The organism is Aeromonas dhakensis, assembly GCF_000820305.1.
GTDB lineage: Bacteria > Pseudomonadota > Gammaproteobacteria > Enterobacterales > Aeromonadaceae > Aeromonas > Aeromonas dhakensis.
In genome coordinates, this window is the sequence record NZ_CDBH01000064.1 from 227,124 (window position 1) to 342,466 (window position 115,343).

The following is a 115,343-nucleotide window of genomic DNA, read 5'->3' on the forward strand; positions in this document are numbered from 1 at the left end:
CCCGCACCGGTGTGCCGGCCAGGGTCTTGCCGTCCTGCTTGAGCTCGGGGCAGAGCCGATGGAACACCTTGGCCGGCAGCAGCTGATCGACCACCCGGATGAATTCGCTGACGCAGAGGTCGTAGTCGTTGACGGAGGTGAGCACCTCCCGCATCAAGTGATCCAGCACCCCCTGCATGGGGGCCAAAATAACGCGCATAACCGGTTCCGCAGGGCAAACAGAGAAAAAAGAGCGCAGATTGTAGTGGCAATGGCCGGGATTGTCAGCCGTTTGCCCACTCGATGAACCCAATCGACGGCCGTCGCCTGGGCCAGACTGTCTGCTTACGGGCCAACTCTGTTAGGCTAAAGGCAGAGATACATTCAGAGGAGTACCCATGAAACGCTGGTGTCTGATGGCCCTGGGCTGGCTTGCCTTCGCCACCGGGATAGTCGGGATAGTCCTGCCCCTGCTGCCGACCACCCCCTTCATGCTGCTGGCGGCGGCGCTGTTTGCCCGCACGTCCCCCCGCTTTCATGGCTGGTTGCTGGCGCACCCCTGGTTCGGCCCCCCCATCCAGGACTGGCAGCAGTATCGCGGCATTCGTCGCCATGCCAGGCGGCGCGCTATTTTCTTTATTCTGCTCTCCTTTTCGGTGTCGCTGGCAGTGGTGCCCATGATGTGGGTCAGGCTGCTGCTCATTGCCATAATGGTGATCCTGCTCACCTGGTTAATGCGCCTGCCGGTGCTGGAGCCAGTTGCAATGGAGAAGTGAAGTCCCTAAGCTATTGCGGCAATAATGCTATGGAGTCGGCCCGTCATTTTTGCGTGACGGGCCTTTTTATTTCCCGCTGGCGGGAAGCTGAGAGAAACGACCATCTGCGTCGAAAAACAAACGGTCAAACCATGAATCCGGAAACCCTGAAATTTATCGAAGCGAGCATCAAGACCATTCCCGACTATCCGAAGCCGGGCATTCTGTTTCGCGACATCACCAGCCTGATCGAGAATGCCGAGGCCTTCAAGGCCACCATCGATCTGCTGGCCAATCACTACCGTGATCAAGGGATCACCAAGATTGTCGGTACCGAAGCGCGCGGCTTCATCTTCGGCGCGCCGGTAGCCTTCGCCATGGGTCTGGGCTTCGTGCCGGTTCGCAAGCCGGGCAAGCTGCCCCGCGCCGTCATCGAGGAGTCCTACGCCCTCGAATATGGCACCGACACCCTGCAACTGCACACCGACGCCATCGTGCCCGGTGACAAGGTACTGGTGGTGGATGATCTGCTGGCTACCGGCGGCACCGTCGATGCCACCGTCAAGCTGATCCGCCGTGCCGGCGGCGAAGTGGCCGATGCCGCCTTCATCATCTCCCTGCCGTCGCTGGGTGGTGATGCCCGCCTGACCGCCGCCGGCGTCAAGGTGGTCTCCCTGGTCGAACTGCCGGGCGAATAAGCCGCCAGTCCGATCACGCAGACGGGCCTCGTCAGCCCGTTGCCTGCGTCCAAACCGGTGCCCGAGCGGGCATCGGTTTGAAATTCAAGCGATCCCTCCCGCCTCGGCCGATAGCCGATACAGCCCGCCCCGCATTTGTGTTAGCATCCAGCCTCAATGCCTTGTCATCCCTGCATCGAGATCTATGAGCTATCAGGTTCTGGCGCGTAAATGGCGCCCCCATACGTTTGAACAAGTGGTAGGCCAGCATCATGTGCTGACCGCCTTGACCAACGCCCTGGATCAGGGACGGCTGCATCACGCCTATCTGCTGAGCGGTACTCGCGGAGTCGGCAAGACCACCATCGCGCGCATCCTGGCCAAGAGCCTCAACTGCGAGCAGGGGATCAGCAGCCATCCGTGCGGCGTGTGCGACACATGCCGCGAGATCGATCAGGGCAACTTCGTCGATCTGCTGGAGATAGACGCGGCGTCGCGCACCAAGGTGGAAGATACCCGCGAGCTGCTCGACAACGTCCAGTACCGACCGGCCCGTGGCCGTTTCAAGGTCTATCTCATCGACGAAGTGCACATGTTGTCGCGCCACAGCTTCAACGCGCTGCTGAAAACCCTGGAAGAGCCGCCCCCCTATGTGAAGTTCCTGCTGGCCACCACGGATCCTCAGAAGCTGCCCATCACCATCCTTTCGCGCTGCCTGCAGTTTCATCTGAAGAGTCTGGATCAGACCCAGATCGCCAAGCAGCTCGAATGGGTGCTGGATCAGGAGGGACAACCCTTCGAGCCGCGCGCCTTGCTGGCCCTGGCCAAGGCGGCGGATGGCAGCATGCGCGATGCCCTGAGCCTGACCGATCAGGCGCTGGCCCACGGCAATGGCAGCGTGCGCACCGACAGCGTGCTGGCCATGTTGGGGACCCTGGATCACCGCCATCTGCACCAGCTGCTGGAAGCTGTGCTGCGTCAGGATGCACCCGCCACCATGGCCAAGATCACCGAGATAGCGACCCTGGGCCCCGACTTTGATCAGCTCCATGCCGAGCTGGAAGGGCTGCTCCATCGCATCGCCATGGCGCAGCTGTTGCCCGCCACCGTGCAGGAGCAGGGGGCGGATGCCGATGCCCTGCTGCAGCTGGCCCAGGCCATGAGCCCGGAAGAGGTGCAGCTCTGCTATCAGATTGTGCTGGGTGGCCGCAAGGATCTGCCCTGGGCCCCCGATGGCCGCACCGCACTGGAGATGACCTGCCTGCGGATGCTGGCCTTCTCGCCCCGGCGCGAGGTGCTGCACCCCGCCAGCCTGACGGCGCTGCCTCCGGCACTCGGTGGCCTGCCCGCCGCCGGTGCGAGGAGCCCGGCCCCCGCCATGGGAAAGCCCGAGGGGGTTGAGCCACCCCCGGCCACCGGCATGATGCCGCAGGCTCCGTCAGCCGACGCCGCGAACTCGCCTGCGCCGGTTACTTCTTCTGCATCGGTCGAGCACCAAGGGGCGCAGGAGGCCGGACAGGCCGCCCAGCCTCACCCACAGTTGGCTGACATGGCGGAGCCGGAAGGCGGCGCCGAGCTGGATCCGCTGTTTGCCGAGCAGGCGGAGCTGCTGCGTGAGGCCGAGCAGATGGGTTATGAAGCCGCGCCCGAACCTATTGCGCCCACGGCTCAGCCTGCCGCTGCCCAGCCCGCGTCCTCCGTACAAGGCGCCGTACCAACGAATGTGGCTGACGAAGTGGCTGACAGCGGGGAGGGGTGTGTCTCTTCAACGGTGGCCAGCATGCAAAGTCTGCTGGGCAAGCGCAATCTGCTGCGAAGCCGCCTGCGCGGCGAGCCGAGCGGCAATGCGGCGCCAGCCCGGGCGACGCCGGTCAAGCCGATGGCGGCCGCCAAACCGGCACCGATGGCACCGGCTGCGGCCATGCCGCCCTCGACGCCCCACTCCCCGAGTGCCCCCCGGGTGCAGGCAGCTGCCCAGGCGGCCCAGTCAGGTTACGATGAATTGCCGCCGCTCGATGCCTATGAAGAGAGCGGCAGCGACTACGAAGAGTATCTGAATCAGGGTTTCAACGATGCGTTTGCCAGCGCTCCCTTGCCGGAGCGAACCACCCAGGTGATGCAGCCAGCGCCTGCCGCGCGTCCCCAGGCGGATGATCTGCCGCCCTGGGATCTGGATGGCAGCGCCGGCCGGCAGACGGTTGCTGCACCGAGTGTCCCGGCCGCCGTTGCAACGCCCCCTGAGGCGACCATCAGCGAGCCAGCCGCCTCGGTCATGGAAACCATCGACTGGAACGAGCTGGAGAGCGACAACCAGCCGCAGGGAAGCGAGGTGGCGGCCAGATTGATCCCCTCTTCGCTGCTGGCCAATTGCGGCGACCATTGGGCCGAACTGATTGCCCGCACCGGTGTGGGCGGCCGCCTGCGCCAGCTGGCCATCAATTCGGTGATGGAGCAGCAGGGTGACAAGGTGCTGCTGACCCTCAAACCCGAGCAGCGCCATCTGGTGAGCGACAGGGCGCGCGCCGATCTGGCCGAGATCATCGGCCCCGAGCTGGGGCTGGCGGTACAGGTGGACGTCACCCTGGGGGTGGTGCCCGAGCGGGAAACCCCGCTCGAGATTGAGCACCGCCTCTATCTCGGGGTGCGGGAGCAGGTCACCCGGGATCTGGAGCAGGATCCCAACGTGCAATTCTTGCAACAGCGGTTTGGCGCCATGCTGCACCACGACAGCATAGAGCCGCTGAGCAACTGATCACACCATCCGGGCCTGGTGCCCGGTTGAAAAACGGTTTGGCTGTCCCCATTTAGGACGGGTAAACCCACGGCCCGGCGCTGGATGCCGGATTTCAAGACGAGAGACGACATATGTTTGGTAAAGGTGGAATGGGGAACCTGATGAAACAGGCCCAACAGATGCAAGAGCGCATGCAGAAGATGCAAGAGCAGCTTGCCCAGATGGAAGTAGTCGGTGAAGCCGGCGCTGGCATGGTCAAGGTCACCATGGCCGGCAGCCACAGCGTGCGTCGCATCGAAATCGACCCGAGCCTGATGGAAGATGACAAAGAGATGCTGGAAGATCTGGTGGCTGCGGCTGTCAACGATGCCGTGCGTCGCGTCGAAGAGCAGAACAAGGCCAAGATGGGCGAGCTGACCGGCGGCATGCAACTGCCTCCCGGCTTCAAGATGCCCTTTTAAGGACTCATTTCCAGTCGCAGCAATAGGCTGCGCGTGATGGTCTGCCCGTCGGTCGTGATGGGGCACTTGCCCCGACTTCCCGGTCAACTCGCTCCGGTAACGCCGGAGCGTCGTTGCCGACCCATGGGCCAGGATGGGGCAGGTGATTCCCTCTCGTTGTCAGCCAGTGGCGTGTGCAACGATTCAAGGCCTTCACCATCCGGGTGCATAGCGAGTAGTCATGACGCAGCTGACACTTTTTCCTCGTGTCAGCTGCGTTTTTATGAGTAGGGGTCCACGTCTGTCACGCCGCCCACCACATCGAATTGGTGCAAGGCCTGTATTCTCTGCTTGTATCCCTTCCGCCCTCTCTTGCTTCACTCTTTTTCCGCTCTCCTGTACCCCGTTTGTGAGGGGGAGGCCGATGCACCGCCGCTGGCGGCGCGTGCCGACAAAAAAGAACGCCAGCCTCGCGGCTGGCGTTCTTTATACGGACCTGGTGAATTATTTCAGGTCGAAACGGTCGTTGTTCATCACCTTGACCCAGGCCTTGACGAAGTCGCGTACGAACTTCTCCTTGCCATCTTGCTGGGCATAGACCTCGGCGTAGGCACGCAGCACCGAGTTGGAGCCAAACACCAGATCAACCCGGGTAGCGGTCCACTTCACCGCGCCGCTCTGACGATCCACGATCTGGTAGCTGTTACGGCCAGTCGGCTTCCAGCTATAGGCCATGTCGGTCAGGTTGACGAAGAAGTCATTGCTGAGCACACCGACCCGGTCGGTAAAGACGCCGTGGGCCGAGCCGCCATGGTTGGTGCCAAGCACCCGCATACCGCCGACCAGCACTGTCATCTCGCGGGCGGTCAGCCCCAGCAGCTGGGCACGGTCGAGCAGCATCTCTTCCGGCTGCACCTTGTAGTGCCCCTTCTGCCAGTTGCGAAAACCGTCGTGCACCGGCTCCAGGAAGGCAAACGACTCGGTATCGGTCTGCTCGGCACCGGCATCGCCCCGGCCCGGCGCAAAGGGAACGACGATATCAACGCCGGCCAGCTTGGCCGCCTGCTCAACTGCCGCGCTGCCGCCCAGCACAATCAGGTCGGCGATGCTGACCGGCTTGTTCAGGGTGGCCTGCAGGGCGATCAGGGCGTTGAGCACCTTCTCGAGGCGAGCGGGCTCGTTGCCTTCCCACTCCTTCATCGGCGCAAGGCGGATACGAGCACCGTTGGCCCCACCGCGATAATCGGAGCCGCGGAAGGTGCGGGCACTGTCCCAGGCGGTAGCGATCAAATCGGCTGGCGCCACGCCACAGGCCAGCAGCTTGCCCTTGAGCTCGCTCACCTCCTGCTCGGAGAGCTGGTAATTCACCACCGGCACCGGATCTTGCCATACCATGACTTCGCTCGGTACCTCCGGCCCCAGGTAGCGGCTGCGCGGCCCCATGTCGCGGTGGGTCAGCTTGAACCAGGCGCGGGCAAAGGCGTCGGAGAAGAGGTCTTGATCCGCTGCGAAGCGCTCGGAGATCTCCCGGTATACCGGGTCAAAACGCAGCGCCATGTCCGCATCGGTCATGATGGGGTTGCAGCGGATGGAGGGGTCTTCCACGTCCACCGGGCGATCTTCCTCCTTGATGGCAACGGGCTCCCACTGCCAGGCACCGGCCGGGCTCTTCTTGAGCCACCAGTCATGGCCCAGCAGCATCTTGAAGTAGCCGTTGTCCCAGCGAGTCGGATTGCTGGTCCAGGCGCCCTCGATCCCGCTGGTGACCGTGTCGCGGCCGATGCCGCGGCTCTCGTGGTTGATCCAGCCAAGCCCTTGTTCATGCACATCCGCCCCTTCTGGGGCGGGCCCCAATTTGGCAGCGCTGCCGTTACCGTGGGCCTTGCCGACAGTGTGGCCACCGGCGGTGAGGGCGACGGTCTCTTCGTCATTCATCCCCATGCGGGCAAAGGTGACGCGCATGTCGTGGGCGGTTTTCAGGGGATCAGGGTTGCCATCCACCCCTTCCGGGTTGACGTAAATAAGCCCCATCATCACCGCGGCCAGCGGGTTCTCCAGATCCCGTTCACCACTGTAACGGCTCCCTTCGCTGCCGCTCGGCGCCAGCCACTCTTTCTCGGAGCCCCAGTAGACATCTTTTTCCGGATGCCAGATGTCCTCGCGGCCACCGGCAAAACCGAAGGTCTTGAGCCCCATGGATTCATAAGCGACGTTGCCCGCCAGGATCATCAGGTCGGCCCAGGAGATCTTGTTGCCGTATTTCTGTTTGATGGGCCACAGCAGGCGGCGCGCCTTGTCGAGGTTGCCGTTGTCTGGCCAGCTGTTGAGGGGGGCGAAGCGCTGGTTGCCGGTGTTGGCACCGCCACGGCCGTCGGTGGCGCGATAGCTGCCTGCGGAGTGCCAGGCCATGCGGATCATCAGGCCGCCGTAGTGCCCCCAGTCGGCCGGCCACCAGGGCTGGCTGTCGGTCATCAGGGCATGCAGATCGGCCTTGAGGGCGTCGTAATCGAGGCTGCTGAAGGCATCAGCATAATTGAAAGACTCATCCATCGGATTGGTCTTGCGGTCATGTTGGTGCAGGATGTCGAGGTTGAGGGCATTGGGCCACCAAACTTGAGGCTCCTGGCCGGCGGAAGTATTGGCTCCGTGTGCAAAAGGGCACTGACTGGCCCCATGAGTGTGTTTGTCCATTCACTATGTCCTCTTATTAACGTTATGACGGTGAAACAGTGCTCTTCGTTCCTAAGATCAATCTAACTCTGAAATAGCGTTACTGAACATAAGGTTAAAACTCTGACATTCATCGGCAATGACGATTGAAGATCAGCTTTCATGCGACAATTTCTGCTTGAGCCACCCGTGACTCCCTTGCACACGAGAGCGCCGGCGTGCAGACATGCGCGTCATCTCTGGCTGCCTGTCAGTATGACCAAATCGTGGAGACATAGATGATAGTTGAGCGTCGAACCGGCGCCTTGCCTCAGCCTGGCCATGGATGAGTGGGGGAAGAGTCTGCGCCTTATCGCAGGCCATCTGATCATGACTCTCTATTGAATGCTCAATGTCTATAGCGTGAACCGAGGACGCCAGGTTGAATCGAATTGATGGCGGTGGGAGCTCTTCATTAAAAAGCCGGTCATGTTGATAGCCCGGGCAAGCAATCATGGCCGGGTTTTTGGCTGCGACTCTTATCTGAGGGACATTGGCAAGGGAATATCGTGCAGGCGTGTCATGTTGACAGGCGTTGAACACTGGTAAGCGCGTAAAAAGCAAAGAAGCCAGGAGTGCGATAGTCCTGGCTTCTTTACTTTATGCGGTCTGATCTGGTGATGCAGGAGCAGGCTGTTCAGCCTGCGTTGGCAAATTGACTGGCCACCTTGAGCCAGCGTCTATCTCAATGGCCTTTCTCCGATGGGGTCTATCCCCGTGCAATTCATCAATGGTCGCAGCGCCCCTTGACCCAGTAGATGGCGCGGGCATCTCTGTCCACTCTGGGGTGCCCCGTGGCCAGCAACCGGTAGGTATGCCCGGCCAGCAAGCTGGCCAACTGGAAGTTCTTGTCGTCCTGATTGATGAGCAGGCTGGTGAAGATGGGGTCACGGCAAGTCAAGATGTCATGAAGCCGCGCCGTGTCGACGTTTTTGATCTGCCAGTCGCCGTACACCGAAAAGAGTCCCCGCTCGGTTTCACCAAAGTTCCAGCCGGCAATCCGGGCACGCTGCTCGATGGGGATCTTCAGCAAGAAACGCTCCGTATCGCCTTTCATCGCTTTGGCGGCATCAATGGCGGGGTAGGCCAGGGTAAATGCCAGCAAGAACATGATGCCGGATGCACTGGCCAGCAGGGTGGCTCCCTCAATTTCACGCCAGCGCCATAACTGTTCAGCCGCGAAAATAAGCAATACCGCCGCCAGCACATGACGCCAGCCGAGGGTGCTGATGACGCCAAGGGTCTGGTCGGGGATCTCCACCGGCAACAGCGGCAGGTAGAAAGGGGCCATGAGCAGGGCCAAAGCGAACAGGAACATGAACAGGGTCCAGCCACGGCCATAGCCATTCAGCCAGCGAGGCCAGCTGAGGCTCAGTTGCCCGATCATCAGGGCAAAGACCGGCATCAGCGGAAAGAGGTAGAGGGTCCGCTTGGTGGAGGCCACGCTGAGCAGCAGCAGGGTGCCCACTGTCCAGATGAGCAGGAACAGGCGGGAGGCGCTCCACTGTTTCTGCCTGATGGTCTGCCAGCCCCAATAGAGCACGAGGGGCAGCCAGGGCAGGGTGTATTCAGCCAGCCCGGCAAGGTAGAAGAAGTATTCACCGGACTTGATGTGGCCCAGTTCGGCGGCGCTGCCTGTCAACCTGCCCACCTGATTTTGCCAGAACCACTGTTGCCAGAGCGCGTCTCCCTCGGGATGTTGCCACAGGGCCAACAGCCAGCCTGCGATGGGCATGACGAACAGCAGGCTCATGCCGAGGTGCTGCATCACGAAACGGTTTCCCTCGTTAGCGGCAAGATGACGCCTGAGCGCCGGGATGAACAGTGCCAGCCAGCCAAAGAAGAGGGTGATGGGGCCGATGGGCCCCTTGACCAGAAAACAGAGGGAGAGACCGAGCCCTGCGAACCAGAGCATCCGTGATCGACCACCCAGGTACCATTCGGCGAAAGCCCACATGGTGAAGGCGACGAAAAAGGCGAGGCTGGTGTCTACCCGGATCCAGTGGCTGTTCATGATGAAGCCCTCCATGGTTCCCAGTGCAATGACCGACCAGAGCGCCGCAGTGCCTGAACCCAATACCCGCTTGGCCAGCAGGCCGGTGAACAGCAGTGTGCCCAGGGCCCAGAGGGCCCCCACCAGGCGCAACGTCACCGTAATGCCCAGGGTATCGTGCAGCAGGGCCAGCAAGGGGATGGCAAGAATGTAATAGAGCGGGGGTTTTTCGATAAAGCTGCTGCCGGCCAGGGTCGGGATGGCCAGCTCACGGCTGTTGAACATCTCCCAGGCGATGGCGGCTTCGCGAGGTTCGTCTGGCGTCCATAGCTGGTGGCCAAACTGACCCATCAGCACGATGACGAAGACCATGATAAGCAAGGCACCGAGATGAGTCTCGACTGCGGGTCTAGTGGGCAGCATGGGACCCTCCTGACCGCATGAATTGCGGTTGCCTGTCGGCCCTGTCGAAAAATGCATGGCGATGATGTGTCATGACAATATCCATATTTAATCTGTGTCACCAAAAATAAGAGATCGGCAGTCAACTGTAGTATCACAGCCATGGGGGAATGATAATGAGGAAGTTGTTACCAAATATTGCCTGTAAAAATAAAAATGGGGTACTGCTGTTCTGCTGTCAGGTTGGTTCGTCAACCTAAAAGACGGCTGCATTGAGGCCTGCTGCGGGGCTGACGTAGCTGTCACCGTGAGCTCGCGGGCGACATGACAGGCCTGATTCAAGACTTGCCTTGGTCACGTTTGCCATACGGTTTTTTAAATGGATTTATATTGTTTATAAATTTTTCAAGCGGCACATCATGCACCTGACCCATTGTTGCTCATTATTGGTGATGCTCAGACGGTATCAATTTGATGATCGTTAATGGGCAGGGCATGCATTATTTTCAGTGTTGGAGAGGGGGTCGATAAATTAAATAAACAGGGAGGCAAGCCTCCCTATTTAGTGTTTCAGCCAACGTGCTGATGCGTGAGCCTCTTTGATCCTTCAAGCCAGCCAGCCGAGTGCAATGGCAAGGCGACCGCAAAGCGCAGCCAGCACAATACCAAGCAGGGTACGCAGCAGCCAGATCACCACCAGTTGTCCCACACTCACCGGGATCCGGGTGGCCAGGATGCAGGGGATGGAGGCCGAGAAAAAGAGCACCGAGCTGACCGAGACCACGGCCGCGACATAGCGCACCAGCAAATCTGCATCCTTGAGCAGGATGGCCGGCAGGAACATCTCCGCCAGACCGGCCGAGAGCGCCTTGGCGGTAGCCAGCGGCTCTCCCAGATCGAGCAGCCAGGTGAGCGGCCATAGCAGCCAGCCTATCAGATCGAACAGGGGGGTGTGCTGGGCCAGCAGCAGGCCCAGCAAACCGACCGACAGTATGGTCGGCACCACGGCGGCAGCCATGTGAAGACCGTCCCTGAGGTTGTCCCGCAGTTGGCTCAGCAAGGGGTCGGCCTGGCTGGATTGGGTGAGCCCGGCAGCCATGGCCGCTTGCCAGCGGCGTTGGCCGGCAGGCAAGGGTTCGTCGGTGTCGCCTTCATGAGCCATGGTGGCGATGGGAGGCACGCGCGCCAGGATGGCGGTGATGATGAAGGTGATGATCAGGGTGGACCAGAAGTAGAAATTCCACTGCGCCATCAGGCCAAGGGTCTTGGCCACGATGATCATGAAGGCGGCCGACACGGTAGAGAAGCCGGTGGCGATGATGACGGCTTCGCGCACCGTGTACTTGCCTGCCAGGAAAACCCGGTTGGTAATGAGCAGACCCACCGAGTAGCTGCCGACGAACGAGGCCACGGCATCAATGGCGGAGTGGCCTGGCGTGCGCCAGAGGGGACGCATCACGGGCTGCATCAATACGCCGATAAGCTCCAGCAGACCGAAGCCGAGCAAAAAGGTGAGGGCCATGGCGCCGATGGGCACGATGAGGCCCACCGACATGGCCAGCTTGTCGAACAGAAAAGGCAGTCGATCCGGGGTCATCAACCAGGCCGGCCCTATCCCGGTGACATAGATCAAGGCCACTCCCAAGCCCAGCAGCTTGAACAGGCTCAATACCCTATCGATGGGGCGCGCACGCCAGCGGCCATCGAGCAAGGGCATCACAGCACCATACCCGATCAGCAACAGGATGAGGCCGGTCGCCAGGGGGCGTTGGGTCATCACCAGGCCGGCCAGATGATCCACCACTATGGTGCTGCGCCCCCCCAGCTCGACCGGAATGAAGAAGATGGCGATGCCCAGCAGGCTGGTCAGCAGCAGCTTGATGCCTGCGCCTGGCTTCATGGGGGTTAACAGTAGGTTGTCCGATTCCATACCTGCTCCTTGCGGTGGGTGTCAGTCCGTGTGTTGGGTTGTTATTTGTATATACATTAAGTGTTTCAGGAGTGAATTAAACACAAAATTAACTAAAATTAAACACCTTGAGTGGCGACGACAGCGCGTAAGCGATGAGGTTGGCGGCAAAGGGAGTCGGTTGGATTTGAGAAATGATCAGGGGCGCAGGGAGCGGTCGGGCAGGGGGCCTGCATGGCCGAGGGCGAGAGGTGGCAGGCGCTTAGGCGTGGAGCGACCCAGAATAACCAGGTCTGTGGAGTGACATAGTCGCGTTGATTGGCACCCCTGGGCAACTTGTCGCAGCAAATGGCACGAGAGGGCTGCTTTGTTGCACCATTGTCGCGTCGGCGGAGCCTGTTGTTTGCCACAGACAAGTACAACATCAGCGACAAAAATCATAAAAAACATTAACTTGAATTTAAGATTTTCGCTTTCGAGCGCTCTTATGTCGTTTCATCATTACTATTTATGGATCAGTTATAAAACCTTTGTTCATTTGACTACTTTTCGCGTTTCTCATTGCAGAGTAAGATGCCACTTCAATAAAAATAAGAAATTAGGAGTTCGGGTGTGAAGGCATTAGTAAAAGAAAGGGTATCGCCCTATATAAGCCAGTTATATGAGTGCGGTATTAATGATTCTGACATTAAGTTGGTGGTGGATCAGTTCCGCTCCGATGTGTCAGGCAGCTCGTCGCTGTTCTTGTTGCGGGATGATGACAAGAGCGACGGCATCAAGCTTTTTTCCAGTGGTTTGACCGAAGCCCAGCAGCAGTTCTATGTCCAGCACCATCGCCAGGATGTGTGGTTCAATCACTATCTGGACAAGGGCTGCCAGGGGATCGTCAGTGCCAACAGCCTCTCCAATTCGGCGGGTTTGCTGGCCAGTTTCGGCGCCCAGTTTGCGGCCGGCGGTGTCTGCCGGGTGAAGGGGCGGGGGCTGAGCAGCCTGTCTACCTATCGTGCGGCGACGCAGGATGATTTCAGCGCGCAGGAAATTTCTTCCCTTGGCGAAGTTTATTCTGGCCTGGCGGCCTGGAGCCAACATTATTGGAACCTGCTGGCCCTGGAAACCCAGAACTATCAGCTGCAACAGCTGGTAAAAAACCATAATAAACCCAGCGCCATCGTCGATGACAAAGGGCATATCCATTATTCCAACGTGGCCTTCAATCGTATTGCCGACGAGAACGTGGAACTGCGAGCGGGCAATGGTATTTTCTCGCTGCAAAATAAGGAGCAGCAGCGCCAGTTCAAAGAGATATTGAATGGCTTCGCCTATCTGCTGCCCGGCGCCAGTGCCTACATGTCCATTCCTCGTCAGCCCAATCTGCGGCCGTTGCTGATCCAGTGTACCCTGATGAGCGGTCTCAATCGCTTCGAGCGGTATGTGGAGGTGGTGCTGCGGGATCCCGAACACTCCTTCAACCCCGACATCGAAGCGCTGGCCAGCCTCTATCCGCTCACCATCGGCGAGAAAGAGCTGCTGGTGCTGATGAGCAAGGGTTACAGCAGCAACGACATCGCCGAGCTACGCGGCGTCAAGGTGGAAACCGTGCGCTCGACCCTGAAAGGGGTGTTCAAGAAGACCGACTGCCACAGCCAGAACGAGCTGCTGCTGTTGCTGCAATCCATCTCCTGATCCATGCGAGCTATGCTTGGAGTGAGCCGGACATAGTGCCCGGCTCGCGCCTCCCTCCCGGGAGGCAGGTTGGGGGAACGCACGATGGAATCACTCAAGGCAAAGGATTACATGCAGACTCGTCCCATCACCTTCAGCGCGGAGATGATGGTGCAGGCGGCGGTGGAAAAGTTTCTCAACAGTCGCCAGCTTGGCGGCCCCGTAGTGGACGAACGGGGTCACCTGGTGGGTTGGGTGTCAGAGCAGGACTGTATCGCCGTCATGTTGAAAGAGGCCTATCACTGTGAACAGGTGGCCCAGGTCAGGGATGTGATGCGCAAGGAGGTGCTGGCCGTCGGCCCCGATACCAGCATCCTCGAGCTGGCCGAGATGATGATGGGACAAAAGCCCAAGATCTATCCGGTCGTGGAGGAGGGGCATCTGCTCGGGGTCATCAGCCGCCACGATGTGATGCAGGCCATCCACGCCCAGCTGGGGACCTGTTTCGTACACAAGGCTCGTGCCTGAGGACGCTGTTTTCACCTCGTCAGCACGTTGGCAGCACAGAGCAGGCACCATGCCTGCTCTTTTATTGCCGCATGGGGAATGCCGATGCCAGCTGTGATACAGGCTTCATCCTCCTCGGCGCCGCTTTAAGGCTTGCACCGTCCAGCCTCGCTCTTTAGGATCTCCCCCAGCTATCGATATGGCCCTTGATGGGCACTCTTTTAAGGAATTCGTACCTTGTCTCTCTCTATCGAGGCGCTGCGCCGCCGTCTATCTGCCTGCATGAACCTCGACGCCCGCCGTCTCTCCAGCCGTCTGCACGGGGCCAAGAAGCTGCCGGAAGCCAAGCAGGCCGCCGTGCTCGAGACCATTGCCGCCGACCTGGATGCTGCACAAGCGCGCTATCAGTCCCGTCTGGCGGGCGTGCCCAGGGTCACCTATCCGGACAACCTGCCGGTCAGCCAGAAGCAGGCGGAGATCGCCAAGGCGATTCAAGAGCATCAGGTGGTGATCATCGCCGGCGAAACCGGCTCGGGCAAAACCACCCAGATCCCCAAGATCTGCCTGGCGCTGGGGCGCGGGGTGAAAGGCTTTATCGGCCACACCCAGCCGCGCCGTCTGGCGGCCCGTACCGTGGCGGCCCGCATCGCCGAGGAGATGGAGTCCGAGCTCGGTCACTACGTGGGCTACAAGGTGCGCTTTACCGATCAGGTGAGCGAGCAGACCCACATCAAGCTGATGACCGACGGTATCCTGCTGGCGGAGATCCAGAACGACCGGATGCTCACCCAGTACGACACCATCATCATCGATGAGGCCCACGAGCGCAGCCTCAACATCGACTTCATCCTGGGTTACTTGAAGCAACTGCTGCCGAGGCGCCCCGATCTGAAGGTCATCATCACTTCGGCCACTATCGACCCGCAGCGTTTCTCCCGCCACTTCAACAAGGCGCCGGTGATCGAGGTGTCCGGCCGCACCTACCCGGTTGAGGTGCGCTACCGCCCGCTGTTTGTTGATAAAAAAAGCAGTGACAAGAGCGAAGGGCTGGAGGAGCGCGACGAGCTGCAGGGGATCTTCGATGCCGTCGAAGAGCTGGCCCGCGAAGGGTTGGGAGATATCCTCATCTTCATGAACGGCGAGCGGGAGATCCGCGATACCGCCGATGCCCTGCGCAAGCTCAACTTGCGCGACACCGAGGTACTGCCGCTCTACGCTCGCCTCTCCAACGCCGAGCAGAACAAGGTGTTCCAGCCCCACGCCGGGCGGCGCATCGTGCTGGCCACCAACGTGGCGGAGACCTCGCTGACGGTGCCGGGCATTCGTTACGTCATCGATCCGGGCACGGCCCGTATCAGCCGCTACTCCTGGCGTACCAAGGTGCAGCGCCTGCCCATCGAGCCAGTCTCCCAGGCCAGCGCCAACCAGCGTAAAGGGCGCTGCGGCCGGGTGGCGGACGGTATCTGTATCCGCCTCTACTCCGAGGAGGATTTCAACGGCCGTCCGGCCTTTACCGATCCCGAGATCCTGCGCACCAACCTGGCTTCCGTCATCCTGCAGATGCTGGCACTCGGCCTTGGCAACATGGAGGCGTTCCCCTTCGTGGAGCCGCCCGAGTCACGCCATATCAAGGATGGCCTGACCCTCTTGAAAGAGCTGGAGGCGGTGCGCGAGCTGCCCGCCACCGGCGATCGCGAAGCCAAGCTGCAGCTGACCGAAATTGGTCGCCAGCTTTCGCGCATCCCCCTTGATCCGCGCCTGGCGAAGATGGTGATCAGCGCCGCGCAGACCGGCTGTTTGAGCGAGGTGATGGTGATCACCGCCGCCCTCAGCATTCAGGATCCCCGCGAGCGGCCCATGGAGAAGAAGCAGGCCGCCGACGAGCAGCACAGACGCTTTGAAGACAAGGATTCCGATTTCCTCGCCTTTGTGAACCTGTGGAACTACCTGAAAGAGCAGCAGGATGCCCTTGGTAGCAACCCGTTCCGGCGCATGTGCCAGAAGGAGTTTCTCTCCTACCTGCGGGTGCGCGAGTGGCAGGACATTCACTTCCAATTGCGTCAGACGGTGAAAGAGCTGGGTTTTAAAGCCAACCAGGAGCCGGCGGATTTCAAGACGGTGCACTGCGCCCTGCTGACCGGCCTCTTGAGTCACATTGGCAACAAGGATCTGGAGAAGCCGGAGTTTTTGGGTGCCCGCAACGGCCGTTTCCATCTGTTCCCGGCCTCGGGCCTGTTCAAGAAACCGCCCAAGTGGGTGATGGCCGCAGAATTGGTGGAGACGTCGCGTCTCTACGCCCGCATCAACGCCAAGATTGAACCCGAGTGGGTGGAGCCGCTGGCGGGCCACCTCATCAAGCTGCACCACAGCGACCCCCACTGGTCGAAGAAGAACGGCGCCGTCATGGCCAAGGAGAAGGTGACCCTCTACGGCCTGACTTTGGTCAACGAGCGCACCATCAACTTCAGCCGCATCGATCCGGCCCTGTGCCGCGAGCTGTTTATCCGCCGCGCCCTGGTGGAGGGGGATTTCGAGACCCGCCACCGCTTCTTCAGCGATAACCGCAAGCTGCTGGCGGAGGTGGAGGCGCTGGAGCACAAGTCGCGCCGTCGCGACATCCTGGTGGATGACGAGGATCTGTTCCGCTTCTACGACGCCCGCCTACCGGAGGATGTGATCTCCGCCCGTCATTTCGACAAGTGGTGGAAGGAGGCGCAGAAGCAGGACGCCGAGCTGCTCAACTTCGAAAAAGAGATGCTGATGAAGGGGGATGCGGCCCACATCAGCGATCTCGACTACCCCAACTTCTGGCAGCAGGGGCGCCTCAAGCTCAAACTGACCTATCAGTTTGAGCCGGGGGAGGCCGCCGATGGCGTGACCCTGCATATTCCGCTGCCGCTCTTGAATCAGGTGGAGGTGAAGGGGTTCGAGTGGCTGATCCCGGGGCTGCGTCACGAGCTCTTGGTGGCCCTCATCAAGTCGATGCCAAAACCGATGCGCAAGAACTTCGTACCGGCCCCCAACTATGCCGATGCGCTGCTCGCCAGCATCAACCCCGAGCAGGGGCCGCTGCTGGATGAGATGGAGCGCCAGCTGCGGCGCATGACCGGCGTGGCCGTGCCCCGCGAATCCTGGGACTGGGCTGCGGTGCCCGATCACCTGACACTCACCTTCCGGGTAGTGGACGACAAGCACAAGAAGGTGGCGGAAGGCAAAGACCTGGAGGCATTGAAAGAGTCCCTGCGCGGCAAGGTGCAGGAGACCTTGTCACAAGTGGCGGACGACGACATCGAGCAGTCCGGCCTCACCCTCTGGAGCTTTGGCGAGCTGCCGAAGGAGTACAGCCAGAAGCGCAGCGGTTTCGAGGTGAAGGCCTATCCGGCGTTGGTGGATCAGAAGGATTCGGTCGCCATCCAGCTGGTGGAGAGCCCGGTGGTGCAACAGCAGCTGATGTGGGCCGGTCAGCGCCGGCTGGTGCTGCTCAATGTGCCATCTCCCATCAAGTACCTGCAGGAGAAGCTGCCCAACAAGGCCAAGCTGGGGCTCTACTTCAATCCGTTTGGCAAGGTGGCGGAGCTGATTGACGACTGCATCGCCTGTGGCTGCGACAAGCTCATCGAGCAGCACGGCGGTATGGCATGGGACGAGGCCGGTTTTGAGGCGCTCAAGGAGTATGTCCGTGCCGAGCTCAACGACGCCGTGGTGGAGGTAGCCAAGCAGGTGGAAGCCGTGCTGACCCTCTCCCATGAGATCAAGAAGCGACTCAAGGGCAAGATGCAGCTCGACACCGCCTTTGCCATGTCCGACATCCAGCAGCAGCTCGGCAACCTCATTCACAAGGGGTTCGTGACCGAGACCGGCTGGCAGCGGCTGCCGGATCTCTTGCGCTACCTGCGTGCCATCGAGCGGCGCCTGGAGAAGCTGGCCATCGACCCGAATCGGGATCGGGTCTACATGCTCAAGGTGCACAGCGTGGAGTCGGAATACAAGGCGCTGCTGGCCAAGATCCCCAAATCCCAGCTGGTGCCCACCGAGGTGGCCAACATCCGCTGGATGATCGAGGAGCTGCGGGTGTCGTTCTTTGCCCAGAATCTGGGGACCCCCTATCCGGTCTCCGATAAACGGGTGCTAAACGCCATCGCCCAGTGCTAATCTGCTGAGGAGAAAGGCCGCGGGTGCGCTACCGGCTGCCTGGACGCTAACGGAGGAGCAAGGATGCTTGGATTCTGGTTAGGGATGGCGATGGTCAACATCAGTGGCTATCAGCCTATTGCCGAGCAAACCTGGGTACAGTTGAACCCGGAGTACTACCCGCTGCATCGCACCCCGCCCGCCATGTTCGTGGCCTGGCGGGGCAATCAATTTCCCACCCTCGAGCTCAAGAAGAAGAAGGGACGCTGGCAGGTGCTGTTTCCGGCACGGCTGGTGCCTCCCTTCGATCTGTTCGAGGGGGAGGCCGAGCTTTCCAAAGCTTATCTGGCAAGATTGCGGCGCATCGACGAAGCGGCCTACGGGCTGGCACCCATTACCCCGGCGGCCTATCAACCTCATCCGACACAAGAGGTGGCGACCCTGGCCGTGCCCTTCATGGCGGAGTTTGCCGTGCCACCATCACCGGGCCAGCCGAAAGCAAGTGAGCAAGGGGAACCCCTGCTGGCCGCCTTGTCGCAGCAGGCCAGCTGGCAGGCGCCTGCTACCCGGTTGGCGCAATTTGTGTCATCGCAGGGGGATGGGCAGGGGATGATGGTGCCTGTCAGCAGCACGCTGACGCTGGCGGCGCCAGCGGCTGGCGGCAAGCGGGTCTGTCATCAGGTCGCCGCAGGAGAGACCCTCTGGCGCATCGCCGCCATGCTGGCCCAGAATGGGACCGTGACCGGGGTGGCGGGGGATACCTACAGCTATTTGCTGGCCATCGTCGACGACAACCAGGCGCTGATGGGTCAGGGCATCAAGGTGAAGGCGGGAGATACCCTCTACTGCCCGGCGCCGCAGACGCTGGCCCGTTTCGATGCCCTAAGCCCGGCTCAACGACTGCAGCGTTTTGCCAGATTGGAGCAGGGACGCTGAGGTCTCTTGTCACTGCTCGGGGGCCGTGATAGTATTCGCGCTCGTTTTGCGAGGTGCCGACCGGTCGCAGTCTGCACCATAAATTCATCTAAAAGAGATACATACTATGTCTTTCGTATTCCAAGCTGAAGTCCGTTCTGACCTGGGGAAAGGTGCGAGCCGCCGCCTGCGTCACGCTGACCAAGTTCCTGCCATCGTTTACGGTGCAGGCAAAGAAGCCGTGTCCATCACCGTTGACCACAAGAAATTCATCCTGGCCCAAGAAAAGCCGGAATTCTATGAGTCCGTACTGACTCTGGTTATCAACGGCGAAGAAGTTAACGTAAAAGTGAAAGCTATCCAGCGTCACCCGGTACGTTACAAGCTGCTGCACCTGGACTTCGTTCGCGTCTAATCGACCACGAACGTTCCTGTGAAGAGGCCACCCATTCGGGTGGCCTCTTTGTTTTTACGGCATTTTTCCCCGATAAAAATAAAATACTCAACTAGTGCTGTTAGTCTTTACTTGTAGGCATGATTGACAGCAGGACACCAATTGTGGTGCTCTGACATATATAAAGTATTCGAACAAGTCCAATCACGGGGTGGTGTTGACCGTCATGAAGGGAATCATACGGGGATATTTCCTGCTGTTCTCACCCATTCTGGTGCTGGTCCTGGTGGGGGGATACCTGCTGGGGGACGCACTGGTCGAGCGCGAGCTCTATCGTGTTCGCAGTGATGAGAGCACCTTCCTGGCGCTCGCCAGCAGTCGTCTCGATGACGAGCTGGCGGTGCCGTTGCGCCATGTGCGCAGCATGTCTGAAGAGCCCATTCTGCTCGAGGCGGCGAGTCGCGGCGAGCGTGACACCATGGCTGCCCAGTTTACCATTCTGATGAACCGCAATCCCGACTATGCCCAGGTGCGCTGGTTGGCGCCGGACGGCATGGAGCGGGTGCGTATCGATCGTCAGGGTCAGCATCTGCAGCGTGTGGCCGACGACCAGCTGCAAAACAAAGGGGAGCGTTACTACTTTCGCGATGCCATGGCGCTGCCCTGGGAGCGGGTTTACGTCTCGCCGCTCGATCTCAACGTCGAACACGGGGTGATCGATCGCCCCTTCAATCCCATGATCCGCATCGCCAAGCGCATGCGTCTGGGGGGCCGCGATCTGGGCTTGCTGCTTATCAACGTGCAGGCCGCTCGCATGCTCAAGGAGTTCACCAACAGCAGTGGCAAGGCCGCCGATCACACCATGCTGCTCAACCAGGACGGTTATTGGCTGCGCAGCCCGGATCCGGCACAAGAGTGGGGGTTCATGCTCGAGCGCCCGGACCTCACCTTGAAGCAATCTTCTCCCCGGGCCTGGCAGGCATTCTGGGGCGCCTCGAGCGGCCAGGTTGAGCTGGCCGACGGGCTGTGGAGCTGGACCACCCTGTACCCGGCACTCAATCACGATCAGCTGATCTGGAAAGCCGCTTCCATGGTGCCACGCAGCGAGCTGCTGGCCATCCGTACTCACATCTGGGGGCTCATCTCGGCCAGCTGCGCCACCTTGCTGTTGCTGTTCGGTGCCGGAGTGGCCTCGCTGGTGCACAGTCGGCATCGAGAGCAGTTGGCACAGCAGGAGGCGGCCAGGCTCGCGCGGGTCAAAGGGGATTTCATCGCCAACATGAGCCACGAGATCCGTACCCCCATGAACGCCATCATGGGGCTGACCTATCTGCTCGAGCAGGGAGGGCTTGACGATGGCCAGCGGGCCCTGGTGCGCAAGATCCACCAGGCCGGGCAGGCACTGCTCGGGATCATCAACGACATCCTCGATTTCTCCAAGATTGAGTCGGGCCGGCTCGAGCTCGAACAGGTGCCATTCAGTCTGGAAGAGGTACTCGATCACGTGGCAGCCATCATGTCCACCTGCGTGGGCGAAAAACACCTCGAGCTGGTGGTGAGCAGTGCCCCCGAGCGTGCCACGCACCTGATAGGGGATGCCTTGCGCCTCGAACAGGTGTTGCTCAACCTGACCGGCAACGCCATCAAGTTCACCGAACGCGGGGAGGTGGAGGTCAAGGTCAAGCTGGAGGCCGAGCAAGATGGCACGGCCACCTTGCTGTTTCGGGTGCGCGACACCGGGATCGGCATTCCGCCCGAGCAGCAGGCCAACATCTTCAATGCCTTCTCCCAGGCCGACTCCTCCACCAGCCGCCGGTTTGGCGGAACCGGACTTGGCCTGACCATCAGCCGCCGTCTGGTGAGCCTGATGGGGGGCGACATCGGTGTCACCAGCGAACTGGGCAAGGGGAGCGAATTCTGGTTCCGTGTCCGGTTGGCTCAGGTAGAGCGACCTGAGGTCTTCCACGAGCGCCTACAGCACGTTTCGCTGCTTATCGCCGACGACAACCAGGTGACCCGTGACACCCTGTCGATGACGGTGGGCTCCCTCGGCTGGCAGTCACGGGTGGTGGAATCGGGCGAGCAGGCCTTGCACCATCTGCTGCGCCAGGGGGAGCGTTTCGACGTGATCCTGCTCGACTGGATGATGCCGGGCATGGACGGGCTCGAGACCTGCGTGGCCATTCGCCGTGCCTTCGAGCAGCAGGAGCGCTCGCCGATCATCATCATGGCGACTGCCTATTCCCAAGAAGAGTTGATGCGCCGCCCCGGCTCGGAGCAGGTGGATCTGGTGCTACACAAGCCGGTCACCGGCTCCAGTCTCTACAATGCGGTGGCGCGCCTCATTCACGAGAAACGCGAACACGTGGAGCCGCTGGAAAGCGGTCAGCGCCATCAGCGTCTGCCGGACGTGCACATACTGCTGGTCGATGACAGCGACATCAACCTGGAGGTGGCAACCCGCTTGCTGCAGCGGGAGGGGGCCGTGGTGATCACCGCCATCGACGGGGAGCGGGCTTTGGCCTGCCTTGCCGACTCGGCGCAGCGCATCGATCTGGTGCTCATGGACGTGCAGATGCCGGTGATGGATGGCTACGAGGCGACCCGTCGTCTGCGCCAGCTGCCGGGACGGGAGGATATCCCCGTGCTGGCACTCACCGCCGGGGTGTTCAAGGATCAGCGCGAGGCAGCGCTGGCCTCTGGCATGAACGACTTTATCGCCAAGCCGCTCGACGTGGAGCAGCTCATCGCAACCCTGCTGCGCTACCTGCCCGACAGTGTGGCGCCGCTCACGGTCAGCGACGCGCCGCCAGCCCAGGAGCCGGTGGCCGGCATCGACATCGATACCGGCCTGCGCAACTGGGGCGAGGCGTCGGTTTATCTCAAATACCTGCGGCGTTTTCGCGATGACTATATGACGGTCGGTACCGTGCTGCCGGGTTACATCGCCCAGCACGAGACGGACGCTGCCGCGAGCCTGACCCACAAGCTCAAGGGGGTGGCGGGCAGCCTGTCGCTCACCGATGTGGCGCGCATCAGTGCGGAATTGAACGAGGCCATCGAACAGGGGGGAGACACCAGTCAGCTCATCGCCCCCTTGCTCGAGGCGCTGGAGCGGGCGCAGCAGGCCATCGACATCTATGCCGGGCGTGAGCCAGGTGCTGTCAGCTCCCCGCTGGCGCAGGGGGAGGCGCAGGAGGTGTGCCTGCACGCCCTGCGTCAGGCCCTCATGAGCGAGGATCTGGAGCTGATCGAGCCTGCACTGGGTCAGGCCAAGAGCTACTTGCCCGCTGAGCTGGTGAGCGAGATCAGTGCGGCCCTGGAGCTGTTCGACATTCAGCTTGCCACCTGCAAGCTGGAGGATTATCTGGAGAATCGGGAGGCACCTGGATCATGAACCGACCGCGTGTGCTGATCATCGACGACGAGCCGAGCAACCTCGGGCTGCTGCGACAAATCCTCAAGGAGGAGTACAGCCTCTTCTTCGCCAAGGGAGGAGAGGAGGGGCTGGCCGCCGTGGCGCGCCACGAGCCCGCCCTGATCCTGCTTGACGTGCGTATGCCTGACATGGATGGCTACGAGGTGTGCCGCCGGCTCAAGGCCGATCCGGCCCACGCCGGGATCCCGGTGCTGTTTATCACGGCGAGCGACAACGCAGACAGCGAGAGCCAGGGGTTCGAAGCGGGCGGGGTGGATTACATCTACAAGCCGGTCTGTCCGAGCACGGTACGCGCCCGGGTGCGCAACCACCTCTCTCTGGTGCGCCTCGATCAACTCGAGCACAGCTACCGCACCGCCATCGTGATGCTGAGCGAAGCGGGTCACTACAACGACACCGACACCGGGGTACATATCTGGCGCATGGCCGCCTACGCCCGCGCGCTGGCCAGTGCGGCGGGCTGGAGTCCGGAGCAGTCGGAGCTGCTAGAGCTGGCGGCCCCCATGCACGACATGGGCAAGATTGGGATCCCCGATCACATCCTCAAGAAGCCCGGTCCTCTCACCGAAGAGGAGTGGGTCATCATGCGCACCCACCCGCGCATCGGCTACGAGATCTTGAGCCGCTCAGACGCCCCCATCTTTCGGATGGCGGCGGAGATAGCCCTGCATCACCACGAGAAGTGGGATGGCTCGGGTTACCCCGCAGGGGAGACCGGCGAAGGGATCCCCGAGGCGTCGCGGATCGTGGCCATCGCCGATGTGTTTGATGCTCTGAGCGTGCGTCGCCCTTACAAGGAGCCCTGGCCGCTGGAGCAGGTGCTGGCCACGCTGCGTGACGGTGCTGGCCAGCACTTCGATCCCCGGCTGCTCGCACGTTTTCTCGAGATCATGCCGGAGATCTTGCGCCTCAAGAGCCAATGGGACACCCGCGAGGAGCGGGAGATCACCAGATAGGTTGCATCAGGTAGGGATTGCTTGCCTTCTCGCGACCGAACGTCGAGCTGGGGCCGTGCCCCGGAATGAAGACGATGTCGTCCCCCAGCGGCAGCAGGGTCTCGGTGATCGACTTGATCAGCGTCCCGTGATCCCCGCGCGGGAAGTCGGTCCGACCTATGCTGCCGGCAAAAAGCACATCGCCCACCCAGGCAAGTTGCTCGGCCTGGCTGAGCAGCACCACATGGCCCGGGGTGTGACCCGGGCAGAAGTAGACCTCCAGCTCGCACTTGCCAACCTGCACCTTGTCACCCTGTTCGAGCCAGCTATCCGGTGTAAAGGCCGGGGTATGGGCAAAGCCGAACATCTGGCTCTGCTGGGGCAGCATGTCGAGCCAGAAGGCATCTTCCCTGTGAGGGCCTGTGATGGTGGCGCCGGTTCTGTCGCGCAGCTCGGCGGCGGCGCCCACGTGATCCAGATGACCGTGGGTCAGCAGAATGTGGGTGAGGGTTAGCCCCCGTTTGGCGATGGCGGCCAGCAGCTTGTCCGCCTCTCCGCCCGGATCGATGAGGGCGGCCTGATGGGTCTCGTCGCACCAGATGAGGGAGCAGTTCTGGGCAAACTGGGTGACCGGGATCACCTCGAATTTCAACATATGGGGTCCTCTTGTACGGTGAAGATCAGGCACGCTGCTGGGCAAAGAAGTCGAGGCAGGCCTGCTTGTCACCCTGGAAGATGACGCGCTCGCGCTTGTTGCCAAGCTGGTAGAGATACATGGGGTCGTAGTAGCGGGTCAGCAGCAGGGTGATCCAGGCCAGGTGCAGTTCGGTGTGGCCACTGCGACCTTGCTCTTCGAGAGCCACTTGCATCAACTGATCCAGCTCGCGATGGGCCTGATCGCCGAGCCGGCGCTTGAGTCTGGCCAGGGCATCGGTGAGGTAGGCGGCAAACAGCGGCCAGCCCTCTTCGGCGTCGAAACGCTCCTCATAACGCAGCCAGAGATCGTGTACATAGTCCTGGCGGATCTGCTCGGCGCGCTCCTCTTGCGGCACCTCGACCACCACCAGCGGGGCCTGGCTCATGGTGTCAAACAGCGAATTGGGCAGGCAGCAGCGGCCGATGAGGCGGCTTTCGTCTTCCACCACGAAACGCTGCTCCCCCTGCTGCCTACGTTTGAGCAGCTCGATGGCCATGTTGTTTTCAAAGTTGATGTTGCTGGGCTGGCCGCCGGGCAGCTGGCCAAAGGACGACCCCCTGTGGTGGGCGTGCCCCTCCAGATCCAGCGCCTGGGCCACCTTGGCCAGCATGTGGGTCTTGCCGGAGCCGGTCATGCCCGTCAGCACGCTCCAGTGGCACTCGGCTGCCGCCCCGTCGAGCGTGTCGATGAGGAAGCGACGCAGATCCTTGTAGCCACCGGCCACCCGCGGGCGGGTGACTCCCGCCTCATGCAGCCACTGCTGTACCGTTTGCGAGCGCAGACCGCCGCGAAAGCAGTAGAGCACGGCATCCGGCTTCCGGCGCAGCTGGGCCAGCCAGCCCTCGAGGCGTTCGGCCCGCACCGCGCCACCGACCAGTTGATGACCCAGCGCGATGGCGGCCGCCTGACCCTGCTGCTTGAAGCAGGTACCGACCTGGGCCCTCTCATCATCCGTCATCAATGGCAGATTGGTCGAGCAGGGGAAGGCCCCCTCCTTGAACTCGATGGGGGCGCGCAGGTCGATGAGCGGAACGTCATCCAGAAAAATTCGGGCGTAATCCGTGGCCAGTGGCAGTGCACTCATTGGACAACCTCGATGAACTGGTTGCCGGTTTGGGCCTGCAGCTGGCCGATGGGGGAGAGGGTCAGCCCTGCCTGTGCGGCAATGGCGAGGAGCTCGGCTTCGCTTTCTTTACCGACGGCTACCAGCAGGCCGCCGCTGGTCTGCGGATCGCACAGGATGTTGCGGGTGCGATCGTCCATGGCGTCCAGCTTGGCGCCATAGGAGTCAAAATTGCGCAGGGTACCGCCCGGTACGCAGCCCTCGCTCAGGTAGTAATCCACCTCGTCCAGCAGTGGCAGCGCCTTGAAGTCCAGGCGGGCACTGACGCCGGAGCCTTCGCACATCTCCAGCAGATGGCCAGCCAGACCAAAGCCGGTCACGTCGGTCATGGCGTGCACGCCGGGCAGTTCGGCAAAGCGCTGGCCGATCTTGTTGAGGGTGCACATGGCGTTGGGGGCCAGCTGCTCGTGCTCGGGCTTGAGCTTGCCCTTTTTCTGGGCGGTGGTGAGGATGCCGATGCCAAGCGGTTTGGTCAGATAGAGGGTGTCACCCACCTTGGCAGTGTCGTTCTGCTTGATGGCGTTGAGCGGCACGATGCCTGTCACCGCGAGGCCGAATATGGGCTCGGGGGCATCGATGCTGTGGCCGCCGGCCAGAGAAATACCCGCTTCGTGGCATACCTGACGGCCGCCGTCGATCACCTGCTGGGCCACTTCGGCCGGCAGGGTGTTGATGGGCCAGCCGAGGATGGCGATGGCGACGATGGGTTTGCCGCCCATGGCGTAGATGTCGCTGATGGCGTTGGTGGCGGCGATGCGGCCGAAGGTGAAGGGATCATCGACGATGGGCATGAAGAAGTCGGTGGTGGAGACAATGCCCTGACCGTTGCCGATATCGACCACGGCCGCGTCATCCTTGCTGCTGTTGCCGACCACCAGGGTCGGGTCGTCAAAGCCGGGGATCTGGCTCTTGAGAATGGTGTCGAGCACCTTGGGAGAGATTTTGCAGCCGCAGCCAGCGCCGTGGCTGTATTGGGTCAGACGAATGGAAGACATACTTTCCCCTTGTGTGTGCAAACGTGCGTGTACAAATGTGTACAAACAAAATAAGTGCAGCGGCTCTGCGGAGCCGCCAAATATGCGCATGCGCGCGAAACTTGGGTGGCCCAGGCTGGCTGTGAGCGCAGCGATGCAAGGCTTGCCGTGCAGGACAGCCTGGCAGGACGGGGGAGGAGGGGCGACATCGCGCCGGCGCAGCCCCGCCAAGGGCCACAGGACGGGTCATTATGCCACAAATGGCCGCTCCGGTTCGAACTGGAATTCACACAAAGCGCAGGGAATTAGCGGGTTTAGAGAAGGGGAGCCGCCCTTGCCATGATGCTGGCAAGGCTCTCCCCAAGGTAGCCCCGAAGGCAAGCCATGCTGCCATCGGGGCCATCTTTGGTGGGGGATTTAGCCGGCTTGCTCCATCACCGGCTGGCGAGTCTTGCCGAGCCGGCGCAGGCGCCGTTGCAGCGGCCGCTCCAGCAGGGTGTAGCTCAGCGCCGAGAGACCGATCAGCACCGCCAGCATCAACAGGGTAGCCAGCACCCCCAGCAAGGGGTTGGTCTGGGCATACCACCACACAGTGAGCCCCGGCGCCAGATAGTGGATGAGCTCGCAGCCGGTGAGCAGTACCAGGGCGTGCAGCAGGTAGATGGAGTAGGAGAGATCCCCCAGCCAGTTGGTGAAGCGGTTATCCAGGAGGCGCAGCAGCGGGCTCTGGCGATCGCCCTGGCAGGCGGCAATCCAGATCAGCAACACGTAGGCGCTGATCAGCAGCAGGGTCAGCTGCGGCGTCATGGTGAACTGCATCAGCGCGAAGGGGAGCAGAAAGGCGAGCAGCAGCGGCAGATCCCGCTGCATCATGGGCCACTGGCGGGCAGCCTTGATCTTCGGCAGCAGCCAGAGGCCGAGCACGAATTCACTCACCCCGCGCCCGATGGCCAGCGCCCCGCTGGTGACATCCAGGGTGCCCCGGCTGTGCACGATAAAGGCCAGCACCGTCAGGGCCAGCAGAGGGGCGAGGTTGCTCCAGCGGCTGCGGGTGACGGCGAGGGGAATGAGCAGCGGAAACAGTAGATAGCTAATCCACTCCACGCTCAGCGACCAGGCTGCGAAGTTCCAGGTCAATCCGTGATCGGTCACCACCTGCAGCAGCAACAGGCTGCTTGGCAACGCCTCGGCCGGGGTAAAGGGCGAGCCAAAAGGAGGCATTCCCTCCCACTCCCACATCTTGAACAGGGGGCCGGCGAAGAACCCAATCCCATGGTGGGCCTTGTAGAGCTCCCACCCCACCAGCAGCAGCAGGGTCACCAGGTAGAGGGGATAAACCCGGGTCAGCCGCAGCCAGAGGAAGCGGCCATAGCCGATGGTGCGGGGCGTGCGGGTGAAGGCCTCCCCGTAGACGTGGGCCAGCACCAGTCCGCTCAAAATAAAGAAGAGATCGACCCAGAGGTAGCCGTTCTCGATGAGTTGGGTGTGGCCGGCGATCGACTCCATCCACTGAGGAAAGAGCAGCAAGCGGGCGTGGAACAGCACCACCATCAGGGCAGCGATGCCCCGCAGCGGCGTCAACAGCGGCAATGATTGATTCATGACGGGATCCTTGATGATGTTCAGCTTGGCCTGACATCGATTTTTGTTGTGGTGCCGCTCATCACCCCTGATGAGTCGGCTGCCCTGGCTTGACGGCTACAGGCGGGATCACCCTACCTAAAAGAGAGCCATACGGGTGTGATTGTCGTCATGAATGCGCATTTATCATCCAAAAACCAGCAAGGGATCAGCGCTGCAGCGAAGGTGAAGAGGGGATCTAGACTAGGGAAGTCATCCATCAGCGTGCAAGGATTGTCCAGATGAAACTCTATGCCCATCCTTTCTCATCCTACAGCCAGAAGGTGCTGATCGCCCTCTACGAGAATGCCACCCCGTTCGAGTACCGGAATCTCGAAGAGCCGGCGGCCAACGCCGAACTTGCCGCCCTCTGGCCGCTCAAGCGCTTCCCGGTGCTGCTGGATGACGGTCGTTGCATTCTCGAGAGCAGCACCATAGTCGCCCATCTGCAGGCGCACCACCCAGGCCCCATCTGCCTGATCCCGCCTGGTGATGCGGGCCTAGAAGTGCATATGCTGGATCGCGTCTTCGACAACTATGTGATGACGCCGATGCAAAAAGTGGTGCTGGATATGCTGCGCCCGGCCGCTGAGCGTGACCGCTATGGCGTAGTGGAGGCCCGCGAGCTGCTCGATCAGATCTACCCCTGGCTCGATCAGCGGCTGGAAGGGCGCCACTGGATTGCCGGCGCAGACTTCACGCTGGCCGATTGCGCCGCCGCGCCCTCGCTCTTCTACGCCGACTGGGCCCACGAGATCCCCGCTAGCCATGGCTGCCTGCGTGCCTATCGCGCCCGTCTACTCAGCTATCCCTCCATCGTGCGGGTGGTGGAGGAGGCCAGACCATTTCGGAACTACTTCCCGTTGGGGGCGCCAGCGCGTGACTGAATGGAATGATGCATTCCTGCCGACCTGGTGCTTTGACGAGCCGGGAGAGGCAGGGTGTGACCAACCACAGGGGAAAACAACAATATTCACTCAGGTGAGTGAGTATGCGTTTATGGCCGATATTTTCCCGAGTAATTTTTAATGTTGGTGCGTAACATTTCATGTTTTTGCATAAAAAAAATGCCGGGCAGTCCCTGCTGGTGGGCTGTGTATGCCATGCCAAGGGTGAAAGAGGCATGAGAAGCGGGCTAACGATGGGGCAATTCCAGATTGAGGATGGCTGTAGTCAGTTGAAGAGGAGAGACAGGGGCACCCATCGCTGCTGGTGGCAACGTCGGGGGGAGGTTATCTCTTTGGCGGCCGCATATAAAAAGCCCGCTACAATAGCGGGCTTTTTGATGACTTGCCGCACCCTGCCTTGGCCCGGATCTGGAGCCGGGGACAAGGGGGGGTAACTAGGGTCTGTGCGGCTTAGCGAGCGCGAACCACCAGTCCCTTGAGGTAGAAGCCTTCCGGATAGGCGGTACCGATGGGGTGATCGGATGCCTGGGACAAAAGCTCCAGGATCTGGGCGTCGCGGCCGGCATCGAGCGCTGCATCGGCGACGATCTTCTGGAACAGGCTCTGTTCCATCAGGCCGGAGCAGGAGTAGGTCAGCAGCACGCCACCCGGCGCCAACAGCTGGAACGCCAGCATGTTGATGTCCTTGTAGCCGCGGCAGGCGCCCAGCAGCTGGGCCTTGCTCTCGGCAAACTTGGGCGGATCCAGCACGATGACGTCAAACTTCTCGCCCTTCTCGCGGTATTCGCGCAGCAGCTTGAACACGTCGTGACGGACGAACTGGGTGTTGCTGGTATCGAGACCGTTCAGCTCGGCGTTCTGGCGGGCGATGTCCAGCGCATTCTGGGAGAGATCGACGTTGACCACCTCTTTGGCACCGCCCTTGAGGGCATAAACGCCAAAACCACCGGTGTAGCAGAAGCAGTTGAGCACCCGCTTGCCTTCGGTGTACTTGGCGGCGGCCTGACGGTTGTCACGCTGATCCAGATAGAAGCCGGTCTTGTGGCCGTTGCGGATGTCCACCAGGATCTTGACGCCACCGTTTTCCTCGATCACCACCGGCTCGTTCGGAGTCTCACCATAGATGACGCCAGTGCGCTCTTTCAGCCCTTCCTTCTTGCGCACCGCCACGTCGGAGCGCTCATAGATGCTGCACTCGGGGTAGAGAGTGCGCAGTGCTTGGGTGATCAGATCGCGCTGGAACTCGGCACCGGCAGAGAGAATTTGGCACACCAGAAAATCGGCGTAGCGGTCGATGGTCAAGCCAGGCAGGCCGTCGGACTCGGCAGCGCACAGGCGATATCCGGTGAGGCCCTGACGCTTGATGAGTCCATCACGGGACTCCTGGGCGTATTTGAGGCGGCGGATGAAGAAGTCGAGATCGACGGTCTCATCCTTGTCGAAGGTCCAGACCCGGGCGCGGATCTGGGAGCTGCCGGACCAGGCGCCACGGGCGAGCCACTTGCCGTCATGGGTGAGGATCTCGACGGTATCGCCGTCAATGGGGTTGCCCTGAACCCGCTCGATCCCCTTGGAGAAGATCCAGGGGTGGCGACGCAGCAGGGATTTTTCGCGGCCTTTGACGAGATAGATGGAAGCGCTCATGGGAGTTGCCAGATGGTCAAAAGAAAAGGGGCCACATTCTATGTGGCCCGCTGGCAAAACTCAAACAACCTTGGCAGATAGCGTCAGGCTCTGGGCGCTTGTTGTTAAAAAATCAGATCTTTAGCCCTTTCAATGCCTGGGCCAGCTCGGTGGCGGTGGCCTTGAGGCCGGCAGTGCCGGCCACCGAGGCGCTGGCGGACGCTTCCACCTGGCCCGCTTCATGGCGCACCTGATCCAGATTGCGGGTGATCTCTTCGGCCACCGAGCTCTGCTGTTCGCTCGAAGTGGCGATCTGGGTGCTCATCTCCAGCACAGCATCGCTGTGGTTGCTGAGCTTGTCGATGTCTAGCCCCACCTCGCTGATGAGCTGCTGACTGCTGGCCGCCCGCTCCACCGTCTTCTCCATGATGTCGTTCAGTGCCCCGGTGCCGGCCTGCAGCTCTTCAATCATCTGCTGGATCTCTACCGTGGCCTGCTGGGTACGGCTGGCCAGGGTGCGAACCTCGTCGGCCACCACCGCGAAGCCGCGACCCTGCTCGCCGGCGCGGGCCGCCTCGATGGCAGCGTTGAGGGCCAGCAGGTTGGTCTGCTGGGAGATGGCGTTGATGACGTTGACCACTTCATTGATGCGATTGGCATTGTGGGTCAGCCGTTCCACCGCGCCGGAGGCGTTGCCGATCTCGTCGGCCAGGGTGCGGATGGCGGTGATGGTGCGCGATACCCGGGAGGCGCCGTTGGCCGCCTCTTCGCTCGACTGGCGGGTCTGCTGCAGGGTGTCGTTGGCGTTGCGGGCAACCTCGCGAATGGCGGCGGACATCTGCTCCATGGCGGCTGCCAGGGAGTCCATGTGTTGGCGCTGGGAGCGGGCCATGGTTTCGCCTTCGCTGGCATGATCGCGAAACTCGTCGGCGGCCATGGTCAACGCCTCGGCGGACTCTTCCACCAGCTGTACTATCTTGTGCTGGCGGTCGGTGAAGCGGTCGATGCTGCCGGCCAGGATGGAGAACTCGTCGCGCACCGGGAAGAAATTGAGGCGGAAGGTGAGATCGCCATCCGCCACTGTCTGCAGCGCCTTGTTGGTGGAGTAGAGCGCCCCCGACACGAAGGTCATCAGGTAGTGGGTCACCAGGGCCAGCAGGGCGGCCAGCACGGCTATGATGGTGAGGGTGGTTCCTTGGCCATCCCACAGGGAGTAGCGGGAGGCATCCAGGGTCCCGGTGACGACCCCGGCCTGGCCGGCGCTGGCGCCGTATCGATAGATGTCGCCCTGCTGGGTTAACCCTGTGCTGCCGGTCGGGCTCAGCGTGAGCTCGGCGGGCAGGGTCAGATCGGCGTGCTGGCTGGCCAGCTGGGCGCTCAGTTCGACCCGCTGCTTGAGCTGATCCAGGCGCAGCTGCATCTCCTGCTGATGGCCGCCTGCCAGCAGGTACCAGCTGATAAAGGCGATGAACAACAGTGGGCACCAGAAGGTGATGAGAAATTTTTCGCTGATCGTGAGGTGAATGAGATAACGGTCAACCCACCGAAACTTTACTTCTTTCATAATGGTATTGCGTCCTGCAAGGGGATGAGAGTGTCGCGCTCATTATCGCCTTGGAGGGAAATTTCTTAAGGGGAAGGTGTGAGAAATGGGAGAGCAATCGTTTGTCGTGCGAGTGTGGGGCCTGGTGCAGGGGGTGGGGTTTCGTTACTTCACCCGGGAGCGGGCGCTGCAACTGGGGCTGCGGGGCCATGCCTACAACCTGGAAGATGGCTCGGTGGAGATCCTCATCTGCGGGCCGGAGCAGAGCGTGCAAATGATGCTGGGCTGGCTGGAGCGTGGCCCGCGCACCGCCGAGGTGACCCGGATGGAGTATGAAGTTGCGCCACCGCCCAAGGGGAGCGGCTTTCATACCAATTGAGCGCCTTGCCACGCCAATGATGCCAAACAGCCATAAAAAACGGGAGCCTTGCGGGCTCCCGTTTGCATTGACGGTTTCTTGTCCGCAGGTCAGCCGGCCTGAGCGGCATCGGCGATGGCCTGGGTCTTGGCCAGCACCGCCTGCAGGGCGGGGCGTTTGGCCAGACGATCCCGATAGGCCGCGAGTTTGGGCGGAATGGTCTGCTCGAAACGGGTGGCCCACATCAGGGTATGGGCCAGCAGCAGATCGGCGATGGTTACCTGCTCACCCAGCAGGTAACCCTGCTCGGGCACCCAGGATTCGGCGATGGCCGCCGCCTTGTCGAACTCCCACTTGGCGGTGGGGAAGATGGCCGGCAGGCGCTGGGCCTCGGGCAGGGCGAAGCGGTGCTTGCCGATGGTCCACAGCGGCTGTTCCAGCTCGCAGGTGATGAAACTGACCCACTGGGCGTGCAGTGCCGAGGCCTGGGTCCCTCTGGCCGGCAGCCAGTTCGGGCCATACACCTCGGCCAGGTACTGCATGATGGCGGCGGACTCGGTCAACACGAACTCCCCGTCCTTGAGCACCGGCATCTTGCCGCTTGGATTGAGGGTCAAAAACCAGTCGCTGCGATTCTCGCCCTTGGCGAAGTCGAGAAACTGGAACTGCCATGCCACGTCCAGCTCTTCCAGTAACCAGGATACGCGCAGGGCCCGGCTGACGGGGGTGCCATATAAGGTGATCATGCTTGCTCCTTGCCTGATGAATGGGCCATGGGCCCGAAGTGAATCGCCAGTCTAGGCAAATTGCTTGGGAGCAACAAGCACCCAAGGTGGGAGACAAAGCGCAAAACGGCGCAAGCGGTGGGAGAAGAGGAGGAGGAAAGAGGGAAAATAAAAGGGAGGCCCCAGGCCTCCCTCATTGTTAACGGCTACGGTAGCGTTTACTTGACGCGCATGCCAGGCTGGGCCCCTTCCTGCGGCTCCAGGATCCAGAGATCCTTGCCACCCGGGCCGGCGGCCAGCACCATGCCTTCGGACATGCCAAAGCGCATCTTGCGCGGGGCCAGGTTGGCCACCATCACGGTCAGCTTGCCTTCCAGATCTTCCGGGTTGTAGGCGGACTTGATGCCGGCAAACACCTGACGGGTCTCGCCGCCGATGTCCAGTTGCAGCTTGAGCAGCTTGTCCGCTTCCGGCACCGCTTCGGCCTTCGTGATCAGCGCCACGCGCAGGTCAATCTTGGCAAAATCGTCGTAGGCGATGGTTTCGCTGATGGGGTCATCAACCAGCGGACCGGTGGCTTTCGGTGCCTGCTCCTTGGCCAGATCCTCCTTGGAGGCCTCGATCATGGCGTCAATCTTGGCCGGCTCGATGCGGGAGAAGAGCGCCTTGAACGGGGCGACAGTGTGGTCGACCAGCGGGGCGGCGATACCATCCCAGCTGAGGGTCTCGGCCAGGAAGGCCTCGGCGCGCTCGGCCAGCAGCGGCATGACGGGCTTGAGGTAGGCCATCAGCACACGGAACAGGTTGATGCCGACGGAGCAGACCGCTTGCAGCTCGGCATCCGCCCCTTCCTGCTTGGCGATGACCCAGGGGGCCTTGTCGTCCACGTAGCGGTTGGCCTTGTCGGCCAGTGCCATGATCTCGCGGATGGCGCGGCTGAACTCGCGGCTCTCGTAGGCCTCGGCGATGGCGGTGCGGGCATTGGCAAACTCGGCGTAGAGCTCAGGCTCGGCGCAGGTGGCGGCCAGCTTGCCGTCGAAGCGCTTGGCGATGAAGCCGGCGTTGCGGGAAGCGAGGTTGACCAGCTTGTTGACCACATCGGCGTTGACGCGCTGCACGAAGTCTTCGAGGTTCAAGTCCAGATCGTCGATGCGGCTGTTGAGCTTGGCGGCATAGTAGTAACGCAGGCACTCCGGATCCAGGTGGTTCAGATAGGTGGAGGCCTTGATGAAGGTGCCCTTGGACTTGGACATCTTGGCGCCGTTGACGGTCACGTAACCGTGCACATTGACCTTGGTCGGCTTGCGGAAGCCCGCGCCTTCCAGCATGGATGGCCAGAACAGGCAGTGGAAGTAGGCGATGTCCTTGCCGATGAAGTGGTAGAGCTCGGCCTCGGAGTCCGCTTTCCAGTAGCTGTCGAAATCGATGTCACCGCGCTTGTTGCACAGGTTCTTGAAGGAGGCCATGTAACCGATGGGGGCATCCAGCCAGACGTAGAAGTACTTGCCCGGGGCGCCGGGAATTTCGAATCCGAAATAGGGGGCGTCACGGGTGATGTCCCACTGCTGCAGGCCGCTTTCGAACCACTCCTGCATCTTGTTGGCCATCTCTTCCTGAATGGCACCGGAGCCGCGCACCCAGTCGGCCAGCCAGGTTTCAAACTGCGGCAGGTCGAAGAAGAAGTGCTCGGAGTCCTTCATCACCGGAGTGGCGCCGGAGACGGCAGATTTCGGATCGATCAGTTCGGTCGGGCTGTAGGTGGCGCCACAGCTGTCGCAGTTGTCGCCATACTGCTCCGGGGACTTGCACTTGGGGCAGGTGCCCTTGACGAAGCGATCCGGCAGGAACATGGATTTTTCCGGATCGAACAGCTGGGAGATGGTGCGGCTCTTGATCTTGCCGCCGGCCTGCAGACGGCCGTAGATAAGCCCGGCCAGCTCGCGGTTCTCGTCGCTGTGGGTGGAGTGATAGTTGTCAAAACTGATGTTGAACCCGGCGAAGTCAGCCTGGTGCTCCTGGGAGACGGCCGCGATCATCTCTTCCGGGGTGATCCCCAGCTGTTGGGCCTTGAGCATGATCGGGGTGCCATGGGCATCGTCGGCACAGACAAAGTGCACCTGGTGACCGCGCATTCGCTGATAACGAACCCAGATATCGGCCTGGATGTGTTCCAGCATGTGGCCAAGATGGATGGAGCCATTGGCATAGGGAAGGGCGCAGGTTACCAGCATTGTACGAGGATCAGTTGCCATATAGTCGTTCTTGATGTGCTTGTTGGGATGATAGAGTGCCGTGCATGTTACCCGAATTGGGGGTAGCCTGCCTAGGGTTGTGGCTCGTCCAACCCGCCGGCGCACGCCGGTCGGCAAGCAGGCAAGCCACTGATTTGTGTGCGGTAACCGTTCACCTCAAGATAATGACAAGATAATGAGGAGTTAATGGTGATTGATTCAGTAAAACAGAGCCTGGCCGAATTTAAGCCGGCAGGGTGGGGCAAGGATCTGGTGGCTGCCGGCTTCGTGCGCAGCATCGACAAACAGGGTTCGGCGCTCACCATCAAGCTGGTGCTGCCCTTCGCTGGCCACTCCCTGTTCGAGCAGATCCAGCAGGACTTCGATGCCCGGCTGCGCAGCGTCACCGGCGCGACCCGTATCGACTGGGTAGGCGAGATCGAAGTGGCCAGCATGCCGCGGGCGCAGGGGCTGGCGGCGGTGCAGGGCATTCGCAACATTATCGTGGTCGCCTCCGGCAAGGGCGGGGTGGGCAAGTCCACCACCGCCGTCAACCTGGCGCTGGCACTGCAAAAAGAGGGGGCGCGGGTCGCCATTCTGGATGCGGATATCTACGGTCCCTCCATTCCGACCATGACCGGAACCCTCAAGGAGCGTCCCGTCAGCCATGACGGCAAGCTGATGGAGCCGGTGATGGCTTGTGGCCTCAAGAGCAACAGCATCGGCTATCTGGTCTCCGAGCAGGATGCCACCATCTGGCGCGGCCCCATGGCGAGCAAGGCGCTGGCCCAGATCCTCCACGAGACCCGCTGGGGCGAGGTGGACTACCTGGTGGTGGACATGCCGCCGGGCACCGGTGACATCCAGCTCACCCTGGCCCAGCAGGTACCGACCACGGCAGCGGTGATCGTTACCACCCCTCAGGATGTGGCGCTGGCGGATGCGCGCAAGGGGGTGGCCATGTTCAACAAGGTCAATGTGCCCGTGCTCGGCATCGTCGAGAACATGAGTTATCACGTCTGCAGCGCCTGTGGTCATCATGAGGCGCTGTTCGGTACCGGCGGTGGCCAGAAGATGGCCGAGCAGTATCAGGTGGCCCTGCTGGGTCAGCTGCCACTGCACATCGACATCCGCAAACACATGGACGATGGCTGCCCGACCGTGTTCGGCGCACCGAAAGGGGAGCTGGCAGAGGCCTATCTGAAACTGGCCCGTCGGGTGGGCGCTGAACTCTATTTCAGCGGAAAACCGATTGCGACCCCCCTCTATGCCATGGCGCTGGATGAATAATCGGCGGTCGGCCGTTTGGGGTGGATTTGAGGGTGGGCAGGGCTCACCCTTTTTTATATAATGGATCGGTTTAAACAATCCCCACTGCTCTTCTCTTTAGGTATTTTTCAATGTCTGATACTCAACATTCGTGTGTGATCATCGGTATTGCTGGTGCATCCGCGTCCGGCAAAAGTCTTATAGCCCAAACCATCTATGAAGAGCTGGTGGCCGAGCTGGGAGCCGGTCAAATTGGCGTGATCACCGAGGATTGCTACTATCGCGATCAGACCCACCTGACCATGGAAGAGCGGGTCAAGACCAACTATGACCACCCCAATGCACTGGATCACGACCTGCTGGTACAGCACCTGAGCCAGCTGGTGCAGGGGGATGCCGTCAACATTCCCCAGTACTCCTATACCGAACACACCCGCATGAGCGATGTGACCCCCTTTGCCCCGCGCCGGGTGATCATTCTGGAAGGGATCCTGCTGCTGACCGACAGCCGCTTGCGCGATCTGATGGATGCCTCCATCTTCATGGATACCCCGCTCGACATCTGCCTGCTGCGCCGCTTGGTGCGCGACGTGCAGGAACGCGGCCGGACCATGGATTCCGTGCTCAAGCAGTACCAGAAGACGGTGCGTCCCATGTTCCTGCAGTTTATCGAGCCTTCCAAGCAGTATGCGGACGTGATCGTGCCCCGTGGCGGCAAGAACCGCATCGCCATTGACATGCTCAAGGCGCGGATCCGCCATATGTTGATTGGTTGAGAGATATCAAGCCGGGTGATGCCCGGCTTTTTTAAATGAACAATTTGTCAGGAGAGTCGCCCAATGCGTCTTTGTGATACCGATATCGAACGTCATCTGGATGAAGGCAAGATCGTCATTGAGCCAAGACCCGGTATTGAACGGATCAGTGGCGTCAGCGTCGACGTGCTGCTGGGCAACGAGTTTCGGGTGTTTCGCGATCACACCGCCCCCTACATCGACTTGAGCGGGCCGAGCAGCGAGATGGCCGACGCCATCGATCGGGTGATGAGCGACGAAATCCACATTCCCGATGGGGAAGCCTTCTATCTGCATCCGGGTCAGCTGGCGCTGGCGGTCACTTATGAATCGGTCACCCTGCCGGCGGATATCGTCGGCTGGCTCGATGGCCGTTCCTCCCTGGCTCGCCTGGGCCTCATGGTACATGTGACCGCACACCGCATCGATCCGGGCTGGTCCGGCCGCATCGTGCTGGAGTTCTACAACGGCGGCAAGCTGCCGCTGGCGCTGCGCCCCAAGATGAAGATCGGTGCGCTGAACTTCGAGATGCTCTCCGGTGTGGCGGCGCGCCCCTACAACAAGCGGGAAAACGCCAAGTACAAAAGCCAGCAGGGCGCCGTGGCCAGCCGCATCAACCAGGACTGATCTGGCCTGCGTGATCCTTGGCCGTCGACAAGAGACAATATGCTAAAGAAGGGTGCCCGCAACGGCGCCCTTATCCATGGTGGTGGCAACCTGCGTCGGCAGGGAAGTTGTCGGTTCCTTGTGCAATTTTCCCTTTTGGGTCGGTCCAGGATTGACGCAGCGTGGCCCTGTGGAGGGAGATGGAAGGGGCCAGAGATGATGAATTGTTCCCGTTTGGGGACTGTTTTTGTCAGGCAAGGTCTGTTTAATTAATCCAAGACAAGCCGCATGGTGACTGGCGCTAAGCTATTTTTTGGCTGAATGCTCTTTTTTTTTCTTACTGAAATATTTCAACAACGGGTATGGCGTTATCAGCCTTCTGGCATAATCCGCCGCAACTCATAAACAGGTTCGTTTTTTATGTTTGAAATGTTTAGTGGTTTGGGTTTGTGGTGGTCAATCGGTTTGGTATTGGCCGTTTTTTTTGTGTTGGCCTATGAATTCATCAATGGCTTTCACGATACCGCCAACGCGGTAGCAACAGTCATCTATACCAAGGCGATGCCGGCACATACGGCCGTGGTGGCCTCCGGTCTGTTCAACTTTGCTGGGGTCATGATGGGCGGGTTGGGGGTGGCCTATGCCATTGTTCACCTGCTGCCCATCGATCTGCTGCTCGGAATGGACTCTACCCAGGGTCTGATCATGGTGTTCTCCCTGCTGTTTTCCGCCATCGTGTGGAACCTGGGCACCTGGTTCTTCGGGATCCCCGCATCCAGCTCGCACACGTTGATCGGCTCCATCCTGGGGGTAGGCGGCGCCTATGCCTGGATCAACCATCAACCGCTGGAGGAAGGCATCAACGTCGGCAAAGCCATCGACATCATGCTCTCCCTCATCATCTCGCCCACCGTCGGTTTCATCATTGCGGCCATACTGCTGTTTGCCATGAAACGTGTCTGGCAGGGCAGCAAGATCCACAAAACGCCGGAAGAGCGCCTGCTGGTGGATGGCAAGAAGCATCCGCCGTTCTGGGCTCGCCTCACGCTGGTCGCCTCTGCCATGGGGGTCAGCTTCGTGCACGGCTCCAACGATGGCCAGAAGGGTATCGGTCTGGTGATGCTGGTGCTGATCTGCATGGCGCCGGCCTACTTCGCGCTGGACATGAACAGCCGCTCCTACGATCTGGATCGCACCCAGGATGCCAACCAGCGCATCATGGAGATCTATCAGCGTAACCATGAGCAGGTTTCCAAGGTGGTGGACTTCAAGGTGCCGGCCCAGGCCCAGGAAGAGCTGATGATCCACTGCGCCGCCTCCGGTGCACTGCAGGCCATGGCCACCCTGGACAATCGTCTTGCCCAGGTGCGTACCTATGAAGAGATGGACCTGACCGATCGCCGTGAAGTACGTCGCCTGCTGCTGTGCATCGACGATACCGCCCGCAAGGTTTCCAAGCTGCCGCTGCCGGCCAAGGAGCTGACCGATCTGGCCAAATGGCGCAAGGATCTGACTGCGACCGCCGAATACGCGCCGACCTGGGTTATCGTCTCCATTGCCCTGGCGCTTGGCTGCGGTACCATGGTGGGCTGGCGTCGTATCGTCTACACAGTTGGTGAGAAGATCGGCTCCTCCGGCATGACCTATAGCCAGGGGATTGCAGCCCAGATCACGGCAGCTGCCTCCATCGGTATCGCCAGTCTGACCGGCATGCCGGTGTCCACCACCCATATTCTCTCCTCTGCGGTAGCGGGGACCATGGTGGCCAACAAGTCGGGTCTGCAGAGCCAGACCATCAAGACCATTCTGATGGCCTGGGTGCTGACCCTGCCGCTCACCATGCTGCTCTCCGGTGGTCTGTTCCTGATCAGCAACCATCTGTTCAGCTGAACCAGTTCCATCTGATTGTCAAAAGGGCCCCAAGGGCCCTTTTTTCATGTATTCAAAACAAACATTTAGCCATAGCTTGTAGTAGACGAGGACGCCAATGCTCTCGTTATATGCCATCAAACGAAATATTTGAAAACAATGTATAAAGACTCCTTGCTGATCTCGCCCATATCACGACCTTCAAAAAAAACCGTCTATAAAGCGAGGGGATTTGACATCGACAAAAATGTGGCCCGTTAGACCAATCACTCAAGTAGTGGGGAGGCCAATCGGCGCAAGCCGCAGAGTTCAGATGATGTAACGAGGCAAAGACAAAGAGTAGAAATGTGCGTTGGTGAATATCCGATAGAAGAAATGGACAGTGTGCAACGCCATGAGCAATGTTCTGCTCCGCTATCACAGCTGCACTGCTGCCTGGAGTGGGGGAGCAAGCCGTGTTAACGCGGTTTCAACATGATGATCATCTCTGCTGTCGTAAAACGACCGGGGTATATGGATGCATCAGCGGTATGAAGCCTGGATAGTGGGGTAGGGAAGCATGACGGGATCGGTTTGCACAGAGTGACATAAAGAAGATGAGCAGACGGTAATGGACTGGGTTGCAGGCGCTGCTCCTGGGTCAATACGAGCTACATAGATAGAGAGATAAAAAAAGAGCCACACAGTATGTGGCTCTTTTATCAGGCTAGCGGGTCAATCAGGGACGACCGGCCGGGCTGGTTGCAACGTTGACGGCGGCAGTGCTGCCACCATGGCGACCGGAGGTGGCCACTTCGCTGCGCACCAAGGGTGCATACTCGACCGGCTCGCGTGCCGGCAGGGCAGGAGCGGCGGCCGGAGTTGCCATCGGGGCAGAGGCCTTGCGGGCACCAGCCAGCAGGCTGCCACCGCGCTTGACCTGCTTGGCAGCCGGTTCAACCTTGGCAGTCTCTGCAGCGACAACAGGCTCGGCCACTGCGGCAACCGGTTCAACGGTCGGTGCGGCAACAACGTCTGCAACTGCCGGGGCGGTTTCTACGGTCGCTTCCACAACCGGAGTCTCAACAGCCTCAACGACAGCTTCTGCCACGGTTTCCACTGCAACAGGCGCGGCTTCAACAGCAGCAATGACCGGTTCGGCCACCACGGGGGCGGTTTCGACGACGGTTGCTACCGGTTCAGCGGCGACAACAGCTTCGGCCTGCTCGCTGGCTTCTTCGGCGACGGCCTCGGCAACCACGTGCTCGGTCAGGGCGGAGGAGGCCTGCAGGGCAGCAGCAACGGCTTCAGCGCTCGGGATGGTGATCACGGGCACAGCCGGCTCTTCCACTTTGACCTGGGCTGCATCGGCTTGCGCGGCGGCAGTCAGAGTCGGTGCAGCGACTTCGGCAGTCTGCTCTTCATCGTCACGCTGGCTGCGAGCTTCTTCGTTGATGCGCTTGCGGCGTTGGCCTTCGATACGCTGATTGCGCGGAGTACGGCGGGAACGACGCTGGCCTTCTGCCTGCTCATCCTGCTGTTCAGTCGTGTCAACGGCATCGACGGCGGCAACCGGCGCTACATCGGCAGCGTGGGCAACAGCGGCGTCATCGGCAGGCGCATCGACGCGGATCTGCTTGCGCAGTTGGCGGCGTTCGCGGCGCTCGGCCACTTTCTGCTCTTTTTCCTGACGCTGTTCCACGTTGGTGGCAACGGCTTCTACGCTGTCCAGCGTGTCAACCACTACCTCGGCACGGGGTTCACGCGGAGCGCGGGGCTCACGAGCCTGACGCGGGGCACGGGGTTCGCGCTCCTGACGCGGCTCACGCGCCTCGCGAGGTTCACGTTCCATGCGCTGTTCGCGCACGTCACCACGGGCTTCACGCTCCTGACGCGGCTCACGCTCTTTGCGCGGGCGACGGTTGCGGCCTTCGCCGTTCTCGCGGCTGGTCACGCCTTCGCGCTTCTCGCCGGCATCGCCGTTGCGGCTGCTGCGGTTGTCGTCACGACGACCACGTTGACCACGGCTGCGGGATTCATCGCGCTGATGACGGTGACCGTCCTCTTTGCGAGCCTCGCGCGTTGCCGGTTTCTCGGCAGGCGCGGTGACCTCGGCGCTGTCAGCACTGCCGCCGAACAGGTTGGAGAGGCTCTTGAACAGCTTGCCGAACAGGCCCGGCTCTTCGGCAACCGGGGTTGCGACAGGGGCGGGGGCCGCCGGCGCAGCCGGTTGCGGTGCCTGGACGAAGCCTTGCAGCAGGGGCTGCTCGCGCTCGATGGTCTGGGCCTGTTTGGGCTGGTAGACCGGCTTGGCAATTTCGGTTTTCAGCTCGTAGCTGGCCGCTTCCGGGATCTCGTTCTGACGGATGCGGGTCACTTCGTAGTGCGGGGTTTCCAGGTGCTGGTTCGGAATGATGTAGACACGCACATCATTGCGTTGTTCCAGGCTGGCGATGGAGCTGCGCTTCTCGTTGAGCAGATAGGCGGCGACATCGACCGGCACCTGAGCATGCACCTGCTCGGTGTTGTCCTTCATGGCCTCTTCTTCGATGAGACGCAGGATGGACAGGGCCAGTGACTCGTTGTCACGGATCACGCCCTGACCCTGGCAACGGGGGCAGATATGGCTGCTGGACTCGTTGAGGGAGGGACGCAGACGCTGACGAGACATCTCCAGCAGACCGAAACGGGAGATCCGGCCAAGCTGGATGCGGGCACGGTCCTGATGTACGGCTTCACGCAGACGGTTTTCCACTTCGCGCTGATGGCGAACCGGCGTCATGTCGATGAAGTCGATGACAATCAGACCACCCAGGTCACGCAGACGCAATTGACGGGCAATCTCGTCGGCCGCTTCCAAGTTGGTCTGCAGCGCAGTCTCTTCGATATCGCCGCCCTTGGTGGCGCGGGAGGAGTTGATATCGATGGAGGTCAGCGCTTCGGTCGGATCGATCACGATGCTGCCGCCGGAGGGCAGGCGCACTTCACGCTGGAAGGCAGACTCGATCTGGCTCTCAATCTGGAAGTGGTTGAACAGGGCAACTTCACCCTTGTACAGCTTCACGCGGTTGAGGAAATCGGGACGTACCAGCTCGATGTGCGACTTGGCGCGTTCGAAAATGACCGGGTTGTCGATCAGGATCTCGCCCACATCGCGGCGCAGGTAATCACGGATGGCACGCACGATGACGTTGCTTTCCTGATGGATCAGCACCGGCGCGGAGCGGCTCTGTGACGCCTTGTGGATGGAGTCCCAGTGGTTGAGCAGAACGTTCAGATCCCACTCCAGCTCTTCCGGGGACTTGCCCACACCGGCGGTACGCACGATGAGGCCCATGCCGTCCGGCACGGTCAGGCCGCTCAGGGCTTCTTTCAGTTCAGTCCGTTCATCGCCCTCGATGCGACGGGAGATACCGCCGGCACGGGGGTTGTTCGGCATCAGCACCAGATAGCTGCCGGCCAGACTGATGAAGGTGGTGAGGGCTGCACCCTTGGTGCCACGCTCTTCCTTGTCGATCTGGACGATGACTTCCTGGCCTTCGCGGACCACTTCTTTGATGTTGGGACGACCCTGATAGGAGTAACCGGAGGGGAAGTAATTGCGGGCGATTTCCTTTAACGGCAGGAAACCGTGGCGCTCGGCGCCATAGTCGACAAAAGCAGCTTCGAGACTGGGTTCTACGCGGGTGATTTTGCCCTTGTAAATGTTCGCTTTCTTCTGCTCGTGTCCCGGACTTTCAATATCCAGATCGTAGAGCTGTTGTCCGTCAACCAGCGCTACGCGCAACTCTTCTTCCTGAGTCGCGTTGATTAGCATTCTTTTCATTGAGTTCTCGTTATTTTGTCATTTTGATTTCCTCCACAGGATCCTGCCGGCGCCGGCCTCGGGTCTTCAGCATACTGGGGCAACCTCCCGGTTGGGGTATGCATGAGGCGCAAACTAAGGGCACTCTGGTTCAGCCTTCTCGAGAAGGCATGAAAAGGATACCGATGTGGAGACAAATAGGCGGTTCTGTTTGCGTTCTCCATGCGCTGTACCTCGCACCCGGGAACCGTCATGTTCTTGTATACACGGTGTTTCGGGATTGGGTGGCATAATTTTTGGCCACTTAGTACAAGGCTTGAACACAATGACAAAACCTTGTTTATTATCCCATTTAAATCACTTTTATAGCAAGGCGCCATTTTTCAACAAAGCATGCAGCCAAGGGCCGTCGGCAGTGTTAAAATCCGCGCCATGACACAGATACAACAACAAGTGCAGCTGCTCACCATCGAAGCTGAGCATGACGGGCAGCGCATCGACAATTTTCTCAAGACTCAGCTAAAGGGCGTCCCCAAGAGCCTGATCTATCGCATCCTTCGCAAGGGGGAAGTGCGCGTCAACAAAAAGCGCATCAAACCGGAGTACAAACTCTGTGCCGGCGACGAGGTACGGGTTCCCCCCGTGCGGGTCGCCGAAAAGAATGAATTGCCCTCGGCCAACCTCGGCAGCATCCAGCGTCTGGAAAGCCAGATCCTGTTTGAAGACGACGCCATGATCGTGCTCAACAAGCCGTCCGGCATGGCCGTTCACGGCGGCAGCGGGCTGAGCTTCGGGGTCATCGAAGGACTGCGCGCCCTGCGCCCGGAAGCCCGTTTTCTCGAACTGGTGCATCGTCTCGATCGCGACACCTCCGGTGTGCTGCTGGTCGCCAAGAAGCGCAGCGCCCTGCGCAGTCTGCACGAGCAGCTGCGGGTCAAGACCATGCGCAAACAGTACCTGGCGCTGGTGCGTGGCCAGTGGCAACCCCACGTCAAGGTGGTCAATGCGCCGCTGCGCAAGAATGATCTGCAATCCGGCGAGCGGGTCGTGCGGGTCAGCGCCGATGGCAAGCCGTCTGAAACCCGGTTTCGCATTGCCCGTCAATTCGCCGAGGCGACCCTGGTCGAGTGCAGCCCGATCACCGGCCGTACCCACCAGATCCGGGTGCATACCCTGCATGCCGGCCACCCCATCGCGTGTGACGACAAGTATGGAGAAGCGGCATTTGACGAGAAAATGCGCAGCCAAGGCCTGAAACGGCTCTTCTTGCATGCCTGGCGGCTGACCTTCACCCATCCGGCCGATGGTCGCGAGATGCAGGTCGAAGCGCCCCTGTCGCCCGAGCTCGAGACCTTCCTCAACGGATTGGCGCGCTGATGACGCAGATCCGGCTCGCCATTTTCGACTGGGACGGTACCCTGATGGACTCGGTGGGCCGGATAGTGGCCTGCGTGGCTGCCGCCGCCCGTGACTGTGCCGAGGTGGTGCCCACTGCCACCGAGACTCATCAGATCATCGGACTCAGTCTGGAGGTCGGTATCCCCCGGCTGTTTTCCCTGGAGCAGGGCGGTGAGCGAGCCAATGCTCTGATCGACCGCTATCGCCACCACTATCTGCACGATGCTACTCCCAGCCCCCTGTTTGCCGGGGCGAGGGAGCTGCTGCACGGCTGGCACGAGCAGGGCATTGCGCTGGCGGTGGCGACTGGCAAGTCACGGCGGGGGTTGGACAGGGTACTGGATGAAACCGGGTTGCGGTCACTCTTTGCCGTCACGCGCGGGGCGGATGAGGCCAACTCCAAGCCTGATCCCCTGATGTTGACCCAGATCCTGACCGAGCTGGCGCTGATCCCGTCACAGGCGGTGATGATAGGTGACTCCATCCACGACATGGCGATGGCCGAAGCGCTGGCCATGCCGCGCATCGGCGTAAGCTGGGGCGTGCACGACCGGGGGCGCCTGCAGGCCCACCATCCGCTGGCGGTGGTCGATACCATGGCGGAGCTGAGGGCGCTGCTGGGTTGATGACAAGCACCGGGAGGCAATAAAAAACGGAAGCCAAGGCTTCCGTTTTTTATTGCCAACATTCTACCTTCATCAGGGCAGAGAGAGGCCGTGGCGCTCCAGCAGTTCGATCAGTCCGATCAGCGGCAAGCCGATCAGTGCATTGGGATCGCGTCCCTCCAGAGCCTTGAACAGCACGATACCCATGCCTTCACACTTGAAGCTGCCGGCGCAGTCGAGGGGACGCTCGGCCTCCACATAACGGCGGATAGCCCCCTCATCCAGCTGGCGAAAATGGACGGTGAAAGGCTCAACCAGCTGCTCGACCCGGCCGGAGGCCGCATCCAGTACGCACAGGCCGGTATAAAAGGTGATGCTGCGCCCCTGGGCCGCCATCAGCTGGGCTACCGCTTGTTCGACCGTTCCCGGTTTCCCCAGGATCCGGCCATCGCAGACGCACACTTGATCCGAGCCGATGATCAGCCCTTGATCACGCAGGCCGGCAATGGCGTTGGCCTTGGCATGGGCAAGGCGGGCCACCAGCGCCTGTGCCTCTTCACCGGGCAGCACAGATTCATCGACTTCGGGCGCGGCGCACTCAAAGGAGAGGCCCAGCTTTTCCAGCAATGCTTTGCGGTAACGGGAGGTGGAGGCGAGGATCAGGGGGCGCGACATGACAATCAGGTATCCAGGTTCAGAAACGGGCAGGCGCCGATGGTATCGCCATCGTGCGGCGCGGGCAAATATCTCCGCGCTCGCAAGCGGGTGATCCTGCTCGATGCGCTGGCCTTGCTCAGAACACAGTGCGCGTCGGCTACATCTGGCTGATGGAGTGACACTGACTGTCTCTGTCCCGTCCGAAAACGGCTATAAGCATAAGAGCGGGGTAACGGGGGCGATGAGATGAACAAGCTGGGGGCATGGTTGTTGTGGCTGCTCTGTCTGCCCGTCTGGGGACAAGGCTGGCACCTGCAGGCAGGGGAGGAGGGCATACTGCTGTGGACCCGCCCTCATCCACCCGGCGCCTTTCTGGCCTTGCGACTGGAGATGTATGTGGCAGCGCCCCCTGCGGCGCTGCTCGCGGTGTTGCGTGATACCGGTCGACATCAGGAGTGGCTGCCCCAAAGCCTGGAGGTGAGGGTGTTGGCCAAGCCCGCCCCCGATGAGGATATTGTCTATACCCGCCTCGCTGCCCCCTGGCCCGTACAGGACCGGGAGCTTATTACCCACTCCCGCCTGCAACGGCTGCCAGATTGCGGCCTGGTGCTGAGCGTCTGGGCGGCCCCGGATGCTTTGCCGCCTTATCCCGGCCGGGTGCGGATCCGCACCAGTGAAGGACGCTGGGAAGCGCTGCCTCAGCTGAACGGCACGACGCTGGTGCGTCTCGAAACCTATACCAACCCGGGCGACACGCTGCCCGCCTGGCTCGTCAATCCCATGGCTGCCGACGCTGCGCTGCAGAGTTTTCGCGCCATTCGCCGCCTGATGGAGGCCGCCCCGGTGGAGATCTGTGCCTGTCTTCATCAGCGACATGGTGGAAAGCATGGTGCTTGTGGCGCCACCACTTGACTACAGCAGGGTGGGGAAGGCAGGGCGAATTGGACAAGCAAGTGACGGCGGGACGGTCTGACAACTGTCTGGGGCCTGACGCACCAGCAAATCCGGCCAGGATCCGGTGTCGGATCCGCAGGTTTGTGGCATAATCAGGCACCGGTGAGCGCAAGTTCCGCCATGTGCGGGGGTTGTGAGGTTAAAATCATCGGTGGTAAGGACTTTTTCCTTTGACTATCAGTTGTTGGACCTATAATATTCGCGCCCTATGCAAAAGGTGAAGTTGCCCGTAAAGGTTGATCCAGTCCGTAGTGCCTCGAAGCTGCTCGATTATGTCGGGATAGTGGAAAAGTCGCAGATGCCCAGGCTGGAGGAATCAACCGCAGGCTTGCGGAGTGATATCGATGTATCGCTGCACTTTGGCAAAGATGTCCAGAAGTTGACCGTTATGAAAGGCACTGCCCATGCCAAGGTTGACCTGGTTTGCCAGCGTTGTGGGGAGACATTCGAGCATCTCTGTGAAGCTGAATTTATCTACACTCCGCTGTTCGAAAGAACAAACGAGGAAGAACTGCCGGAAGCTTATGAGCCCATTGAGTTGGACGAAAACGGCGAGATGGATCTTCATCAAATCCTGGAGGATGAACTCATCCTCTCGTTACCGCAGGTGGCCATGCATCCCATGGATGCTTGCCCGCGCGGTAACATGGAGATGACCTGGGGTGAAATCGAACCTGCTGATGAGCGGCCGAATCCCTTTGCAGTTCTTGAAGAGCTTAAACGTAAGTGAATTTAGGAGTTAGCCTACAATGGCCGTACAACAGAACCGTAAAACCCGTGCCAAGCGTGGCATGCGTCGTTCCCACGATGCGCTGACCACCGCTGCCCTGACTGTTGATCAGACCAGTGGCGAAATCCATCGTCGTCACCACGTGACTGCCGATGGTTTCTACCGCGGTAAAAAGGTAATCGCTTAAGGATTGCCTTTGTCTACGCAAACTGTCGCGCTAGACATCATGGGGGGAGATGTTGGCCCCTCGGAAACAGTGCCTGCCGCCGTGCAGGCACTGTCTCTTTTACCCCAGCTGAAATTGATCCTGGTCGGTGACCAGCACCAGACCATACCCCTCCTGCAGCAACATGGCTTGCTCAATCACCCTCGTGTCCGTTTTGTACATGCCTCCCAGGTCGTTGGGATGGGCGACAAACCGATCGTGGCACTGCGCACCCTGAAAGACTCCTCCATGCGAGTCGTACTCAATCTGGTCAAGAGCGGCGAGGCCGATGCCTGCGTCAGCGCCGGCAACACAGGTGCACTGATGGCCATGGCCAAATGCGTGCTCAAATCCCTGCCCGGCGTCGACCGACCCGCCCTCATCAAGGCGCTGCCCACCCTGTCTGGCAAACGCACCGTGATGCTGGATCTCGGTGCCAACGTCAGCTGCGATGCCGACACCCTGCTGCAGTTTGCCGTGATGGGCTCAGTGGTGGCTGAAAAGGTGGAGGGGATTGCCACTCCCAGGGTGGCCCTGCTCAACGTGGGGGAGGAGGAGATCAAGGGGAACGATCTGGTGCGCCACAGTGCCGAACTGCTGCGCCAGTGCCAGGCGCTCAACTTTGTCGGCTTTGTCGAAGGGGATCGAATTTTTAGCGGCGATTGTGACGTGATCGTCTGCGACGGTTTTGTCGGCAACGTCGCCCTCAAGACGGCAGAGGGGGTGGTACGGATGATGGCCCAACTAGCCGGATATCCCCGCAAGAAACGCAGTTTTCTTGGTCGTATCGCCGAATTTATGTTCAAACGACGTTTTTCTTACCTGAACCCCGACCAGTATAACGGTGCAAGTCTGTTAGGATTGCGCGGCATTGTGGTAAAAAGCCATGGGCGTGCCGAACGGCGTGCCCTGTGTAACGCGATCCTGCTGGCCGCGCAAGAGGCCAAGCATCAACTTCCATTGCGAATCGCAGATCGCCTTGAATCTGTCTTTTCCGACAGGGATCTATAAGAACTCTATGCATAGCAAAATTTTGGGTACTGGCAGCTATCTGCCGCACTCAGTACGCACCAACGCCGACCTCGAACAGATGGTAGAGACCAGTGACGAGTGGATTGTGGAGCGTACCGGGATCCGTGAACGCCGCATTGCCGGTGCCGATGAAACCGTTGCAACCCTGTCTCACCAGGCAGCCCTGCGCGCGCTGGAGGCCGCAGGTCTGACTGCCGCCGATCTCGACATGATAGTGCTGGCCACCACCAGCGCCGAAAACGCCTTTCCGGCCGCCGCCTGTGAGCTGCAGGGGCTGCTCGGGGTGCAAGGGATCCCGGCCTTCGACGTGGCGGCCGCCTGCGCCGGCTTTACCTACGCGCTCTCCATTGCCGATCAGTTCGTCAAATCCGGTGCCGCCCGCCACGTGCTGGTCGTCGGCGCCGATGTGCTGTCGCGCATGTGCGATCCCGAGGATCGTGGCACCATCATCCTGTTCGGGGATGGGGCAGGGGCCGTGGTGATCGGTGCGAGCGACACCCCAGGCATCCTCTCCACCCATCTGCATGCCGATGGCCGTTATGGCGAGCTGCTCAAGCTGCCGCAGCCTCGTCGCGGCATGCCGGGGGCCGAGCTCGAAGCCTACATGTACATGAAGGGCAATGATGTCTTCAAAGTCGCGGTCACCCGTCTGAGCGAGATCGTCACCGAGACCCTGGCCGCCGCCGGCATCGAGCCGAGCGAGCTGGACTGGCTGGTGCCCCATCAGGCCAACTTCCGCATCATCAGCGCCACCGCCAAGAAGCTTGGCATGGGGCTGGACAAGGTGGTGCTGACCCTCGACAAACACGGCAACACCTCTGCCGCCTCCGTGCCCATCGCCTTCGATGAAGGGGTGCGTGACGGCCGGATCAAACCGGGCCAGCTGGTCTTGCTGGAAGCCTTCGGCGGCGGTTTTGCCTGGGGCTCGGCGCTAGTTCGCCTCTGATCGTCAGCGGGGTGGGACGAGCGTCTCATCCTGCCGTTCTCATTTTTCTCTTATTTAAAGGAATCAATGATGACCCAATTTGCCATTGCCTTCCCGGGACAGGGCTCCCAAACCGTCGGCATGCTGGCCGAGCTGGCCGAACAACATGCCGTGATCAAGGAGACCTTCGCCGAGGCGAGCCAGGTGCTGGGTTATGACCTGTTTGCCCTGGTCATGGAAGGTCCGGCCGAAGAGCTGAACAAGACCTGGCGCACCCAACCTGCGCTGCTGACCGCTTCTGTCGCGCTGTGGCGCCTGTGGCAACAGCAGGGTGGGGCAACCCCCGCTGTGATGGCAGGCCATAGTCTGGGTGAGTATTCAGCCCTGGTCTGCAGCGGCGCGCTGGCCTTTACCGATGCGGTCAAACTGGTTGAGCTGCGTGGTCTGGCCATGCAGGAAGCCGTGCCGGAAGGCACCGGTGCCATGGCCGCCATCATCGGCCTGGACAACGACTCCATCGCCGCCAACTGCGAGAAAGCGGCTGAAGGGCAGGTGGTCTCTCCGGTCAACTTCAACTCCCCGGGCCAGGTGGTCATCGCCGGTCACAAAGAGGCCGTCGAGCGCGCCAACGTGCTGATGAAAGAGTCCGGTGCCAAGCGTGCGCTGCCGCTGCCGGTCTCCGTGCCCTCCCACTGCGCTCTGATGAAACCTGCCGCAGAAAAACTGGCAGCTGCGCTGGACGGGATCGAGATCAAGGTTCCTGCCATCGCCGTCATCAATAATGTCGACGTATCCTGTGAGCAGGATCCGGCCGCCATCAAGCAGGCATTGGTGCGTCAGCTGTTCAGCCCGGTTCGTTGGACCGAGACTGTCGAGCGGATGGCCAACGAAGGGGTCACCCTCGAGATCGAAATGGGACCGGGCAAGGTACTGACCGGGCTCGCCAAGCGCATCGACAAGCGCGTGGAAGGTATTCATGCCAACGATGCCGCCTCTTTCGAGCAGGCGCTGGCCCAGATCAAGTAAACAGGAGCAATGAATGAGCTTTACCGATAAGGTTGTGTTGGTGACCGGTGCCAGTCGTGGCATCGGCCGTGCGATTGCTGAAACTTTTGCGGCCCGTGGCGCCAAGGTAGTCGGCACGGCGACCAGCGAGAGCGGCGCCGAGGCAATCAGCGCCTATCTGGGTGAACAGGGTTGCGGCATGGCGCTGAACGTGACCAGCCAGGAATCCATCGAAGCCGTCTTTGCCGCCATCAAGGCGCGTTTTGGCGACATCGACATCCTGATCAACAACGCAGGGATCACCCGTGACAACCTGCTGATGCGGATGAAGGATGATGAGTGGAACGAGATCATCGACACCAACCTCACCTCCCTGTACCGTCTGAGCAAGCCGGTGCTGCGCGCCATGATGAAGAAGCGCAATGGCCGCATCATCAGCATCGGTTCCGTGGTCGGCACCATGGGCAACGCCGGTCAGGTCAACTACGCGGCCGCCAAGGCGGGTCTGGTGGGGTTCACCAAGTCGCTGGCCCGTGAAGTGGCCTCCCGCGGTATTACCGTGAACGCGGTTGCCCCCGGTTTCATCGAGACCGATATGACCAAGGCGCTCAATGAAGAGCAGCGTGCCGGCATCATGAGCCAGGTACCTGCCGCTCGTCTGGGCGATCCAAAAGAAATTGCCGCTGCTGTGGTATTCTTGGCATCGGATGATGCCGCCTACATCACTGGCGAAACCCTGCATGTTAATGGCGGGATGTACATGGTGTAATCAATTTGTCGTGAGATCTGTTCAAATTTGCGATAGTACGCCGAAGTTTGGCGAATTTCGTGGTTTGACCAGCGGCAAGCTACTTGCAAACTCACGTCAATTGAATAAACTACCCCAACCAGACGCAATAGCGTATTTTTAAAGGAAAATTCAGGTCATGAGCAACATCGAAGAACGCGTAAAGAAAATCATCATCGAACAACTGGGTGTTAAAGAAGAAGACGTTAAGAACGCTGCCTCCTTCGTCGACGACCTGGGCGCTGACTCTTTGGATACCGTTGAACTGGTAATGGCGCTGGAAGAAGAATTCGATACCGAAATTCCTGATGAAGAAGCCGAGAAGATCACCACTGTTCAAGCGGCTATCGACTACATCACCGCTAATCAGGAATAAGTTCCTGTTCTGAAAGAAGCGGCCCAAGGGCCGCTTCTTTTATGTTTACTCCTTTTCAAAACACCTCTCGGAGACTACCTCAGTGTCAAAACGCAGAGTCGTGGTGACCGGCTTGGGGATGCTTTCCCCGGTAGGCAACACTGCCGAATCCAGCTGGCAAGCCCTGCTCAACGGGCAGAGCGGCATTTCTCCCATCGAACACTTTGACGCCAGCGAGTTTGCGACCCGCTTCGCAGGCCAAGTCAAGGATTTCGATCCCGAGCAGTACGGTATCAACCGCAAAGAAGCTCGCAAGATGGATCTCTTCATCCAGTACGGCATCGCCGCAGGCGTGCAGGCGCTGGATGATGCCGGTCTCGTCATCAACGAGGAGAATGCCGAGCGCGTCGGTGTGGCGATCGGTTCCGGCATCGGTGGTCTGGGTCTGATTGAGCAGAACCACAGCAGCCTGGTCAACGGCGGTCCCCGCAAGCTGAGCCCCTTCTTCGTACCATCCACCATCATCAATATGGTGTCCGGTCATCTCTCCATCATGAGAGGCCTGCAGGGCCCCAACATCGCCGTCACCACCGCCTGTACCACAGGCACCCATGCCATCGGCATGGCCGGTCGCATGATTGCCTACGGCGATGCGGACGTGATGGTCGCCGGCGGCGCCGAGAAAGCATCCACCCCGATGGGGATGGGCGGTTTTGCCGCCGCCAAGGCGCTCTCCAACCGCAACGACGAGCCCACCAAGGCCAGCCGTCCGTGGGATAAAGATCGCGACGGTTTCGTGCTGGGTGATGGCGCCGGGGTGCTGGTGCTGGAAGAGTACGAACACGCCAAGGCCCGTGGTGCCAAGATCTATGCCGAGCTGGTCGGCTTTGGCATGAGCGGCGATGCCTACCACATGACGGCGCCTCCCGCTGACGGCAACGGTGGCGCACGCGCCATGCAAAATGCCATCAAGGATGCCGGTATCGCCCCCGAGCAGGTGGGCTACATCAACGCCCACGGCACCTCCACCCCGCTGGGTGACGTCGCCGAGCTGCGCGGCATGAAGGCCGTATTTGGCGAACATGCCAAATCCCTGATGGTCAGTTCCACCAAATCGATGACCGGTCACCTGCTGGGTGCCGCCGGCGCCATCGAGGCGATCATCACGGTACTGGCGCTGCGCGATCAGATGGCGCCGCCCACCATCAACCTGGACAACCCGGATGATGAGTGCGACCTGGATCTGGTGCCTCATGTTGCCAAGGCCGGCAACTTCGAATATGCCCTCTCCAATTCCTTCGGTTTTGGCGGCACCAATGGCTCACTGATCTTCAAACGCGTATAATTCGCCCTGGGCGGATAGTATGGGCCCGATACGTCAGTATCGGGCCTTTTTTATCGGAGGGATCCTTTTGCTGATCAATGGAATACCGACAGACAGCGTGTCCGCCATGGATCGTGGTCTGGCCTATGGGGATGGTCATTTCACCACCCTGTTGGTCAAGGATGGCCGACCCGTCTGGTGGCCGGCACACCTGGCAAGGTTGCAGCAAGCGAGCGCCAGACTCGGCCTTGCCGAGCTGGACTGGCAACAACTTGGCGATGAAGTGGCCCAATTGGCCCGCGATCAAGCGCTGGCGGTGATCAAGGTGATGTTGACCCGCGGCAGCGGTGGCCGGGGCTATGATGGCACTGCCTGCCATGCGCCGACCCGGATCCTGTCGCTGGCCGCTTACCCGGCCCACTACCCGACATGGCAACAAGATGGCATTCCACTCTTGGTATGCCGGCAGCGATTGGGGGATGCTCCCATGCTGGCAGGCCTCAAGACCCTCAACCGGCTGGAGCAGGTGCTGCTGAAAAGCGAACTTGCGGCTCGTTCCGGGGTCGAAGGTATAGTCTTGAACAGTCGGGGATTTCTGGTAGAAGGGGTCAGTGCCAATCTGTTTTGGCGCCGTGGCAGAACGGTGTTTACGCCGGATCTCTCCCACTGCGGCATAGACGGCATCATGCGGCGCCATGTGATGGCAATGCTAAAACAGATGAGCATTGAACTGCGTGTCGTGGAGGCTCCGCTGGAGTCACTGTGGCAGGCCGAAGAGGTATGGCTGACCAATACCCTGATGGGCATAGTGCCGGTCACCGGCATCGGGGAGACCCAATATGCCAGTCAGGAATTGATCCGCCGTTTACAGGAGCGTTTGGTCATTGAAGTTTAATCGGCTTTACACCCTGCTCGCGGGCGCGGCGCTGACTGTCGCCGCTGCCGGGGGCTATGTACATTACAAGTGGCAACAGGTGGAGACGCTCACCAACAAGGGACCGACCCGTCTCTTTACCGTCGAGAAGGGAGCCCATGCGGCGCGTCTGATCGCCGAACTGGGGGAGGGGGAAACCAGCCCCTGGGCGGTGCGGCTCTGGTTGCGCGGTCATCCCGAGCTGGTTGCCATCAAGTCCGGTACCTATGAGATCAAGGAAGGGGCACCGCTCAAGGATACCCTCTCCCTGTTTGCTTCCGGCAAGGAGTTTCACTTCAGCCTGACCTTCGTCGAAGGATCCCGTTTCGAGGATTGGTTGAAGCAGCTGGCCAGCGCCCCCTATCTGGAGCGGCTGACTGTCGAGTTGCCCGAGACCGATCTGGCTCAGGAGCTTGGCATCGAAAACGGCAAGCTGGAGGGGTGGTTCCTGCCGGAGACCTACGCCTATACCACTCATGCCAGCGATCTCTCCATTTTGCGCCGTGCCCATCAGGACATGGAGACCTTCCTGCAGCAAAGCTGGGAGAAGCGTCAGGCCAATCTGCCCTACAAGACTCCCTATGAGGCGCTGATCATGGCCTCGATCATCGAAAAAGAGACGGGGATGCCGGAAGAGCGGGCGCGGATCGCCTCGGTGTTTGTCAATCGTCTGCGCCTTGGCATGAAGCTGCAGACTGATCCCACCGTCATCTACGGGGTGAAGGACAGGTATGACGGCAATATCCGCCGCAGCGACCTGACCGATGTGAACCCCTACAACACCTATGTGATCGACGGCTTGCCGCCCACCCCCATCGCCATGCCGGGCAAGGCCTCCATCGAAGCGGCACTCAATCCCCTGTCGACCGACTATCTCTATTTCGTCGCCAAGGGGGGCGGGGCCCACTATTTTTCCAAGACCCTCGATGAACACAATCGAGCGGTGCGTGAATACATTTTGAAGAAACCCTAATGTCTAAATTTATCGTGATTGAAGGACTGGAAGGTGCGGGGAAGAGCTCCGCGGTGCGCTACGTGACCGACTATCTGCATGCCCGCGGCGTGGCGCGGATCGAGTGTACCCGTGAGCCGGGCGGCACGCCGCTGGCGGAACGGATGCGGGCCATCGTCAAGGAGGTGCACGACGAGCGGCTCACCATCGAAGCCGAACTGCTGCTGATGTACGCTTCCCGGGTGCAACTGGTCGAGACCCGCATCAAGCCGGCGCTGGCTGACGGCGTCTGGGTAGTGGGCGATCGCCACGATCTCTCCTCCCAAGCCTACCAGGGCGGTGGCCGTGGCATCGATGCCAACCTCATCGGCGCCATCAAGCGGGCCGTGCTCGGCGACTTCAAGCCGGATCTGACCCTCTATCTCGACATCGATCCCGCTATCGGCCTGCAACGGGCTCGCCATCGCGGTGAGCTGGACCGGATCGAGCTTGAGCAGCTCAGCTTCTTCGAGCGTACCCGCCAGCGTTATCTGGAACTGGCTGCCGCCGATGCGTCAGTCAAGGTGATCGACGCCGGCCAAGCGCCGGAGCAGGTCAAGGCAGCCATCGAGGCTGCATTGGCCCACTACCTGAAAGACGAACCCTCATGTATCCTTGGTTGATCCCGGACTGGCATGCCTTGAGTCAGACTGCCGCCGCCGGCCGGCTGGGGCATGCCTGGCTGCTGCTGGGTGATCCCGGTCTTGGCAAGGAGCAACTTGCACAGCAGCTGGCCCGCCTGCACCTGTGCCATCAGCCTGATCGGGGCGAGCCTTGCGGTCATTGCCACTCCTGCCAGCTGTTTGAAAAGGGTCATCACCCGGATCTGGGCACTCTCACCACTGAGGGCAAGACCATAGGGGTCGAGGCCATCCGCGAGATCTGTACGCGCCTGCAGAATTCGGCCCAGCTTGGCCGCGGCAAGGTGGTGATCATCCCGGATGCGGAGCGCATGACCGAATCGGCCGCCAACGCCCTGCTCAAAACCCTGGAGGAGCCGGCCGGCGACAGCTTGCTGCTGCTGATCGCCTCCCAGGTTTCCCGCCTGCTGCCCACCATTCTCAGCCGTTGCCACAAGCATGTCTGCCAGTTGCCGGCGGAAGGGGAGACTCTGGCCTGGCTCGCCGAGCAGGGTCATCAGGCCACCCAGGCTCAGGTGCGGATCTGCCAGGGGGCACCGCTGCGAGTGCTGGATTACTTGATGCAGCAGCAGGACACGGATCGCCGTGATCTGCTTGAGAGTTTTCTCGCCCTCTCGCAAACCCCCACCCGGACCAACCATGTGTGCAGCCTGCTGGCGAGCGATACCCAGGTCAGACTGCACTGGGTACAGCTGTTCATGTGCGATGCGCTCAAGACGCAGGCCGGCTGTGGCCATCACCAGCTGGCCATGCCGGATCTGGCCGCGCTCAGTCAACAACTGGCGGAGCGTCACTCCAGTGAAAAGCTGCTGGAGGCGGAGCAGCAGCTCGTTGGGCTCAAGGCGGCCTGCCAGCCCGGGCAGCTCTCCAACCCCACCATTCATTTGATGAACTGGCTCACTCGCTGGTTATAGATCCAAAAAGGTTTTGTATGTTACTCGTTGATTCCCATTGCCATCTCGATCGTCTGAGTTATGGCAGCAAGCAGACCGACATGGCCGATGTGCTGGCCAAGGCGGCCAGGCAGGACGTGGGATATTTTCTCTGTGTGAGTGTGACCCAGGCACAGTTCCCGACCATGCTGGAGGCGATCGCCCCTTACCCTCAGGTGTTTGCCTCCTGCGGCGTGCACCCTCTCAACCAGGAGCCTGGCGTCGATGCCGATTTGTTGTTGGCCCAGGCGGCGGATGAAAGGGTGGTAGCCATCGGCGAGACCGGGCTCGACTACTTCTATTCGCCGGAGAACAAGGAAGTACAGCAGGCTTCCTTCCGCGAGCATATCCGGGTGGCCCGCGCCCTGAACAAGCCCCTCATCATCCACACCCGCGATGCCCAGCAGGATACCCTGCAGATCATGCGCGAAGAGGGGGCCGAGCAGGTCGGCGGGGTGCTGCACTGCTTCACCGAGTCGCTTGAAATGGCTGAGGCGGCCATGGCGATGGGCTTTTATATTTCCATCTCCGGCATCGCCACTTTCAAAAATGCGGCTGCGCTGCAATCTGTAGTCAAGGCGCTGCCACTGGAACGACTGCTGGTTGAAACCGACTCTCCCTATCTGGCGCCGGTTCCGCACCGGGGCAGGGAGAACGAGCCGGCCTTCGTGCGCGACGTGGCCCAGTTCATCGCGGATCTGCGGCAAATGCCGCTGGCCGAATTGGCCCAAGCGACCAGTCACAACTTCTTCGAGTTGTTCAAGTTGGCAAAGCGATAACAAACAACGCCCCGCTATGCGGGGCGTTTTACTATGACAATCAGCACTATCATGGCCCATCCAAAAACGACCATAGTTGTTCGTTATCTCTCACTTTTTGTGGTGGATGCTGATGAGGTAAAACCCTCAACCCTGATAAAACGAAGCAAGAAGAACAGTGTGCTTGAGGAATAAATGAGGGGGTGAATCGGGTTAAAAGTACTCTTCATAAGTATCGATAATATTCATTATCGATACTTGATAGATCTGCAAGATCCTGTAAGATCCAACGAAACTCCGCATTAATCATAGAGTTAAGTGAACTACCCACGCATTTCAAACCCAGTTCAGCAGCCCTTGCAGAGCGTCTTCGATCCTCAGCTGAACAGCCGGGCCAGACGCTTCCTGCGCAGCGCCAAAGCCGACTCCACCCTCAATGCCTACCAGGCCGATACCCGTATCTTCGTGTTCTGGTGCCAGCTGCATGGGCTCGATCCGCTGCAGACTACCCATCATGACATCATGAACTTTCTGGCGGATCAGGCCGACGGTATCCTGGCCGACTGGGTCTGGCTGGACAAGGAAGAGGGGAAGGGGGAGCTTCGCAACGGCGATCCCCGCAAGCCAGCCACCCTGGTAAGACGGCTCGCCGGCATCCGTTATGCCTTCAAGCAGAAGGGGATCCACCCCATGCCGACCGAGCATGCGGAGATAAAGGAGATGATGCGGGGCATAGTGCGGCTCGGTGACAACCGCAAACGTAAAACGGGGGCGCTGACCCTGCAACCGCTGGCCTGTGTGCTTGACGAAATCGACACCGGCAATCTGGCGGGACTGCGGGATTACACCCTGTTGTTGCTGATGTTCAGCGGCGCCTTGCGACGCTCGGAGGCCGCAAGAATTGAGGTGGATGATCTCGATTTTGTGGGCCAGGGGATCCGCCTTCGGCTCAAGCCCAGCAAACATCAGCTGCATGAAACGGAGATCGCCCTGGTGCCCGGCAAACAATATTGTCCGGTGTCGGCACTGGCACGCTGGCTAAAGCAGAGCAGGATTAGCGAGGGCGCCCTGTTTCGCCGCATGAATCGTTGGGGCCAGCTCACCCAGGAACCGCTCGGCCCGCAAGGCATCAACCTGATGATCAAACGGCGCACCGGTCAGGCCATCGATGACCTCCAGGTCAGCGGCCACAGTCTGCGCCGCGGCTTTATCACCTCGGCGGTCACTGCCGGCAAACCGATGAACAAGATCATCGAGGTCACCCGCCACAAGGACATCCGTACCTTGCAGGAGTATTTCGACGATGCTCACAAGTTCTCGGATCACGCCCTGGATGGTCTGCTGTAATATAACCGCGTCACTCGATTTTTTATGTTAAATGATATCTTGTTGATCCAATGATATATTTGCAGCGCACTGGACCTCACCCCATCAAGAAGGGGAGAGTCAGGCTCCTCACGTTCGTCAGCGAATATTGAAGACTTGGTGAGAGATAACGGACTGTGAAAATAAAAGTTGCAAGGTGATATGAGCCAGGAAATAGAAGTGAGCGGGGCGCAAGACAACGCCGAGCGGCAGCGCCAGCACGTGAAACGCAAACAGGAAACTCACAGCCGGTTGCAATGCTGGATCAGCAATCGCCATGCCGAGCGGTTGGCCATGTTGGGGCAGTTGCTAGAAGACAACCAGGCATCCCTCATCGAACAGGCCATCGATCTGCTCTATCAGCAAGAGCTGCAGCATGAGCAGAAACAGGATAGAGCGCAGATCGATGCGCAAGCGCCGGCGGAGATGCTCGAGTAAATGTGCCAGCAACTGAGGCAGAGATCGAGAAACAGGGACATAAAAAAAGCCAGGTACGAATTCCTTGTACCTGGCATAGGGGAATTGGCTCCTTGCAGAGCCGTGCGCTAACTGGTGTTCGGATTGCCTTTAAGCTTAGACAAGGCTCAAGGCTTTTCAAGATCCGCGCAAAGGTTCAACCGGAGTGTGGGTTTTCCTGCTCCGGTACAACTTGCTACACGAACAGATTGTTGTCGCGCACCAGCTCGCGGGGCAGGGCATTCTTGACCCGGCTGCCCACCCATTTCCCCATGCCCAGGGTATGCCCCTGATAGCGGACGATCACCTCGCCAGTGCCGGCGGCTTGCTCCGGCCACACATCCCGCCCCATCATGAACTCCCGCGCATTCGCTATATCGAGCTCGACGAATCCCTTGCTCGCACCGTCACCATAGGCCAGCGCCCACTCATGGGTCAGCCGATACCCTTTCTTGAAAGTCTCCGCCAGTTTCAGTCCGATGCGATCGAAACGCAGCTTGCCCTGTACCTGTTCGAACAGCTGGGGGAAGAGCCAGATCTCCTCGCTGCGGCCAAACAGATTTCCCTGCGGCACCGCCCCGAAAGCGGCTTCAATCTCGCGCAGCATGGGTTCGGACTCCTTGGCCGGCAGCGGCGAGAAGGGGAATTTGCCGAGCTTGCCCGGTTTGAACATGGTGTTGGGCACTGAGTGGTGCTTGCGCAATCTGGCAACGAAAAAGCCCTCACTGTCGAAGATCTGGGGCCAAACGTGCAGGTATCCCTCTGGTGTACAGGCTTTCTCTGCAGCGGGGAAGAGATCGGCCAGCGAGTCAAAGCTGAAGGCATCGCCGAACTTGTCTTGCAGTGACTGACAGACGGCCTGGTTCTCCTGCAGGCTCAAGGTACAGGTGGAGTAGACCAGTACGCCGCCCGGTTTGAGGGCATGGAAGGCGCTCTCCAGCAACCCCTGCTGCACGGCGGCGATCTCGTCAATGCTCTCGATGCTCCAGTTGCGCAAGGCGTCTTCATCTTTGCGCACCGTACCCTCGCCGGAGCAGGGGGCGTCCAGCAGGATGGCATCGAAGGTTTCCGGCAACCACTGGCCGAAAACCTTGGCATCGAAGTGGGTCATGCCCACGTTGGTCACACCGCAGCGCTGCAGATTGGCACTGAGCACCTTGAGCCGGCTGCTGGAGTACTCGTTGGCAACCAGCATGCCCTGGTTGTCCATCAGGGCCGCAATCTGGGTGGTCTTGGAGCCGGGGGCCGCCGCCGCGTCCAGCAGCATGCCGTCACGCCGGGTCTGCTCACAGGCAAACAGGGCGATGACCGGCAACATGGAGCTCGCCTCCTGAATGTAGAAGAGGCCGCTCAAGTGCTCGGCGGTGTTGCCAAGGGGCACGCTCTCGTCTTCGCGGCTGAGCCAGAAGCCGGTGTCGCACCAGGGCACGGGATCGAGCTGCCAACCGAGCGGCTGCATCCGCGCCACAAACGCAGCCACCGATATCTTCAGGGTGTTGACCCGGATGCTGCGCCGCAGCGGTCGTCGACAACTGGCAACGAACTCATCCATGGAGAGGTGCGCCGGCATGATGGCTGCGATATGGCGCAAGAAGTGATCGGGAAGATAGGTGTTGTCGTGCACGGAGCCGTCTCGTTGACCGAAAATGAGGGGCGACATCTTATCACAAGGGCAGGAATATTCTGAAAGCGCAGCGGCTAAAAACAAGCCCGGCACAGTGCCGGGCTTGGGTGAGCGTGAGTGAGGGGAGAGATCAGGGCTGGATGCGGGGGCTCCACTCCTGCCACTCTTTCTCGGCCTTGGCATGCAGCGGGTAGCTGTGGCCGGCCTTGACGGTCGGCCCCATCTCTTTCTCCGGAGTGTTGAAGGCGATGCCGCCGGCGAGCAGGCTCTGCACCGTCTCCACCTCGATGGTACCACCGGTCAGGCCGATATCCGCCTTGACTCCGGAGACATTCCAGAAGCGGGTGTTGACCCGCACCAGATGGGCGTACTCCTGCTCCACGTTGACGTCGATCAGCACCTCGCTGCCATCGCGGGCCAGCGCCACCTTGGTCACGCTGCCCACCACCATCTTGCGAAACAGCAATGGACTGCCGACGCTCAAACCGTTGACCGATGCGCTCTTGAGGGTGAGCGCCAGGCCGGCCGGGCCGCTCTGGCTGAGGGGGAAGCGATCCTTGCCTGCGCCCTGACCGGGCTGCGCCTCCACAAAGGCCCCCTTGATCAGGGTATCGAGATGAGCCACGCCGCCCAGTCCCAGCTTGGCCTGCACCAGGGTAAAACGGGCACCGGACTGCAGGAAGCGCGCGGCATACTGGCCATCCAGCTCGGCCTTGAAGATCACCTGGCCCAGGGTCGGCTCCAGCTCAACCTGTTCAATCTTGCCGATGTCGACCCCGCGGTAGCGGATCGGGCTGCCGACCCCGAGCCCCGGGTTGCTGTCGGCCACCAGGGAGAGGGTCCGTACCTTGGCCTTGGCCTGCTCCTTGCTGTCAAACAGCTGATGACTGCTGCGGCCTGTGCCGAGCCGATCGAATTCAATGGCGCCGCGCAGCAGGGTGGCGAGGTTCCCCACCTTGACCTGTACGCCATCCACCCGCACCCGGGTATCCAGCGCCGGCTTTTTCCAGAATTGCGGCTGCTGCTCGAGCAGGGGGGCATAGACACCGGCGATCTCGAGTTCGATCTCCACCCCCTCCTTGGCAGCGCGCAGCGCGTTGACCTTGCCGGCCTCGAGCCCCAGATAGAGCACCGGGGAGCCGATGCCGATGCCATCGGCTTGTTCAGCCTTCAAGATCCAGCGACGGGGCTTGGCATCGCGGGTGCCGAGCAGGGCCAGCTCCTGGCTGGGATAGAGCCGGTTGACCCGCTCGCCAGAGGGGGCCTGCACCAGCTTGATGCCGCCGCCAATCCAGGCGCTGGCCGGGCTGGTTTCCACCTTGATGCCGCTCAAGTCGGCATCGATCTGCAGCGGCGCCGCCCGATAGAAACGGGCCCGGTTGAGCAGATGCTGATACTGGCTCTGCACGACCAGAGCCACGCTGGCGTTGCCACCGCCATCCAGGGTGAGCTGGCTGATCTGGCCCACCTGCAAGCCCTTGTACCAGAGCGGCGCCCCTTCGTTGAGGCCGGCCAGATCATCGGCCTGCAGCACCAGCTTGATGCCGCCCGGTTGCTCCTTGCTGCTCAGGGTCATGGCCTTGACCCGCTCGCCCGCCACATAGTCGAGGCGAATGGCCGGGCCCGCCAGCAGGCGATCTGCATGCTTGATGCCGCCGGCGCCGAGGGAGACGCTCTCCCACACCAGACGGCTGTTGCCGGTGATCCGAAACGCCTGCTCCGGGTTGATCAGTGCGCTCACCACCCGGCCCTTGTCGGTCAGGCGAATGGGGTCGATGCGGCCAATCTCGATGCCTTCAAACAGGATGGGCATCCCCTCCTTGATGGGCAGATCCCCCGCCTGGATGTCAATTCGCTCGCCGCGGGCCGCCTCGGCCAAGCCTTTGTAGAGGGTGAAGACCTGGCCTTTCTCCGGCTCCGGGGAGTCCTTGGGAGAGTCGAAGGCGATGCCGCCGCTCAGGATGGAGGTGAGGCTGCCGGCCTCCACATTGACCCCGGCCAGGCTGAAGGAGCCCTTGATGCCGCTGATGTTCCAGAAGCGGGTGTCGGCCTTGATGAGGTGTTCAAAACGCGGCTCGATCACCAGATCCAGGATCACGTTCTGGTTCTCTTCGCCAAGGCGGGTGTTGATGACGCTGCCCACCTCGATGCCGCGAAAATAGAGTTTGGCGCCGATGCCGACCGAACCGAGCGAATCGGCGGTCAGGTGCAGCATCCGCCCCTGGGCCTGATAACCGGGAGGAGGGCCGTCCAGCGCGTCGAACTCCTCCTGTAGCGGGTTGTTGTCCCGCCCGGGCTGCAGGTTGATGTAGTTGCCGGAGACCAGGGTATCGAGGCCGGAGATCTCGGTGAGCGACGCCTTGGGGCTCACCAGCCAGAAATCCGAGCCTTTGCGGATGAGCGGGCGGGCCCGACTGTCTATCTTGGCCAGCACGGCTATCTTGCGGCCATCCTCGGCCAGCGCCAGCTCCTGTACCACCCCGATGGCGACCCCCTGGTAGCGCACCTGGGTCTTGCCCGGCAGGATGCCGTTGCCCTGGGCGAAGTTGATGCGAATAAGCTGGCCACTGCTGACAAACTGCTGGTAGATGAAGCCCCCCGCCAGCAACAGGGCGATAAAGGGCAGCAACCAGACGGGTGACAACCAGCGACGCTTCTCAATGACGGGTTCAGCCCCGATCATACCGACTCCTTAATTGGCTGAGATAAACAGCATTCAGATAGAAGAAAACAGGTTAACACTGCCGCGCCCTAACGGGCCGCCTTGTCCCACAGCAGGCGCGTGTCCAGCATGCGGGCCGACATCATGGTCAACACCACCACACCGGCAAAGGCGGTGGCGCCAGGGCCGGCTCGCACGTTGAGCAGCACCCCGCGATCCACCAGGGCCACCATCAGCGAGATGACGAACAAGTCCAGCATGGACCAGCGCCCGATGAAGTCGATGATGCGATACATGATGAGCTGGCGTTTGCGCCGCACTGGCTTGCTGCGCTGCAGCTGCCAGCAGATCCAGCCCAGCCCCAAAATCTTGCCCACCGGCACTATGATGCTGGCGGTGAGAACTATGGTGGCAATCCCCGACATCTTGCTGCGATAGAGCATCATGATACCGCTGAAGATGGTGTCGGACTGCAACAACCCCTTGTTGTAGAAGTGGGTGATGGGCAGCAGGTTGGCGGGCAACAACATGAAGCTGGCCAGCGCCAGCAAGCCCCAGGACCAGGCCAGGGAGTGGGGAATGCGTACCTGCAGCCGGCTGTGACAGCGGGGGCAGACGCTGCCCGCCTGATAGCGTACCAGCAGGCCGCAGGTGTGGCAGCGGCAGAGCCCCAGTTCACGGGCGCAGGTCTGGGACATGGTCCGGCTCCTCCAGCGGTACTCGCTCCCAATAGGGGGCAGGGTCAAACAGGATCAGCAACGTCAGGTTGAGCAGCATCAGGATCCCCAGGCTCAACAGACCGCCGCCGAGGCGCACGTCGGCGATGTCAACCAGCTTGAACAGGGCGACCAGCAGGCTGACGATGTAGACCTCCAGCATGGCCCAGTGGCGAAACACCTCCACCGCTTTCAGGGTCGGCGCCAGTATGTGCCAGCGTTTGGCGAGGCCCGAGGCCAGCGCAAAGATCCCGAGCAGCAAGCCCACCGGCGCCAGTACGGCGCACCAGAACACCAGCCCCGCCACCCAGATCTCGTGTTCGAGCAGCAGCACCAGGATCCCCTTGAGCAGGTTGGCGTCCGAATTGACGCCGGCCAGGCGCAGGTAGATCAGCGGTTCGAAGAAGGCGGACGGGAGCAACAGGAAACCGGTGATGGTCAGCGCCATCAACTGGGAGGGGCGAAATGCGTAGCGCCCGTACAGATGCTGATGACAGCGGGGGCAGTGGGCGTGGCGCCTCAGCGGCAATAACTTGCGTTCGATCAGCAAGTCGCAAGCCGGGCAGACGATCACGGGATTGGGATCCGACATTACGATTCAACCTGTTGAAGGAATTGGTGAAATTTACCCTAAAAGCCGCGTCCTGTCTTGCCTGGCAGGGGTCTGCCACGAAAGTATGATTGACGTTAACGTAAACGTGATATTAGATAGTCAAACCAGACAAGTGAAAGGAGTCATGATGTCCAGCCTTACCCCCTCGGCAGGTCTGCGCTTTCGCACTGCCCTCGCCAATGAACGCCCCCTGCAGATCGTCGGCACCATCAATGCCTACATGGCGCTGATGGCGGAGCGCAGCGGCTTTCAGGCCATTTACCTCTCAGGCGCCGGCGTGGCCAACGCCTCCTATGGCCTGCCGGATCTTGGCATGACCAGCCTGAACGACGTCTTGACCGACGCCGAACGCATCACGGCGGCGACCCGTGTGCCGCTTTTGGTCGACATCGACACCGGCTGGGGCGGGGCCTTCAACATCGCCCGCACCGTGCGCGCCTTCGAGCGAGCCGGGGTAGCGGCCGTGCACATGGAAGATCAGGTGGCCCAGAAGCGCTGTGGCCACCGGCCCAACAAGGCGGTGGTCTCGCAGGAGGAGATGTGTGATCGCATCAAGGCGGCGGTGGATGCCCGCGAGAATGGGGAGTTCGTCATCATGGCGCGCACCGACGCGCTGGCGGTGGAGGGGATTGGCCCGGCGCTGGAGCGCGCCGCCGCCTACGTGGCCGCCGGGGCCGACATGATCTTCGCCGAGGCGGTGACCGAGCTCGGTCAGTATGACCTGTTCAAGCAGGCAGCCGGAGTCCCCATTCTCGCCAACATGACCGAGTTCGGCAAAACCGAGCTGTTCGACAAGGAGGCGCTCGCCGCCCACGGCGTCGACATGGTGCTCTATCCCTTGAGCGCTAGCCGGGCAGCCAACCAGGCAGCCCTCAACGTCTATCAACACCTTCGCCAGGATGGTCATCAACGGGCCGTCGTCGACACCATGCAGACACGGGAGTCGCTCTATGACTTCCTCGGTTATCACCACTACGAGCAGACGCTGGACCGTCTGTTTACATCCAAGGATTAGGAGGAAGAATGGGACAGCAAAAACCGTTGGGTGGCGCCGGCCTGCGTGGCCAGAGCGCGGGGGAGACCAGCATCTGCACCGTGGGCAAGAGCGGCACCGGGCTCACCTATCGCGGCTATGACATCCAGGAGCTGGCCGACGGCGCCCAGTTCGAAGAGGTCGCCTACCTGCTGCTCAAGGGCGAGCTGCCGGACGAGCAGCAGCTCGAGGATTACAAGCAGACGCTGCGCAGCCTGCGCACCCTGCCAGCCGCCTTGCTGGAGGTGCTCGAGCGCATTCCTGCCGACGCCCATCCCATGGATGTGCTGCGCACCGGCTGCTCCATGCTCGGTGATCTGGAGCCGGAGGATGGCTTCGAGCACGAGCATGAAGTGGCGGATCGGCTGCTGGCTGCCTTCCCTGGCATTCTCCTTTACTGGTACAAGTTCAGTCACGACGGGGTGCGCATCGCCCTCGACACCGACGAGGAGTGCATCGGCGGCCACTTCCTGGCTCTGCTGCACCAGAAGGCGCCGAGCGAGCTGGAGCGCCGGGTGATGCACGTCTCCCTCATTCTCTACGCCGAGCATGAGTTCAATGCCTCCACCTTTGCGGCGCGGGTCTGCGCCTCGACGCTCTCGGACATGTTCTCCTGCGTCACCGCGGCCATCGGCACCCTGCGCGGCCCGCTGCACGGCGGCGCCAACGAGGCGGCCATGGCGATGATCGAACCCTGGCAGGATGAGGCCCAGGCGCGGCGCGAGCTGCAGGCCAAGCTGGCAGCCAAGGAGAAGATCATGGGCTTTGGCCACGCCGTCTATCGCACCTCGGATCCGCGCAACGTCATCATCAAGGGGTGGTCGGCCAAGCTGGCCGAGGCGGTGGGCGATGACCGGCTCTACCGCGTCTCCTGCGAGGCGGAGAAGGTGATGTGGGAGGAGAAAGAGCTCTTCCCCAACGCCGACTTCTTCCACGCCAGCGCCTACCACTACATGGGGATCCCGACCAAGCTGTTTACCCCCATCTTCGTCTGCTCGCGGGTCACCGGCTGGTGCGCCCACGTGATGGAGCAGCGCGAACACAACCGGATCATCCGCCCGAGCGCCGATTACGTCGGCCCGGCGCCCCGGCATTTCGTCTCGCTGCAGCAGCGATAACCATGGGCGGCCCTGTCACCCCATTGCGTCACCCGGCCCCGGCAACAGCGGGGTCGATGTGCTCAGGCGGGCGGGCAGGGCGCCGTTTCATCACCCTGTTTCATTCACAACAACGATAAGGAAGTCACGATGTCCGCCAACGTCGACGTCAACCACAGACCAGACCCCGATCAGGTGCTGGTCGATATTGCCGATTACGTCTGCAATCACCCCATTACCAGCGAGGCCGCCCTCGATACCGCCCGTTACTGCCTGATGGATACCCTGGGCTGCGGCCTCTTGGCCTTGCGTTTTCCCGAGTGCACCAAACACCTTGGTCCCATCGTACCGGGCACCGTCGTACCCTTCGGCGCCCGGGTACCCGGTACCCAGCTCTGCCTCGACCCGGTCAAGGCAGCTTGGGATATCGGTGCCATCATCCGCTGGCTCGATTACAACGACACCTGGCTGGCCGCCGAGTGGGGGCACCCCTCCGACAACCTGGGGGGGATCCTGGCCACCGCCGACTGGCTGTCGCGCACCCGGGTAGCCGAAGGCAAGGCGCCGCTCACCATGAGCGATGTGCTGACGGCCATGGTGAAGGCCCATGAGATCCAGGGGGTGTTGGCGCTGGAGAACTCCTTCAACCGGGTCGGTCTCGATCACGTGGTGCTGGTGAAGGTTGCCAGTACCGCCGTGGTGACCCATATGCTGGGGGGTACCCGCGATCAGGTGATCGATGCGGTCTCCCAGGCCTGGGTCGATGGCCAGAGCCTGCGTACCTACCGTCATGCCCCCAATGCCGGTTCGCGCAAGAGCTGGGCGGCGGGGGATGCCACCTCCCGGGCGGTGCGCCTCGCCCTTATCACCATGAGCGGCGAGATGGGCTATCCCGGCGCTCTGACGGCTCCCAAGTGGGGCTTCTACGACGTGCTGTTCAAGGGCAACCAGTTCGCGCTCCATCAGAGCTACGGCAGCTATGTGATGGAGAACGTGCTGTTCAAGATCTCTTACCCTGCCGAGTTCCACGCCCAGACCGCGGTAGAGTGCGCCATGAAGCTGCATGAACAGGTGAAGGGACGCCTCGACGAAATTGACCGCATCGAACTCACCACCCATGAGTCGGCCATTCGCATCATCAGCAAGGTGGGCGCCCTCAACAACCCGGCGGACCGGGATCACTGCCTGCAGTACATGGTGGCGGTGCCGCTCATCTTCGGGCGCCTCATCGCCGAGGATTACGAGGACGCCATGGCCGCCGATCCCCGCATCGATGGGCTGCGCGCCAAGATGGTGGTGCAGGAAGACAAGCGCTACAGCCGCGAGTATCTGGAAGCGGACAAGCGATCCATTGCCAACGCCATCCAGGTGTTCTTCAAGGACGGTACCCACACCGCCAAGGTGGAGGTGGAGTACCCGGTCGGCCATCGTCGTCGCCGCGAGGAGGGGATCCCGCTGCTGGTAGAGAAGTTCCGCCACAACCTGGCCACCCGCTTCCCGGCCAAACGGGCCGAGGCGATCCTGGCCCTCTGCCAGGATGGCAAGCAGCTGGCCGCCACCCCGGTGCACGCCTTCATGGATCTGCTGGTGATCTGACCACACTCCTGTCCAGCGATAAACGAAAAGCGGGCCACTCGGCCCGCTTTGTCATGTTTGACTGCATGTGTGCCTGCATGACTCTCAAGGTCAATCCAGCACTGTGTCATCGCCCGCCAGCAACGCCTGCATAATGGCCGTCTCGCGGCTGGCGATGGTCTCGAGAAACTCGCTGGCCCGCCCCATGTGATGACAGACCCGGTAACCCCGCTCGACAAAGGAGAAGAGCTCGCCCAACCCCGCCAGATGGGCCGGCCCCGATATCAGCTTCAAGGTTGCCCCGAGCAGCGGCTTTCTGGCCAGCCGGTCCAGGGTCATCCCCAGCTCGTTGACCAGTTGCAACTGATGACGGCGGCGCGCTTCTTCACCCACCTCCTGATAGGCAAGGGCATAACTCCTGGCGTTCAGTCGCGCCATGCTGCCGCCGCGACGCAGCGCCACCACCATCAGGTAATCTAGCTCCTCGGAGAGGGCATCGAGTTCAATGGCCTGCGCCAGCACCTTGAGGCCGGATTCCGGCAACAGCCGCTCGGCGGTCGGCATCACCCGCATCACGTCCGCATCGCGGTGGGCACAATCCCCCGGCCCGTAGAGGTCGGTCAGGAAAAACTGCGCAGCCGGGCCGTAGCGCTTGCTCTCCAGCAGATCGCGGTGAGTGCGCCCCAGCCGGTCGGCCTGCCATTGGCGCAGTGCGTCCCTGTCTTGCTGATCCTGCGGGTGGGTGCGCATCTGCTCACGCAAGGCGGCCACCTGGTTGAGCTGACGGTAGAGTCGCCCCAGGGTGCTCTCTTCATCCAGGTGGTGGTCATCGGATGGTTGTTTCTCTTGGGTCATCTGCTGCTCTCTTGACCTGTGTTCTCTGGTGTATCCCATGGCCTGTGACGGATAAAACGGGCGGCCAGCGAGGGGCGGGAGCCACTCGTCACGAGCCGCCAGCCCAGTGTAACGCGGCGGCAACCCAGGCGGAATCGATGGAGCTTTTACTCGACAGCCTTTGTTAAGTGAGTCCCAAATATGTTGCAAATCACTTTCACTTGTTTGATTCATGTGTTTAATATCAGTAAATGTCGTCACCGCTCAGAGAGTTAGCATGTTTCTATACGATCCCCTTGCCGGCAGCAACCTGTCGACCATCCAGGTCAGCCGTCAACACCCGCTCGGCCTCGCCGGCGCTCGGCTCGCTGCCGAAGCCATCGCCCAGGACATGAGCGAAGAGTACGAACTCGACTGCGAGTGGGAAGACGAGGAGGAGACCCGCTTGCTGTTTCGCGGCGCCGGGGTCAATGGCTCCCTCTGCCTCACCGAGGATACCCTGTCGCTGGAAGTGCGCCTCGGCCTGATGCTGTTGCCGGTACGCAGCGTACTGGAGCAGGAGATCCTCGAATATGTCGATCAGCGCCTGCCTTGTCCCACGCGGCGATAACCAATCCAATAAAGACTGATCCAGCGCAATAAATAATGGTGAAATAGCGCGCTTTATATTCTTTTGACGAAACAGCAGACCTGGAGATTATTATTCAGGCGGCATATCACAAGTCTGATTTTTAATTTTCACGGGGCAATAAGAGCCTCTTCCTTTGTCATGGATGGCTGGCGTGAATTAATCGCCGTGCAGTTTCACCAACATAATAAAACATTGTTTGTTGCTTCCGTTCTGGTCGCCGACGCCCAGAACGAAATGTGGCACAAATAATGCGAAACGATAGGGATAATACATGTCTGTGTGTGAACTCATCTCCTGTGTCGATACCGCCTGGCTGCGGATGGACAGGCCCAACAACTTGATGCAGATCGTCGGCGTGCTGATGTTCGACGGTCAGCTGGATGAAACCAGATTGCGCGAGAGCCTGCTGCACACCGTACGGGTACAGCCGCGCTTCGCGCAGAAAGCCTGCCTGGAAGGGGGAGAGTACTACTGGCGTACCGACCCCGATTTCGATCTCGACCTGCATCTCAAGCGGGTGATCCTGCCGGGCAAGGCCGGCAAGGCCGAACTGGAGCGGCTGGTGGCCGACTTTGCCTCCACCCCCCTCAACCACCAGCGTCCGCTCTGGGAGATGCACTTGGTAGACACCTCCCTCGGCGGTCAGGCGTTGGTGGTACGCTTTCATCACGCCATGGGGGACGGCTTCTCCCTGGTGCGGGCCATGCTCACCATGATGGACGAGAGCCCGGTTGCCGCTCCCAGGCCGCAGCCAGAGCCGGTGGCCAACGACGACGGCGACGAAGAGCACGATCAGCAGGGCAGTCGCCTGCTGCGGGCCGGCCTCAAGCTGACCGGCACCCTCTGGTCCAAATACGTCGAGGTGCTGACCCACCCCACCAAGGCGATGGACTACCTCAAGACCAGTCGGGACGTGACCGCCGAGCTCTACACCATCGCCACCCTCTCCGACGATGCCGATACCCGGCTCAGGGGAGAGACCGGCTGCACCAAGCGGGTAGCCTGGTCAGAACAGATCCCGCTGCCGGATGTGAAGGCGGTGGGGCGGGTGCTCGGCTGCTCGGTCAACGACCTGCTGATCGCCGCCACCGCCGGGGCCTTTCGCCACTATCTGCTGGAGAAGGGCGACGAGGCCGACGTCGACATCCGGGCCCTGGTGCCGGTCAACATGCGCGCCCCGGACGACAAGGGGGCCCTTGGCAACCGCTTTGGGCTGGTGGCCCTGGATCTGCCCCTCAACATCGAACATCCGCTGCAACGCCTCTATGCGGTGCGGGATCGGATGCAGGCGCTCAAATCCTCCCTGCAACCGGCAGTGGTGCTCAACCTGCTGGAAGTGATGGGCATGGCCCCCAAGGCGGTGCAGCAACAGGCCATCGACATCCTCTCCGCCAAGGCCAGCGCCGTCATCACCAACGTACCTGGCCCGCAGCAGACCCTCTATCTGGCTGGCGCCAGGTTGCGCCAGCCACTGTTCTGGGTGCCCCAGGCCGGCGATATCGCGGTCGGCGTCTCCATCCTCTCCTATGACAACAAGGTGCAGGTGGGCCTTATTACCGACAAGAAGCGGGTGCCGGACCCCGACCTCATCGTCGAGCGCTTCGCGGTGGAGTTTGAGCAGTTGCTGCTGCTGGTGCTGATGGAGCCGGATCTGCTCTGCGCCCCCGCCATGCTGGATCAGCTGCTGCACGGCTGATCCGCCGCGCTTCAAACGCAAGAGGCCAACCCGGGGGTTGGCCTCTTGTTTTATGAGTCTGGCGAGTTACTCCTCCTCCAGCTCCTCACGGGCGGCTTCCACGTCGAGCCGCTCCATGGCATCCAGCGGCTCGCACTCGGCAGCCTCGCCATAGAGTGCCTCGGCCGCCGCCATCTTGCTCTTGCCGTGCATCATCACCATGGCGTTGGCGTACTCCATGCGGGCAATGGCTGAGTGGGGGATGATGGCCAGCGCCGCCTTGAAGTGACGCTCGGACTCATCCTTCTTGGCGCCGTAGGTGATGCCGCCGATCATGGCGCCCAGCTTGTCGATGATCTCCGCATGCCAGGCACCGAAGGCGATATGGGCCTCCCCGTGGTCAGGCTCCAGCGCCAGCGCCTGCTCCAGGCTGCTCTTGATCTTGTCACCTATGCCGATGGAGAGTGCCTTGGAGACCGAGATCACCTGGCTGTAGCGACCCAGCGCCAGGGCGTGGAAGTACCAGGCGTTGACGTTGTCTGGCTGACGTTTTTGCAGCCTCTCGGCGTTGCTGGCGGCCAGCTCGAACGCCTCGCGCTTGGCATACTTGTCATCCAGCAGGTAGCTGGCGTGGATCACCAGCGCCTTGTTCGCCACGTTGAGGCCATCCTCGCCGGCGGCCAGCCCCAGGCTGACGGCCCGGGCGAAATCACCGGCGTGATAGGCGCGCCATGCTTCCTGTACCTGTTCATCTTCGGGCCAGGGCTCGGCATCCCCCTGGTGCAGCCGCTCCCAGTGCTGCTCAAGGCGCTCTCCGGCATAGTCATAGGTGGCCTCCGGCCAGGGGAAGGGGGTGAAATCGAAGTTGGGCTGTGAAGTGGTCATATGATTCTCCCTGTTAAAAACACAATCAAAAAACACGGTTCGGTCAACCCGCCACGGTGGCGGGACGATAATGGCTGGCGATGGCATCGAGCGCTGCGCGGGCATCGGCTCGCAGCCTGGGGGCCACCAGCTCCATCACCTGAACAACGCCGAGGGCGATGTCGGCATCGGCCCGCGGATGCAGCGCCCGCTGATAGGAGATCCAGAAGGTCCCCACCAGTGCAATGTTGGCGGCCAGCGCCGTCACCTGCGCTTCGTCGCCTTCTAGCAGACCGCTGCGCCAGAGGTGGTGACAGATGGCGGCGGCGGTCAGCTCCTTGCGCCGCAGCAGAGCCGAAAAGCGCAGCTCCACCTTGTGGTTGCCGTTCATCAGGGTGCTGATGTCGTAATAGAAAAAGCGGTACTTCCAGATGAGTTCGAACATCAGGTGCAAGAAGAACCAGATGTCCTCCGCCTCGTTCAACGGCGGGGAAATGGTGTCGAGCAGGTGGGCCATCTCCCGTTCGAACTCGCCGAACAGGGCGTTGACTATCTCCTCCTTGTTGTGAAAGTGGTAATAGAGGTTGCCCGGGCTCATCTCCAGCTCGGCCGCGATGGCGGTGGTGGTGACGGTCGGCTCGCCCAGCAGGTTGAACTGGGCGAGGGCGGTGGCCAGGATGCGATCCCTAGTACGCCGCTTGGGTTTGCGATCCATGCTACTCCTTCGGTTGACGCCGGCCCTTGTCGCCATAGCGACGGGTCAGCCAGTGCTGCAACTGGGTCAGTGAGGCATCCAGCGCCGCCACCGCGCCGATGCCCGGGGTCAGCAGGGAGCGCTGCTCATTGGCCAGCGCGTCAAGATCCAGCTCCAGCCCGTGTCTGGCGAGGATGGGACCAAGCTCGGCCCGCCGCTGCCACAGATCCCGGCGGGTATGCTGGAAGGCGTGCTCGCACAGATGGCGCCGGTCCCGATAACTGAACACATTGGTGAAGAACATCTCGCCATCGGCCGGGGAGGGCTCGAACAGCAGGGCGTCCGCATCTGGGTACTGGTGTTTGTAGCGATCCATCCCCACGTGCATGCGCGAGTGGATGATGGCGCGAAACGTCTGGGCCAGCACCACCGGCAGACCGCTATCCACCAGCTTGGCGGGGCGCTCGCTGGCCAGGCCAGCATCAAAGGGCACCAGCGGATTGATGCAGAACACCAGATCGGCCCCCTCCTGCAGCGCCACCGAGGCGTGCAGCGTCTTGATGAGCGCGCCGTCCACGTAGTAGCGGCCATCGATGAGGGAGGGTGGGAACAGGCCAGGCAAGGCGGCGGAGGCCTGCACCGCGGCGGAGATGGGCACCTGGTCGAGCCCCGGACTGCCGAAGGCCACCGCCCGACCGGTGTCGAGTTCGGTGGCGATGACGAACAGCCGGCCGGCCAGCTCGCGAAAATCGTTGCTGCGACCGGGGCGCGAGAAGAACTGGGTCAGGATCCGATCCACCCCGCGGCTGTCGAACATGCCGGTGGGGATCGCTTTGGACAGCCCCTGCAGTGAGCCGAGCAGGCTCTTGTTCCAGGGGGAAGAGAGGTAGTCGGCCAGACATGCCAGCGCCAGCGGCGGCAGCGAGGTGAGCCGCTCAAAATACTCCCCGAAGGCGGGGCGCAGCAGGGTAGAGGGGTCGAAGAACTCGCCACTGTCGTCGCTCAGCAGGATCCGCACCAGCTTGTCGGGGGAGATGCCGTTGGCCAGCGCCGAGGCGATCACCGCCCCCGAACTCACCCCCACATAGATGTCAGCCTGCTCGAAACGCACTCCCTTGATGCTGTCGGCCAGGGCGGCGCAGGCACCGATCTCGTAGATCCCCCCCAGAGGTCCCCCCCCGGCGAGGGCAACCGCAATCGTGCTCATGATTTGCCTCCCTTATCACGCAAAACCGGCCCAGCAGAGGGCATGGGCCGGTGGATCATCAGTCAGAACAAGCCGGTCAGGATCAGAAGAGTGCGGTTTCACCCTTCTCCTTGATCTCCTTGGCCACGTTCTCTACTTCAGTAGCCAGCTCCTTGACCTCTTCCTTCACCTTGGCGACGGGGGCGGGGGCGGCTTTCTTGACCGGCGGCTTCTTGGCAACAACCGGCTTCTTAGCCGCTGCGGCAGCAGGTTTGGCCTCGTCAACCGGGGTAGTGTCGTCCCGGGCATCGATCAGCTGCTGCACCACTTCGGTCAGCTCGGCCATCCGTTTGGAGAGCTTGTCGATGTCCTTGCGGGTCGGGATGCCGAGGCTGGCGACGGCACGGGCCACGCGATCCTCAAATACCTGCTCCAGACGGCCCCAAGTACCGGCGGTCTTGTCGGTCATGGCCGCGATCTTCTCATCGGCGCTCTGACGGGTACGGGTTTGCAGGGCTTCCCCTTCCTGAACCAGGGCTTCAAAGATCTTGCCGCCTTCCTCTTGCGCCTTGGCATAGGCACCCAGGCCAGCCAGCCAGATCTGCTGGGTGGACTCTTTGATGGTGGAAGTGAGGTGGTTGTCGGTCACCGAACTTGCCAGTGCTTTCAATTTTTTGGCCATGACAGTCTCCTTACTCGTGATATAGATGATGGTAATGACAACAACCTTGGTATATTCGTTGTGGCATTACTTAACTTTCATCCTCAGTCTAGGGAGAAAAAATAGAGGGTTCTACCTAATAACGGAACAGGCAACCCTGGTAATTTTGGACTGGGTCACGAAGAATGATATTCGAATGAATATTTTCAGTAAAAGCGTGATATATCTAACAGCAACTAACAGCCCAATCAGTAAGGGATATAAATACCATGGATTATTTCATCACAGGTGGCAGCGGCTTCATCGGCCGCCGGCTGATTAAAAAATTGCTGCAGCGTCCAAATAGTCGGGTGCATTTCCTGATGCGGGCAGCCCATCTCGAGCGGGTACCCGACCTGCTGGCCTACTGGGGCGTTGGTGAGGATCGCGCCATTGCCGTGGTGGGCGACATGACCCACCCGCTGCTCGGCGTCGGCAACGGCGAACTGGAACCCCTCATCGGCAAGGTCGATCATTTTCTGCATCTCGCCGCCATCTATGATCTCAACGCCAAGGCGGGCATTCAGCAGCAGGTCAATGCCGAGGGCACCCGTCAGGCCCTGCAACTGGCCGAGCGGCTCAAGGTGCGCTGCTTCCATCACTGCAGTTCCATCGCGGTGGCCGGCCTGTTTGACGGCCTGTTCCGGGAAGACATGTTCGATGAAGCCGAACACCTCGACATGCCCTATTTCCAGACCAAGCACGAAGCCGAAGGGATAGTGCGCAAGGAGAGCACCATCCCCTGGCGCATCTACCGACCCGGCATCGTGGTCGGCGACGCCAATACCGGCGAGATGGACAAGGTGGACGGCCCCTATTACTTCTTCAAGACCATTCAGAAGCTGCGCCGCATGCTGCCGCCCTGGATGCCCGCCATCGGGGTCGAAGGGGGGCGCATCAACCTGGTGCCGGTCAACTTCGTGGTGGATGCCATCGATCACATCGCCCACCAGGAAGGGGAGGACAACAAGGCGTTCCACCTGACCGATTCGCACCCCATGCGGGTCGGCGACATGCTGAGCACCTTCTCCCGGGCGGCCCATGCCCCCGAGCCGGCCATTCGCATCAATGCCGCCCTGTTCAGCTTCATTCCCCGCCATCTGATGACCATGCTGATGGCGCTGACCCCGGTGCGACGCATTCGCGATGCGGCCATCGCCGATCTAGGCCTGCCCAAGGACATCTTCCGGCTCATCAACTATCCGACCCGTTTTGACAACCGCGAGGCCCAGCGGGTGCTGAAGGGGACCGGCATCGAAGTGCCGCCGCTGCACAGCTATGCCTGGCGCCTGTGGGACTACTGGGAGCGTCACCTCGACCCGGATCTGTTCATCGACCGCACCCTGCGCGGCCGGGTCGAGGGCAAGGTGGTGCTGATCACTGGTGCCACCTCCGGCATCGGCAAGGCCACCGCGAAGAAGCTGGCAGAGGCGGGCGCCAGGGTGCTGACCATAGCCCGGGACGAGCACAAGATTGCCGAAACCCAGGCCGAGTTTGCCGAACTGGGCCTGACCCTGCAGGTCTATCAGGGTGATCTCGCCGATCTGGCGCAGGGGGAGGCGATCACCCGCCAGATCGTGGCCGAGCATGGCGGCGTGGACATTCTGGTCAACAACGCCGGTCGCTCCATCCGCCGCGCCATCGAAGACTCCTTCGATCGTTTCCACGATCTGGAGCGCACCATGCAGCTCAACTACTTCGGCACCCTCAAGGTGATCATGGGGGTACTGCCCACCATGATCGAGAAGAAGAAGGGGCACATCATCAACATCTCTTCCATCGGGGTGCTGACCAATGCGCCGCGCTTCTCCGCCTACGTCGCCTCCAAGTCGGCGCTGGATGCCTGGGTGCGCACCGCCGCCTCCGAGTTTGCCGACAAGGGGGTCAACTTCTCCATCATCAACATGCCGCTGGTGAAAACTCCCATGGTGGCGCCCACCAAGGTGTATGAACAGGTGCCCATGATGACGCCGGAAGAGGCCGCCGATCTGGTGTGCGACACCATCATCAACAAGCACGTGCGCCTCGCCACCCGGCTCGGGGTGTTTGGCCAGGTGATCCATGCCCTGGCACCGCGGGTGGCCCAGGTGATCATGAACACCAGCTTCCGCACCTTCTCCGACCCCAAGGAGGGCAACGAGTCCAAGGCCTCGGCGGATCAGATGGCAGTCTCCACCCTGATCAAGGGGATCCACTTCTAGTGGTGATAACAACGAACTGATGTAGCAAAAACGGAAAGGGCCTGAGCAATCAGGCCCTTTTCATTTGCGGCTGCGGGCGGGAGAGTAGGGTCAGCAGCAGGGCCGTGGTGCGGCGGGAGTAAAGCAAAGAGAGGTGACCGAGGGCAGCGAGCTCAACGTCCTCCATGCCATCGAGGCGCTGGCGGGACTGGGGCAGCACGAAGTTGTCATGACTGGTGCGCACCGAGACGCCGGGTACGCAGAGCGGCACGGCGGCAAAGCGCTGCAACCAGCCGGAGCCTGGCTCCATCTCGCGGGCATTGTCGCCGAGTCCCAGGGTGGCGAGCTGGCTGCCCTGATGAGGGGTGGCCAGGGTGATGAGCTGCGCCACCTTGTCACCACCCGCCACCGCCAGATAGTCGCGGCACACCAGCCCGCCCATGCTGTGACCGATCAACACCAGTTGCGATGCGCCGGTGGCGACCAACACCTCGTCGATACGCCTGGCCAACAGCGGCACCATGTCGTCGAGATGGCCAAAGGGAGGAGTCAGGGTGACGGTTGCCACCGTGTGGCCGGCGGCCTCCAGCCGTGCCCGCTGTACCCGCCAAATGCCGCGACTGCAGCCATAACCGTGGATCAGCAGCAGGGGCAGGGGAGAGGGGGTCAACTTGTCAGGCGGCATCAACCAGCGCTCGAACGGCAGCAGCCAGGTGAAGGTCAGCAGGTAGGCCGCTATCTCGCGCCCCACCATGGGCAGCCAGGCTCGCCAGCCGATGGCAGGCACCGGATAGAAGCGGGAAAAGCCCCAGGTCAGCAATACTACCAGGGTGCGCAGCCCCAACAGGGCCACCACCACAAACAAGATGGAGGGCGCCCAAGAGAGGCCGATGGCAAGGTGGGCGATGCTCCCAAGGAGCGTCACCTCAACCAGCAGCAGGATCAGTAATTGCTTTGTTATCGTCATGACCCAATCATCCGACCAGTTTGGCATGGAAGTCAAATGACCCTTTCATCAATGTGACGGCCAACCCGCTCTCGGTCAGTCTCTGTTGAAATCCTACCTACCTGTGGCTATTTGCAATACTGTATATCCATACATATACTTATATTCACCATCAGAAGGAGGACGCCACTATGGCCGTTGAGATCAAATATGTTGTGGTTCGTGGGGGAGTGGAGAAGATGACCTTTACCAGCAAGAAAGAGGCTGACGCCTATGACAAGCTGCTGGACACTGCCGATGAGTTGATGACGCTGCTGGCCGCGGCTCCCATTGCACTCGAGCCGGAACAGCAGGAGAGCCTGGCCTTCTATCTGGCCGAACAGCGGGACGCACTGCAGAGCGTATTGCGCGGTGGAAAGGGGCAGGGGAGCAACAAAGCAGAGAGCCAGGAAACCCAGAGTGAAGCAACCGAACCCAAAGGAAAGTCACTCAAGCGGGTTGCGTAGCAAGGCGACTGGATAACAGGGTGAGGAAGGACAGGGAAAAGGGGCGAGCCGTCACGGCCAAACACTTTCTTATTCAAAAAGAGAGAATTAACAGTCAATTTTCAGACTATTTACCCCGAGAATTTTCTGACAAGAATGCATATTCATTGAATGGGATAAGAATGTGTTCGCAGTGATTCAACGTGGCGACTGCATCCATGTTTCCTGACAATGTCCCCACCACCGATGATGCCGATAACCCCATTTATCGGCATTACCCTTGAGCAGGCCGCAAGCCAGAACCATTTCAAGCAAGACCATGACCACAACCATACTTCCACCCGCCATGCCGCTGTTCGATGGCCTGGCATACCTGGAGGCGGGCAACCCCCAGGTCAATCAGTACCTGGCCAACCTCAGCCTCACCGACGTACCCGATGCCGGGATCGTCTACGAACTCGCCGTCGACTGGCTGCTGGAGCAGCGCAACAACGAGAACAACTACAAGACCTATCGCAGCGAACTGACCACGTTCTTGCACTGGTGCTTCAGCGAGATGCGCATCAGCCCGAAGGATCTGACCCGGCGCATCATGATGCGCTACCTCGACTACTGTCAGTCACCGCCAGCGGCCCTGATTGCCTATCGCAACGTGGCGCAGTTCGTGCTCGACAAGGAGTGGGGAGAGCGCCTGCCCAATCCCCAGTGGCGACCCTTCCTTGGCAAACGGGAGCTGGGCCGTGAACTGCCGTACCGCCTCAGCGAACAGGCCATGAAGACCAAGCTCGCCATTCTGTCGGCCTTTTTCCAGTTTTTGATCCAGGAAGAGTACATGGACCGCAACCCGGCACTTCTGCTGCAACGGGTAAAGCGAACCGTCCAGCAGGAGCCGGATGATCAGGGCCAGGCCTTCAGCGAGCTGCAGTGGTCCTATGTGATGCAGGCGGCCGATCGGCTGGCCACCGAGTCACCGGAGCAGCACGAGCGCAGCCGCTTTCTGATCAGCCTGATGTATGCCTGCTACCTGCGCATCTCCGAGGTGGCGGCAAGGCCGGGTTTTACCCCCGTCATGGGGCAGTTTCGCCGCGACGGGAAAACCGGCGTCTGGGGTTATTACATTCCCCGCAGCAAGGGTGGCAAGCGCCGCACCGTGGCGGTTTCCCATGCCTTGCTGGAGGCCCTCAAACGCTACCGGACCTTTCTCGGTCTCTCGCCACTGCCGGTACCCGATGAACAGACGCCACTGTTTGTGCGCCACAAGGCCGCAGCCCACGGCCGTGAACAAGGTGAGCTCAATGCAAACCTCGGCATCCGTCAGCTACGCGAGCTGGTGATGGCCGTCATTCAGGCGGCCGCCACGCTGGCGGAACAGGATGGCTTTGCCCAGGATGGCGCCGAGATGCGCAACCTGACACCGCACTCCATTCGCCATACCGGCATCACTCACGACATCAACCTCAACGGCCGGCCCTTGTCCCATGTGCAGGCCGATGCCGGCCACGACAGCATCGATACCACCTCCAAATACCTGCACACCGGCAACAGCGAACGTCACGAGAGCGCCAATCACAAACCACTGGATCGGTTACACGATTGAGTTCAACAGTGAGAGATAACAGAAAAGGAAATATTCGTTCATGGCAAACCAACCCAGTGTTGGTGAACCAATCCAGGACACTAAAGTGCTCCATATTCACAACCGCGCATAATGTATATTATGTTAAATGCAGTATCTTGTTTCCTGTTACCACTTATTGAACTGTGTATAATGGCAACAATTGATCCTATCTCCGACCGGATGTCTTAAGTGGCTGAATTAACATCAGAACAATTAAAACCTGCTTTTGCGATTGAACAGTTTCCTGCCCTCAGCGAGCTCGAACCCATTCCGTTTGCCGCGCTGCAACCCAGGGCCATCTCCGGCATCAAGCGTCTCGCCAGTTTTGATGGCGACTGCCCGGTCATGCTGCTCAACGGTTTTCCCGGGGTCGACTATGAAGATGTCTGCCAGACGCTGATCGCCACCTCTAATGGCAAGGATGGCGACCTGTTCGATCTCTGCTACACGGAAAACCTGAACAATCCGTTCAAACCCATCTGGCTGCGCCTGCAACCCGGTACCGGCATCGAGTTTTGTGAAATGGTCGGTGAACTGCTCAAGTTGATGAGCCACCATCTGGATGCCGAGCGTCTGGTCACCCGCATCATGCGCAAGCAGAACAATGATCCCAAGATCGATGACTTCCTCTCCGATCTGGCCGCCCATGTGGCACAGGGGCTCGAATTTCAGCACCCGGTCCTCATCAACCTGCTGATCCACCATGAGGAGCAGGAAGCCCCCGTGGTGTATGGCCGCGATCTCAACTGGGACACCCTGTTCGGCTCCATCAACTACCAGACCGAGCAAGGTTCCGTCTATGCCAACCAGCACCTGCTGGAACCTGGCCTGCTGCGTCAGGCCAACGGTGGCTATCTGATCCTGCAGCTGGATGAGTTGCTGGATCAGCCCCATCTCTGGTTCAAGCTCAAGAACGCGATGCAAAAAGGCGAGCTGGACTGGAACGCCTATCAGGAAGGCAAGACCCTCACCCCCTTCTTTACCCCGGAAGCCACCCCCATCAAGCTCAAGCTGATCCTGGTCGGTGACCGGCTCGATGTGGCCGAATTCCAGATGCTGGACAGAGATATGTCGGAGCGCATTTTCCTGCGTGCAGACCTGGTCTCCGAGGTGAACATCGAAGAGGATCTGCCTGACTATCTGCAATATCTGGCCTGGCTGCGCGAGCGCTGGAACCTGCTGGACTTCACGCCGGCCGCCCTCGCAGCCCTCTGCCGCCATGCCAGCCGGCTCTGTGATCATCAGGAGTGGCTCTCGCTCTCCGAGGTGCAGCTCTCAGCCATCATGCGCATGGCCGACAGCCTGGCACGTGAGCTGGAAGCGGATGTCGTCACCGACGAGCACATTCGCGGGGCACTGGAAGAGCAGGATTATCGGCTCAACTACCTGGTCGAGCAGTCCGATCAGGGGGTCATCGACGGCCAGATCCTGCTGCAGACCGATGGTGAGGAAGTGGGTCAGATCAACGGTCTCTCCGTCATTCAGGTCTCAGGGCACCCCTATGATTTCGGCGAGCCGGTGCGCCTCACCGCTACCGTCCATCTGGGGGATGGTGATGTGGCGGACATCGAACGCAAGGCGGAGCTGGCAGGTCATATCCACGCCAAGGCGATGATGATCATTCACGGCTATCTCTCCAACAAATTTGGTGCAGAGAATCCCTCCCCGCTGTCGGCCAACCTGGTGTTCGAGCAGTCCTACCATGAGATCGATGGTGACAGCGCGTCTCTGACCGGTCTGTGCGCCCTGCTCTCCGCCCTCGCCCGCCAGCCTATCTACCAGCACTTTGCGGTTACCGGCGCGGTCGACCAGTTCGGCAACGTGCAGGCCGTCGGCGGCGTCAACGAGAAGATCGAGGGCTTCTTCCGGGTGTGCAAGATCCACGGGCTCACCGGCAAACAGGGGATCCTGCTGCCCGGTACCAACGCCCAGCAGCTCAACCTCTCTGATGAAGTGATCGCGGCAGTAGAAGCCGGCCAGTTCCATATCCACCCGGTGGATCATGTGGAAGAGGCCATCGAGCTGCTGACGGGCTGTGTGGCGGGCGAACCGGACATGCCGGATACCCTGTTTGGCCGCATCCAGCAGCGCCTGGATGAGCTCAACGGCACCGAGGCCGTCAAGGGGGGCGTGCTGCGCCGCCTGTTTGGCAGGCTATTCGGGGTATAAACGAAGTGATCGGAGTTGTTTAGCGAACATCTGTACGCTAAATTGGCCCGGCTTTGACCCATTTTAAGGATAACCAGCGTGACCGTAGACAATTCCACCATTGATGCCCGCCTTTCCCTGTGTGAACAAGGCAAAGACTCGTTTACCCGTGAAGAGCTGCTCGCCTGCAGCCGTGGCGAGCTGTTTGGTGAGGGCAACAGCCAGCTGCCCGCCCCCAACATGTTGATGATGGATCGTATCGTCAAGATCAATGACCATGGTGGTGAGCACGGTAAAGGCGAGATCCTGGCAGAACTCGACATCACACCGGATCTCTGGTTCTTCGATTGCCACTTCCCGGGTGACCCCGTCATGCCTGGCTGTCTCGGTCTGGATGCCATGTGGCAGCTGGTTGGTTTCTTCCTCGGCTGGAAAGGCGGCCCCGGCAAAGGCCGTGCGCTGGGGGTTGGCGAGGTGAAATTCACCGGTCAGATCCTGCCGACTGCCAAGAAAGTGACCTACAAGATCACCTTCAAGCGCGTCATCAATCGCAAGTTGGTGATGGGAATTGCCGATGGCGTGGTGGAAGTGGATGGTCGCCCCATCTACAGCGCCACCGACCTGAAAGTGGGCCTGTTCAAGGACACCACCGCATTCTGATGAGCTGACTGGCCACCTGGTCAGACCGCACAACGTAAAGGGGCCGCCATGGCCCCTTTCCTTTTTGCAATGTGTGATGAAGTACCGACTACTTCATGAAGAGGCCTGAGCCCCGCCCTTCCATGGCATCACGCCAACCACCAAGCCAGTGCCCACGTGCATCCAGGCATTGATACGGACACGCTTCTTTCTGTTTGCCGACCACGCCAGCCTGATAACCACGAGCACGAGCTCTTTCCAGACGGTCCCGTTTTTGTCTCTTCATCATCTACGACCCTCTTCCGTGGAACAAAAAAAGCGACCAATTTTTCATCGGTCGCTTTCATCTTTACCCCAGGGGGTTGGCAGGGTCAAACAAAAAATTTCATGCTATCCGGTCATTGTGACACAAGACACTGAACCGCATTAATTTTTAGTGACACAACTTTTTAGCGCTGGAAACGGCGCAACCAGGCGAATGGCAGGGCCAGCAGAGTCAACCAGAACAGGCTACCACCACCGCTGCCGCCATCCTGACCGGTCTGGTTGTTGACCGGTGCGTTGGCGACCACATAACCGGCCGGATCGTTGTTCTTGTAGTCGGTCACGACCGGTGCCAGCTTGACGCTGACCACGGTAGCGTTGGTGCGGTTGTTCAGATCGCTCTCGCTGTTGTAGCGATAGGCGGTCGCGGCCACAGTCCCATTCTCGCTGATGCCGCTGGCATAGGCGATGTGATAGTAGTAACCGTTCTGGGCACACTGCTTGGCACCCGCATCATCCAGACCACAGATGAGATCGTTCAGGTACCAGTTGTTGCCGGTCGCCGCGTTGAGCAGGAAGCCTTCCTGCATGCGGTTGGTGCCGTTGACCACGGGCTGGGTCTGATGGCGGGAATCACGCCAGCCAACCACCATGTTGTGGTTGTTGATGGCGGCCGCTTCCGAGCCGGAGCCGCTGAGCGGCTTGTCCTGCAGGGAGACCACGGCGTTGGTGGTCGGCGTATTCAGGTTGAACACGAACATCTCCACCGGGCGGTTCTGGCCCTTGTTGATACGATAGAGCTGGTTGCCGACCACATAACCGTTGTCATTGACCCCCACGGCCCAGCTGTGTTGCAGCTTGGCGTCATCCTTGCCGGGCTCGCCTTCGGCCAGCGGGATGATCTGGGTGGTCCCTACCTTGCTGCCATCCAGATCCAGTGTCCAGTAGGCGGCCAGGTTGCGGCCATCCAGGTAGTTGGTGCCGATCTCGCCGGTGGAGGAGTACCCTACCCCATACAGCGTGCCGTTGAATTTGCCCACGCCGAGCGCGGAAGCGGTCTGCACCACTTCGTTGCGGCCCCGGGCATACTCGTTGGCCTGCAGCAGCTTGTTGAAGGTACCGGTACTGTTGACCAGCCAGAAGCTCGCCTGGGTGTTGAGGCCCGGGCAGTAACGGTAGTCACCGTACTGGCCGTCGTTGCCGGCAAAGCACCAGTTGTAGGTTTCGGAGTTGACGGCGATGTTCTTGCCGGTGGCAGCGGTACCGGTCACCAGATACTGGCCATTGTCCAGCTTCTTGATGCTGGTCGGCACGCTCAGGCTGTGAGTGCCGGCGCCATCCTTCAGCTCGACGGGGTTGCCCTCCTCGACCACGGCAAAGGCGGTACGCACCTTGCCATTCATCTTGTAGCCCGCCCGGGTGCCGGGTACGTCACCCAGCGCGGTCACCAGACCGTCGGTCTCGCCCAGCTGCACGTAACCTACGTTGTTGCGCTGGTCGACACCATCGAGGAAGTCACGACGCCACTGGTAGGCGAAGTTGCTGTTGTCGTTCCAGAAGGAGTTGCAGACCGAGTTGGAGAGCATGCAGCCCTGCTCGAAGCGGAAGCGGTCAACCAGGAAGTCGGCGAAGCGCACGGTCGAGAAGTGCTCGGCCATGTTGTTCTTGGTGTTGATCCCGATGAGCCCGTTGCCGTCGCCGCTGATCCCGCTGGCGTAACCCTTGTCGGACGCATCGACAATGGTGAAAAAGGGACTTTGTGCCGCCTGGGCATTCAGGCTGGCGCTGACCAGAATGGCCAACATGGATAATTGCTTTTTCATCTACTTCCTTAGTCCTGATGTTTCAACGCTTCCAACTCCTCCCAGCGGGAGAAGGCTTGTTCCAATGCCGCCTCTGCGGCATTCAGGGCATCCAGTTTGGTCTGGGTTTGTTCCGCAGGCAGGGAGAAGAAACCGGGGTGGTTGATCTCCGTCTGCAGGGCATCCAGCTCCGCCTCCAGCAGTTCCAGCCGGGCTGGCAGATTATCCAGCTCCAGCTGCAACTTGTAAGAGAGTTTCTTCTGTTTTGCCGCGACCGGCGCCTGCGTCACGACAGGCTCTGGCGCCTTGCTCTGGGGCTGCTTCGCCGCCTGCTGTGCGGCCAGCTGAGACTGCTGCTGGGCACGGGTGGCCATCATGTCGGCATAGCCCCCCACATAATCACTGATCCGCCCATCCCCTTCAAACAACCAGCAACCGGTCACGGTATTGTCGATGAAACGACGATCGTGGCTAACCAGCAGCAGGGTACCGGGATAGTCCGCCAGCAGCTCTTCCAGCAGTTCCAGCGTTTCGACATCCAGGTCGTTGGTTGGTTCATCGAGGATCAGTAAATTACTGGGCTTCAAGAACAATTTGGCCAACAGTAAACGGTTTTTTTCGCCCCCTGACAAGGCTTTCACCGGGGTGCGTGCCCGTTTTGGCTCAAACAGGAAGTCCTGCAGGTAGCCGAGGATGTGGCGGGAGCGGCCGCGCACCATCACCTCCTGCTTGCCCTCGCCCACGTTATCCACCACCGTCTTCTCGGGGTCGAGCTGTTCGCGGTACTGATCGAAGTAGGCCACTTCCAGGTTGGTACCCTGCCGCACCGAGCCGCGGGTTGCCTCGAGCTGGCCGAGCAGCAGCTTGATCAGGGTCGACTTGCCACAGCCGTTGGGGCCGACCAGTGCAATCTTGTCGCCACGCAACACCTGCAGATCCAGCCCCTGAAACAGGGTGCGATCGCCAAAGTCGAGACCCAAGCCTTCACTTTCAAATACCAGCTTGCCGGAGCGGCCTGCTTCGTCCAGCTGCAGCTTGGCCTTGCCCTGCAGCTCACGGCGCTGGGTCCGCTCCATGCGCATCGCCTTGAGGGCGCGCACCCGTCCCTCGTTGCGGGTACGGCGGGCCTTGATCCCCTGGCGCACCCACACCTCTTCCTGGGCCAGCTTGCGATCGAACTCGGCATTTTTCAGCTCCTCGACCCGCAGCCACTCCTCCTTGCCCTGCAGGTACTCGTCGTAGTTGCCGGGCCAGGAGGTGATCACGCCGCGATCCAAGTCGATGATCCGGGTCGCCAACTTGTGGATGAACTCCCGGTCGTGGGAGATGAAAACGATGGCGCCGCGAAAATCCTTGAGAAACTCTTCCAGCCAGTTGATGGCATCGATGTCCAGGTGGTTGGTCGGCTCGTCCAGCAGCAGCAGATCCGGATCGCAGGCCAGCGCGCGAGCCAGTGCTACCTTGCGCAGCCAGCCGCCGGAGAGGCTGTCGAGGGTCACGTCGGGATCCAGACCGAGCAGGGTCAGCACCTGGTTGATGCGGGTCTCGAACTGCCAACCATTCTGGTAGTCGAGCTGCTCCTGCAGCTGGCTCATCTTGCGAATGTTGGCATCGGAGGCATTGTGTGCCAGCTCCATTGAGATATGGTGATACTGCTTGAGCAGCTCCCCTACCCCGGCCAGCCCTTCGGCGGCGTAGTCAAACACGGTAAGCTCGCTCGAGGCGGGGGGATCCTGCTCGAGGCGGGTCACTTTCAAGTCTTGCTGCAGCACCAGACGGCCATCGTCCAGCGGCAGTTCGCCGGCGATCACCTTCATCAGGGTGGACTTGCCCGCCCCGTTGCGCCCCACCAGACAGAGGCGCTCGCCCCGCTCGATGGTGAGCTCGGCCTGGTCGAGCAGCGGAAAATCACTGAACGACAGGGAAGCGCCGTGCAATGTCAAAAGAGCCATTCTTGTTCCTTCTTGCTAATGAAAAAACGGGCGGCAGACTGAGTCTCCCCCCGTTTCATCGTCAAATCGCCCACTACTCCCGGGCGGCGAGCCACGCTTGCAGCTCCGCCAGAGTAAAGGGCCAACCCAGTTCACGCCCGGCCTCGTCGCGCACGACCGGAATGCGCACCCGGTAGGCCTCGAGCCAGTCGGCGTCATCCAGGATGTCGCAGCGGCGGGTCCTGCCGGCAAGGCCGGCCTGCTCCACCAGCCCCCAGGCCTGTTCGCACAGGTGGCAACCGTCGGTGTGAAACAGGGTCAGCATCAGCCCTGGGCCTCGGCATGGGTGATGATCCAGCAGTTGTGGATATGCTGGTTGCGCTCGAAATCCTTCGGCCGGGTCTTGCCGGTGATGTTCTGGGCCTTGAGACCGATGGCCTCGAGACCTGCCAGATCCATCTTGAAGTGGCGCTTGTTGTTGGAGAAGACCAGGGTGCCACCCGCAGCCAGCAGACGCTTGAGGTGCTGCATCAGCAACAGGTGATCGCGCTGCACGTCGAAGCTCTCGTCCATCCGCTTGGAGTTGGAGAAGGTGGGCGGATCGATGAAGATGAGGTCGTACTGCTCGTCCGCCTCGGAGAGCCACTTCAGGCAGTCCGCCTGCACGAACTTGTGTTCGCGGCCCACCAGCGAGTTGAGGCGCATGTTGTCCTGTGCCCAGTTCAGGTAGGTGCGCGACATGTCCACCGTGGTGGTTTCGCTGGCTCCGCCCAGACCCGCGTGCACGGTGGCACTGCCGGTGTAGGCAAAGAGATTCAGGAAGCGCTTGCCACGGGCCATCTCGCCCAGCATGCGGCGGGTCTGACGGTGGTCGAGGAACAGGCCGGTGTCGAGATAGTCGTAGAGGTTGACCCACAGACGGGCACCGTACTCCTGCACCTCCATCCGGTGCTGCTCTTCGGAGAGCTTCTGGTACTGCTGTTTGCCTTCCTGACGCTCGCGCACCTTCAGGATCACCTTCTCGCCATCCATGCCGGTCACCTTGATGGCGGCCTGTACCATGTCGAGCAGGCGCTGACGGGTCTTCTGGGCGGGGATATCCTTGGGCGCCGCGTACTCCTGCACCACCAGGTAGTCCTGATAGCGGTCGATGGCGGCGTTGTACTCCGGCAGATCGGCGTCGTAGAGACGGTAGCAGTCGAGGTTCTCTTTCTTCGCCCACTTCTCGAGGGCCTTCAGATTCTTGCGCAGACGGTTGGCAAAGTCCTGCGCCACCTCTTTTTGGGAGGCCACGGAGTCCAGCGCGATCTGGTAGTTGCGCAGCTGACACTCGAGCGCCCCGTTGAACAGGCGATATTGCTTGTCGGCGCGCAGGCGCAGACAGCTGAGCAGCTCGGGGGAGGCAGAAAGGATCGAGACTTTCCACCCCTGGAAGCTGCGACGCAGGGCATCGCCAAGGGCCTGGTGTACTTCCAGCAGCGCCGGGAACTCGCCGAGACGCTCGCCATAGGGCGGGTTGGAAATGAGCATACCAACCTGACGGGTCTCCCCTTCCGCCGCCATGGGCAGCGGGTTTTCCAAGGCGGTCGCATCGGCCTGCTTGAAGGTGATGAGATGGGCAACGCCGGCGGCTTTGGCGTTGTCACGGGCTTTGAGCAGCACGCGGGAGTCGGCATCACAACCGAACAGCTTCACCTCGCAGCGCTGCATGCCGCGTTTGGCGCGCACTTGCGCCTCCATCATCAGGCTTTGCCACAGTTCGCTGTCATGCTGCAGCCAGCGATCGAAACCGAAGCGCTCGCGGCGCAGGGCCGGCGCCATGTCGGCGGCGATAAAGGCCGCTTCAATCAGTAGGGTACCGGAACCGCACATGGGGTCCATCATGGGCTCACCGGCCCAGCCGCTACGGGCGATCATGGCCGCGGCCAGGTTCTCTTTGAGCGGTGCCTCACCGGTGCCCTGACGATAGAAGCGCTGGTGCAGCGCGGGGCCTGACAAGTCCAGCGTGATATTGGCCTTGCCCTTGCCCAGATGGGCCATGATGCGAATGTCCGGGGATTTCTTGTCCACGTCCGGGCGCACATGACCACGCTTGGTGAAGCGATCGACGATGGCGTCCTTGATCTTGAGCGCGCCGTACTGGGTGTTGCGAATGGAGGCGTTGGTACCGGTGAAATCCACCGCTATGGTGGCGGTGCCGGAGAAGTGCTCTTCCCAGGGAATGGTATGGGCGCCCAGATAGAGGTCCAGATCGTCGTTCATCTGGAACTCGGAGAGCACCAGCACGATGCGGGAGGCAAAACGGCTCCACAGACAGGCCTTGTAACCGATGGCCAGCTCGCCGCAGAAATGGACGCCGGCCACGGTCTCGCGGACCTGCTCTGCACCCAGATTGGTCAGCTCGACGGCCAACAGGTTTTCCAGCCCCTTGGGGCAGGTTGCAAAAAATTCTTTCATCACGCTCACGGGGAAGCCATAAAAATAGTGCCGCATTATACCTTAAGCGGCGATCCGGAGCAGCAAAAGCTTGGGCATGTCGGCATAAAGAGCGCGCAGTTGACCCTGAGGCTGTGGTTGCGCCTGTGCAGGATGAAGGCCGGTAATGGTGACATTGATGACAAGCGAGTGACTCCGTAACGACAGCACACGCAACGTCAATGCGAGTGATGGCACAAAAAGCAGCATCGGCTATTTTGCGAGCAAGTCTTGATCCGTTATCCGGATATATATTCCCCCTTTCCCTCTTCTAAATTGCCACATCTGACAGGAGTCAAACAAAACTCAAATCGTTATTATTCTTCACGACAGAGCAAGTCCTTTCTGTAAACCCCGTGCTTTGCCCTCCCGTTATCGTCCGTAAATGGGAGGGCTATTTTTTACATCCCCTCCCCGTTTATGCCGACATTGCCCCGCCTGTCATATCTATCAGGTTTCAAGAGAAACTACAGGTTTTAGAATAGTCCCGTGTTGTTGATACAACAGCTTATTCCTCCTGTAGTGTGTGTTTGTCGCCCTCGCCTCAAATTGACGTGAGGGCATTTTTTCATACGAGCAGATAACGCGAAAAGAATAATGGGGCTGGTCAGGATGAGGCAGGATTAAAAAGGGAGATACGTGATAGCGAACCATGACAGGATAGAAAACCAGTGCACCTCGCCAAGTTAACTGTCAACCAACTTGGCGATATTGCGCCTGAGCCGCGGGTCTTTGGCTCATGCGATTGTTCATCACCTTGATGACGCCAAACCGGGGTAGTGTCTTGCTGGTGGTCAATATCAGATCGTCGGTCAGGTTCAAACAGACGCTGGCCTGATCGCCGGCTTCAATCACCAGAAACTCCCCCTTGCCATGAGGCGTGCCCATGCACACCAGTGCACCGGTTTCCGGAGTGATAACCGGATGGGTTTCGCCAAAGAACCAGCTTTGTGGCATCAAGGGTTTGTAAAAGCGGCTGACGGCGATGGCATTGAGGACCAGCTGCACCTGATGGGGCACGCTCCACTCCAGTTCTGCCACCCTGTCCATCAGCTGATAATAGAGCGCGGCATCATCCACACAAAACGGCTGGATGGTGAAGGAGCTAGGCACCAATTGCCGCCCTTTATATTCGGTGGCAAATATCATGCGATCGGATAAATCCAGCATCAGACGATCATCATGAGCATCATAATGCCACTGCCAATTGTCATTGGGTTGGATACACATGGAGGTGCCCTTACTGGAAGTCGTTACTCGACTTTATTCCATGTCGAGAATTTCAGCAACTTTAAATAAAGGGCACCGATTTATTTCTTATATATGGGTCACAATCTCTTTGACCAGATCCGGGCCCTTATAAATAAAACCGCTATAAATCTGGACCAGACTGGCACCCGCCGCCAGCTTCTCGCGGGCCGCCATGGCGCTGTCGATGCCGCCGACCCCGATAATGGGCAGCGCACCATCCAGCGCCTTGGCCAGCTGGCGGATCACCTCGGTGCTCTTGTGCTGCAGAGGGCGGCCGCTGAGCCCCCCCGCTTCACCGGCATGGGGCATGTCATAAATCATGTCGCGCTCGAGGGTGGTATTGGTGGCAATCACGCCATCGATGCCATTTTTTATCAAGGATGCGGCCACCTGATTAATTTCATCCGGGGTCAAATCCGGCGCAATTTTAACGGCCAGCGGCACGTACTTCTTATATTGCGCGGCCAGCTCCTGCTGACGAACCTTGAGGGCGGCCAACAGTTCATCCAGTGCCTCGCCATATTGCAGCGAACGCAGCCCAGGGGTATTGGGGGAAGAGATATTGACGGCGATATAACCGGCGTGGTCATACACCTTGTCCATGCAGATCAGATAATCATCCTTGCCCTGCTCGATGGGGGTGTCCTTGTTCTTGCCGATATTGATGCCGATCACCCCCTGATATTTGGCCTGCTTGACCTGAGCGACCAGGTGGTCGACCCCTTTGTTGTTGAAGCCCATCCGGTTGATGATCCCCTCGGCTGGAATGACCCGGAACAGACGGGGCTTGTCATTGCCGCTCTGGGGTCTGGGGGTGACAGTACCGACCTCGATAAAACCGAATCCCATGGCCCCGAAGGCATCGATGCACTCACCGTCCTTGTCGAGCCCGGCCGCCAGACCCACCGGATTGGCAAAAGAAAGCCCCATGACGGTGACGGGGCGTTTTGGCAGGGAGTGGCGGAAGAAACAATCGAGCGGTGTACCAAGAAGGCGGGGCAAATATTTGATGGAGAGATCGTGCGCCTGTTCCGGATTGAGCTTGAACAGGAAATGCCTGGCGAGAGGGTACAGCATGTTTGCTCCTTAAAAAAAGCCCCGGCAACTGGCCGGGGCTTTTGGGGTTATGCCGAGGTTCGGCAATTCAACTGGAGCAGGTTCAACTCCCGCAAGGCCACCGAGAACTTGGCGAACTCGTGAGTGCTGGTGGTCTTGAAGTCGGCCAACATGTGGGTCCAACGGGACAAGAGTTGCTCATGCTCCGAAATCCAGTCGGCCAGTATGGTAGCGCATTCTCCCTGATCTTTGCACCCTTCCAGTACCACGGAAGTGAGGCTGCGTTGCTGCCAGTCCAGATCTTCGCGGAAGGAAGCCCGCGCCATCGCCTGCCAGTGGTTGCCCACCGGTTGGTGATTGATCTGGTCGAGGAACCAGTGCAGATCCAGCTTGGCGCCGAGGCGATAGTAGACGTTGGCGGCGCGCAGGATGTCGGTCTTGTGCTCCGCGGCAATCTGCGCCAGGTCCAGGCTGGAGAAGAGGCTGCTCATGTGGGCCACCTGACGGGCGATGGCTTGTGGCACCTGCTTGGCCACCAGGGCGGCGACCGCCTGCTGGTGCTCGGTCACTTCGCTCTCGTCCATCACCTCGTAGAGGTGCTGACCCAGCGTCTCGAAGGCCGGACGGAAGAAGGCGATGTTCTCGCTGATGCTCCAGCTGCGGTTGCGGGCGCGCAGGAACCAGCGGGTGGCACGGCGCACGATGCGACGGCTGTAGAACATCAGTTCGAGCTGGGTCTGGGCATCCACCAGGTTGTCACACCCTTCGATGTCGCGCCACAGCTGGTTGAGGCCAAATACCTCGCGCGCCATGGCGAAGCAGCAGGCCACTTCCGCCACCGAGGCACCGGTCTCGTCCTTCATCCGGCTGGCGAAGTTGAGCCCCATGTCGTTGACCAGCATGTTGGCCACCCGGGTCGCGATGATCTCGCCGCGCAGCGGATGCTGGGCAAGCGCCGCCCCGAACTGCTGCTGCAGCTTGGCCGGGAAGCTGGTCACCAGCATGTTGGCGAGGAAGGGCTCGTCGGTCACTTCCGGGCAGTTGAGCTGCTCTTTGAGCACCATCTTGCCGTAGGCCACCAACACCGCCAGTTCGGGCCGGGTCAGCCCCTGCCCTGCCGCCATCCGCTCGGAGAGCTCTTCGTCGGAGGGCAGGAACTCGAGGCCGCGGTCCAGCTTGCCTTCCCGTTCCAGCCCCTGAATGAAGCGCTGCTGCTCCTTGAGCTGCTCGGCGCCGCGGAAACTGGTCACCGAGATGGACTGGGACTGGCGATAGGCGTTGGTGATGACAATCTGCGCCACATCGTCGGTCATCTCATAGAGCATCTGGTTGCGCTGCTTGAGAGTCAGGTCCCCTGCTGCAACAAGCTGGTTCAGCAGGATCTTGATGTTTACCTCGTTGTCGGAGCAATCCACCCCGCCCACGTTGTCGGTGAAGTCGGTGTTGATGCGACCGCCCTGGCTGGCGTACTCCACCCGGCCGAGCTGGGTGAAGCCCAGGTTGCCGCCCTCACCCACGATGCGGGCCCGCAGATCGCGGCCGTTGACCCGCAGCACATCGTTGCTGCGATCGCCCACTTCGGCATCGCTCTCGCGGGCACTCTTCACATAGGTACCGATGCCGCCGTTCCACAGCAGATCGACGTTCAGGCAGAGCAGCGCCTTGATCAGCTCGTTCGGGGCCATGCTGGCCTTGTCGGTGCCGAGCAGGGTCTGCATTTCGGGGCTCAGCTTGATGGACTTGGCCGAGCGCAGGAAGATGCCGCCCCCTGCCGAGATGAGTTCCCGGTTGTAGTCATCCCAGCTTGAGCCTGGCAGCTCGAACAGGCGCTTGCGCTCGACGAAGCTCTTGGCTGCATTGGGAGTCGGATCGACGAAGATGTGCATGTGGTTGAAGGCACCCACCAGCTGGGTGTGCTCGGAGAGCAGCATGCCGTTGCCAAACACGTCCCCCGCCATGTCACCGATGCCGACGCAGGTGAAGTCGGTGGTCTGGCAGTTGACACCGATCTCACGGAAGTGGCGCTTGACCGACTCCCAGGCGCCGCGGGCGGTGATGCCCATCTTCTTGTGGTCATAACCGACCGAGCCGCCGGAGGCAAAGGCATCGCCCAGCCAGTGGCCATATTCGAGGCTTATCTCGTTGGCGATGTCGGAGAAGGTCGCGGTGCCCTTGTCGGCGGCCACTACAAGGTAGTAGTCATCCTCGTCGTGACGCACCACGGATTTGGGCGGGATCACCTCGCCACCGATGATGTTGTCGGTCACGTCCAGCAGGCCACGGATGAACAGGCGATAGCAGGCCTTGCCCTCCTCCTGGATCACGGCACGGGGCGCCCCCGCCGGCATCTGTTTGCAGTAGAAACCGCCCTTGGCTCCCACCGGCACGATGACGGTGTTCTTCACCTGCTGGGCTTTTACCAGACCCAGCACTTCGGTACGGAAGTCCTCCTTGCGATCGGACCAGCGCAGACCACCACGAGCCACCTTGCCCCAGCGCAGGTGCACCCCTTCCACCCGCGGCGAGTAGACGAAGATCTCGAACTTAGGCAGCGGCAGCGGCATGTCGGTGATGCTGGAGGGGGCCAGCTTGAAGGAGACGTAGGGCTTGATGTTGCCCGCCTTGTCCAGCTGGTAGTAGTTGGTGCGCAGGGTGGCGTCGATCATCTCCACATAGCGGCGGATGATGCGATCGTCGTCCAGGTTGGCAACCTGATCGAGCTTGGCGGCGAGCTGCTCGTGCAGCTTGCCCTGTACCTTGGCGTCCTGCTTGCCGGCCGGATCCAGGCGCTGTTCGAACAGGGTGAACAGCAGCTGGGCGATATCCGGGTAGCGGGTCAGGGTCTCTTCGATATAGGACTGGCTGAAGGAGACGCCGGTCTGACGCATGTATTTGGCATAGGCGCGCAGCACGGATACCTGACGACCGGTGAGGCCGGCGCCCAGCACCAGCCGGTTGAAGCCGTCATCTTCCAGTTGCTTGTTCCAGATGGCCGCAAAAGCCTGCTGGAAGCGTTGCTGGCTCTGCTCCAGATCGAACGGCTGCTCACCATGCAGCAGCATGGAGAAGTCGAGGATCCAGAAGATGTCGCCCGCCGGGGTGCGGACCTGATACGGGGTTTCGCCGATGACCCGCAGCCCCATGTTTTCCAGCATGGGCAGAACATCGGAGAGGTGGATGGGTTCGGTGCGGTGGAACAGTTTGAGGCGGACCCGGCGATCGTTTTCTTCCTCCTGGGCGCGGTAGAACAGCATGCCGAGCGGATTGGCCTCGCTCAGGTTGTCCAGCTCCATGATGTCGGCCACGGCGGAACCCGGCAGTACGTCTTCCTTGTAGGCGCGGGGGAAGGCGGTGCTGAAACGGCGGCGCAGTTCGTTGCCACGGGCTTCACCGTAGTGAGAGAGCAGCACGGAGTCCAGACGGTCATCCCAGCTGCGGGCCGCTTCAATCAGGTTGTTCTGTACTTCGTTCACATCCACATCCACGTTGTTGTTGTTGACCCGCACAATGTAGTGGGTCCGTGCCAGCACGCCCTCGGTGAAGTAGACGTTGAACTCCACCTCTTCGCTGCTGCCGAAATACTTCTGCAGGATCTGCTGGGTCTTGACCCGCAGCGCCGTGTTGTAGCGCTCCTTGGTGACATAGACCATGCAGGAGAAGAAGCGGCCGTAGACGTCGCGGCGCACGAACAGGCGCAGCATGTCGCGCTCCTGCATCTCCAGCACCCCGAGACCGGTGGCCAGCAGCTCCTCTTCGCGAGCCTGGATCAGCTCATCGCGCGGGTAGGTTTCCAGTACGTTCAGCAGTGCCTTGTAGGCATGGGAACCCTTCTCGTGACCGGAGGCGGCCATGATGCGCTCGAGGCGGTGGCTGATGAGCGGGATCTGGGTCGCACTGGTGTTGTAGATGGAGGAGGCATACAGACCGATGAAGCGATCTTCCCCTACCACCTTGCCATGTTCGTCGAAGCGCTTGATGCCGATGTAGTCCACATAGGCCGGGCGATGCACCCGTGACTTGCTGTTGGACTTGGTGAGGATCAGCAGGGAAGAGCTCAGGGCGGCATGACGGGCACTGGCCGGCATCGTGCCCAAGCGCTGCCCCTCATCCTTGATGGAGTTCTTCATCAGACCCAGGCTCGAATCCGGCTGTGGCAGGATCTCGTGATCCCCCTCCACCGCCTTGACGTCGTAGCGACGATAGCCCATCAGGGTGAAGTTGTGAGCGGCCACCCATTTGAGGAAGGCAACGCAGGAGTCCACCTCGGCCTTGCTGACCGGGTGTTTGCGTTTGGGCAGCTCGTCGATGATCTCGTTCAGGCGCGCCAGCATGGGCTGCCAGTCACCGACCGCCAGGGCCACTTCACCGGCCACTGAGTTGAGCTCGGCAGTCAGCCCTTCCATCTGCTCCTCGCTGGTGAGGTGATCGATCTCGATGAGGAAGGCAGTCTCGACGGAGGTCTGTTCGGCCGTGTTGTCCAGATCCAGAATGGCGCTGATCTTACCTTCACTGCCGCGAATGAGGTGCAGCGGCTGGTGCAGCATCATGTGCGCCGTGATGCCCCGGCGCTTGAGCGCCATGCGGATTGAATCCACCAGGAAAGGGGAGTCCTGCAGGATGATTTCGACGATGGTATGGGGAGACTGCCAGCCGTGGCGGGTCAGCTCGGGATTGTAGACCCGGATATAGGGCTCTGTGCTGGTGCGCTGGTTGAGCGCATTCCACAGGCTGAGCGCGGCGCCATAGAGATCGCTGTCATTGCGATCGTGCAGATCGGTGCTCGCCATGTTGCCGTAGAACTTGGCGACGAAGCACTCGACCAGGGAGGCACTCTTCTTGGGCAACTTCTGATGGATCAGGCTGAGAACGTTTTCGAGCAGAACTGAGGTAGGGGCGTCTTTCAATGCCATTTCTATATTCCTTATCGGACGACATTAACCACCGACACAGAGACATCCACCCTGGATGCCCACCGGTACAGAGTTGCTGCGAAGTGTAATGTCTTGGATCAAGGAAGGCGAGCAAAGGTGATAATGAGTTGTTAAAAACAAGGGGCAGATCACGCCTTAAGCTGTGAAAAATTTTGCCGTTCTGGCAAAAAACAGAAAATCCCACTGGATGGTTACGGATTTACCGGATAGATAATGACTGAAAGCAGTGAATTACGCGGAAATATGTTCAAGTTTTGTTAATTTATGCGTTCGAGGCTGATAAAGCGATAATCGTCCTGGGTTTTGAGGCGAAAGTAGCCATGTACCCCGCTGATGGCGACGAAGGGCCGGATTTTCTCAATGCCCAGTTCCAGGGTCAGCCCCTGCTCGCTGCGCACCACCAGCCGTTTGGCATGGCCCTGGTACATCAGCATGACCTCGTCATGGCTCAATGAGAGGCGAAAGGTAAACTGCTTCACGATGACTCCTCTGGTCGTGGTTGAAGACTCACGGTAAAGGGCGGGAGATGACTCCCCCGCCCGCTCGTGCTTACTGCTGCAGCGCCTTGCTCACCTTCTCGAACAGATCCCGCGCCAGCCCCTCGAGGTTGGCCAGACGGGTCAGCTCGGTGCGGATCAGCGCCTTGCGCCCCTCATCGAGCCGCTTGAACTGGATGAGCGGAGTGATGAGGCGGGAGGCCACCTGCGGATTGACTTCGTTGAGCTCGATCAGCAGATCGGTCAGGAAGCGGTAGCCGCGACCATCACGCGCATGGAACTGCACCTGGTTGTTCATGGCAAAGCTGCCCACCAGCGCCCGCAGCCGGTTCGGGTTGCGAATGCTGAAGGTGGGATGCGCCATCGCCTGTTTCACCTCTTCCAGCACGTCTTCCGCCGGCTTGGCACCCACCAGCCGCAGCCAGTTGTCCAGCACCAGTCCGTCCTTGGCCCACTTGCCTTCGAAGTCGGCCAAGAGCTCGGCGCGGCACGGCAACAGGTGGCTGTTGGCCACCTGCAGCGCCGCCAGGGTGTCGGTCATGTTGTCGGCAGCCGCATATTGCTGGCGCACCAGCAGATCGGCGCTGCCGGCATCGAGGGCCGCCAGATAGCCCAGCACGACCCCCTTGAGCGCCCGCTTGGCCATGTCGGCGTGCACCACCTGATAAGCCGGCAGGCGCAAACTCTCGTAGCAGGCCACCAGACGGGCCCCGAAGGCCTGGGCCAGCGAGGTCTGGATCTCGTTGCGCACCTGATGGATGGCATCGATGTCGGCCACCTCGAACAGCTCGGCCAGGGTCGCCTCGCCCGGCAGCGCCAGGATCTCCGCCTTGAGGGCGGGGTCGAGCCCCTCGTCGTCAAGGATGGCGACAAAGGCCACCAGCAGGGTCCGGGAGACATCAACTCCCTGCCCTTGCTGAGTCCGGGCCACGCCGTCGATGACCGCCTTGTTGATCAGCATCTGCGCCGCATCCCAACGGGCAAACTCGTTGCGGGCATGGCGCATCAGGAAGGCCAATGCCTCGTCGCTGTAGTCAAAATGCAGTTTGACCGGCGCCGAGAAGTCCCGCAGCAGGGAGGGCACCGGCTTGACCGATACCTTGTCGAACACGAAGGTCTGCTCCGCTTCCAGCACGTCCAGCACATTGCCGATGGCCTTGCCCTGGTACTGCAGCGGGATGACGGCCCCCTGCTCATCATAGAGTTCGATGTCGAGGGGGATATGCAGCGGCAGTTTCTGCGGCTGATCCTGGGTCGGCGGGGTGTGCTGGCTCACATGCAGGCGATAGACGCCGCTGTCGGCATCGTACTCGTCGGTCACGGTGAGCTCGGGGGTGCCGGACTGACTATACCAGCGGCGGAAGCGACCGAGATCCACCCCGGATGCATCTTCCATCGCCTGCACGAAGTCATCGCAGGTGACCGCCTGACCGTCAAAGCGCTCGAAATAGAGTCGCATGCCCGCCTGGAAGGCATCTTCACCCAGCAAGGAGTGCAGCATGCGGATCACTTCCGAGCCCTTCTCGTAGACGGTCAGGGTGTAGAAGTTGTTCATCTCGATCACCACATCCGGGCGGATGGGGTGTGCCATGGGGCCGGCATCCTCGGCAAACTGCGGGCCGCGCACGGTGCGCACGTTGTTGATGCGATTGACCCCACGTGAACCCAGATCGGAGGAGAACTCCTGATCCCGGAACACCGTCAGCCCCTCTTTCAGGCTGAGCTGGAACCAGTCACGGCAGGTGACGCGGTTGCCGGTCCAGTTGTGGAAGTATTCGTGGCCGATCACCCGCTCGATGCCGTGGTAGTCGCTGTCAGTGGCGGTGGCCGGGTTGGCCAGCACGAACTTGGAGTTGAAGATGTTGAGCCCCTTGTTCTCCATTGCGCCCATGTTGAAGAAGTCCACCGCCACGATCATGTAGATGTCGAGGTCATACTCGAGACCGAAGCGCTGCTCGTCCCAGTGTATGGAGTTGATGAGGCTCTCCATGGCGAAACCGGCTCTGTCCAGGTTGCCCTTGTCGACGAAGATCTCGAGGGCCACCTTGCGGCCGCTCTTGGTGGTGTAGTGGCTGCGCTCCACGTCGAAGTCCCCGGCCACCAAGGCAAACAGATAGCTCGGCTTGGGGAAGGGATCCTGCCACTGCACGAAGTGGCGGCCGCCATCCAGATCGCCGCTGTCGACCTTGTTGCCGTTGGAGAGCAGGAAAGGATATTTGGCCTTGTCGGCGGTGATGCGAGTGCTATAGCGGGCCAGGATGTCGGGCCTGTCCATGTAATAGGTGATGCGTCGGAACCCTTCCGCCTCGCACTGGGTACAGTAGGCATCGCCGGACTTGTAGAGCCCTTCCAGCGCGGTGTTGGCGGCCGGGTTGATGTCGGTGACTATGGTCAGCACGCACTCGGCCGGCAGGTTGAACAGGGTCAGGCTGCTCTCCCCCTGCTCGTACTGGGTAAAGGCAACCCCGTCCACGCTGATGGCGTGCAGGACCAGCCCTTCGCCATCCAGCACCAGCGGCTCCTTGTGGTCGCCGTTACGACGCAGACGGGAGATGGCGGTGACCCGGGTCTGCGGCTCCTGCAGCTGGAAATCGAGGTCGATGCTGTCGCACCAGTAGAGCGGAGCCTGGTAATCCTGGCGATATTTGGCCGTCATGGCCTGGGAGTGATCGGTCATTATTGTTTGCTTCCACGCTTGTTATTGACGTGTCAGAGGCTGTCATAACCGGTTGGCAGGGTCAAATAGTTTGCATTCAGGCAAAGGAAAGGGCGACCGAAGTCGCCCTTGTTGATTAATTGGCTGTCCCTGTTCAGCCGCGTTTGCTGAGCTTGGCCAGATCCGCCGTGATGTTGGCAGCCTCGACCAGATACTCGTCGGGTGCCTCAAAATCGGCAGGCAGATCGTCCAGGCTCTTCACCGTCGGCTTGCCCAGGCGAGTCAGGCGTTCGTTGGCGCGCTTGAGCGCCTTCTCGTCCTGCTTGGCCTGATCCGCCAGACGCTCCGCCTCGTTCAAGGAGACCGACTTCTTGTCTTTCTCCTCCTTGTACTCGGCGATGTCCTGCATCACGTAGGCAAACTCCGGATCCTTGGTGATCCGCGCCTCGTGGGCCGCCTGCAGCTTGGGCAGCAAGCTGGCAAAGTTGCCGAGCTTGTCGTACTTGGCCGACGCTATCTTGTCCCACGGCAGGGCGTTGAACTCGCGGCTCTCGCCCGTCTCTTCCGGTGCCACCGCGGTGGGGAAGCTGATGTCCGGGGCGACCCCCTTGTTCTGGGTACTGCCACCGTTGATCCGGTAGAACTTGGCGATGGTGTACTGCACGTGACCCAGCGGCTGCTCGTAGAAGTCGTAGACCTTGGCGAGGCTGCGATGCTGTTGCACCGTGCCCTTGCCGAACGAGTTCTCACCGAGGATCAGGGCGCGGCCGTAATCCTGCATGGCGGCGGCGAAGATCTCGGAAGCCGACGCACTGTAGCGGTCGATCATCACCGACATGGGGCCGCCGTAGTAGACGTTGCCGTCGTCATCACCGTTGACGGTGATGCGACCCATGTGATCCCTGATCTGCACCACCGGACCGCTCGCGAAGAACAGGCCGCTCAGGGCAGAGGCCTCGGTCAGCGCACCGCCACCGTTGCCGCGCAGATCGACGATCAGACCCTCGATCTTCTGCTTGTTGAGGCTGGAGAGCTCCTTGATCACGTCGTCGTGCAGGTTGACGTAGAAGCTCGGGATCTCGAGCACGCCGATCTTCTTGCCCTCGGCGGTGATCACCTTGGACTTGGCGGCTCTGTCTTCCAGACGCACCTTGTCACGTACCAGCTCGATCTGCTCGGTCTTGGCGCTGGCGCCCTTGCCGCGCTGGATCTCCAGCTTCACCTTGCTGCCCTTGGGCCCCTTGATGAGCTCGACCACGTCATCGAGACGCCAGCCGATCACGTCGACAATCTTGCCGTCGTCCTGCCCTACCCCGACGATCTTGTCGTCCGGTTTCAGGTGGTTGGACTTGGCAGCCGGGCCGCCGGGCACCAGGGAGCGAATGACGGTGAAGTCATCTTCGGCCTGCAGCACGGCCCCAATCCCCTCCAGCGAGAGGTTCATCTCGGTGTTGAAACGATCGGCGCTGCGCGGAGACAGATAGCTGGTGTGCGGCTCGATGGCGCGAGCGAAGGAGTTCATGAAGAGCTGGAATACATCCTCGCTCTCGGTCTGGGACATCCGCTTGATGGCGTTGTTGTAACGCTTGCCGAGCAGCTCCTTGATCTCGGGCCACTCCTTGCCGCTGAGCTTGAGGCTCAGGGCATCGAACTTGACCCGCTGGCGCCACAACTCGTTGAGTTCGGCCTCGTCTTTCGGCCAGGCCGCCCCTTCCCGATCAAACACGTAGTTGTCGGGCTGGGTAAAATCGAAAGGAGTATCAAGCAGTTTGAGGGCGTATTCGAACCGCTCATAACGCCGCTGCTGACTCAGGTTGAACATCTCGTAGGCCGGTGCCAGCCGCCCTCTTTCGAGGTCGGTGTCAAAGCCGGTACGGTACTTTTCAAAACGGCTGATGTCAGAGGCCAGAAACAGGTTGCGGCTGTAATCCAGATTCTCCAGATACTTGTCAAAGATCACGGAGGAAAAGGCATCGTCCAGCTTGAACTGCTTGTAATGCGAGCGGGTAAACAGATTGGCAATTCGCTTGCTAGCCGTAGCATGTTGGCTCTCCTGAGCCAACACAGGCAAATCACTTTCCTTGAGCACCGGCTCGATGGCCTGTGCAAGCCCGGCAAGCGCCAGGCTACAGGCAACGAGGGAAAAACGAATTACGCCATGCTTCAACATTTGTCTCCTTAGAGAACCAGGTGCTCGAATTTGACCCGCAGCATCATGCCGGTCTGCAATTGAACCTGAACGTCATCCTTGGTCACTTCCTTGATGGTGGCCGGTACCGGCGACTTGCCCAGCACCACGCGCACACCCTGCTCTACTTTCAGGGTAGCGGCATCCACCTTGACCAGCGGGGCCTCGTCAGCAACCGGAGCAGCCTTGGGAGCGGCTTTCGGCTTGCTGGACTTGGCGGCGGCATCGGCCTTGCGCGGAGCAGGACGACGAGGCTGCTTGGCCTTCTCTTCTTTATTGTTGGTACGACGGCTGGCAAAGACGCGCTCTTTGCTCTCCTTCAGGGCTTGCTTGGCGTGCTCGATGTGCTCTTCGGTGAGCAGCTCGCCCGGGTTGCCGTCCAGATCGACACGGGCCTGGCCAGCCTTGAGGCCATGCAGGTAACGCCAGCTGGAGGTGTATTGACGCAGAGCGGAGCGCAGCATGGTCTTGGAGACTCTGGCGTCGTCAGCAAGACGCTCGGCCAAATCCTGGAAGATGCCAATCTTGAGCGGCTTGGCCTCTCCTTCAGCGATGAAGCAGGCCGGGAATTTCTCGACCAGGTAGGCAACGATCTCTTTACTGTTCTTCAGCTTCTCAGTGTTTTCCATGTATAACCTTGGCTTTCATATAAACGCGCGGGCACGCCCGAGCACAACAAAGGCCCCATTATAGAGAGCTTGGGGCCTTTTGCGAACCATCAAGCAATGACTTAGAGCATGCTTTCCAAAATTTGCACCGTTTCTTCGAGGCCAATCCGGTCCTGCTCGTCAAAGCGGTTAAAGATTGGACTATCGATATCCAGTACGCCAATGATCTCGCCACGCCGGCGCAGCGGGATCACGATTTCGGCATTGCTGGCACCGTCGCAGGCGATATGCCCCTCAAATTGATGCACGTCGTCGATGAGCTGGGTCTTGCCCTCGGCCACCGCCGTGCCGCATACCCCGCGCCCGACCGGAATGCGTACGCAGGCCGGCTTGCCCTGGAACGGGCCGAGCACCAGGGTCTCCCCCTGCAACAGGTAAAAGCCGACCCAGTTGATGTCGGTCAGCTCCTGATTGAGCAGGGCGGACAGGTTGGCCAAGTTGGCGATGAGATCCGGCTCTCCCTCCAGCAATGCCTGGGCCTGCTGGTTGAGCGTGCGATAAAATGCTTGTTTTTCAATCATGATTAAATGAACTTCACTCCCTGACAATCAGTGCAAGGTAACGCCCTACCTGAAAAATTCAAATCAATTTTCACCTTGCCCCCTCCTTTTGCACCTCAGGAAGAGGCCCTCAGCGAGCGACGGAGAGCGCCAGTTGCTGGCGCTGGCCATTGCTCCACTCGATATTGAGCAGCCAGACCATCATCGGCGAGGTGCAGGATCCCACCAGGGTCGTCCCTTGCCAGCCCTGGGCTGTGGCCTCAAAAGTAACCGGAATGGTCCCCATGAACATGTCCCGCCCCTCCAGCCACGCCTTCACCGGCGTGACGGCCGGATCGCCGCCCTGAAGCTGTATCACGAAGTCACGTTCGGCCTGGACCGGCAGCGAGGCGATGCGGGCGGTCAGCGGCTTATTCCCCACCAGCAGGGGGCATGAGCTGTGGGACAGATCACAAATCTGATCTTTTTCCGAGCTAGCCATCGCCGTCTGCGCGCCATCAAACCAGGTTCGATAGGCAACCAAACCGAGCAAAATAGTCAACACGATCGCCAAATGGATAATTTTGCGTGAAGTGAGTCTCTCTTTCATGAAAAAACAACCTTGTAAGATGTCTGAAAAATGACATTTTCGTGATCTCGCGCAAGGTAAATAATTGAACAGGCGAGACCCAACGGAGCCAAATATATCACTGTTTATACTGTTATTTTACCTGTCGGTTCAGTATCATTCCCATTGAATTTTCATTTAGCTACTTTTTGCTTTTCCTTTTATTAACAGTTGTTAACAAGAGAAAAGGCAGTAGCCAATGAAGTCGGTCCACCTCACTGGACACAAAATCAAACAACAGCAGCATCGGAAGCGGAATACAACGATGAGCCATACAACTAACCATCCTGAGTACAACTACACCGTTGTTCGCCAGTTCACCGTCATGACGATTGTCTGGGGAATTGTCGGCATGTCGGTTGGCGTACTGATTGCAGCCCAGTTGATCTGGCCTGCCCTCAACTTTGATACTCCCTGGCTGACTTACAGTCGCCTTCGCCCTCTGCACACCAACGCGGTTATCTTCGCATTTGGCTGTAGCGCCCTGATGGCGACCTCCTTCTATGTGGTGCAACGCACCTGTCAAACCCGACTGTTTGGTGGCCCGCTGGCGACCTTCGTGTTCTGGGGCTGGCAGGCCATCATCCTTTCTGCCGCCATTTCGCTGCCGCTGGGATACACCACCTCCAAGGAGTACGCAGAGCTGGAATGGCCTATTGATATCGCCATCACCATCGTCTGGGTCGCCTATGCCGTGGTCTTTTTCGGCACCCTGGTCAAGCGCACCACCTCCCACATCTATGTGGCGAACTGGTTCTTCGGTGCCTTCATCATCACGGTGGCCGTGCTGCACATCGTCAACAACATGGAAGTGCCGCTTTCCGGCATGAAGTCCTACTCCATGTACTCTGGCGCCATGGATGCCATGGTGCAGTGGTGGTATGGCCACAACGCGGTAGGCTTCCTGCTGACCGCCGGCTTCCTTGGCATGATGTATTACTTCGTGCCCAAGCAGGCGGGTCGTCCGGTCTACTCCTACCGTCTCTCCATCGTCCACTTCTGGGCGCTGATCTCCCTCTACATCTGGGCCGGTCCGCACCACCTGCACTATACCGCCCTGCCTGACTGGGCACAGTCCCTCGGCATGGTGATGTCCCTGATCCTGTTCGTCCCCTCCTGGGGCGGCATGATCAACGGCATCATGACCCTCTCCGGTGCCTGGCACAAACTGCGTTACGACCCCATCCTGCGCTTCCTGATCGTGTCCCTGTCGTTCTACGGCATGTCCACCTTCGAAGGCCCCATGATGGCGATCAAGACCGTCAACGCCCTCTCCCACTACACCGACTGGACAATCGGTCACGTCCACTCCGGCGCGCTGGGCTGGGTTGCCATGGTATCCATCGGTGCCGTGTATCACCTGATCCCGAACCTGTTCGGCCAGGGCCGCATGTACAGCATCAAGCTCATCAACATCCACTTCTGGCTGGCGACCGTGGGTACCGTGCTCTACATCGTCGCCATGTGGATTTCCGGTGTGATGCAGGGTCTGATGTGGCGTGCGGTCAACGACGACGGCACCCTGACCTACAGCTTCGTAGAAGCGCTGCAGGCCTCTTATCCCTTCTACTTCGTGCGCTTCCTGGGTGGCTGCTTCTTTGTCACCGGCATGTTGCTGATGGCCTACAACGCCTATCGCACCATCACTGCGCCCAAAGGTTCCCTGGAACCTGTCGCACAGCCAGCATGATTGAAGAGGTCAAAGCATGAGCAACAATAACCGTCACGAGATCTTTGAAAAGAGCGTTCCCATGCTGGTGGTCGGCATCATTTTTGCCATCAGCCTGGGGGGCCTGGTGGAAATCACCCCGCTGTTCTTCCAGAAGCAGACCACTGAGCCGGTCGAGGGCCTCAAGCCCTACACCGCCCTGCAGATGGAAGGGCGCGACATCTTCATCCGCGAAGGCTGCACCGTCTGCCACAGCCAGATGATCCGTCCGTTCCGCGCCGAAACCGAGCGTTACGGCCACTACTCGGTCGCCGGTGAGAGCGTCTGGGAGCACCCCTTCCTGTGGGGCTCCAAGCGTACCGGTCCGGATCTGGCCCGGGTTGGCGGTCGTTATTCCGACGACTGGCACCGTGCCCACCTGATCAACCCGCGCGACGTGGTGCCCGAGTCCAACATGCCCGCCTTCCCCTGGCTCGACACCAACGTGCTGACCGGTGAATTGACCGGCAAGAAGCTGGCCCTATTCCGCGATCACTTCGGCGTACCCTACACGGATGCCGACATTCAGGGGGCCGGTGAGGCCGTGAAGGGCAAGACCGAGCTGGATGCGCTGGTAGCCTATCTGCAATCACTGGGTCATGCCCTGAAATAAAGGAGTCAGGATATGGATTACGGCACTTTTCGCGGCCTGTATACCCTGCTGTTGATGGCCATCATGATCGGCATCATCGTCTGGGCCTACAGCAAGCGCCGCAAGACCTCCTTCGACGAGGCTGCCAATCTGGTATTTGCCGACGACGAGCAACCCAGTGCTGATAACAAGAACGCAGGAGCGAAACAATAATGAGCACTTTGTTTAGCATTTTTGTGACCGTCATCAGTCTGGGGACCATCCTCGGCTGCTTCTTGCTGCTGGTATGGTGCCTGCGCGACAAGATGGGCGTGGAAGAAGGTAAGTCCATGGGACACGCTTTCGACGGTATCGAAGAGATCAATAACCCGCTGCCGAAGTGGTGGACCTACATGTTCCTCTTCTTCATCGTCACCGGTCTGGTCTATCTGATTGCCTTCCCGGGCCTTGGCAACTTCAAGGGCGTACTGGGCTGGCAGAGCTCCAACCAGGACGTACGCTCGCTGGCCGAGTCCAAGGCAGCGGCGGCTTCCGCCAAGGCGGAAGGCCGTGCGGTGGAGTACGATCGCGAGCTCGTCAAGGCTGACGAGATCTACGGCGCCAAGTTCCGCGAGCTGGCCTATCAGGCCGATGGCAAGACCTATCGCGCCATCGAGGAGATCGCCGCCGATCCGGAAGCCCGCAAGGTGGGTCAGCGTCTGTTCCTGCAGAACTGTTCTCAATGCCACGGCTCCGATGCCCGCGGCGGTCGCGGTTTCCCGAACCTGACCGACAGCGAATGGCAGTGGGGCGGCGCACCCGACCAGATCAAGACCACCATCATGGGCGGTCGTCAGGGCGTGATGGCCGCCTGGGGCGAGATCCTCGGCAAGGACGGGGTCCGCGAAGTGGCCTCCTACGTGCTGAGCCTCTCCGGTCGCAAGGTGGACATGGTGGAAGCCAAGAAGGGTGAAGCGCGCTTCACCATCTGTGCCGCCTGTCACGGCCCGGACGCCAAGGGTGGCATCGCCTTCGGGGCACCGGATCTCACCAACAACACCTGGCTCTACGGCGGTTCCCGTCAGGTGGTCGAGCAGACCATCACCCACGGTCGTCACGGCGTGATGCCGGCCTGGAAGGATATTCTGGGTGAAGACAAGGTGCACCTGCTCGCCTCCTACGTTTACAGCTTGTCCCACAACGACCAGCAAAATAAGCAGTAACATGTGATAAACACGTGATTACTCAGCAAAAAGCCTCGACTCTTCGAGGCTTTTTGTTATCTTGTGTTGACTGAAATTCCTCTGTTTCGTTAATCACTGGTTTCACGGTAGTAGCACTATGTCCCAACCCTGGTATCGCCAATTCTGGCCCTGGTTCATCATCGCCCTCCCGACCGCAGCCGTGATCGGCAGCATCAGCACGGCGATCATCGCCAGCAAGGATGGCGTCAACCTGGTGGCCGAAGACTATTACAAGCAAGGCAAGGAGATTAATCAGGATCTCAGCAAGTTTGATCGCTCCGAAGCCCTCAATATCCACATCGCGCTGGAGGTCAACGGCAACGAACTGACCCTCAAGCCGCTGTCGGGGGATATCCCGGCTGGCCAGGCGCTCTACCTCTCCCTGTTTCACCCCACCCTCGCCGGCATGGACAGCGAGCACATGGTGACCGCCGACGGCAATGGCGTCTATCGCCTGCTGCTCGACAAGCCGCTCACCGGCAAGTGGCACGTGCGGGTAGATGCCTTCAACCACGAATGGCGGCTGCAAGAGACTGTCCAGCTCCCCACCAAGGCCCCCGTCGAACTCGATCCCAAAGGACGCTGAGTCATGAGCCGTCCTGTTCACCATGACACGCCAGCAGTGGCCGGCGCTTCACTGTTTCTGCCGACAGGCCGGGTAGCCTGCGGCCAGCTGTCATGAACGGCTGCTTTCACTGTGGTGAGCCGGTGCCCGCCGGCAGCCGCTATGCCCTCGAGATAAAAGGCATAGTCCAGCCCATGTGCTGCCCCGGTTGTCAGGCGGTGGCGGAAACCATTCTGGAGTGCGGCCTGGCCAGCTACTACGAGCACCGCACCGCTCCTGGCACCAAGGGCGAGCTGGTGCCCGCAGAGCTCGCCGCCCTCACCCACTATGATCTGGCCGAAGTGCAGCAGGATTTTGTCACCGACAGTGCCACCGGCAGCCACAAGGTGCGCGAGATCCAGCTGACGGTGGAAGGCTTGACCTGCGCCGCCTGTGCCTGGCTCATCGAACGTCATCTGGGCAACCTAGCTGGGCTGCACTACATCAACGTCAACACCACCACCCACAGAGCCCGCATCAAGTGGGATCCGGACCGGCTCTCTTTGAGCGACATCCTCAAAGGCTTTGCCAAGATCGGCTATCGCGCCTACCCCTTCCAGACTCACCAGCAGGAAGCGCTCTACGCCAAAGAGGTGCGCAGCTACATGTTCCGGCTGGCACTGGCGGGGCTCGGCTCCATGCAGGTGATGATGTGCGCGGTGGCGCTCTACATGGACTTCTTCATCAGCGTCGAAGAGGAGTTCATGGTCTACTTCAAGTGGATAAGTCTGCTGCTCTCCACCCCCATCATGATCTACTCGGCCCAGCCCTTCTACGTGGGCGCCTGGCGCAGCCTCAAGCAGGGACGCCTCTCCATGGACGTGTCGGTGTCGCTGGCGCTGATCGGTGCCTTCGTCGCCTCCATGTGGGCCACCGTGTTCAACACCGGCGAGGTCTATTACGACTCCATCACCATGTTCGTCTTCTTCCTGCTGCTGGGGCGCTTCCTCGAGCTGCGGGCCAGACGCAAAGCCTCCGAGTCGAGCTCCAACCTGGCGCGACTGGTGCCCATCATGGCCACCCGGCTCGATGAGGATGGCGAACACGAGGTGGCCGCCAAGACGCTGCAGGTGGGCGACCGGGTACGGGTGCTGGCGGGTGCCACCCTGCCGGCGGATGGCATCATCCTGGTTGGGCAGGCCAGCCTCAACGAATCCATGTTGACCGGCGAACAGCTGCCACTGCTCAAACAGGCGGGGGATGCCGTCTATGCCGGCACCATCAACACCGACGCCCCCCTCGAAATTCGGGTCAGCCATCGCATCGAAGAGTCGCGCCTGGCCCAGATCATGCGGCTGCAGGATCACGCGCTGGACGACAAACCGGCCATCGCCCAGATGGCGGATGTGTTCTCCCGCCACTTCATTCTGGTGCTGCTGTTCATCGCCGCTGGCGTCTGGACCTTCTGGCACTTTCATCAGCCGGAGCAGGCCTTCTGGGTCACCCTGGCGGTGCTGGTGGCGACCTGCCCCTGCGCCCTGTCGCTGGCCACTCCCACCGCGCTCACCTCGGCCACCGCTCGCCTGACCCGTGCCGGCATTCTGCTGCGTCGCGGCCACGTGCTGGACGTACTGACCCGAGCCAACCGCATCGTGATGGACAAGACCGGTACCCTGACCACGGGCAACATCAGCCTCACCAGCACGAAGGCCCTGGGCAATCTCGACGAGGCACGCTGCCTTGCCATCGCCCGCGCCCTGGAGGCCTATTCCGAACACCCCATCGCCCGCGCCTTTCGCAGCAACGCCGCAGAGGACGCCGTGCTGCTGGCGGCCAGCAAGGTGACCCCCGTCATCGGACACGGTATCGAAGGGGTGATCGACGGTCGCCACTATCGCCTCGGCAGTGCCCGCTGGCTCGGCATCAACGATACCCACGCAGCGCAAGCGGACGGGCTGGTCATCTATCTGGCTGACGAGGATCGGGCGCTCACCCGTTTCCTGCTGACCGACACCCTGCGCCCCGATGCGAAGGCGCTGATCCAGGCCTTCAAGGCTGCTGGCCTCAAGACCACCATCCTCACCGGCGACAGCTCGGCCCAGGCCGACGAGGTTGCCCGCGAGCTGGGGGTCGACGAACTGGTCAAGGGCGTCACGCCGGATGGCAAGCTGGCCTACCTCAAGGAGCACGAGGCCCGCGGCGACATCAGCATCATGGTGGGTGATGGCATCAACGACGCCCCTGTGCTGGCTGGCGCCCACGCCTCCTTCGCCATGGCCGGCGGCACTGACCTGGCCAAGAACAGCGCCGATGCCATTTTGCTGGCCGACGATCTCTCCCGCCTGCTGGATGCCCGCGCCCTGGCGCTGCGCACCCGCAAGATCATCAAGGAGAACTTCGCCTGGTCCATCGGTTACAACCTGCTGGTGCTGCCGCTGGCGGCAAGCGGCTGGCTGCCCCCCTATGTGGCGGCGGCGGGCATGTCGCTGAGCTCCCTCATCGTGGTCACCAACTCCATGCGGCTCAACCGCTGAGCCGTGGCCACAGGGACAGAGAGGATGAAGGGAGCGAACCTTGCTCCCTTCATCATCAAATCGACGGGCCTGCGGCCACCAACGGGTGTACCATGACCCCTCTTATTGCAAGGTTTGCTGCATGAACATCATCTTCGTCCTCATCCCCATCGCCATCCTCTTCGTCATCATCGCCGGCGCCGTCTTCTTCTGGGCCATTCGCTCAGAGCAGTTTGAAGATCTCGACCGCCAGGGTTCCAATATCCTGTTCGATGAAGAGCAACCCGCCCCCAAACACGCCGAACACGAGCACAAAGATGACGGCCACCCTTGATCTGCTGGGCGCCCTGCTGGTGGGGCTGGCTGGCGCCGGCCACTGCATCGGCATGTGCGGCGGCGTCTCCGCCGCCCTCTCCATGGCCATTCCTGCCGAGAAGCAGCACTTCTGGGGCCGGCTCGGTTACCTGCTCAACTACAACCTCGGCCGGATCCTGAGCTATGTGATTGCCGGCGCTCTGGTGGGGGGCTTGCTCGCCACCACCAGCGAGCTCGGCGCGGGCAAGCACGCCATCGCCGGCCTGCGGCTGGTGGCGGCCCTCCTGATGATCGCTCTCGGGCTCTATCTCGCCGGCTGGTGGCAGGGGGTGTTGCTACTCGAGCGCATGGGCGCCAGATTGTGGCCCCGCCTCAAGCCGCTGGCAGGCAAGTTCATCCCCTTCACCTCGGCCTGGCAGGCACTGCCGTTTGGCATGGTGTGGGGCTGGCTCCCCTGCGGGCTGGTCTACTCCATGTTGACCTGGAGCGCAGCGGCGGGATCGGCCGCTGGCGGCGCACTGGTCATGCTCTTTTTCGGCCTCGGCACCCTGCCAACCCTGTTTGCGCTGGGGGGGCTGGCGGATCGGCTGCGCTACTGGCTAACCCTGCGCAGTTTGCGCCTTGGCGGGGCCCTGCTGCTCATCGCATACGGGCTGCATACCCTCTGGATCGGGATTGCATCCTTTTGAAACCCTATCCAAAACGGATGAGTTGATGGTAAACTTGTTTGATATAAATCAATTATTCGTATGAGCCTATGATCCCGGAAAAGAAACCTGGCAGACGTATTCAGAGCGGTGGCTGTGCAATTCATTGCCAGGATTGCAGCATCAGCCAGCTCTGCATTCCCTTCACTCTGAACGACAACGAGCTCGATCAGCTGGACAGCATCATCGAGCGCAAGAAGCCGATCCAAAAGGGTGAAGAGTTGTTCAAGGCCGGCGACGAGCTCAAATCGCTCTATGCCATCCGTTCCGGGACCATCAAGTCATACACCATCACCGAACAGGGTGACGAGCAGATCACCGCCTTCCACCTGGCTGGCGATCTGGTCGGCTTTGACGCCATCCACAAGCAGGCGCACCCCTCCTTCGCCCAGGCGCTGGAAACCGCCATGGTGTGCGAGATCCCGTTCGACGTGCTTGACGATCTTTCCGGCAAGATGCCGAAGCTCCGCCAGCAGATCATGCGGCTGATGAGCAACGAGATCATGGGTGACCAGGAGATGATCCTGCTGCTCTCCAAGAAGAATGCCGAAGAGCGCCTTGCCGCCTTCCTGCACAACCTGTCGGTGCGCTTCTCCGAGCGCGGTTTCTCCGCCAAGGAGTTCCGCCTCTCCATGACCCGCGGCGACATCGGCAACTACCTCGGCCTCACCGTCGAGACCATCAGCCGCCTGCTGGGCCGCTTCCAGAAGTCAGGCCTCATCAGCGTCAAGGGCAAATACATTACCGTGCTGGATCACGTCGCCCTCGGCGTCATGGCCGGTGCGACCCGTCCCCCCTGCGGTTAAGCCTCCTCTCTCTGGTGCCGGATCGGTTTACCCCGAAATTTGATCCGGCACACGTCCCCCCTTCTCCTCCTGAGCTAAGCTGTAATGGCTAAAGGTCTGCCATCATTGGTATTTTTGCCAAGGAGGAGGAGAACATGGTCAAGTACCGAAAAATCCTGGTGGTCATCAACCCGGAAGAAGAGCGGCAAATCGCCCTCGAACGTGCGGTCAAGGTCGCCGAGCTGGATGAAGGGGCGCAGCTGACCCTGTTACTCACCATTTACGACTTCTCGTATGAAATGACCGCCATGCTGTCGGTGGACGAGCGAGAAGAGATGCGCCACGGGGTCATTTCCCAGCGCCGTGAATGGCTCGACGACATACTCAAACCCTACCGTGCCCGTGGGCTGGACTGCGAGATCAAGGTGGTCTGGCACAACCGTCCCTTCGAATGCATCATTCAGGAAGTGCTGGAGCAGCGCCACGATCTGGTAGTCAAGGCGACTCACCACCACTCCTTCCTGCAAACCTTCATCTTCACCCCCACCGACTGGCACCTGCTGCGCAAATGCCCCTGCCCCGTGCTGCTGGTGAAAGAGGGTCATTGGCAGCGGGGCGGCAACATCATCGCCGCCATCAATTGCTCCAGCGACGATCAGGATCAGAAACTGCTCAACGAGCGGATCACCGAAGAGGGGATCGCCATCGCCGAGCTGCTCGGCTCCAACCTCTATCTGGTCAACACCTATCCGGGCACCCCGGTCAACGTGGCCATCGAGCTGCCGGAGTTTGACCCCAACGCCTACAACGACGCCATTCGCAAACACCACGAGAGCCTGCTGCTGAGCCACGCCGACAAATACGGCATCGGCCATCTCTGGACCCGGGTGGCGGAAGGCCTGCCCGAAGAGGTGCTGCCCGATCTCGCCGGCGAGCTGCAGGCCACCCTGATGATCATGGGGTGCGTCGGTCGCACCGGGCTCTCCGCCGCCCTGCTTGGCAACACCGCCGAACACGTGGTGGATCGCCTCGCCTGCGACATGCTGATCCTCAAGCCCGCCGACTACAGCTGCCCGGTCGATAGCCGCCGTCCAGCATAAGCCTTTCTTGCCCTCCCCCGGGACATGGCTATAATAAGCCGCTTATTTTTGTCCCGGGTTTCAGGTCATGCTAGAAGAGCTTAACGCCAAAGAAAAATACAGTTTCAACAAACTGCAGAAGCGCCTGCGGCGCAACGTAGGTCAGGCCATCGCCGACTTCAACATGATTGAAGAGGGTGACAAGGTCATGGTGTGCCTGTCCGGCGGCAAGGACAGCTTCGCCATGCTCGACATTCTGATGAGCCTTAAGGCCAGCGCCCCCATCCACTTCGATCTGGTGGCGGTCAACCTGGATCAGAAGCAGCCCGGCTTCCCCGAGCACGTGCTGCCCGAATACCTGACCACCCTCGGCATCGACTTCAAGATCGTCGAAGAGGATACCTACGCCATCGTCAAGGAGAAGGTACCGGAGGGCAAGACCACCTGCGCCCTCTGCTCCCGCCTGCGCCGCGGCATTCTCTACCGCACCGCCCAGGAGCTGGGTTGCACCAAGATTGCCCTTGGCCACCACCGCGATGACATCCTCGAGACCCTGTTCCTCAACATGTTCTACGGCGGCAAGCTCAAGTCCATGCCGCCCAAGCTGGTGAGCGACGACGGCAAGAACGTGGTGATCCGCCCGCTCGCCTACTGCAAGGAGAAGGACCTGGTGCGCTATGCCGAGGTCAAGGCCTTCCCCATCATCCCGTGCAACCTGTGCGGCTCCCAGGAGAACCTGCAGCGCCAGGCCATCAAGCAGATGATGCAGGAGTGGGATCGCCGCTTCCCGGGTCGTCTCGAGACCATGTTCACCGCCATTCAAGACGTGATCCCGAGCCACCTGCTCGATCACAAGCTGTTTGACTTCAAGAGCATCAACCGCGACTCCGGCATCATCGACGGCGGCGACAAGGCGTTTGATCCGCCCGAACTGCCCAAGGCACCGCTGCTGGACATCGACGAGATGGACATGCTGGACGTGATTGAGGTGCGCTAAGCCCTCACCATCACCAATGAAAAAAGGAGCGCCAGGCGCTCCTTTTTTATTTTTATGCCGGCAAGCAAGCGGCCCGGGACCCATCAGCCCTTGTGCAGCCAGGGGGTCAGTCGCAGGATCTCTCCCTGCAGCTGCAGCTTGCCCTCTGCAAACTCCGCCAACTGGGCGTTGTTCAGCAGCAGTTCTCCCTCCTGCCAGGGCAGCGGCAGCTGGCGAGCACCGTCGATGAGGTAGGCGGTGCCGCTTGGCTGCACCAGGCTGACCCTCACCCCCGTCATCTCGGGCAGGAAATACTTGCCGACCACGCCGGCCAGCTTCTCCAGCAGGCTCTGCATGTCGTGCTGACGGCCCGTCAGCTCGCTCACCTTGAGCTCCCACCGACTGTCTGCCGGCGGC

Annotated in this window: 95 protein-coding genes (2 of these 95 cut by a window edge); 56 read left to right on the top strand and 39 right to left on the bottom strand. The window is 60.7% G+C overall.

The window, feature by feature from the left end; all coding sequences use genetic code 11:
• On the bottom strand, window positions 1–199 hold the 5' portion of the coding sequence (gene dusC / locus BN1143_RS19250; RefSeq protein ID WP_042051768.1) for a tRNA dihydrouridine(16) synthase DusC. It extends 746 nt beyond the left edge of the window; the window shows 199 of its 945 coding nt (coding positions 1–199); it begins with the start codon at window positions 197–199; its stop codon lies beyond the left edge, outside the window.
• A gap of 178 nt (window positions 200–377) precedes the next feature.
• On the opposite strand from dusC, the gene BN1143_RS19255 reads away from it, so the two are divergent.
• The 4 genes from BN1143_RS19255 to BN1143_RS19270 all read left to right on the top strand — a co-directional run bounded on the left by BN1143_RS19255 (window position 378) and on the right by BN1143_RS19270 (window position 4,606).
• A complete protein-coding gene (locus tag BN1143_RS19255; RefSeq protein ID WP_024941757.1) occupies window positions 378–755 on the top strand; it encodes a YbaN family protein in 378 nt (125 codons plus the stop codon).
• 131 nt (window positions 756–886) lie between these two features.
• The gene (gene apt / locus BN1143_RS19260) at window positions 887–1,432 is read left to right on the top strand and encodes an adenine phosphoribosyltransferase (protein ID WP_005301034.1); all 546 of its coding nucleotides are present in this window, start codon (window positions 887–889) and stop codon (window positions 1,430–1,432) included.
• Window positions 1,433–1,616: 184 nt separating this feature from the next.
• Complete coding sequence (gene dnaX / locus BN1143_RS19265; RefSeq protein WP_042051769.1) at window positions 1,617–4,163, top strand: DNA polymerase III subunit gamma/tau; 2,547 nt, start codon at window positions 1,617–1,619, stop codon at window positions 4,161–4,163.
• A gap of 113 nt (window positions 4,164–4,276) precedes the next feature.
• Entirely contained in the window at window positions 4,277–4,606 is a 330-nt protein-coding gene (locus tag BN1143_RS19270) for a YbaB/EbfC family nucleoid-associated protein (protein ID WP_005301028.1), read from the top strand.
• Window positions 4,607–5,089: 483 nt separating this feature from the next.
• On the opposite strand, the gene katG is transcribed toward BN1143_RS19270, so the two are convergent.
• The 3 genes from katG to BN1143_RS19285 all read right to left on the bottom strand — a co-directional run bounded on the left by katG (window position 5,090) and on the right by BN1143_RS19285 (window position 11,619).
• A complete protein-coding gene (gene katG / locus BN1143_RS19275; RefSeq protein ID WP_042051770.1) occupies window positions 5,090–7,276 on the bottom strand; it encodes a catalase/peroxidase HPI in 2,187 nt (728 codons plus the stop codon).
• Between the two features lie 745 nt (window positions 7,277–8,021).
• A complete protein-coding gene (locus BN1143_RS19280; RefSeq protein WP_042051771.1) occupies window positions 8,022–9,710 on the bottom strand; it encodes an ArnT family glycosyltransferase in 1,689 nt (562 codons plus the stop codon).
• A 586-nt stretch (window positions 9,711–10,296) separates the two neighbouring features.
• Window positions 10,297–11,619 carry a YjiH family protein gene (locus BN1143_RS19285; RefSeq protein WP_042051772.1) on the bottom strand — a complete coding sequence of 441 codons (1,323 nt, stop codon included), beginning with the start codon at window positions 11,617–11,619 and terminating at the stop codon, window positions 10,297–10,299.
• A gap of 591 nt (window positions 11,620–12,210) precedes the next feature.
• Here BN1143_RS19285 and BN1143_RS19290 point away from each other — a divergent pair.
• The 7 genes from BN1143_RS19290 (at window position 12,211) to BN1143_RS19320 (ending at window position 23,602) form a co-directional block, all read left to right on the top strand.
• Window positions 12,211–13,281: a helix-turn-helix transcriptional regulator gene (locus BN1143_RS19290; protein WP_005301015.1), complete on the top strand. Its 1,071-nt coding sequence runs from the start codon at window positions 12,211–12,213 to the stop codon at window positions 13,279–13,281.
• 84 nt (window positions 13,282–13,365) lie between these two features.
• Window positions 13,366–13,788, top strand: a complete 423-nt coding sequence (locus tag BN1143_RS19295; protein WP_005301012.1) for a CBS domain-containing protein — start codon at window positions 13,366–13,368, stop codon at window positions 13,786–13,788.
• 216 nt (window positions 13,789–14,004) lie between these two features.
• A complete protein-coding gene (gene hrpA / locus BN1143_RS19300; protein ID WP_042051773.1) occupies window positions 14,005–17,919 on the top strand; it encodes an ATP-dependent RNA helicase HrpA in 3,915 nt (1,304 codons plus the stop codon).
• 63 nt (window positions 17,920–17,982) lie between these two features.
• A complete protein-coding gene (locus tag BN1143_RS19305; RefSeq protein ID WP_025201712.1) occupies window positions 17,983–18,834 on the top strand; it encodes a hypothetical protein in 852 nt (283 codons plus the stop codon).
• A gap of 106 nt (window positions 18,835–18,940) precedes the next feature.
• Window positions 18,941–19,228, top strand: coding sequence for a 50S ribosomal protein L25 (gene rplY / locus BN1143_RS22220; protein WP_005301003.1), 288 nt, complete (start codon window positions 18,941–18,943; stop codon window positions 19,226–19,228).
• Between the two features lie 205 nt (window positions 19,229–19,433).
• Window positions 19,434–22,604 (top strand): hybrid sensor histidine kinase/response regulator, encoded by a 3,171-nt coding sequence (locus BN1143_RS19315; protein WP_042051775.1) that lies wholly within the window; start codon window positions 19,434–19,436, stop codon window positions 22,602–22,604.
• Window positions 22,601–23,602 (top strand): response regulator, encoded by a 1,002-nt coding sequence (locus tag BN1143_RS19320; protein WP_010633956.1) that lies wholly within the window; start codon window positions 22,601–22,603, stop codon window positions 23,600–23,602. The genes BN1143_RS19315 and BN1143_RS19320 overlap by 4 nt, the downstream gene beginning before the upstream one ends.
• Here BN1143_RS19320 and BN1143_RS19325 read toward each other — a convergent pair.
• From BN1143_RS19325 to BN1143_RS19340, 4 genes are all read right to left on the bottom strand, one after another.
• Entirely contained in the window at window positions 23,592–24,236 is a 645-nt protein-coding gene (locus BN1143_RS19325) for an MBL fold metallo-hydrolase (protein ID WP_042051776.1), read from the bottom strand. The two genes, BN1143_RS19320 and BN1143_RS19325, sit on opposite strands and share 11 nt — an antisense overlap.
• Before the next feature lie 25 nt (window positions 24,237–24,261).
• Entirely contained in the window at window positions 24,262–25,362 is a 1,101-nt protein-coding gene (gene mnmH / locus BN1143_RS19330; RefSeq protein WP_042051777.1) for a tRNA 2-selenouridine(34) synthase MnmH, read from the bottom strand.
• On the bottom strand, window positions 25,359–26,396 hold the full coding sequence (selD, locus tag BN1143_RS19335; RefSeq protein ID WP_010633959.1) for a selenide, water dikinase SelD: 1,038 nt from the start codon (window positions 26,394–26,396) through the stop codon (window positions 25,359–25,361). Before selD ends, mnmH begins: the two co-directional genes overlap by 4 nt.
• 396 nt (window positions 26,397–26,792) lie before the next feature.
• Entirely contained in the window at window positions 26,793–27,977 is a 1,185-nt protein-coding gene (locus BN1143_RS19340; RefSeq protein ID WP_042051778.1) for an acyltransferase family protein, read from the bottom strand.
• Between the two features lie 260 nt (window positions 27,978–28,237).
• On the opposite strand from BN1143_RS19340, the gene BN1143_RS19345 reads away from it, so the two are divergent.
• Window positions 28,238–28,882 carry a glutathione S-transferase family protein gene (locus tag BN1143_RS19345; protein WP_042051780.1) on the top strand — a complete coding sequence of 215 codons (645 nt, stop codon included), beginning with the start codon at window positions 28,238–28,240 and terminating at the stop codon, window positions 28,880–28,882.
• 471 nt (window positions 28,883–29,353) lie between these two features.
• Here BN1143_RS19345 and BN1143_RS19350 read toward each other — a convergent pair whose 3' ends face one another.
• Window positions 29,354–30,547 (bottom strand): class I SAM-dependent methyltransferase, encoded by a 1,194-nt coding sequence (locus tag BN1143_RS19350; RefSeq protein ID WP_042051781.1) that lies wholly within the window; start codon window positions 30,545–30,547, stop codon window positions 29,354–29,356.
• A gap of 112 nt (window positions 30,548–30,659) precedes the next feature.
• A complete protein-coding gene (locus BN1143_RS19355; protein WP_017779008.1) occupies window positions 30,660–32,090 on the bottom strand; it encodes a methyl-accepting chemotaxis protein in 1,431 nt (476 codons plus the stop codon).
• Window positions 32,091–32,175: 85 nt separating this feature from the next.
• Between BN1143_RS19355 and BN1143_RS19360 the strand changes: the two genes are divergently transcribed.
• The gene (locus tag BN1143_RS19360; protein ID WP_005300975.1) at window positions 32,176–32,448 is read left to right on the top strand and encodes an acylphosphatase; all 273 of its coding nucleotides are present in this window, start codon (window positions 32,176–32,178) and stop codon (window positions 32,446–32,448) included.
• Between the two features lie 89 nt (window positions 32,449–32,537).
• On the opposite strand, the gene BN1143_RS19365 is transcribed toward BN1143_RS19360, so the two are convergent.
• Entirely contained in the window at window positions 32,538–33,173 is a 636-nt protein-coding gene (locus BN1143_RS19365) for a glutathione S-transferase family protein (protein WP_010633965.1), read from the bottom strand.
• 197 nt (window positions 33,174–33,370) lie between these two features.
• Complete coding sequence (gene metG / locus BN1143_RS19370) at window positions 33,371–35,404, bottom strand: methionine--tRNA ligase (RefSeq protein WP_042051783.1); 2,034 nt, start codon at window positions 35,402–35,404, stop codon at window positions 33,371–33,373.
• A gap of 186 nt (window positions 35,405–35,590) precedes the next feature.
• Between metG and apbC the strand changes: the two genes are divergently transcribed.
• The 4 genes from apbC (at window position 35,591) to BN1143_RS19390 (ending at window position 39,942) form a co-directional block, all read left to right on the top strand.
• On the top strand, window positions 35,591–36,673 hold the full coding sequence (gene apbC, locus BN1143_RS19375) for an iron-sulfur cluster carrier protein ApbC (RefSeq protein ID WP_042051784.1): 1,083 nt from the start codon (window positions 35,591–35,593) through the stop codon (window positions 36,671–36,673).
• Window positions 36,674–36,783: 110 nt separating this feature from the next.
• Entirely contained in the window at window positions 36,784–37,428 is a 645-nt protein-coding gene (gene udk / locus BN1143_RS19380) for a uridine kinase (protein WP_005300963.1), read from the top strand.
• A gap of 63 nt (window positions 37,429–37,491) precedes the next feature.
• Window positions 37,492–38,073 (top strand): dCTP deaminase, encoded by a 582-nt coding sequence (gene dcd, locus BN1143_RS19385; protein WP_005300960.1) that lies wholly within the window; start codon window positions 37,492–37,494, stop codon window positions 38,071–38,073.
• Window positions 38,074–38,472: 399 nt separating this feature from the next.
• Entirely contained in the window at window positions 38,473–39,942 is a 1,470-nt protein-coding gene (locus BN1143_RS19390; RefSeq protein ID WP_042051787.1) for an inorganic phosphate transporter, read from the top strand.
• 697 nt (window positions 39,943–40,639) lie between these two features.
• Here the strand turns inward: BN1143_RS19390 and rne are convergent.
• The gene (gene rne / locus BN1143_RS19395) at window positions 40,640–43,726 is read right to left on the bottom strand and encodes a ribonuclease E (protein WP_042051788.1); all 3,087 of its coding nucleotides are present in this window, start codon (window positions 43,724–43,726) and stop codon (window positions 40,640–40,642) included.
• A gap of 411 nt (window positions 43,727–44,137) precedes the next feature.
• On the opposite strand from rne, the gene rluC reads away from it, so the two are divergent.
• Entirely contained in the window at window positions 44,138–45,082 is a 945-nt protein-coding gene (rluC, locus tag BN1143_RS19400; RefSeq protein ID WP_010633970.1) for a 23S rRNA pseudouridine(955/2504/2580) synthase RluC, read from the top strand.
• Window positions 45,082–45,729, top strand: coding sequence for an HAD family hydrolase (locus BN1143_RS19405; RefSeq protein WP_042051789.1), 648 nt, complete (start codon window positions 45,082–45,084; stop codon window positions 45,727–45,729). The genes rluC and BN1143_RS19405 overlap by 1 nt, the downstream gene beginning before the upstream one ends.
• A 72-nt stretch (window positions 45,730–45,801) precedes the next feature.
• Here BN1143_RS19405 and BN1143_RS19410 read toward each other — a convergent pair whose 3' ends face one another.
• Entirely contained in the window at window positions 45,802–46,383 is a 582-nt protein-coding gene (locus tag BN1143_RS19410) for a Maf family protein (protein ID WP_042051790.1), read from the bottom strand.
• 228 nt (window positions 46,384–46,611) lie between these two features.
• Here BN1143_RS19410 and BN1143_RS19415 point away from each other — a divergent pair, with 228 nt between their 5' ends.
• The 16 genes from BN1143_RS19415 (at window position 46,612) to BN1143_RS19490 (ending at window position 59,720) form a co-directional block, all read left to right on the top strand.
• Window positions 46,612–47,277 carry an START domain-containing protein gene (locus BN1143_RS19415; protein WP_042051792.1) on the top strand — a complete coding sequence of 222 codons (666 nt, stop codon included), beginning with the start codon at window positions 46,612–46,614 and terminating at the stop codon, window positions 47,275–47,277.
• A 250-nt stretch (window positions 47,278–47,527) separates the two neighbouring features.
• Window positions 47,528–48,049 carry a 23S rRNA accumulation protein YceD gene (gene yceD / locus BN1143_RS19420; protein ID WP_010633974.1) on the top strand — a complete coding sequence of 174 codons (522 nt, stop codon included), beginning with the start codon at window positions 47,528–47,530 and terminating at the stop codon, window positions 48,047–48,049.
• A 19-nt stretch (window positions 48,050–48,068) separates the two neighbouring features.
• The gene (gene rpmF, locus BN1143_RS19425) at window positions 48,069–48,236 is read left to right on the top strand and encodes a 50S ribosomal protein L32 (protein WP_005300935.1); all 168 of its coding nucleotides are present in this window, start codon (window positions 48,069–48,071) and stop codon (window positions 48,234–48,236) included.
• Between the two features lie 9 nt (window positions 48,237–48,245).
• Complete coding sequence (plsX, locus tag BN1143_RS19430) at window positions 48,246–49,265, top strand: phosphate acyltransferase PlsX (RefSeq protein WP_042051794.1); 1,020 nt, start codon at window positions 48,246–48,248, stop codon at window positions 49,263–49,265.
• A gap of 7 nt (window positions 49,266–49,272) precedes the next feature.
• Complete coding sequence (locus BN1143_RS19435; protein ID WP_010633976.1) at window positions 49,273–50,232, top strand: beta-ketoacyl-ACP synthase III; 960 nt, start codon at window positions 49,273–49,275, stop codon at window positions 50,230–50,232.
• 69 nt (window positions 50,233–50,301) lie between these two features.
• The gene (fabD, locus tag BN1143_RS19440; protein WP_042051795.1) at window positions 50,302–51,237 is read left to right on the top strand and encodes an ACP S-malonyltransferase; all 936 of its coding nucleotides are present in this window, start codon (window positions 50,302–50,304) and stop codon (window positions 51,235–51,237) included.
• Window positions 51,238–51,250: 13 nt separating this feature from the next.
• The gene (fabG, locus tag BN1143_RS19445) at window positions 51,251–51,985 is read left to right on the top strand and encodes a 3-oxoacyl-ACP reductase FabG (RefSeq protein WP_005300916.1); all 735 of its coding nucleotides are present in this window, start codon (window positions 51,251–51,253) and stop codon (window positions 51,983–51,985) included.
• A gap of 157 nt (window positions 51,986–52,142) precedes the next feature.
• On the top strand, window positions 52,143–52,379 hold the full coding sequence (acpP, locus tag BN1143_RS19450; protein WP_005300909.1) for an acyl carrier protein: 237 nt from the start codon (window positions 52,143–52,145) through the stop codon (window positions 52,377–52,379).
• Between the two features lie 82 nt (window positions 52,380–52,461).
• Complete coding sequence (fabF, locus tag BN1143_RS19455) at window positions 52,462–53,703, top strand: beta-ketoacyl-ACP synthase II (RefSeq protein WP_010633978.1); 1,242 nt, start codon at window positions 52,462–52,464, stop codon at window positions 53,701–53,703.
• A gap of 19 nt (window positions 53,704–53,722) precedes the next feature.
• Window positions 53,723–54,577, top strand: a complete 855-nt coding sequence (gene pabC, locus BN1143_RS19460) for an aminodeoxychorismate lyase (RefSeq protein WP_005300895.1) — start codon at window positions 53,723–53,725, stop codon at window positions 54,575–54,577.
• Window positions 54,567–55,568, top strand: coding sequence for an endolytic transglycosylase MltG (gene mltG / locus BN1143_RS19465; RefSeq protein ID WP_005300892.1), 1,002 nt, complete (start codon window positions 54,567–54,569; stop codon window positions 55,566–55,568). Before pabC ends, mltG begins: the two co-directional genes overlap by 11 nt.
• Window positions 55,568–56,209, top strand: coding sequence for a dTMP kinase (gene tmk, locus BN1143_RS19470; RefSeq protein WP_042051797.1), 642 nt, complete (start codon window positions 55,568–55,570; stop codon window positions 56,207–56,209). The genes mltG and tmk overlap by 1 nt, the downstream gene beginning before the upstream one ends.
• Window positions 56,194–57,141, top strand: coding sequence for a DNA polymerase III subunit delta' (holB, locus tag BN1143_RS19475; protein WP_042051798.1), 948 nt, complete (start codon window positions 56,194–56,196; stop codon window positions 57,139–57,141). Before tmk ends, holB begins: the two co-directional genes overlap by 16 nt.
• 17 nt (window positions 57,142–57,158) lie before the next feature.
• Complete coding sequence (locus BN1143_RS19480) at window positions 57,159–57,938, top strand: TatD family hydrolase (protein ID WP_042051799.1); 780 nt, start codon at window positions 57,159–57,161, stop codon at window positions 57,936–57,938.
• Window positions 57,939–58,235: 297 nt separating this feature from the next.
• Window positions 58,236–59,264, top strand: coding sequence for a site-specific integrase (locus BN1143_RS19485; RefSeq protein ID WP_082038647.1), 1,029 nt, complete (start codon window positions 58,236–58,238; stop codon window positions 59,262–59,264).
• 180 nt (window positions 59,265–59,444) lie between these two features.
• Window positions 59,445–59,720, top strand: coding sequence for a RepB family protein (locus tag BN1143_RS19490; RefSeq protein ID WP_042051802.1), 276 nt, complete (start codon window positions 59,445–59,447; stop codon window positions 59,718–59,720).
• Window positions 59,721–59,934: 214 nt separating this feature from the next.
• On the opposite strand, the gene rsmF is transcribed toward BN1143_RS19490, so the two are convergent.
• The 4 genes from rsmF to BN1143_RS19510 all read right to left on the bottom strand — a co-directional run bounded on the left by rsmF (window position 59,935) and on the right by BN1143_RS19510 (window position 65,332).
• A complete protein-coding gene (rsmF, locus tag BN1143_RS19495; RefSeq protein ID WP_042051803.1) occupies window positions 59,935–61,362 on the bottom strand; it encodes a 16S rRNA (cytosine(1407)-C(5))-methyltransferase RsmF in 1,428 nt (475 codons plus the stop codon).
• A 130-nt stretch (window positions 61,363–61,492) separates the two neighbouring features.
• Entirely contained in the window at window positions 61,493–64,045 is a 2,553-nt protein-coding gene (locus BN1143_RS19500; RefSeq protein WP_042051804.1) for an MlaD family protein, read from the bottom strand.
• Window positions 64,046–64,113: 68 nt separating this feature from the next.
• Window positions 64,114–64,722 carry a paraquat-inducible protein A gene (locus tag BN1143_RS19505; RefSeq protein ID WP_042051805.1) on the bottom strand — a complete coding sequence of 203 codons (609 nt, stop codon included), beginning with the start codon at window positions 64,720–64,722 and terminating at the stop codon, window positions 64,114–64,116.
• Window positions 64,700–65,332, bottom strand: coding sequence for a paraquat-inducible protein A (locus BN1143_RS19510; protein WP_042051806.1), 633 nt, complete (start codon window positions 65,330–65,332; stop codon window positions 64,700–64,702). Before BN1143_RS19510 ends, BN1143_RS19505 begins: the two co-directional genes overlap by 23 nt.
• 148 nt (window positions 65,333–65,480) lie before the next feature.
• Between BN1143_RS19510 and prpB the strand changes: the two genes are divergently transcribed.
• From prpB to BN1143_RS19525, 3 genes are all read left to right on the top strand, one after another.
• Complete coding sequence (gene prpB / locus BN1143_RS19515) at window positions 65,481–66,368, top strand: methylisocitrate lyase (RefSeq protein ID WP_042051807.1); 888 nt, start codon at window positions 65,481–65,483, stop codon at window positions 66,366–66,368.
• A gap of 8 nt (window positions 66,369–66,376) precedes the next feature.
• On the top strand, window positions 66,377–67,504 hold the full coding sequence (gene prpC, locus BN1143_RS19520) for a bifunctional 2-methylcitrate synthase/citrate synthase (protein ID WP_042051808.1): 1,128 nt from the start codon (window positions 66,377–66,379) through the stop codon (window positions 67,502–67,504).
• 129 nt (window positions 67,505–67,633) lie between these two features.
• Window positions 67,634–69,079: a bifunctional 2-methylcitrate dehydratase/aconitate hydratase gene (locus tag BN1143_RS19525; RefSeq protein ID WP_042051809.1), complete on the top strand. Its 1,446-nt coding sequence runs from the start codon at window positions 67,634–67,636 to the stop codon at window positions 69,077–69,079.
• A 90-nt stretch (window positions 69,080–69,169) separates the two neighbouring features.
• On the opposite strand, the gene BN1143_RS19530 is transcribed toward BN1143_RS19525, so the two are convergent.
• On the bottom strand, window positions 69,170–69,913 hold the full coding sequence (locus BN1143_RS19530; protein ID WP_042051810.1) for a DUF8198 family protein: 744 nt from the start codon (window positions 69,911–69,913) through the stop codon (window positions 69,170–69,172).
• Window positions 69,914–70,124: 211 nt separating this feature from the next.
• Between BN1143_RS19530 and BN1143_RS19535 the strand changes: the two genes are divergently transcribed.
• Together BN1143_RS19535 and BN1143_RS19540 are read left to right on the top strand one after the other, a co-directional pair.
• A complete protein-coding gene (locus tag BN1143_RS19535; protein WP_017779030.1) occupies window positions 70,125–70,502 on the top strand; it encodes a polyhydroxyalkanoic acid system family protein in 378 nt (125 codons plus the stop codon).
• Between the two features lie 292 nt (window positions 70,503–70,794).
• A complete protein-coding gene (locus tag BN1143_RS19540; protein WP_042051812.1) occupies window positions 70,795–72,219 on the top strand; it encodes a wax ester/triacylglycerol synthase family O-acyltransferase in 1,425 nt (474 codons plus the stop codon).
• A 66-nt stretch (window positions 72,220–72,285) separates the two neighbouring features.
• Here BN1143_RS19540 and BN1143_RS19545 read toward each other — a convergent pair whose 3' ends face one another.
• The 4 genes from BN1143_RS19545 to BN1143_RS19560 all read right to left on the bottom strand — a co-directional run bounded on the left by BN1143_RS19545 (window position 72,286) and on the right by BN1143_RS19560 (window position 75,624).
• Complete coding sequence (locus BN1143_RS19545; RefSeq protein WP_042051813.1) at window positions 72,286–73,083, bottom strand: tetratricopeptide repeat protein; 798 nt, start codon at window positions 73,081–73,083, stop codon at window positions 72,286–72,288.
• 43 nt (window positions 73,084–73,126) lie between these two features.
• Window positions 73,127–73,777 (bottom strand): TetR/AcrR family transcriptional regulator, encoded by a 651-nt coding sequence (locus tag BN1143_RS19550; RefSeq protein WP_042051815.1) that lies wholly within the window; start codon window positions 73,775–73,777, stop codon window positions 73,127–73,129.
• A gap of 1 nt (window position 73,778) precedes the next feature.
• A complete protein-coding gene (locus BN1143_RS19555; RefSeq protein ID WP_042051816.1) occupies window positions 73,779–74,963 on the bottom strand; it encodes a patatin-like phospholipase family protein in 1,185 nt (394 codons plus the stop codon).
• 82 nt (window positions 74,964–75,045) lie between these two features.
• Entirely contained in the window at window positions 75,046–75,624 is a 579-nt protein-coding gene (locus BN1143_RS19560) for a phasin family protein (RefSeq protein WP_042051817.1), read from the bottom strand.
• A gap of 248 nt (window positions 75,625–75,872) precedes the next feature.
• Between BN1143_RS19560 and BN1143_RS19565 the strand changes: the two genes are divergently transcribed.
• Complete coding sequence (locus tag BN1143_RS19565; RefSeq protein ID WP_042051818.1) at window positions 75,873–77,843, top strand: SDR family oxidoreductase; 1,971 nt, start codon at window positions 75,873–75,875, stop codon at window positions 77,841–77,843.
• Between the two features lie 49 nt (window positions 77,844–77,892).
• Here BN1143_RS19565 and BN1143_RS19570 read toward each other — a convergent pair whose 3' ends face one another.
• Window positions 77,893–78,789, bottom strand: a complete 897-nt coding sequence (locus BN1143_RS19570) for an esterase/lipase family protein (RefSeq protein WP_042051819.1) — start codon at window positions 78,787–78,789, stop codon at window positions 77,893–77,895.
• A gap of 170 nt (window positions 78,790–78,959) precedes the next feature.
• Here BN1143_RS19570 and BN1143_RS19575 point away from each other — a divergent pair, with 170 nt between their 5' ends.
• The 4 genes from BN1143_RS19575 (at window position 78,960) to fabA (ending at window position 83,679) form a co-directional block, all read left to right on the top strand.
• Complete coding sequence (locus BN1143_RS19575; protein WP_005300837.1) at window positions 78,960–79,274, top strand: YebG family protein; 315 nt, start codon at window positions 78,960–78,962, stop codon at window positions 79,272–79,274.
• Between the two features lie 298 nt (window positions 79,275–79,572).
• Window positions 79,573–80,850: a tyrosine-type recombinase/integrase gene (locus tag BN1143_RS19580; protein WP_042051820.1), complete on the top strand. Its 1,278-nt coding sequence runs from the start codon at window positions 79,573–79,575 to the stop codon at window positions 80,848–80,850.
• 210 nt (window positions 80,851–81,060) lie between these two features.
• A complete protein-coding gene (locus tag BN1143_RS19585) occupies window positions 81,061–83,040 on the top strand; it encodes a Lon protease family protein (RefSeq protein WP_042051822.1) in 1,980 nt (659 codons plus the stop codon).
• A 78-nt stretch (window positions 83,041–83,118) separates the two neighbouring features.
• Window positions 83,119–83,679: a 3-hydroxyacyl-[acyl-carrier-protein] dehydratase FabA gene (gene fabA / locus BN1143_RS19590; protein ID WP_005300828.1), complete on the top strand. Its 561-nt coding sequence runs from the start codon at window positions 83,119–83,121 to the stop codon at window positions 83,677–83,679.
• 88 nt (window positions 83,680–83,767) lie between these two features.
• On the opposite strand, the gene rmf is transcribed toward fabA, so the two are convergent.
• The 14 genes from rmf to BN1143_RS19655 form a co-directional block, all read right to left on the bottom strand.
• Window positions 83,768–83,947 (bottom strand): ribosome modulation factor, encoded by a 180-nt coding sequence (gene rmf, locus BN1143_RS22225; RefSeq protein WP_005315693.1) that lies wholly within the window; start codon window positions 83,945–83,947, stop codon window positions 83,768–83,770.
• Between the two features lie 160 nt (window positions 83,948–84,107).
• Complete coding sequence (locus BN1143_RS19595) at window positions 84,108–85,745, bottom strand: DUF3466 family protein (protein WP_017780101.1); 1,638 nt, start codon at window positions 85,743–85,745, stop codon at window positions 84,108–84,110.
• Window positions 85,746–85,753: 8 nt separating this feature from the next.
• The gene (gene uup / locus BN1143_RS19600) at window positions 85,754–87,676 is read right to left on the bottom strand and encodes an ATP-binding cassette ATPase Uup (protein WP_042051823.1); all 1,923 of its coding nucleotides are present in this window, start codon (window positions 87,674–87,676) and stop codon (window positions 85,754–85,756) included.
• A 73-nt stretch (window positions 87,677–87,749) separates the two neighbouring features.
• Window positions 87,750–87,980: a glutaredoxin family protein gene (locus tag BN1143_RS19605; protein ID WP_017780103.1), complete on the bottom strand. Its 231-nt coding sequence runs from the start codon at window positions 87,978–87,980 to the stop codon at window positions 87,750–87,752.
• Complete coding sequence (rlmKL, locus tag BN1143_RS19610; protein WP_005300816.1) at window positions 87,980–90,148, bottom strand: bifunctional 23S rRNA (guanine(2069)-N(7))-methyltransferase RlmK/23S rRNA (guanine(2445)-N(2))-methyltransferase RlmL; 2,169 nt, start codon at window positions 90,146–90,148, stop codon at window positions 87,980–87,982. The genes BN1143_RS19605 and rlmKL overlap by 1 nt, the downstream gene beginning before the upstream one ends.
• 675 nt (window positions 90,149–90,823) lie before the next feature.
• Window positions 90,824–91,360, bottom strand: coding sequence for a cell division protein ZapC (locus BN1143_RS19615; protein WP_042051824.1), 537 nt, complete (start codon window positions 91,358–91,360; stop codon window positions 90,824–90,826).
• 87 nt (window positions 91,361–91,447) lie between these two features.
• Complete coding sequence (gene pyrD, locus BN1143_RS19620; protein WP_024941803.1) at window positions 91,448–92,458, bottom strand: quinone-dependent dihydroorotate dehydrogenase; 1,011 nt, start codon at window positions 92,456–92,458, stop codon at window positions 91,448–91,450.
• Window positions 92,459–92,505: 47 nt separating this feature from the next.
• The gene (locus BN1143_RS19625; protein WP_042051826.1) at window positions 92,506–97,347 is read right to left on the bottom strand and encodes an NAD-glutamate dehydrogenase; all 4,842 of its coding nucleotides are present in this window, start codon (window positions 97,345–97,347) and stop codon (window positions 92,506–92,508) included.
• A 278-nt stretch (window positions 97,348–97,625) separates the two neighbouring features.
• Window positions 97,626–97,847 (bottom strand): DUF2835 domain-containing protein, encoded by a 222-nt coding sequence (locus BN1143_RS19630; protein ID WP_005300804.1) that lies wholly within the window; start codon window positions 97,845–97,847, stop codon window positions 97,626–97,628.
• Between the two features lie 70 nt (window positions 97,848–97,917).
• Complete coding sequence (gene pepN / locus BN1143_RS19635; protein WP_042051828.1) at window positions 97,918–100,542, bottom strand: aminopeptidase N; 2,625 nt, start codon at window positions 100,540–100,542, stop codon at window positions 97,918–97,920.
• 133 nt (window positions 100,543–100,675) lie between these two features.
• A complete protein-coding gene (prc, locus tag BN1143_RS19640; protein WP_042051831.1) occupies window positions 100,676–102,691 on the bottom strand; it encodes a carboxy terminal-processing peptidase in 2,016 nt (671 codons plus the stop codon).
• Window positions 102,692–102,699: 8 nt separating this feature from the next.
• Complete coding sequence (gene proQ / locus BN1143_RS19645; protein WP_005300795.1) at window positions 102,700–103,338, bottom strand: RNA chaperone ProQ; 639 nt, start codon at window positions 103,336–103,338, stop codon at window positions 102,700–102,702.
• A 101-nt stretch (window positions 103,339–103,439) separates the two neighbouring features.
• Window positions 103,440–103,898, bottom strand: a complete 459-nt coding sequence (locus BN1143_RS19650; RefSeq protein ID WP_005300791.1) for a GAF domain-containing protein — start codon at window positions 103,896–103,898, stop codon at window positions 103,440–103,442.
• 109 nt (window positions 103,899–104,007) lie between these two features.
• A complete protein-coding gene (locus tag BN1143_RS19655) occupies window positions 104,008–104,466 on the bottom strand; it encodes a hypothetical protein (protein WP_017780110.1) in 459 nt (152 codons plus the stop codon).
• 283 nt (window positions 104,467–104,749) lie between these two features.
• Between BN1143_RS19655 and ccoN the strand changes: the two genes are divergently transcribed.
• The 11 genes from ccoN to ttcA all read left to right on the top strand — a co-directional run bounded on the left by ccoN (window position 104,750) and on the right by ttcA (window position 114,947).
• Window positions 104,750–106,174 carry a cytochrome-c oxidase, cbb3-type subunit I gene (gene ccoN, locus BN1143_RS19660; protein ID WP_042051832.1) on the top strand — a complete coding sequence of 475 codons (1,425 nt, stop codon included), beginning with the start codon at window positions 104,750–104,752 and terminating at the stop codon, window positions 106,172–106,174.
• A 16-nt stretch (window positions 106,175–106,190) separates the two neighbouring features.
• Window positions 106,191–106,805 carry a cytochrome-c oxidase, cbb3-type subunit II gene (ccoO, locus tag BN1143_RS19665; protein WP_005300783.1) on the top strand — a complete coding sequence of 205 codons (615 nt, stop codon included), beginning with the start codon at window positions 106,191–106,193 and terminating at the stop codon, window positions 106,803–106,805.
• A 12-nt stretch (window positions 106,806–106,817) separates the two neighbouring features.
• Window positions 106,818–106,997, top strand: coding sequence for a CcoQ/FixQ family Cbb3-type cytochrome c oxidase assembly chaperone (locus BN1143_RS19670; RefSeq protein WP_005300779.1), 180 nt, complete (start codon window positions 106,818–106,820; stop codon window positions 106,995–106,997).
• Entirely contained in the window at window positions 106,997–107,986 is a 990-nt protein-coding gene (gene ccoP, locus BN1143_RS19675; RefSeq protein ID WP_005300777.1) for a cytochrome-c oxidase, cbb3-type subunit III, read from the top strand. Before BN1143_RS19670 ends, ccoP begins: the two co-directional genes overlap by 1 nt.
• Before the next feature lie 118 nt (window positions 107,987–108,104).
• Entirely contained in the window at window positions 108,105–108,593 is a 489-nt protein-coding gene (locus BN1143_RS19680) for a FixH family protein (RefSeq protein WP_011706148.1), read from the top strand.
• A gap of 92 nt (window positions 108,594–108,685) precedes the next feature.
• On the top strand, window positions 108,686–111,085 hold the full coding sequence (locus BN1143_RS19685) for a heavy metal translocating P-type ATPase (protein WP_042051833.1): 2,400 nt from the start codon (window positions 108,686–108,688) through the stop codon (window positions 111,083–111,085).
• Window positions 111,086–111,206: 121 nt separating this feature from the next.
• A complete protein-coding gene (gene ccoS, locus BN1143_RS19690) occupies window positions 111,207–111,398 on the top strand; it encodes a cbb3-type cytochrome oxidase assembly protein CcoS (RefSeq protein ID WP_005300771.1) in 192 nt (63 codons plus the stop codon).
• A complete protein-coding gene (locus BN1143_RS19695) occupies window positions 111,382–112,068 on the top strand; it encodes a sulfite exporter TauE/SafE family protein (RefSeq protein WP_042051834.1) in 687 nt (228 codons plus the stop codon). Before ccoS ends, BN1143_RS19695 begins: the two co-directional genes overlap by 17 nt.
• Before the next feature lie 68 nt (window positions 112,069–112,136).
• Complete coding sequence (locus BN1143_RS19700; protein WP_005300768.1) at window positions 112,137–112,892, top strand: fumarate/nitrate reduction transcriptional regulator Fnr; 756 nt, start codon at window positions 112,137–112,139, stop codon at window positions 112,890–112,892.
• Between the two features lie 134 nt (window positions 112,893–113,026).
• Window positions 113,027–113,971, top strand: coding sequence for a universal stress protein UspE (gene uspE, locus BN1143_RS19705; protein ID WP_017764530.1), 945 nt, complete (start codon window positions 113,027–113,029; stop codon window positions 113,969–113,971).
• Window positions 113,972–114,038: 67 nt separating this feature from the next.
• Entirely contained in the window at window positions 114,039–114,947 is a 909-nt protein-coding gene (gene ttcA, locus BN1143_RS19710) for a tRNA 2-thiocytidine(32) synthetase TtcA (protein ID WP_011706151.1), read from the top strand.
• An 83-nt stretch (window positions 114,948–115,030) separates the two neighbouring features.
• On the opposite strand, the gene BN1143_RS19715 is transcribed toward ttcA, so the two are convergent.
• Window positions 115,031–115,343, bottom strand: partial view of a DUF2987 domain-containing protein gene (locus tag BN1143_RS19715; RefSeq protein ID WP_042051836.1) — the 3' end only. 365 nt of this gene lie beyond the right edge of the window; only the last 313 of its 678 coding nucleotides appear in the window; its start codon lies beyond the right edge, outside the window; the stop codon is at window positions 115,031–115,033.

Bases quoted from the DNA above. Each gene is read 5' to 3' on its own strand.
- BN1143_RS19255 (WP_024941757.1), top strand. From the start codon at position 378: ATGAAACGCTGGTGTCTGATGGCCCTGGGCTGGCTTGCCTTCGCCACC.
- apt (WP_005301034.1), top strand. From the start codon at position 887: ATGAATCCGGAAACCCTGAAATTTATCGAAGCGAGCATCAAGACCATT.
- dnaX (WP_042051769.1), top strand. From the start codon at position 1,617: ATGAGCTATCAGGTTCTGGCGCGTAAATGGCGCCCCCATACGTTTGAA.
- BN1143_RS19270 (WP_005301028.1), top strand. From the start codon at position 4,277: ATGTTTGGTAAAGGTGGAATGGGGAACCTGATGAAACAGGCCCAACAG.
- katG (WP_042051770.1), bottom strand. From the start codon at position 7,276: ATGGACAAACACACTCATGGGGCCAGTCAGTGCCCTTTTGCACACGGA.
- BN1143_RS19280 (WP_042051771.1), bottom strand. From the start codon at position 9,710: ATGCTGCCCACTAGACCCGCAGTCGAGACTCATCTCGGTGCCTTGCTT.
- BN1143_RS19285 (WP_042051772.1), bottom strand. From the start codon at position 11,619: ATGGAATCGGACAACCTACTGTTAACCCCCATGAAGCCAGGCGCAGGC.
- BN1143_RS19295 (WP_005301012.1), top strand. From the start codon at position 13,366: ATGGAATCACTCAAGGCAAAGGATTACATGCAGACTCGTCCCATCACC.
- BN1143_RS19305 (WP_025201712.1), top strand. From the start codon at position 17,983: ATGCTTGGATTCTGGTTAGGGATGGCGATGGTCAACATCAGTGGCTAT.
- rplY (WP_005301003.1), top strand. From the start codon at position 18,941: ATGTCTTTCGTATTCCAAGCTGAAGTCCGTTCTGACCTGGGGAAAGGT.
- BN1143_RS19315 (WP_042051775.1), top strand. From the start codon at position 19,434: ATGAAGGGAATCATACGGGGATATTTCCTGCTGTTCTCACCCATTCTG.
- BN1143_RS19320 (WP_010633956.1), top strand. From the start codon at position 22,601: ATGAACCGACCGCGTGTGCTGATCATCGACGACGAGCCGAGCAACCTC.
- BN1143_RS19325 (WP_042051776.1), bottom strand. From the start codon at position 24,236: ATGTTGAAATTCGAGGTGATCCCGGTCACCCAGTTTGCCCAGAACTGC.
- mnmH (WP_042051777.1), bottom strand. From the start codon at position 25,362: ATGAGTGCACTGCCACTGGCCACGGATTACGCCCGAATTTTTCTGGAT.
- selD (WP_010633959.1), bottom strand. From the start codon at position 26,396: ATGTCTTCCATTCGTCTGACCCAATACAGCCACGGCGCTGGCTGCGGC.
- BN1143_RS19340 (WP_042051778.1), bottom strand. From the start codon at position 27,977: ATGAATCAATCATTGCCGCTGTTGACGCCGCTGCGGGGCATCGCTGCC.
- BN1143_RS19345 (WP_042051780.1), top strand. From the start codon at position 28,238: ATGAAACTCTATGCCCATCCTTTCTCATCCTACAGCCAGAAGGTGCTG.
- BN1143_RS19350 (WP_042051781.1), bottom strand. From the start codon at position 30,547: ATGAGCGCTTCCATCTATCTCGTCAAAGGCCGCGAAAAATCCCTGCTG.
- BN1143_RS19355 (WP_017779008.1), bottom strand. From the start codon at position 32,090: ATGAAAGAAGTAAAGTTTCGGTGGGTTGACCGTTATCTCATTCACCTC.
- BN1143_RS19360 (WP_005300975.1), top strand. From the start codon at position 32,176: ATGGGAGAGCAATCGTTTGTCGTGCGAGTGTGGGGCCTGGTGCAGGGG.
- BN1143_RS19365 (WP_010633965.1), bottom strand. From the start codon at position 33,173: ATGATCACCTTATATGGCACCCCCGTCAGCCGGGCCCTGCGCGTATCC.
- metG (WP_042051783.1), bottom strand. From the start codon at position 35,404: ATGGCAACTGATCCTCGTACAATGCTGGTAACCTGCGCCCTTCCCTAT.
- apbC (WP_042051784.1), top strand. From the start codon at position 35,591: ATGGTGATTGATTCAGTAAAACAGAGCCTGGCCGAATTTAAGCCGGCA.
- udk (WP_005300963.1), top strand. From the start codon at position 36,784: ATGTCTGATACTCAACATTCGTGTGTGATCATCGGTATTGCTGGTGCA.
- dcd (WP_005300960.1), top strand. From the start codon at position 37,492: ATGCGTCTTTGTGATACCGATATCGAACGTCATCTGGATGAAGGCAAG.
- BN1143_RS19390 (WP_042051787.1), top strand. From the start codon at position 38,473: ATGTTTGAAATGTTTAGTGGTTTGGGTTTGTGGTGGTCAATCGGTTTG.
- rne (WP_042051788.1), bottom strand. From the start codon at position 43,726: ATGAAAAGAATGCTAATCAACGCGACTCAGGAAGAAGAGTTGCGCGTA.
- rluC (WP_010633970.1), top strand. From the start codon at position 44,138: ATGACACAGATACAACAACAAGTGCAGCTGCTCACCATCGAAGCTGAG.
- BN1143_RS19405 (WP_042051789.1), top strand. From the start codon at position 45,082: ATGACGCAGATCCGGCTCGCCATTTTCGACTGGGACGGTACCCTGATG.
- BN1143_RS19410 (WP_042051790.1), bottom strand. From the start codon at position 46,383: ATGTCGCGCCCCCTGATCCTCGCCTCCACCTCCCGTTACCGCAAAGCA.
- BN1143_RS19415 (WP_042051792.1), top strand. From the start codon at position 46,612: ATGAACAAGCTGGGGGCATGGTTGTTGTGGCTGCTCTGTCTGCCCGTC.
- yceD (WP_010633974.1), top strand. From the start codon at position 47,528: ATGCAAAAGGTGAAGTTGCCCGTAAAGGTTGATCCAGTCCGTAGTGCC.
- rpmF (WP_005300935.1), top strand. From the start codon at position 48,069: ATGGCCGTACAACAGAACCGTAAAACCCGTGCCAAGCGTGGCATGCGT.
- BN1143_RS19435 (WP_010633976.1), top strand. From the start codon at position 49,273: ATGCATAGCAAAATTTTGGGTACTGGCAGCTATCTGCCGCACTCAGTA.
- fabD (WP_042051795.1), top strand. From the start codon at position 50,302: ATGACCCAATTTGCCATTGCCTTCCCGGGACAGGGCTCCCAAACCGTC.
- fabG (WP_005300916.1), top strand. From the start codon at position 51,251: ATGAGCTTTACCGATAAGGTTGTGTTGGTGACCGGTGCCAGTCGTGGC.
- acpP (WP_005300909.1), top strand. From the start codon at position 52,143: ATGAGCAACATCGAAGAACGCGTAAAGAAAATCATCATCGAACAACTG.
- pabC (WP_005300895.1), top strand. From the start codon at position 53,723: ATGGGCCCGATACGTCAGTATCGGGCCTTTTTTATCGGAGGGATCCTT.
- tmk (WP_042051797.1), top strand. From the start codon at position 55,568: ATGTCTAAATTTATCGTGATTGAAGGACTGGAAGGTGCGGGGAAGAGC.
- holB (WP_042051798.1), top strand. From the start codon at position 56,194: ATGTATCCTTGGTTGATCCCGGACTGGCATGCCTTGAGTCAGACTGCC.
- BN1143_RS19480 (WP_042051799.1), top strand. From the start codon at position 57,159: ATGTTACTCGTTGATTCCCATTGCCATCTCGATCGTCTGAGTTATGGC.
- BN1143_RS19490 (WP_042051802.1), top strand. From the start codon at position 59,445: ATGAGCCAGGAAATAGAAGTGAGCGGGGCGCAAGACAACGCCGAGCGG.
- BN1143_RS19500 (WP_042051804.1), bottom strand. From the start codon at position 64,045: ATGATCGGGGCTGAACCCGTCATTGAGAAGCGTCGCTGGTTGTCACCC.
- BN1143_RS19505 (WP_042051805.1), bottom strand. From the start codon at position 64,722: ATGTCCCAGACCTGCGCCCGTGAACTGGGGCTCTGCCGCTGCCACACC.
- BN1143_RS19510 (WP_042051806.1), bottom strand. From the start codon at position 65,332: ATGTCGGATCCCAATCCCGTGATCGTCTGCCCGGCTTGCGACTTGCTG.
- prpB (WP_042051807.1), top strand. From the start codon at position 65,481: ATGTCCAGCCTTACCCCCTCGGCAGGTCTGCGCTTTCGCACTGCCCTC.
- prpC (WP_042051808.1), top strand. From the start codon at position 66,377: ATGGGACAGCAAAAACCGTTGGGTGGCGCCGGCCTGCGTGGCCAGAGC.
- BN1143_RS19525 (WP_042051809.1), top strand. From the start codon at position 67,634: ATGTCCGCCAACGTCGACGTCAACCACAGACCAGACCCCGATCAGGTG.
- BN1143_RS19530 (WP_042051810.1), bottom strand. From the start codon at position 69,913: ATGACCCAAGAGAAACAACCATCCGATGACCACCACCTGGATGAAGAG.
- BN1143_RS19535 (WP_017779030.1), top strand. From the start codon at position 70,125: ATGTGTTTAATATCAGTAAATGTCGTCACCGCTCAGAGAGTTAGCATG.
- BN1143_RS19540 (WP_042051812.1), top strand. From the start codon at position 70,795: ATGTCTGTGTGTGAACTCATCTCCTGTGTCGATACCGCCTGGCTGCGG.
- BN1143_RS19545 (WP_042051813.1), bottom strand. From the start codon at position 73,083: ATGACCACTTCACAGCCCAACTTCGATTTCACCCCCTTCCCCTGGCCG.
- BN1143_RS19550 (WP_042051815.1), bottom strand. From the start codon at position 73,777: ATGGATCGCAAACCCAAGCGGCGTACTAGGGATCGCATCCTGGCCACC.
- BN1143_RS19555 (WP_042051816.1), bottom strand. From the start codon at position 74,963: ATGAGCACGATTGCGGTTGCCCTCGCCGGGGGGGGACCTCTGGGGGGG.
- BN1143_RS19560 (WP_042051817.1), bottom strand. From the start codon at position 75,624: ATGGCCAAAAAATTGAAAGCACTGGCAAGTTCGGTGACCGACAACCAC.
- BN1143_RS19565 (WP_042051818.1), top strand. From the start codon at position 75,873: ATGGATTATTTCATCACAGGTGGCAGCGGCTTCATCGGCCGCCGGCTG.
- BN1143_RS19570 (WP_042051819.1), bottom strand. From the start codon at position 78,789: ATGACGATAACAAAGCAATTACTGATCCTGCTGCTGGTTGAGGTGACG.
- BN1143_RS19575 (WP_005300837.1), top strand. From the start codon at position 78,960: ATGGCCGTTGAGATCAAATATGTTGTGGTTCGTGGGGGAGTGGAGAAG.
- BN1143_RS19580 (WP_042051820.1), top strand. From the start codon at position 79,573: ATGACCACAACCATACTTCCACCCGCCATGCCGCTGTTCGATGGCCTG.
- rmf (WP_005315693.1), bottom strand. From the start codon at position 83,947: ATGATGAAGAGACAAAAACGGGACCGTCTGGAAAGAGCTCGTGCTCGT.
- BN1143_RS19595 (WP_017780101.1), bottom strand. From the start codon at position 85,745: ATGAAAAAGCAATTATCCATGTTGGCCATTCTGGTCAGCGCCAGCCTG.
- uup (WP_042051823.1), bottom strand. From the start codon at position 87,676: ATGGCTCTTTTGACATTGCACGGCGCTTCCCTGTCGTTCAGTGATTTT.
- BN1143_RS19605 (WP_017780103.1), bottom strand. From the start codon at position 87,980: ATGCTGACCCTGTTTCACACCGACGGTTGCCACCTGTGCGAACAGGCC.
- rlmKL (WP_005300816.1), bottom strand. From the start codon at position 90,148: ATGCGGCACTATTTTTATGGCTTCCCCGTGAGCGTGATGAAAGAATTT.
- BN1143_RS19615 (WP_042051824.1), bottom strand. From the start codon at position 91,360: ATGTGTATCCAACCCAATGACAATTGGCAGTGGCATTATGATGCTCAT.
- pyrD (WP_024941803.1), bottom strand. From the start codon at position 92,458: ATGCTGTACCCTCTCGCCAGGCATTTCCTGTTCAAGCTCAATCCGGAA.
- BN1143_RS19625 (WP_042051826.1), bottom strand. From the start codon at position 97,347: ATGGCATTGAAAGACGCCCCTACCTCAGTTCTGCTCGAAAACGTTCTC.
- pepN (WP_042051828.1), bottom strand. From the start codon at position 100,542: ATGACCGATCACTCCCAGGCCATGACGGCCAAATATCGCCAGGATTAC.
- prc (WP_042051831.1), bottom strand. From the start codon at position 102,691: ATGTTGAAGCATGGCGTAATTCGTTTTTCCCTCGTTGCCTGTAGCCTG.
- proQ (WP_005300795.1), bottom strand. From the start codon at position 103,338: ATGGAAAACACTGAGAAGCTGAAGAACAGTAAAGAGATCGTTGCCTAC.
- BN1143_RS19650 (WP_005300791.1), bottom strand. From the start codon at position 103,898: ATGATTGAAAAACAAGCATTTTATCGCACGCTCAACCAGCAGGCCCAG.
- BN1143_RS19655 (WP_017780110.1), bottom strand. From the start codon at position 104,466: ATGAAAGAGAGACTCACTTCACGCAAAATTATCCATTTGGCGATCGTG.
- ccoN (WP_042051832.1), top strand. From the start codon at position 104,750: ATGAGCCATACAACTAACCATCCTGAGTACAACTACACCGTTGTTCGC.
- ccoO (WP_005300783.1), top strand. From the start codon at position 106,191: ATGAGCAACAATAACCGTCACGAGATCTTTGAAAAGAGCGTTCCCATG.
- BN1143_RS19670 (WP_005300779.1), top strand. From the start codon at position 106,818: ATGGATTACGGCACTTTTCGCGGCCTGTATACCCTGCTGTTGATGGCC.
- ccoP (WP_005300777.1), top strand. From the start codon at position 106,997: ATGAGCACTTTGTTTAGCATTTTTGTGACCGTCATCAGTCTGGGGACC.
- BN1143_RS19680 (WP_011706148.1), top strand. From the start codon at position 108,105: ATGTCCCAACCCTGGTATCGCCAATTCTGGCCCTGGTTCATCATCGCC.
- BN1143_RS19685 (WP_042051833.1), top strand. From the start codon at position 108,686: ATGAACGGCTGCTTTCACTGTGGTGAGCCGGTGCCCGCCGGCAGCCGC.
- ccoS (WP_005300771.1), top strand. From the start codon at position 111,207: ATGAACATCATCTTCGTCCTCATCCCCATCGCCATCCTCTTCGTCATC.
- BN1143_RS19695 (WP_042051834.1), top strand. From the start codon at position 111,382: ATGACGGCCACCCTTGATCTGCTGGGCGCCCTGCTGGTGGGGCTGGCT.
- BN1143_RS19700 (WP_005300768.1), top strand. From the start codon at position 112,137: ATGATCCCGGAAAAGAAACCTGGCAGACGTATTCAGAGCGGTGGCTGT.
- uspE (WP_017764530.1), top strand. From the start codon at position 113,027: ATGGTCAAGTACCGAAAAATCCTGGTGGTCATCAACCCGGAAGAAGAG.
- ttcA (WP_011706151.1), top strand. From the start codon at position 114,039: ATGCTAGAAGAGCTTAACGCCAAAGAAAAATACAGTTTCAACAAACTG.